The sequence below is a fragment of the Rothia sp. HMSC067H10 genome (genome assembly GCF_001810635.1).
In the GTDB taxonomy this organism is placed as follows: Bacteria; Actinomycetota; Actinomycetes; order Actinomycetales; family Micrococcaceae; genus Rothia; species Rothia dentocariosa.
On sequence record NZ_KV802317.1, the window covers coordinates 347,754 to 463,096 of the forward strand.

Genomic DNA, 115,343 nt, shown 5'->3' on the forward strand with positions numbered 1-115,343 from the left:
TAGATGTGTATATAGAGACGGTGGTGTACCTGTATTACTTATGGTAGGGGAGAACGCTCGGACAATACAGTGATATGGTGCTTACGTCCCTATCTCTAACTATGGCTGAAATAGAGTTTATGAAGCTAGGACTTTTGGGGAAACGGTAGGGTCTGTTTCCAAAGCTCCCTCTCCCGTAAATAATTCTCAAGCCATTGAACGTGCTCATGACAAGCCAACCAGACCTTGCGGCGCTCAGGAGTGTGAACCTTCGGGTTATTCCAGAGAATCTGGTACGTTGCCTCGTTGTGGCAGCCTTTACGTGAACAAATATCTAAACTAGGGGAGGAGCTCCCCGCTAAAGAGCCCAGAAGATCCATTGACACCTCCATCTTTTTACTACTATATTGCGCGTAACGGTATTTATGCCTGTTGAAACTATATTTCAGAAATATCTATGACATCGATTCGATTATAAGGCGACGAAGAATCCGCATCTTGTGCGTAGCAATGAGAGTTCTCAGAGGCGTCGGACTTATTATCTGCAGTAGATGCATTCGACGCTGCTCCTATTTCTAAAGCTCGCCGATGATGCTCAGGCAAATAGGCAGTAAATCCACTCGATTCCTGTTTTGACTCACCATTCGCAAGTACTACAGCCACCCAAGGCAACAGTACTGCACCTGCGACGCATATCCAGCGCAGGGCACCATCTGTAAATACAGCGCCTACAATACAAACTACACGAATCGCCATTTTGAGGATGTAGTCTCGAGCACGTTTATCTACACGCTCCGATAACGGAGCAGAAGCATTACTGATTTCGTATGTCACTAAAGAGTCTTCAAATCGTTCTACGACATCAACTGTAGATAAGTAGTAACCATGAGCCGCGAGGTCTTCGGCTGTCCAGTGCTTTTCAGCAGTCATTGACACACCTCCTCAGAATTACAGTAACGAACTCTCTATGATAGCGTTTTAGCTTCGATTCACATGGTGGTAATTACCTGTACTGATTAGTCTAAACCTTCTATTCCTTATGGTGTTAAGTGTTGCAAGAACAGATACTCACCACATCATATAGATAACGGGCTAGAATAGGTATGACCAGTAACCCCAAATTTATAGGGAAAATAATGAGTGATAACACCCCCAAGACCGTTCTTGTTACCGGTGGTAATCGTGGTATCGGCTACAAGATCGCGCAGGAGTTTAAAGCATCAGGGCACAATGTTTGTGTGACCTACCGTAGCGGGGAAGCGCCCACAGAGTTCTTTGCCGTTAAAGCTGACGTCCGAGACGCAGACAGCATTAATGAAGCTTTTAAAACTATTGAAGCGGAATACGGTCCTGTAGAAATCCTTGTGGCGAATGCAGGTATTACTCGTGACATGCTGCTTATGCGCATGAAGGAAACGGATTTCATGGATGTTATCGATACCAATCTCACTGGTTCTTTTCGTGTAGCACAGCGTGCGATCAAAGGTATGATCAAACTCAAACGAGGCCGTATTATCCTCGTCTCCTCTGTTGTAGGGCTATATGGTTCTCCAGGACAGGTTAACTACTCATCGTCTAAAGCGGCTCTTGTTGGTATGGCTCGTTCCATCACCCGTGAGCTCGGAGGTCGAAATATTACGGCAAATGTTGTAGCACCGGGATTTATTAACACCGATATGACCGATAGCCTGCCTGAGGAAACCAAAGAGAATTACCTGAAAACTATCCCGGCAGGACGTTTTGCCGACCCTGCTGAGGTAGCACGGGTTATTCGCTGGTTAGCTTCGCCAGAGGCAGATTACATCTCAGGCGCCGTTATCCCTGTAGACGGCGGTCTAGGTATGGGACACTAGGTTCTTCCTATCACATGCCATAAACGTCTTACTTTCAGAAAGCACAGAACCAACAAAGGAAAATGTATGTCACAGCTCGCCGGTAAAACCGTTATTATCACAGGGTCTTCACGAGGTGTAGGTGCAGATACTGCCCAAATCCTAGCGGCTCAAGGGGCAAACATCATAGTTAACTATCGCTCCAAAGCCCCTCGAGCCAATAAGGTCGTCAAAGCTATCGAAGAAGCTGGCGGACACGCGACCGCCGTACAAGCAGACGTAACTAAGTCTGAAGACCTCACAAACCTTGTGAATGTTGCTATCGAAACCTACGGCTCCTTGGACTATCTCATCTTGAACGCATCGGGCGGTATGGAAACTGGTATGGGTGAAGACTACGCAATGCGTCTCAACCGAGATGCACAGCTTAACCTTGCACGACTTGCAGCTGAAAAAATGCCCAACGGAGGACGCATCGTTTTTGTCACCAGTCACCAGGCACACTTTATCCGCGAAGTTGAAACCCTGGCAGAATACCAGTCGGTTGCAGAGTCCAAACGAGCAGGAGAAGATGCGCTCATCGCCGAAATACCTGCGCTCACTGAGAAAGGAATTTCACTTGTCGTCGTATCAGCTGACATGATTGAAGGAACTGTGACTGCAACTTTGCTTAACCGCCTGCATCCTGGGGCTCTTGAATATCGTCGAGAGACAGCAGGTAGGCTCTACACTGTCAACGAGTTTGCCCATGAGGTAGCAGCCATGGTTACCGCAGATGTTCAGACTGGACACGTTGAGCTGGTCGGTGGAGCTCGCGGGTTCATCGATTAGAAGTACGTATAGAGCGAAGAAGCAGGACCCCAAAGGGCTTGCTCCTTCCCACATAGGTAGAGATCATATCGTAGAAGAGAATAACCATGAGCACTGTACTTAATCTTCAAAACGTGAGCGTCATGCGCGGCGGTCGCAATATTCTCGATAACGTTTCCTGGATTGTCAATGAAGGCGAACGTTGGGTTGTCTTGGGTCCAAATGGTGCCGGAAAATCAACACTTTTATCGGTCGCAGCGGCGCGTTTGCACCCCACAGTCGGACAAGTAGAGATCTTAGACGAGACTCTCGGCTCCGTTGATGTCTTTGAGCTTCGCCCGCGCATCGGGCTGTCATCGGGAGCAACCGCCACACAGATCCCTGACCGAGAGAAAGTTTCTGATGCTGTCATGACGGCCGCGTATGCCGTTTCAGGACGTTGGAAAGAGGAATACGACGCCCTCGACGGCGATCGCGCCCAAGAACTTCTTCAAGACTGGGGCGTAGATGCTTTGGCAGAGCGTCAATTCGGTTCACTCTCCGATGGCGAGCGCAAACGTACTCTTATCGCACGCGCTCTCATGACCGACCCCGAACTCCTATTACTTGATGAACCTGGGGCCGGTATGGATATCGCTGGACGCGAAGATTTGGTAGAGAGGCTTACAACACTCGCCGTTGATCCTTACGCACCGGCTACTGTACTCATCACGCACCATCTTGAAGAAATTCCTGCAGGCTTCACACACGCTCTCATGCTCCGCGACGGTCGTGTGGTAGCATCTGGACCTATTGCTCAGATCATCACAGAAAATAATCTTGCATTAACATATGCGATGGATCTAGTTTTAACAGCCACTTCGACAGGGCGCTACAGTGCTTTTAAACGCTAAGCTTTATCTTGCTCCCACCATACATACGTACGTGGTGGGAGCAAGTTTATGATCCAGTAGTATCTTTATGAAGAAGAAACAATTATCACCCCAAGAACTGCAAGCACGGGCAGAACGAGTGTACGCAATATCGTCTGTGGTGCCATTAGCTCAAGCGTCTGAACAAACACTTCGTTATTATACCCACCTAACTGATGTGAGATTACGTTCTGCCCTCGAACCTGACTGGGGTATTTATATTGCGGAGTCATCAAAAGTGGTACGGCGTGCTTTACATGCAGGACACCGTCCCCTCTCATTCCTTATGAGCGAGAAATGGGCAGATGATCTTTCCGACATACTGACGAAGTATAATAATATTCCTGCCTTTGTAGGATCGGAAGAAGAACTTGAACGAATAACTGGCTTTCATCTACATCGCGGAGCTTTAGCGGCAATGGCGCGCCCTGCTCCTCAAACCGTAGAAGATATTATTTACGGGGCTCACCGCGTCGCAGTCTTAGAAGATATTGTTGACCACACGAATGTTGGGGCTATATTTCGTTCCGCAGCGGCGCTAGGCGTAGACGCAGTGCTAGTTACTCCACGATGCGCTGACCCGCTGTATAGGCGCTCTATCCGCGTTTCTATGGGAACTGTATTTCAAGTACCTTGGGCCAGAATTACCCTCTGGCCAAAAGACCTGGAAATTCTACACGAGCACGGATTTGAAAGTGCCGCACTTGCACTAGATGAGGACTCTCTTACCTTGGGGCAACTTTCAGCACGTCAGGATAAGAAGTTAGCTTTAATCCTAGGAACAGAAGGACACGGACTCTCACCGCATACATTGGCGCAGACAAAACACACGGTTATGATTCCTATGACCCACGGCGTCGATTCTTTGAACGTGGCAGCTGCGTCAGCTGTTGCGTTTTGGGAAACGAGGCTGCGTTCGTAACAACAAGCCCTCTAAGAACATAGCGTTACCTCTTTAAAGGTGGTATCCTTGATAGCTGGCTGTGCATTTTAAGCCGGTCTATGGTGCGCTCTGCGTGCATCGTAAAACCTACTCCATCTATTTAGGGTTACTGGCAAAATCCAGTGACAGAAGAAGGTAATTAAGCATGAAGGCAGATATCCACCCGGAGTACCGTCCGGTACTATTCCGTGACCTTGCATCCGGTAAAGTTTTCTTGACTCGTTCCACGATGACTTCGGATAAAACCGAGAAGTGGGAAGACGGTAACGAATACCCCATCGTTGAGGTCGAGATCTCCTCTGAGTCGCATCCGTTCTACACCGGTAAGCAGCGTATCATGGATTCCGCAGGTCGCGTCGAACGCTTCAACGCACGTTTTGCAAACTTTGGTAAGAAAGCGTAAAACGTAGAATGCAATAAAGAACACACCCCGTAATATAGATTAAAAATCTGATACGGGGTGTGTTCTTATTTTCTACCGTTACAATGTGAAGGTAACTCACTTTGTAACGGTATTCTTATGCGGGTTATGCCGTTATCACATCACTCGAAGGAAACAAACCCATGAGCGAAGCGCTCGCTGAAAAACCCCGTCGAAAGACTCTTAAACGGGTACTAATTATTCTTGCTATCCTTATTCTTACTCTTATCATCGGAGTGGGGGTTTACCTGTGGAGCATTGGGCATACCTGGGACTCCAAGACTCAAAAATTTGATTCCATTACGAATTCACAAGGAGATTTAGACTCTTTAAGAAAAAACCTGGGAGACCCGAATAATGATCCAAATATTGTGGGTCCCGATGGTAAAACGGCAGATTCTCTTGCTAATGACCTTGACAAGAATGGGAACGGAATTCTTGACTCCTTAGAGGGTGGTAAGACGCGTCAGGTCGTAAAAGGCGAAGGAACTAATATTCTTCTTCTTGGTAGCGATCAACGTTCAGGGCAAGAAGCTGCAACAGTTAGTGGGGCTCGGGCAGATACTATTATGCTGATGCACATTCCTAAAAACGGGGAAGGCGTTTATTTCGTTTCTATCATGCGTGATTCGTGGGTAAGTATCCCCGGGTATGGAAACGCGAAGGTGAATGCAGCTCTCAACTATGGAGGCATTAGCTTACAAATTGAGACCATTGAACAACTAATTGGTGTCAAGATTGACCATGTAGCAGAAATAGATTTTGATGGGTTTAAAGGGCTTACTAACGCTCTAGGTGGCGTTGATGTTCAAGTTCCTTTTGCTTTCCAAACAGGCGTTTGGAACTTTACACCGGGTACCATGCATATGGATGGCAGCACTGCTTTAGCGTTTGTGCGTGAGCGGTATTCTTTTGCATCGGGTGATTATCAGCGTGTACGTAATCAACGTGCATATTTACGTGGACTCTATACGACCATCCAAAAACAGGGGTTTTTGGGTAACATCACTAATTTTAAGAATATGGTGGATGCCTTTAGCGGCTACGTCAAGGTTGATAGCGGTTTAGGTTCTGGTGAGATTCTTCGAATTGCGGCACCTGTCATTAATGGTGGTTCGGCTGCTTTACATATGACGACGCTTCCTAACGCAGGCCCTGGCTGGTCTTATGATGGTCAGTCAATCATTATTATTAATCAGCCTGCTGTTGATTCGTTGACGGAGGCTTTGAAAGCTGATCGTATGCAGGATTTTATGAATACTTATGGGTCTGACTAGGTATGTCTATATACGGGTCTATAGATCCTGCAGATAAAATTTGGGGTAGTCAGCACAGTATCTGACGTGCTGACTACCCCAAATTTTATCTTAATGTTGCACGTGTGTTCTAGCTGGTATAGGAGTTACGGTAACAGTCTGGGATGCATGTTCTTCAGCAGCCAGTCTGAGTAACCGACGACCAAAATACAGAGCGATTGAGTAGAGAGCTCCGCCCATAATTGCTATGAGGACTCCAAGAAGAACACGCCAAATTGCAATTGCTAAGCCAACTATAAGAAGGGTTATACCTATAATTTTGACGAGGGTAAGCAGGCGCGTGTGTTCTTCAGGAAGATCATCGAAAGATACGGGTTTAGCTGCTTTCTCCGGGATAACTTCGTGTGCCGTGATCGCCTCGCTGACTCCGTTTTTTCCTGCAACAGAGGTGATAAATCCGCGAATCTTCTGAGGAAGAATATGCTTCCCTTGAGTGTTTTCCGCTTCAGCTGGGACAAAAGCATCGGGAACCTCATACTTCTTGGCCTCAGGTAGGAGCTCAGGTACATCGTTGGGTAAATCTTTGTACCACTGTTCTGGGATATTCTCTGACCGCACCGCCTGAATAGTTAATGAAAGCTCGAGCCTGTTACCGCGTATCGTGCCCCAGACATTGGTGAGTTTGTCATGTTTCGCAGCATGTTCAATGACAGGAATAAACTGTTCTGATATTTGGGAGCTTAAACGCCCTACATGAGTATCCTCATGGAAAACTTCTACCGAACTGACCATGTGCCCATCTGGGTTTTTAACCTGTTGTACTTCAAGTCTTAAAATTACCCGTCCTTCACCTGTTGGCGGCAAAATACTGTGAAGATATTCAGCGTGTCCATTCTCGTCAAGCACTTTGATTGAAGGACCTTGAGGAAGAATAGCTGCTCGCGCTGAGGCATGGTTGAGAGGAAACAGCAAGGTTGGTGACGACAGAAAGAGTTTTCCTACACTTTTAATGTGCGGTCCGCTATCAGCTCGTAGAGCAATAGCATTGAGTTGCAGCTGTGCTGTAGGAGAGAAACCGGAAGCAACAACGCGGGTAATCGCGTTCCAATAGTTTGCAGAATCGTCACGACTTAAACGTCCCACTTTATGATCCCCAACGTATACAGCAATGCTGTTTGCCTCGTAGGGGTTATCAGGTTCTGGAACAAGGCGAGCTTTGCCTTGCCAGGACTGTTCACGGTTGACATGGAGCTCTTGAAAGACTTGTAGAGTCTCAGCCTCATAGTAGTTGTCGGTGACAATTGTGAGGGTTCCACGGTCGCCGAGAGCATAATCGACCAAAGCAAACTCCTTAGGTGGTGATGAATATGTTCTAATTCTCTCACGTTTTTGGGAATAACTAGTACCCTACACGTAAAGTAACTTTTGGGTGACGTTTAAGGAATTGATGAATGTGGTCAAAATCTTGCTTCACGTTAATGAAACCTATAGATAGGCTACAGCCCAGTACAGCGGCGTGAAGAAGAGATACTGTACCAGGCTGTAATGCCTAGAAAGTGCTAGTCGGATAAAGAACTATTGAATTGCTGACCGATCATATTCCGATGCGCATTATCTTGTGCCTCCAAAATGAGCCGACGTAGTGCGGAGGGGGCTGATGGATTCTTGTGTAACCATTCTTGGGCTAGAGCAACTGAAGGATTATCGCTAACCCCGGTTCCTTCAGCGGATCCGTAATTGTAGAGCGAACGGGGGTATAAACCGCGAACTATACGAGTGGCCATACCAATGGAACGGGTGTCCCACATTGATAGGAGCGAATCGAAGAAAGGCTTATAGTAAGGAGTCCGCAGCTCAACATCCCCTCGCAAGAAACCATTTGCTGTTGAGGTCAAGGCGTCGTTGGATAATGAAGAGTCTTCCATGATGCGTTTATAAGCGGCTGCTTTGTGGTCGGCATCAGGAATAGCCGCGATCGCAAATGCGTAGCCATTCTTTGAGATTGATGACGGATTGTACTGTGCAGCTCGGTCTAAATCAGCAACAGTAACAAGGTTACGCCCCGTCAGGGTACCCAAAGCACTCCATCCAAGATTCTGATCGTAGGGGATACCAGTCGCATCGGCAATATCTCCCACAGTATCTTCAAAAGCCCCTCGGGCGATATCGCGGCAGAGATCTTCACCTTGAGTTGAGTAGGAAGAAATAGAGATAAGTCCTCGAAGCAATATGAGCTGCGTATCGGAGCCAGGTTTGGCGGCAGCGAGCGCTTTCGAGAAAGACTCATAGAGAGCATCATACAAAGGCTGTCGAGACTTGGGGGCACCAAAATTAGTAATAGCGTTTTGGCTGTTCGACACCATACTTCCCAAAAGGGATGCACTGCTCTCACAGGATACGTTCCGTACTGCTGCGTCTACGAAAGTGGCAACGGGAAGTCGGGCATCGCGCACGCTTTCCCAGAGAGATCCCCAGATAAGACCGCGAGAAAGAGATGATTCAAGAGTGGATACTCCTGCAATTGCCGCTTGAAGACCATCCTCATCGGTGAGCATGATCTTTGCGTAGGTGTGGTCTTCTGCATTGAGCATAAGTAAGTCAGCTTCACCTACAGTCTTCTTGTGCTCTTGGGGCAAAGAGACACGATACTCCGCGATAGGATCGGCAGGGTATTCAAGGGAGAGAGTGCCTGTTGAGACAAGTTTTTCTTCTTGAAGGATAAAAGTTTCAAGCTTTACCACATGCGGGCGACCTATACCGGCTGGCTGAGTGTCGGGTAGCTGCTGAGTGAGGTACAAATCCTGGAGCTTACCATCTTCGCGGTAAACGCGTCGAGTACCGAGGGTAGATAGACCAGAAGTCTGTAACCACGCTTGAGACCAGGTCTGCATATCGCGACCTGAGACCTCATTAAGTACATCAAGAAAGTCTTGAAGCGAGGTGTTCCCCCAAGCAAAACGTTTGAAATAGACGCGTGCCGCTTCGATAAAGGTATCAAAGCCTACATAGGAAACAAGCTGCTTCAAGGTGGAGGCACCCTTGGCGTAAGTTATGCCATCGAAATTTTGGGCTGCAGCTTCCAAATGAGGTATATCCGCGACAATGGGATGCGTCGTAGGAAGCTGATCTTGCAGATATGCCCAAGATTTACGGTGATTCGCGAATGTTACCCAAGCATCGTTAAAACCATTAGCTTCAATAGCACCTAGAGCACCCATGAAATCAGCAAATGACTCTTTAAGCCAGAGATCATCCCACCATTTCATAGTGACAAGATCTCCAAACCACATATGTGCCATCTCATGGCAGATAGTGTTTGCGCGACCTTCAAGATCATCTTCGGTAGCACCAGAGACAAAAATGAAATCCTCAGTGAATGTTACGAGACCGGGGTTCTCCATCGCGCCGATGTTATATTCGGGGACGAACGCCTGTTCGTACTTCGGGTAAGGGTAGGGATAGTCAAAGAGATCCTGGAAGAAATCTAAGCCGTTCTTAGTGACTCGGAAGATATTATCGTAGTCAAAATGGGGCTTTAGAGAATGGCGGCAGTACGCCACTAAAGGAATATCGCCGCTGTTAGTAATACTCTGGGGTTTATAGGTATCGGTGACTGTGAAGTATTCACCTGCTAACACTGCGGTAATGTAGGTAGAAATTCGCTCGGTAGGAGCAAAAACGCGCTTAACGATATTTGAGTCAGTCGGGTCGGACACCTCAGATTCTAGAACCCCGTTCGAGCTGACAACCCAATCTCGTGGGGCTGTGATTCGGAAATTAAAAACAGCCTTCAGATCGGGTTGCTCAAAGTTGGGGAATACACGACGGCAATCGGCGGGCTCATATTGGGTGTAAAGATATACACGCCCATCCGAAGGATCAATATAGCGGTGCAGACCTTCTCCCGACCGTGAATAGTATGAACGCCCGTGAACAGTAAGTTCGTTTTCCTCGGCAAGCTCGGGCAGCATGATGCGTGAGCCATCAACAACCTTGTTGAGGTCAAGCTGCGCGCCATTAAGCCTAACAGAATCGATAGAGTGGCGAATATAATCAATGAAAGTCTGGGCACCAGGCTTACGGGATTTAAACTTAACGGTTGTAACTGTAGGGTATGTCTCGAAATTTTCATCCTTGGCATGGGTCAAATCAAGGTGAACATGATATGAGTCTACGATAATGAGCGCTGACCGTTCTGCAGCTTCTTCGCGTGAGAGGTTCTCGTTATTCATAGTTTCTATTCTAAACTCTCACATGCAGTACTTCATGGACGTGACCCGAACACTGTACTGTATGTTACTAGAAAGGAACATGGGGAGTACTAAATGTTTAAAAGTGACGGATAACACGTTATATAGATTTGCCTGCTTGTACTTGCCAACCGTATAGTATTACTTGTTGCTTTGAGCAGGCAAAGCCCTCTCAAAGGTAACCTGCGCGGGTGGCGGAATAGGCAGACGCGCTAGCTTGAGGTGCTAGTCCTCGTATTAGAGGGTGGGGGTTCAAGTCCCCCCTCGCGCACATTATAAAGGGTCTCTGATAAACATCAGAGGCCCTTTTCTATTTCACTTTTCCACAATAATAATTAGAGCGCCCTATACTCTGACAGACAGAATATAAGGCGCTCGCGACTTGCCTGTAAGGCTACAAGAAAGTTACCTAGGGCAAAAGCTGCGGATCGGTAGTGACGAGGATCTTTACGGCAGTCTCGTTGTGGTTAATCAACGTGTCAAATCCCTTGTCAATGAGATCTTCAAGAGGAATCCTGCCAGTAATGAACGGCTTGAGGTTAATCTTGCCTGACTCTACAAGTTTGATAGTTTCCGGGTGGCTGTTCACGTATGCAATGGTTCCTCGAATATCGAGCTCCTTAAGCACGACCTTCTGAACATCCAACGATGCTGGTTTACCCCAAATGGATACGATCACGGCTTTACCGGTAGGCTTGAGTGCATCCAGAATGAGGTCTAGTGCAGGCTGTACAGAGGTGCATTCAAAGGCTACGTCTACACCCTTATCATTGGTCAGCTTATGAATTTCTGCTAGGACATCAACCTCAGCAGGGGAGAAGGCATAGTCTGCAACTCCAGAATCCAATGCTTTCTGACGGCGTAGCGAGGACAGCTCAGAGATAATGACCTTCGCCCCCTTAGCTTTAAGCACGGCGGAGGTAAGCAGGCCAATGGGGCCAGCACCAGTAACTAGCGCAAAGTCACCGTCTTTGATTTCTCCGGCGCGCTCAACTGCATGATAACCGACACTCAAAGGCTCAATCAGTGCAGCTTCATCTAACGGAAGGTCTTTAGAGATCTTGTGAACCCAACGGCGTTTTACAGATACCTTCTCTGATAGTCCGCCTCCACGGCCAGCAAGACCAATAAAGTTCATGTTCTTAGAAAGATGATAGGTCTTCGAATCTGGGCCGACATCTACAGAGTCTGCAATAATGTATGGCTCAACCACAACATGATCTCCGACTTCAAGATCGGAAATGCCTTCGCCTAAAGCTTCTACGATACCTGAGAATTCGTGACCAAGGGTTACAGGAGAATCTTCTCCTGAGATTGGATGCGGATGCCCATGTTTAGGGCAGAAAATAGGTCCATCAAGATACTCGTGCAAATCAGTGCCACAGATACCACACCATGCTACTTTGACCAACACTTCACCGGGTTGTACTTCGGGGGTGGGTATGTCCTCAATGCGAATGTCATTACGGTCGTAAAAACGAGCTGCCTTCATGGGATAGACTCCTTTACCTTTGAGGCTCTATATGATGCGCCTAATGCTGAATACTCTGTTGTTATCACGCAAACCGACTTGTTACAGCACTAGGTTAGTTAAGCGCAGGCTCAATAGCCTACATCTATAACGCTACTCTTCCATGCCAATGTTTACTAGGAAATATAGAAAAAATACTTTATATGACATAAACGTGTAGTTTCAGCCCAAATATCGTATAAACCCACCAAAATTACCAAACTTGTAGACCACTACCAGACAATGTACGAAAACTACTCTTCGCAATAGTATTCTAGCTGTGAGTTCCTCTAGATATGTTTGGGCTTGGGAGGTTCCCTGCCCCCAGAAATAAGGGTTAAATTATGTGATATTAATCAAAAAGTCATAAAGCCCTTATATGGCTTCTTGGGAGAAAAATATGGTCTTCTAGTAAAAACTCACATAAAAAATCGTGAAAAGAGCAACTAAACCAACATAAACCCCAAAGAACAAGGCATAATAGATAATGGGAACTTCAGAAGACACTCCGTGCTTCTGCCCACATATCAGACAAATCAACAACCCCAAGACAGGGCGGCGACCCAATGAACAACGTAAAATCTACCACTAAACTCGGCATCATCGGCGCAGGCGGTGTCGGATCTGCAACCGCATACGCAGCAACCCTACGTGGCTCTGCAAATGAAATCGTCCTTTACGACATTGACGGCAAACGAGCACACGCTGAAGCCCTCGATATCGCCCACGGTTCTATGTTCGCCCATGAAGCGCAGCTCACCGGCGGAGACGACCTCGAAATCCTGCGTGACTGCGACATGATCATCATTACCGCAGGTGCCCGCCAAGAGCCCGGGCAGCCCCGCCTCGAACTCGCAGGAGCAAACGTACGCATCCTCGAAAAATTACTGCCAAACCTTATGGAAATGTCACCCAACGCAATTTACATGCTGGTTACCAACCCCTGCGACGTACTCACTGTTGTCGCCCAGAAGATCACCGGGCTACCCTCACACCGAGTACTATCCTCCGGTACCGTACTCGATTCTTCTCGACTGCGCTGGCTCGTCGCCAGCAAAGCCGGAGTCTCCATCAAGAGCGTTCACGCAAATATCATTGGCGAACACGGGGACTCGGAGTTCCCTGTCTGGTCGGCAGCTAACATCGGCATGGTACCCCTCATTGACTGGGAATACAACGGCACCAAAGTATTTACTGAAGAAGTACGTGCAGAACTAGCGCACGAAGCGATGCGCGCAGCCTATAAAGTCATTGAAGGTAAAGGATCCACCAACTACGCCATCGGTGTTTCCGCGGCACGAATTGCAGAAGGCTTCCTCCGAGATCAGAACGCCGTACTGCCAATCTCCACCATTGCAGCAGGCGAACTCTACGGCTTCAAAGACGTAGCACTGTCCCTACCCTCCGTCGTAAACTACGAAGGCGTACAGCGAGTCCTCAGCGTTCCCATGAACGACGAAGAACACAATAAGCTACGCGCCTCCGCAGAAGCAATCCGCGCATCCCTGGAAATCCTAGGATTCTAAAGAACATTCCTAAAACACCCTTCTAAACGCGTGCCCAAACACACTGGGTACGCGTTTGTCATACCTTCACAATATGACACTCTCCAACCACAATAGCCATAAAAGATAGTAGACTAGACACATGAGCACTGACCCCCGCACCGAACTCACTCGTCTACTCGACGCCCTCGAAACACACCTTGACGCCGTCACCCACCGCACCCGCGAACACGACCCCGTAATCGACGAAGCCTATGTCGAAATTGCAAACGCTTTTGAAGCCTACGAAAATGCCCTCTTCGAAGTACATAACGAAGTAACACCTCTTAGCGTCTACGGAGATGACGACGAAAACTTCGACGAATTCCTCACCGACACCGACGACGAAGACGACGATATCGAATACGAAAAAAACTAACCACACAACCAAACCCTCAGGCCCCGCATCCTAGCCACCCGCCAGAATGCGGGGTTTCTCTTCACACACCACAAACATAAAACCATGAGCACCCCAAAACACCTCCGAGACCACGCCCTCATCCTCCGCACCCAAAACCTAGGCGAAGCAGACCGCATCATCATCATGCTCACCCAAAACAACGGAGTCATCCACGCCGTTGCCAAATCAATCCGCAAACCAAACTCAAAATTCGGTGCTCGGCTAGAGCCCTATATGCACACCGACATATCCCTCACCCGAGGCAAAACAAACCTCCACATCATATCCCAAACCGCAACCATACATGCCTATACAGCGACTCTCATGGGTAACTACAACGCCTACACCGCCGCAAACACCATCGCTGAAATCGCAGAGACACTCAACACCAACAGTACCCCCCACGACACCAACCCACACTACCACCTCACTCATGGAGCAATCGCCACGCTAGCCCACAACAAACACACACCACAGCGCATCCTCACAAGCTATATCTTACGTGCCATGAAATTCGCAGGCTGGCTCATCTTCACTGACACCTGCACATACTGCAATCAACCCATCACCACTGGGTACCACCCAGCAGGTACACATGGCATAACAGGAACCCTCTGCAAAACTTGCGCCCACCAAAATGACACCCCTACAACACCCATAACACCCACCGAATATAACTATATACAAGCCCTCTATAAAGGGAACTGGGACACCGTAGACAACGCCTCACCTCTCGCGGCACGCAAAATACTCAACCTCACCCTACACACCACCCAAAACTACCTCGAAACCCCCCTCAAGACCCTCACCTACCTCGAACTAGAAACCTAAAAACAACATCAAACACGGTAAAATACTGTAGTAACACACCATCAACCCGGAAAGAATCCCATGCCACAAAAACCACCGGCACACCCCTCCGGAACAACCCCACCCCCCATACCCAAAAAATTCATCCCTCAACACGTTGCCGTTGTCATGGATGGCAATGGACGCTGGGCCAACGAACGCGGACTCCCACGCAACGAAGGACATCGAGCAGGCGAAGCAGCCCTCCTCGACATCGTTGCAGGAGCCATAGAAATGGGCATACCCTATATCAGCGCCTATGCCTTCTCCACAGAAAACTGGAAACGCTCACCCAGCGAAGTATCCTTCATCATGCGTTTCTCCACCGAAGTCCTCAACCGGCAACTCGAAACCCTCAAATCCTGGGGAGTACGTATCCGCTGGGCAGGACGCCGCCCCAAACTCTGGAAAAACGTCATCTCACAACTCGAACAATGCGAACGCGAAACTATCAATAACACCACCTGCACCCTCACTATGTGCGTCAACTATGGAGGACGCGCAGAAATCGCAGACGCAGCCGCAACTATTGCACAAGACGTACAAGCAGGCATCCTTAAACCCTCCTCTATCACAGAAAAAACTTTCCAAAAATACCTCGACGAACCAGACCTACCAGACGTCGACCTCTTCCTCCGATCATCAGGCGAACAACGAATATCCAACTTCCTCCTCTGGCAAAGCGCCTACGCCGAATTCGTCTTCATGAACGTACTCTGGCCAGATGTAGACCGCCTAACCCTCTATAAAGCCGTCGAAGAATACGCCAGCCGCGACCGCCGCTACGGAGGCGCCACCGACAAAATCCCCAGCCCCAAAAACTAACACCACAAGGAGCAAACGATGCGACTATACCCAACCTTCTTCAAAATCTTCTTCGCAGGCATGGATCCCGAAAAAGCACACCACATCGGCTTCTGGGGAGTACAAACCCTTAAAAACCTAGGCATTACTCGCATCCTCAAAAGCTACCTTCAACCCAATCCCAGCCTCCGCACCACAGCCATGGGACTCACCTTCCCTTCACCCTTCGGACTAGCCGCAGGCTTCGACAAAGGCGGGAAAGGTATCGCAGCCCTTGCAGGACTAGGATTCGGACACATCGAAATCGGCACTATCACCGGACAAGCACAACCTGGTAACCCACAACCACGTTTATTCCGCCTCATCGAAGATAAAGCAGTCATTAATCGTATGGGATTCAACAACGACGGTGCCGCAGCTGCAGGACCCCGAGTCGCATCAGCACGTGCTGATCTAGAAACCGAATACCGTCCCGAGAAACGCCCCATTATCGGCGTCAACATCGGAAAAACAAAGATTGTAGAACTAGAAAACGCCATAGAAGACTACCTAATATCAACACGTACCCTAGCCCCACAAGCAGACTACCTCGTCGTCAACGTAAGCTCCCCCAACACCCCAGGACTACGTACACTGCAATCCATCGCAACACTCCGCCCACTCCTGCAAGCCGTACGAGAAGAAGCAAACCGAGTCTCACCCCACCGCCACGTGCCTCTCACCGTTAAAATCGCTCCAGACCTTGTAGACGAAGACATAACAGCTATCGCTCGCCTAGCCCAAGAACTAAAGCTTGACGGGATCATCGCAACCAACACTACAATCGCACGCGAAGGCTTAGGACTTCACACTACCAAAGAAAAAATTAACGCTATAGGCGCAGGAGGACTCTCAGGAGAACCACTTAAAACCCGATCACTCGAAGTCCTACACCTCCTCAAGAAAGAAATAGGCAACAAACTAGCCCTCATCTCCGTCGGAGGAGTAACCAACGCCCAGGACGTACAAGAACGACTAGACGCAGGCGCAGACCTCGTCCAAGGATATACCGCCTTCCTCTACGAAGGCCCCTTATGGGCCGCCCACATCAACCGAGGACTCTACAAAATCCGTCGCTCGCGCCAAAAATAAGCCTCACAAAAAGGGTGAGAAACCAAACACGGTTTCCCACCCCCAGAAATCATTAAAGACACAGTTATCTATTTTGGATACTCCCCATACTTAACAAGAGGATAAGGTCGCCGCATCCGGCGAATCATCATCACACGGTTGAACGCATACATACCACTACCACGCTGTACCTCGCCAAACTTAGCAATAACCATCTGTTTAAGCTTGCGCCACATCAACCAGTAATCAATAACCCACAACAGCATCAGAGCATACATGCCATACATAGTCCCGTAGTAGACAGGAGCGGCAGCTACGCCAAAACCGCTCACGACCCACGACGCAACAAGAAAAACAATGAGCAAAATAAGCATTATATCGCCCAAATTCCGACGAGCATCAATATAGTCGCGAATGTACCGCCGCTGAGGCCCCTTATCCACTATCGGCAGATACTTCTCATCCCCAGTACGCATAGCCTCCCGCTGCCGTGCCCTAAGCTCAGCAGCAGCCTCACGATCAGCAGTCTTCGCCGCGCCACGATCAGCACCGACTATAGGCCTCCTTCGCGCCGCAACCTGCTCTTTACGAGACGGTGTAGGACGCCCTTTCTTCGGCGTGAACTTAGAGTTCTCAGGAACCTCATGCTGTTTCTCTTCTTCAGGCTCGACAGCAGCCTCCTGCGGAGCCTTACCTTTTTTACGACCAAACACCCTACTAGAATAACCAAAAATAATTGCCTACGCCGAATACCAAGACCAAAAATAAAAAGTATGCGCCACCCCTGTATAAAGCGTATTGTTAGACGCATGGCCAATTTTCCTCATAAATTCCCAGAACATGATGCGCTCACAGAGGCGCTTGAAGCCCATTTTGATGAATATCTTACTGAGCTGAAGGAGCTAGTCTCTATCCCATCTATCGCGTGGGAAGCTTTTGATCTAGCTCAGGTCCAACGAAGCGCTGAAGCTGTGTACGAGCTTGCGAAACGGTCAGGCTTTCAAGAGGTAAAAATCCTTTCTGCGTCGTACCACGGTGAAACGGGGGAGACACATCAAGGTATGCCAGCGGTAGTTGCCACTAAACCAGCTGTTTCAGGGTATCCCACAATCCTGTTATACGCTCACCATGATGTACAGCCTCCTGGCGATAACACGCAGTGGGAAACTGACCCGTTTACCGCAGTTCAGAAAGGCGCTCGTCTCTATGGCCGCGGTGCTGCAGACGATAAAGCAGGGGTTATCACCCATATGGCGGCTTTCCGTTTAGCATCGGAAGTATTAGGCAATGATATCAACGTTGGCGTAAAGATCTTTATCGAAGGGGAAGAAGAAGCGGGGTCACCCTCTTTCCGCGAATTCCTAGCTGCCTACCAGAAGGACCTAGCCGCTGATTATATTGTGGTAGCAGATTCTGCCAACTGGCGAGCTGGAGTTCCGGCATTAACTACCTCATTACGTGGCGTAGCTAGCGGGGATATTGAAGTTCGAACTGGTAATCACGCAGTGCACTCTGGTATCTTTGGAGGCCCTTTTCTAGACGCACATACGGTATTAGCCCGTTTGCTGGGTACTCTTCATGATGACGAAGGTGCAGTTGTTGTAGAAGGTCTGTACCGTGGTGAAGACCCTAAAGTCGAATACCCTGAACATGAATTCCGCGCAGATTCTGGAATCTTAGACCAGATGTCTCTAGCAGGATATGGATCAATTACATCTCGGCTCTGGCAGCAACCTGCACTTTCCGTTATAGGTATGGATATTCCGTCAATTGCCCATTCTTCAAATACCCTTGCTGTTACTTCGCGGGCACGTATTAGTGTCCGTTTGGCTCCTGGTGATTCTCCCGAGAATGCGCACAAAGTTCTGGCAGACCATATAAAGAAGCATGCACCTTATAACGCGCAAGTTAGCTATACTCCTGTCGACTCAGGGTTACCCTTTGCCACAGATGTTGAGCAGGATGGAGCTCAAATCACCTTGTCAGCAATGGCTCAAGCTTGGGGTATATCTCCTGTGCAGACAGGCATGGGAGGCTCAATACCTTTTATAGCGGATTTGAAGGAGAACTTCCCCGACGCCCAGATTCTAGTAACTGGTGTTGAAGACCCAGACACCCGGGCACATAGCGCTAACGAATCGCTGTATGTACCTGATTTTAAACGAGGAATTTTAGCGGAGGCACTGATAATGAGTGCTCTCAGCAGGAGTAAGTAAATTAGGAAAGGAAAGCAACTCAAGGAATATACCTCACACACTAAGTACAGAATTCTACAAAATTGGTATTCTGGACGTAAGAGACCTTGATGCCCCTAGTGAACTTGTGAGTCCGCTGTTGTCGTGAAGAAGTAGGACAGCGTAATCTGACTTTACGAAGGGGAATATTGTCAGGAAAGGACAAACATGACTGAGACTGTAACTGAGCTACCAACACACGGGGTTAACCTTACTGAAGTTGCTCAGAATAAGGTACGTACTTTGCTCGAACAAGAAGGACGTACCGATTTGCGCCTCCGGATTGCTGTACAGCCCGGTGGCTGTTCCGGGCTAATCTATCAGCTCTACTTCGATGAGCGAGTACTTGATGGTGACGCAGTGCGTGATTATGACGGTGTGCAGGTTATCGTAGATAAAATGAGTGCCCCTTATCTAGATGGCTCAACGATTGATTTTGAAGACACGATTGAGAAACAAGGATTCTCAATTGATAATCCGAACGCGGCAGGATCATGTGCCTGTGGCGACTCCTTCCATTAGGAGCATGGATATAACAGAACCCCTAAAAAACCAACTTTAGGGGTTCTGTTACGTTAAAATTCAGTAATTTTCCAGGAAACTCACAATTTCAGTGACAGAGTGTCACCGTAAGAGCAGAATTCGCGGTAAGCTCTAAGGGATAAGTTTTTTATAATTGCCTCAGGTTTACCTGTAGACCTGAGCACTAGCACACACTGCAAGAACAGGAAGGGCCGTCTGTGAGTTCGCAATATCGAACCGGCAGTCGTCGTAAGCGTGCAAGTCTTGTTGGCCTCGGGACTACAGCGACGCTGCTGATGACTGGTTGTTCAATGGATAAGGCAGCTGTAGGCTGGTTACCTACAAAAGCTGGGCATCCGGCTACTGATAATGCCGAGAACCTCATGCATCTCTGGGTAGGTACTTGGAGTGCAGCTCTTGTTGTCGGTCTTATTACTTGGGGCTTGATGCTATGGTGCATCATTGCCTACCGTAGGCGTAAGAACGAAAGTGGCTATCCTCGTCAGCTCAGCTATCACCTGCCTCTGGAAATTTTTTATACTTTCGTTCCAGTCGTCTTGATCGTCAGTATGTTTACGTTTTCAGACCGAGTCGAGCGTCAAGTAACTGGTCCTAAAACTGGTGCCGATCGACAGGTCACTGTTGAAGTGTATGGCAAACAATGGGCCTGGGATTTCAACTACACAGATGAAAACGTGCATGTAACTGGTGTACAAGCTCACCTTGATGGTTCACCAGGTAAAGAAGCAGAACTTCCAACGCTTTATCTGCCCGTTAACTCAAATGTTGACGTAGTTCTCAAATCGCGTGATGTGATCCATTCGTTCTGGGTCCCGGCTTTCCTAGAGAAACGGGATACGATCCCTGGTATGACGAACCATATTCATATCACTACCAAAGAAATTGGTGATTATAAGGGTAAATGCGCTGAACTTTGCGGTGAGTACCACTCTGAGATGTTGTTTAATGTCAAGGTGGTCTCACAGGAAGACTACGACAACTACATCAATTCCCTTAAGCAAAATCCCGAGAATCAGGGTATCGCTGGGGACGAATACAACCGTAATCCCAACCAGAACGCGACTCCGCGTCCCGCTAATCAATAAAGGGGTGAAATAGACGTGACTACCCTCGAATATTCAACTGAGAGTGCAACGGCTGTTGCGCCGCGCGTGGTTCCTAAGTCCAAGGGACGCATCTTTGTCAATTGGATTACTTCCACGGACCACAAGACCATTGGGTACATGTACCTGATCTCTGCCTTCATCTTCTTCTGCATGGGCGGAACTATGGCTCTGCTGATGCGTATTGAGCTTTTTGAGCCCGGTATGCAGATCCTACAGACGAAGGAGCAATTTAACCAGCTCTTTACGATGCACGGTACCCTTATGCTTCTCATGTTCGGCACCCCTTTGTTCACCGGTTTGGCGAACGTGCTTATCCCGCTCCAAATTGGTGCTCCCGATGTGGCATTCCCGCGCTTAAACGCATTGGCTTTTTGGTTCTTCCTTTTTGGGTCGCTAGTAGCGATTGCAGGTTTTATTACCCCACAAGGTGCAGCCTCTTTCGGCTGGTTTGCATACGTCCCACTAAATAGCACTACTTACAGCCCGTCTGTCGGTGGTGATTTATGGGTCTTTGGTCTTGCGTTGCAGGGGTTCGGCACAATTATGGGTGCGGTTAACTTCATTACTACAATTGTGGCAATGCGCGCCCCTGGCATGACTATGTGGCGTATGTCTGTGTTTACGTGGGCAACTCTGATTACTTCAATCTTGATTATTATGATCTTCCCGCCTCTGGCATCCGCTTTGTTTGCTCTAGGTATGGATCGCCGATTCGGAGGACATATTTTTGATCCGGAAAATGGGGGAGCGGTGCTCTGGCAGCACTTGTTCTGGTTCTTCGGGCACCCTGAGGTGTATGTGCTTGCGCTACCTTTCTTTGGTGTGACTTCGGAGATTATCCCTGTATTCTCACGTAAACCCATTTTTGGTTACAAAGGTCTTGTTACAGCGACCATTGCTATTGCGGGCCTGTCTGTAACTGTGTGGGCGCACCATATGTACGTAACTGGAGCGATTATGCTTCCGTTCTTCTCGTTCATGACCATGATGATTGGTGTTCCAACCGGCGTGAAGTTTTTCAACTGGATTGGGACTATGTGGCAGGGGTCCATTACGTTTGAAACTCCATTATTGTGGATCTATGGATTCTTAGTAACCTTCCTCTTTGGAGGTCTGACGGGTATTATCCTGGCTACTCCGCCTCTAGACTTCCATATCTCGGATACTTACTTCGTGGTTGCACACTTCCACTACGTGATTTTTGGAACCATTGTTTTTGGTATGTTTGGTGCATTCTACTTCTGGTGGCCAAAATTCACTGGCAAGATGCTCAACGAACGGATCGGTAAGATTCACTTCTGGCTGGTATTCTTCGGGTTCCACGCGACCTTCTTGATTCAGCACTGGGTTGGCGTTGATGGTATGCCTCGTCGATACGCTGACTATCTGCCCGAAGACGGTTTCACCTGGATGAACCAGTTCTCAACTGTTGGATCCATGATTCTTGCCGTTTCAATGATTCCCTGGTTCTGGAATGTTTACATTACTGCTCGGTATGCTCCGAAAGTCGAGGTAGACGATCCCTGGGGATTCGGCGGATCTCTCGAATGGGCGACTTCTTGTCCTCCGCCCCGCCACAACTTTACTGCATTGCCTCGTATCCGTTCCGAACGCCCGGCTCTAGACCTACATCATCCCGAGCTTTCAACGAATCATGATGTTGCCGCTGCAGCTCTTGCAGCACAGAAGGGAGAGTAAACCGTGAAAGTTCTCGGGAAGGTCTTCCTGTACCTTGGTATCTTCTTTATTCCTGTTGGAATTATTTATGGGTTTATGACCAATTTTGATGAGTGGGCCGGGTTTCCCGCGCTTCTCGTGACGGCGCTCATGTGCTTCTTCTTGGCTTTCTTCCTCATGTTTACTGATAAGAAGCTAGGAAGCCAACCCATGGATAACTACACGGGTGAAATCGCTGAGAGTGCTGGTGAGTATGGGTTCTACTCACCATGGTCTTGGTGGCCGTTCATGATCGGTTTAACGTGCATGATTGTTGTTCTTGGGGCAGCAATTGCTTGGTGGGTACTAATTCTTGCTTTGCCTATCGTGGCAGTCGCCGTTATCGGGTGGGTATATGAATACAACCGCGGTGATCACGCACACTAATCATATACAGTAAAAGGTGGGGTTACATCATCTATACGGATGGTGTAACCCCACCTTTTCTATATTCCAGAGATTCTCGAATAAAGTTCTATCTGCCCCAGACATGTACTAAAAAGGGAGGTAAGAAAAAGCTAGTTGGATTAATTGTCTGTATTGGCAGTTTATCTGAGGATCATCGAAGCAGCGAGACGCACCAATACCGATCGGATGAATCTTGGGAGAGCAACCGCCCATATAATCGTGCCTATCGCACGATAATAGTTTTTACAGAGGCAGTTTCCGCTCGCTTATCAGTACGCTCGGCTCGAAAGAAAAGACGGCAATTATATGCTCGCAGAAGTGCTATCTCTGCAAGAATTCTAGAGTCTCAACCTCAAACCTAGGTTATTGCTACTTTTATCTGTTAATCCGCTAGGCTCCTTCCTGCCTCTAAGACCAGCGGCATGATAGTTTGTGTAAATTTCAGGGACGGGGTGTGCTTAGCACATATGAAGTTATTCCATTATGGCATCAGGTATATAGCGATCGCTGATAAGTAAGCAAAGATTCTTAGTTTCAGGAATAGGGCATGCTGCTTATGAGAATTTTTCATGAGAAAGTCTGGACTCCTGGCCTTAGAAGATGGATATGATATTGGGTCAACAGCAACATTGCTGGAAGAGATACATGCGGTACAAATGTTGAGGGTTGGTCCCACAGTTTTGTGGCACCAACCCTCAAGTAAACTTATGAAGTTGTAACTTTAGCCCTTAATCTCGGGGCTATCAAAGGAAGCGCCCTCAACCCTTTGAGCTTCATTATGTTCATGATGAGCTTCTTCTAGCTCAGTAGGAGTTACAGGAAGAACACGATCAGTAAAGAACAACTTCGATAAGGTGCCTCGTGCTTTCTCAAGCATTGTAACCTTCCCCTTAGCATTGGGGCGTGCAGGTATTACATCTGGTGAATCGAAACTAACTAGCTTGTACCGACGATACTCGTCAAGAGGCTTGTGCACCTCAATAAACTCACCATGGGGGAGTTGCACCACTTGACCAGTTTCGATGCCATGAAGCACTAGCTCACGATCTTTACGCTGCAAGGAGAGGCAAATCCTTCGGGTAATCTCGAAACCAAGGATGGGTCCAAGGAAGAAGAGCGCACGCAATACATAAGCTACATCATTTAGCGAGACGTGGAAATGTGTTGCGATCAAATCAGAAGATGCCGCGATCATCAAAACTGAGTAGTAGATGATACCGGCAACACCGGCGCCTGTACGGAATGGAGCGTTACGCGGGCGATCAAGAATATTATGAACCCGATTATCTTTGGTGACCCAACGTTCGATCCAAGGCCACGTGAATAAGAATCCCATCAAGACGCCTGCGAGTGCAAAAGGCAGTAGGACATTCAGAACCCATGTTCCACCGAATTGCCATTCCCATGACCATGGCCATACACCAGGCCATAGACGTAATGCACCGTCACCAAAGCCTACGTACCAGTCAGGCTGAGTACCTGCTTGAACTGGAGATGGATCGTAGGGGCCATAGTTCCATATTGCGTTAATAGTGAAGGTGGAAGCTAAGAAAGCGATGATACCGAAAACTATGAAGAAGAAACCGCCTGCTTTTGCAGCATAAACCGGGCCTACAGGAAAACCAACAACGTTATTGTTGGTACGACCTGGCCCTGGATATTGGGTGTGTTTATGCAGGACAACCATGAACATATGCAGTCCAACGCACAGCAACAGAACTGCCGGAATGATCATGATATGCAGGCTGTATAGGCGGCTAATAATGTGTTCACCTGGGAACTCGCCTCCGAAGAAGAAAAGCGAGAGGTATGTACCTACAAGCGGAATTGCGACCATAATGCCATCGACAATTCGCAAACCGTTACCAGAGAGCACATCATCGGGGAGGGAGTACCCAGTAAAGCCCGCCATAATGCCCGTGACAAAGAGGACGCAACCTACAACCCAGTTCAGCTCACGTGGACGGCGGAAAGCCCCTGTAAAGAAGACACGGAGCATGTGGATACAGATGGCCAACATAAACATGAGAGCCGCCCAGTGGTGAATCTGACGGATCAACAGGCCCCCGCGAATATCAAAAGAGATATCTAAAGTAGACGCAAACGCAACAGACATTTCTGTACCCTTCATGGGTACATATGAACCGTCATAGGTAACTGCAGCGGTTGATGGGTTAAACCAGAATGTTAAAAAAGTTCCTGAAATAAGGAGCACTACAAAGCTGTATAGAGCCACCTCACCGAACATAAAGGACCAATGATCTGGAAAGATTTTTCGGCCAAATTCTTTAACAACCCCAGACATGCCAACACGCGTATCAACAAAATTCGCGATACGCCCAGCGTTGCTTTTAGGTTTGTACTCGTAGCCAGTTGTTGTAGACATTACTTATTTCGCCTCCTTCTCACGCTCTGCACGCATTTCTTCGACGTGCTGACCGCGTTCCCAATACGCGGGACCAACTGGCTCATGGAAGTCACTCTGAGCCACAAGATAACCATTATCATCGACTGTAATCGGCAACTGTGGGAGTGCGTGACCTGCAGGACCGAATACAACCTTGCATTCATCTGCCGCATCAAAAGTAGACTGATGGCACGGGCACAGCAGATGGTGCGTTCGCTGCTCGTACAGCGCGATGGGACATCCAACGTGTGTACAGACCTTCGAATAAGCGACTATACCGTCAACGTGCCAGTTTTTGCGTTCTTCCGAAATCTTCATCTCATTGGGGTCAAGACGCATCAACAAGACAACTGCTTTAGCTTTTTCCTCTAGATAGCCATTTTCATGGCTGAGGGACGTGATGGTCTCCGGCAGAACGTGATAAGCGGATCCGATCGTAACGTCAGAAGCTTTAATCGGAGTCCCAGAAGGGTCGCGTACAAGACGGACACCCTGATCCCACATCGTGTGTTTAAGAACGGCAGGATCATTCGGCCCCAGATCGCGCAGGAACGTAATAAAAGTTAACGGAGCCAGAATAACTGAGCCAATGAGAGTATTGCGCAGGAGAGGACGGCGTTTAATACCTGACTCATCAATAATAGTTTCGATGATTTCTTCTGCCTCGGCGCGATCCTCTTCAGGACGCAAATCGTGCCGCTCCTCAACGAGTTCATGGTCAGGCATAAGCGTACGTGCCCAATGAACAACTCCAATACCAATGCCGAACATAGCGAATGCTATACCTAAACCAAGCAAGAGGTTCTGCAGCTGCAGTTTACTGGTAGGCTCCGTATTGTTTACATCAAAGAAGTTACCTTCAACTGATATACCGAAATACGCGACCCAGAATAACAAAGAGCCGAGCATTGATAGTACAAAGAGTAGAATAACTTGGCGCTCAGCACCTTTAGCACGCTTCGAATCCACATCTGTCAGACGTGGACGATGTGGGGGCAGCCCAGGATTCTGAAACTGCTCCTTTGAATCCTCTGAAGAGGTAACTACGGTAACGCTCTGAGCGTCTTGACCGTCACGATGGTTTCCCATGTGTTGCCTCAAATCTTTTCCGATACGAATAGTATGTGCGTATTTATGCTGAGCGAGAGGTCAGCCAAATAACAAAGATAAGCACGATCCCTAGACCGACGCTCCAAATCAACAGACCTTCAGCGACAGGACCTAGAGAGCCTAGCTTAAGACCACCAGGGGAAACATTTTTTTCCTGTGCTTTCAAATAGGTGATAACATCACGCTTCTCTTGCGGGGTAAGGTTTGCGTCGTTGAAAACAGGCATATTTTGAGGTCCAGTTTCCATGGCTTCATAGATATGTTGTTCGCTAACACCCATGAGAGAAGGAGCAAACTTCCCTCGGGTAAGAGCACCACCCGCACCAGCCGCGTTATGACACATTGCGCAGTTGGCTAGGAAGACACGGGCACCATTTGCGGCATCGCCTTTGGTGGTATCTAGATTCTCTGCTTCAGGTATTGCAGGACCGGCGCCCAACGAAGCAACATATGCAGAGAGCTGCTTCGTCTGTTCCTCGTTGAACTGACCAGGTTTGACTTGAGCCTGTGTACCTTGCATCTGCATAGGCATGCGGCCGGTACCAACCTGAAAATCAACTGCGGCTGCACCAACACCGATGAGCGAAGGACCATCAGCGGTGCCTTCAGCGTTCATTCCATGGCAGGTTGCACAGTTGGCTTGGAAGAGTTTTTGACCAGCGTTTACATCATCTTGAGTGTATGCATGGCTTGACTCGGCCTTGGCCTGATTGGTGGCAGTGGCAACTGTGTAGAGACCACCAGTAAGGATGAGAGCCAACGCAAGCAACACAATAGCTGCAAGCGGGTGACGCCGCTTCTGTGAAAGTGCCTTCACGTCTTTTGTTCCTTGTGTGTGCTAGTAAAAATGGATACGGACGGGGCGAGAGTGTTGGACTGTTATTTGACGAAGTACACTACGGCAAATAGAGCGAGCCACACGACATCTACAAAGTGCCAGTAGTACGAGACAACGATTGCACTAGTTGCTTCGTAATGACCAAATTGCTTAGCGACAAATGCGCGACCAATGATCAGGAGGAAAGCTACTAGACCAGCTGTCACGTGTAACGCATGGAACCCTGTTGTGATGTAGAAAGCGGATCCGTAAGCGCTAGATGCAATGGTTACGCCTTCTGAAACCAAGGTTGCGTACTCATAAGCCTGACCGCAGACGAAGATTGCGCCCATGATGAAAGTCAACACAAACCATTCAGCCATGCCCCATGCCTTAATATTCAGCAAAGAACCGGAGCGGCGTGGTTTGAGCTGTTCTGCGGCAAATACGCCCATCTGGCATGTCACAGAACTCAGCACAAGAACGATTGTGTTGATAAAAGCGAAGGGAACGTTAAGGATATGTACATTATCAGCCCAAATGTCAGGACGTGATGCCTTAAGGGTGAAGTACATAGCAAAAAGCCCGGCAAAGAACATCAGCTCTGATGCCAACCACACGACAGTACCAATGGCGACCGTGTTGGGTCGGTTAAGAGCCGGATGTGCCGGCCTGCTGGGGTTATTGGTTACAGTTGTCACATAGACATTATGTCGCTAAAACTTGCGAAGAGCGAATACATAACCTCTTAAATCTTGCGGTGTGTTGGGAAAATCCTTAGAGTTCCCTGTAAACTAGCGGTTTTCACGAGATTTGTGCGACACGCTCTATGTGTAATGTTTTGGTAAGTTCGTGGGGGAGAGAAGCCTCAAAGCTGTGGCACCCTATGCGCTGGCAGCAGATGAATCCTGCAGGAAGGTTAAAATCGGGAGTATGGATATAACTGCACATGAGTCATTAACCTGGAAATACATTTTGAATCAGCTCATCTCTGGGCAGGATCTCGGTTCTCGTCATGTGGACTGGGCTATGGATGAAATTATGACTGGTTCAACGCCTGAACCTATACTTGCTTCCTTCCTGACATCGCTCCACATGAAGGGGGAGACCTCTGAAGAGTTAGGTGCCCTTGCGCGAGGAATGCTTGCAAAAGCTGAAACTATTGATCTTGACGTACACGCGGTTGATATTGTAGGCACTGGCGGAGATCAGCAGAATACCGTCAATATATCCACCATGGCAGCCTTGGTTATTGCTGGTACAGGTGCGACAGTTGTTAAACATGGTAACCGGGCGTCAACCTCTAAATCAGGGTCGGCAGATGTCTTGGAGGCGCTAGGTATTCAGCTAGATATGCCGATTAAGTCTGTTGCCGCGTGCGCTCGGCAGGTAGGGATCACCTTTCTATTTGCAATGACTTTTCATCCCTCCATGCGGTTCGTAGGGCCGACTCGAAAAATGTTAGGTATACCAACGGCTTTTAACTACCTAGGACCCATGACAAACCCTGCGCGAGTGTCATCATCTGCAATTGGGGTAGCTAATCCGCAGATGGTAGAAAAGATGGCTTGGGTTTTCGCGAATCGAGGTGACCATGCCCTTATATTCCGGGGGGATGATGGGCTTGATGAATTGACAATTGCTACAACTTCCCAGATCTGGGAAGCAAGTGGGGGTATTCTTCAGAAATATGTCTTTAATCCCGAAGGCTATGGGATTGAGCGTTCTTCATTAGATAACCTGCGAGGAGGAGACGCTGAGTATAACGCCAGTGTGTTTCGCGCAGTATTAGCTGGGGAGGGCGAGTCGGCAAAAGACTCGTTGCATGCAATTCGCAATGCAGTTCTTATTAATGCGGCGGCCGGTCTGATAGCTTACCGAAAAAACGACGGCAGGAGTTTTGAGGAACGGTACACAGAAGCCTTGGCGGATGCACGCCAATCTATTGATACTGGGGCAGCAGCTCAAGTTTTGAACGCCTGGGTGGAGTTTAGCCACCTGGTGGTAGAAACGCCGAGTCCGTAAAGCGCCTATTCATGTAAATAGAAGAGTTTGGTGTATCTGTAGTTTTACTGGACATTGAGGAGAAAGAAGCTGCTGGGGTGAAACCGTCTTTACGAGGGCGCACTGGCAGCTAATCCGGTTCAATTACACGGAAGGTTGAGTGGCTGGGGTGTGGTTTTCTGACTCTACTTTACATAATGTATATTATCGGCCATTTGTGGTGTTGTGAGTTTGTGTGAGTAAACTCTTTGATTGGTGATGCACCTCATGGAATAATGTTTGTATGGCTTGGGCGCTCTATACGTTGGATCATTGTGCCTACGATGAGGAGGAAAATATGGATTGGCTCTTTGACAGCCCATGGACATTTTGGCTGATACTAGCTTTGCTCTTTGCGATAATTGAGATGCTGTCTCTAGATCTCTTTTTCTTGATGCTTTCCCTATCTGCCCTCATTACATCGGCTATTTCACCATTGATCGAACATTTTTTCGCTCGAGGAATAGTTTTCGCGGTTTTGTGTATCCTTTTTGTGCTTATTCTACGTCCGCCTCTTCTGAAACGCCTCAACCGCTCTGCCGGAAATACTGTTACAAATGCCAAAGCTCTTCGGGGTAAAACTGTTCTTGTGACAGAGGGTGTCACTGCTGAGTCTGGTTTAGTGCGTCTTGAAGGCGAAATTTGGACAGCACGCACTTCAGGAGCTCCTATCCCTTCCGGCTCCTACGCCCAGGTCGAAACTATTAACGGTGCTACAGCGTTTGTGTACCCGCATGTATCAACTTTGCCAGAAGGATCAGCTGTTACCCCTGAAGCTGAATAAAATGTTCCATCTACGCCCCTAAATTTTGTTATTAATCACCGAAAAGAAAGTAGGTAATGAAGATATGGTCCCAGTTATTCTTCTTGTGATTCTCTTCATTTTTGTTCTTATCTTGTTGGCTAAAACCATCCGGGTGATTCCTCAAGGTCGAGCAGGAATCGTTGAGCGTCTTGGTAAGTTCCGAACCGTGCTAGAACCCGGTTTGCATATGGTGGTACCGATTATTGACCGCGTGCTGCCTCTAATTGATGTCCGTGAGCAGGTTGTCTCGTTCCCTTCGCAGTCCGTGATTACCGAAGATAACCTTGTGGTTGGGATCGATACCGTTGTTTACTTTCAGGTAACAAGCCCCAAGGACGCAACCTATGAAATTACGAACTATATTCGTGCTGTTGACGAGCTCACCAGTGCGACCCTCCGTAACGTAGTCGGTGGTCTAAACCTTGAGCAGACCTTGACCTCTCGCGATCAAATCAACGCGGAATTGCGCGGAGTTCTTGATGCTACAACCGGCCGTTGGGGACTACGAGTATCTCGTGTCGATATTAAAGAAATTCAGCCTCCACACTCTATCCAGGACTCAATGGAGAAGCAGATGCGTGCAGAGCGTGATCGTCGTGCTGCCATTCTGACGGCCGAAGGTCAGAAGCAGTCAGATATTCTGACGGCTGAAGGTGAATCTAGGGCTGCTATCCTCCGCGCGGAAGCTGAAAAACAGGCTCAGATTCTTCGAGCTGAAGGTGACGCTCAATCTGCAATCCTTCGAGCTGACGGTGAAGCTGAAGCTGTTCATAAGGTATTCGAAGCCATCCATCAATCTAACCCGAGCCAACAGCTACTCACCTATCAGTATCTGCAAACCTTGCCCAAACTTGCTGACGGCCAAGCTAATAAACTCTGGTTTATCCCCACAGAACTTGGCGATGCTCTACGAGGTCTTGGTAACGCATTCGGCAATTTGCCGGTATCGGACATAAACGATGGATCGACAAAAGCAGCGTATACAAAGCCTGATACTTTTGAGAACCCATCTCAAGGATATGGCTTCAATAGTTAAGATAGTTTAGCTTGACTTCGCGAATAGCTGTCTCTAATAGTTGGGCGGCGGAGAATATTCTCGATATAATGGATGTTTTAGACGTTCGGGGGAATAGCTCTCCCCCGCCCAACGTTATGCAGCCGCTGAGTATCTGCGGAAACCCTTTCTGGAGTCTGGAGGAATTGTGAGCGATCGTAGCCTGCGTGGTATGCGTCTTGGAACTCAATCTATGGAAACCGAGTCCAATGTACAGCCTGCGCCCCGTCAACGTGTAGAGTACCGAACCACTGATGGTGACCGCGTATTTGTGACCTTTGCTGCTGAAGCTGAAATTCCACAGGTCTGGGTTGCTAAAACTGGCAAAGAAGCATATCTTGTCAACGGCGAGAGTGACGCCCAGAATGACGATGATAAGCCAGCTCGTACGCACTGGGACATGCTAATGGAACGACGTAGCGTTGAAGAGTTAGAGAAGACTCTAGAAGATCGGTTGAAATACTACCGTTCTCATTATGCACTGTAGGATACTTTCATAATGCATAAGGGAGAGGAACCCTTTTAGATGCTCCTCTCCCCTTCTTGTGCACATGAGAAATAACTAGTCAATCATATGCTCTACCTCCATCGGGACTTCGCCTTTGAAGAAGGCAGGACGGAGGTAACGTTGATACACCATAACGCAAATTCCTAAGAGAAGAATCGCGACACTTAAGCAGAAAACTAGCCCGACTCCCCCAATTTCAGACCCCGAGCCATGATGGGGATCCATGGAATCATAAGTCGTCTGAATGAAGAAAACAAGAAGCATAATGCCTCCCAAAAGGGGAAACAAAAACTTGTTCACAAATGATTTAAAGCCTGATGAGAAGGCCACCTTTCGAAAATACCATACACAGGCAAATGCCGTCACGCCGTAGTATAAACAGACCATCAAACTCAAAGCGGAGATAGTATCCCAAAGCACAGAGGTTGAAATAAAACGCATAAGAACGTAGAACAAGGTAGCAATCAGACAGGAAGCGATGGTCGCATAACTAGGTGATTGGTACTTTGGGCTAATACTCGCAAACTTAGGCCCGAGTGCCTTGTAATATCCCATGGCTAGCAATGTTCGAGCTGGTGAAACTGCCGTGGATTGTAAAGAGGCTAAGGCCGAAATAAGAACTGCGAAAGACATAATAATTCCGAGAGAACCTAGTACAGGTCCCGAAAGAACAGCAAAAATATTCTCCTGGTTATCAGAGTTTCCTAGACCTAGACCTTCTGAGGACGTACCCGCAAATGCCAAAGTGCCCACAGAGATTAACAGGTACAGTAGAACTACTGTGAGGATAGTGCCAACAGCTGCATGACCGCTAGTTGTATGCTCGCCTTCTGTTTCTTCATTCATGGTGAGGACAGCGTCCCAACCCCAATATATGAAGAAGACAAGAGATATGCCGGAAGAGAAAGCTGAGAATGACTCGATTCCGAAGGGGTTAAACCATTCAAGAGTCGGAGCAAGGTTAGCAAACCCAGTATTTGTGACCGCTTTATAGAGGGCGACACCCGCAAAAATAGCGAGTACGACAAGCTGGAAAATAATGAAAACAGTTTGGATTTTCTGAGTCGCATCCAGCCCGCGGTATGTAATGTAACACCCGAAACCCATCAAGGTTAAGAATGTGCCGATATTGATAAAGGTATTACTTGAAAGAGTCGCTAGATCCGGGTTAGAAAAAACCTGAGACAAAGCCAGGTAAAAGAAATCTACAGCTATACCTGCAAGGTTTGAGAGAACCAAGATGGTAGCTGCTAATAATGCCCAGCCTCCGAGCCAACCAACCCACGGACCAAATGCTTTGGTTGTCCAAGTGAATGTTGTTCCCGCATCCGGCATAGCAGCGTTAAGCTCTCGGTAGCCAATAGCTACCAATAGCATAGGGATAAACCCAACGAGAAAGATCGCGGGCATGTGCTCCCCTGCTACAGCTCCTACAGGACCCAGGGCTCCCGATAATGAGTATGCTGGTGCTACCACAGAGATACCAATAATAATGGAGCCAAAAAGAGATACAGATCCGGAAGATAATCCCTTTTTGTTAGCGGCGCTTGTATCAATAGCACCGTGGGGGTTATTTGATGCAGAATCTTTGGCTAGACTCTGACCTTTATGTAACTTGTGGGGTTGATTATTCTGAGACAAGGTGCTCTCCCTCTATCGGAGTGTCGTCGCCAGACGGTGTGTGCTTATAGCGACCTGCTCAATATGCGACTTAGTCTAATTGATCCAGAACAGTAGTAAAATCACCTGAATTTTTGTCTACAAGGTGTGCGCATAATAGCTATAGGTAAATAACTGGCGCATGTGTGGAATAGGATTAGCTGTGACAAGAGCCCCGATCGTTATATGAGGTATGACCGGGGCCCTGTAAGCCTCCAAAAAAATTATGAAACGCTTCGAATACCTTCGATAAGAATATTCATTGACTGTTTTAGGAGCTCGTCACTGATAGTAAGCGGAGGAAGCAGACGAATAATGTTGCCGTAAGTACCACAAGTAAGAATAAGTACTCCTCGTTGCTGACAGTAAGCAGCGATATCCTTGGCCGCCGTGGGATGCGGGGCTTTAGAGATAGAGTCTGCTACGAACTCCAGTGCGAGCATAGCACCGCGTCCGCGGAAATCTCCTACGATGTCTAGCTCATCAACAAGCGGGGCTAACGCTGCTGTCACCAGTTTCTCAATATGCAGGGCTCGTGCGTTCAAATCAAGATCCTGCATAGTTTCAATAGCCGCAAGAGCAGCCGCACAAGATACAGGATTACCACCGTATGTTCCGCCTAATCCTCCTGGTTGAACTTTATCAAAAAGCTCTGCCCGACCAGTGACGGCTGAAAGCGGCATACCACCAGCAATGCCCTTAGCAGTGGTGACCAAATCGGGTTCAATGCCCTCGTACTCACTCGCAAACCATTTGCCAGTGCGGCAGAAACCAGTTTGTACTTCATCAGCAATAAAGACGATACCTTTTTCGCGTGCCCATGCAATCAGCGTTGGTAAGAAACCATCGGCGGGAACAATGAACCCTCCTTCACCCTGGATAGGCTCGATGAGAATTGCGGCTACATATTCTGAACCAATTTGCTTCTCGATCATGTTGATGGTGCGTTGAGCTGCCTCTTTACCATCCATGCTCTGATCGTCCCGGTAAGGGTAGCTCATAGGAGCACGATAGATTTCAGGAGCAAAAGGACCGAAGCCTTTCTTATATGGTGCTACTTTTGCAGTCAACGCCATTGTTAAATTGGTTCGCCCATGGTAGGCATGATCAAAAACAACTACGGCATTGCGACCGGTAGCTGCACGAGCAATTTTTACAGCATTTTCAACTGCCTCCGCACCAGAGTTGAAAAGTACTGAGCGTTTCTCAAAGCGTCCGGGTATTAGCTCGTTTAGTTTTTCAGAAACTGCGATATACCCCTCATAAGGAGTAACCATAAAACAGGTGTGGGTGAAGTGTGTGACCGATTCTTGAACTGCTTGTACCACCTTGGGAGCTGATGCACCAACAGTTGTGACTGCGATACCCGCTCCCAAATCAGCCAACGAGTTACCATCAACATCAATAATGACGCCACCGTCTGCATCAGCCGCGTAAACTGGGAGCCCCGAAGCGACAGATGCAGGAACAGCTTGTGAGCGACGATGTGCAAGAGCACGTGATGAGGGGCCGGGAAACTCTCCAGTAAGTTTTATCTCTTGAGGAAGACGATACATCTCTACCATGAGACTACCTTTCAAAGGAAAACGTAGCATAAGCTACATGGATAATATGTGAATTGTGAAGAGACGGTACAGAACCTAGACAACAGAGCTGTACCGCTCCACAAGCTCTTCTCTAATGTGTGATGATGCAGGACTCTTTTTTGCCGAATTGCCGAATGAGCCTGGAGAAGCTGTTCTTTATGCGCTCAAATCACTCATGACGTGTTTAACACGTGTGTATTCTTCAACGGAATACAGGGAAAGATCCTTACCGTAACCCGAGTATTTGAATCCGCCATGAGGCATTTCAGCAGTCAGAAGTACGTGTGTATTAATCCAAACTGCTCCGAAATCAAGATCGCGAGAAACTCGCATAGCAGTACCATGATTTGACGTCCAAACTGATGACGCCAACGCATAATTTACATCGTTAGCAAGCTCAACTGCTTCCGCCTCTGTAGTAAATTTTTGGAGCGTAAGAACTGGTCCGAAGGTCTCTTCCTGGACAACGGCATCGTCTTGATTGACTCCGCTCAGCACCGTAGGTTCCACAAAAAAGCCACGGGTGCCGCACTGTTTGCCACCGGTTTCAACTGTGACATGTTCAGGGAGGCTGTTGAGCTTATTCATGACGGTCTTAAAGTGATTGATGTTGTTCAACGGACCGTAGAAGTTCTTTGAATCGTCTTCGTGCCCAGTAGCTGTATCTTTTGCGGCAGCTACCAGCAGATCTCGGAACTTGTCGTAAATGCTGTCTTGAACGAGTACGCGAGTGACTGCTGTACAGTCCTGGCCAGCATTGAAATAACCGAAGTCTGCGAGCATGCGCGCAGTACGAGGCAAATCCGCGTCTGCAAAAACAACTGCTGGCGCTTTACCGCCAAGCTCCAAATGAGAACGTTTCAGACCAGCTGCAGCGCCGGTAGCAACTGCCTGACCTGCGCGTACTGATCCGGTAATAGAAACCATGGCAGGGGCCGGGTGCCCTACCATAGCTTCACCAGTTTCACCGGTTCCCAGCACAACGTTGACAACACCTGCAGGGTATATTTCCCCTATAAGCCTTGCCAACTCGAGGGTGGATTCTGGTGTGGTGTCAGATGGCTTGAGAACTACAGTATTCCCGGCAGCGAGCGCGGGTCCCAGCTTCCATAATGCCATCATGAGGGGATAGTTCCAGGGGGTTACTTGGGCGACGACGCCGATGGGCTCGCGCCGTACGTATGAGGTATGTCCTTCCATGTATTCGGTTGCTGCTTTTCCTTCTAGGGTGCGTGCTGCCCCTGCGAAGAAGCGTAGCTGGTTGGCACCAACGAGGACTTCTTCGTCACGGATGAGTTCTCGGGGCTGACCGGTGTTGCGGTGTTGGGCTTCAACGAGTACGTCGACGTTTTCTTCGAGCGCGTCTGCGAGTTTGAGGAGAAGTAGCTGGCGATCTGAAGGGGTCGTATGCTTCCACGTTTTGAATGCGTCTTGAGCCGCATGCATGGCGGTGTTGACGTCGTCGTCAGTGGATATTGGTGCTTGTGCTATGACTTCGCCGGTTACGGGGTATACGATGTCGAGTACCTCATCAGAGGTGGAATCGACGAACTTGCCGTTGATGAAATTCTTCAAGCGCTTCATAACGTTCTCCTTTGGGGTTGGACTTACGTAGGTTTGTAAGTTTGTGTGTGCTCGTTTTTCCATGTGGGAAGGTAAAACGAACCCTTCGAGAAATTATTGTGTTGTGCGTATCTTGGATGGTTTTTGAGTGGTTTAGCTGGCGTATGGGTCTTTGATGCCGATGTATTGTGTGTAGGTGTATTCGGCGATGCCTTCGGCGGCTCCTTCCCGTCCTAGTCCGGAGTGTTTAACGCCTCCGAATGGGGCTGCAGCGTTTGACATGATGCCGATGTTGAGACCTGTCATGCCGACTTCTAGGCGGTCTAGTGTTCGCAGGGCGCGGGATGTATCTGTTGTGTAGACGTAGGATGCTAGCCCGTATTCTGTGTTGTTGGCAAGTTGGATTGCTTCTTCTTCGGTAGAAAAGGTGATGATGGGTGCTACAGGGCCAAAGATTTCTTCTTGGATGACGCGTGCATCGTGAGGAACGTTGATGAGGACTGTGGGTTGGTAGAAGTATCCGGGACCGTCTTGGGGATAACCGCCGACCAGAGCTTGGGCACCTCGGTCGAGAGCATCTTGTACAAGTTCGTGGATGGAATCTACTGCTTTTTGTTCTATGAGGGGGCCACAGGTGGTGTCTGGGTTTAGACCGTTGCCGGTTTTGAGATTTGCGATTTTTGTCGCTAATTTGGTGGAAAATTCTTCGGCACGAGATTCGTGGACTAGGAATCGGTTTGCGGCGGTGCAGGCTTCACCCATGTTGCGCATTTTTGCTCCCATGGCGCCTTCAATGGCTTCGTTAATATTTGCGTCTTCGAAGACGATGAAGGGGGCGTTTCCACCGAGCTCCATGGAGGTGCGTAGAACATTTTGCGCGGCTGATTTTAGAAGGGCTTTGCCAACGGGGGTGGAGCCGGTGAATGAGAGTTTGCGCAGGCGTGAGTCTGCAAGGAGAGGATCTGAGACGGCTGATGCAGTTGCTGATGCAACTACGTTGAGTACTCCTGCTGGTAGCCCCGCATCGAGCATGGTTTGTGCGAAGTATTGCGCGGTTAGGGGTGTGAGCCGTGCAGGTTTGAGGATCATTGTGCATCCTGCTGCTATTGCAGCTCCGGCTTTGCGTGTTGCCATAGCTAGTGGGAAGTTCCATGGGGTGATGAGTAGGCATGGTCCTACAGGCTTATGCTTTACCAGTATTTGGTTTTTACCTTCGGGCGTGGGCTGGTAGCGTCCGTAGTCGCGTACGGTTTCTTCGGAGAACCATCGTAAGAATTCGGCTCCGTAGACTACTTCTCCTCGTGATTCTGCGAGGGGTTTTCCCATTTCGAGGGTCATGAGGGTGGCGAATTCTTCGGAGCGATCGGTGATGAGGTCGTATGCCCGTCGTAGTATTTCTGCACGTTCACGCGGCGGCGTGTGTGCCCATTGGTCTTGAACATGGCATGCTGCGTCTAGGGCTGCTATTGCGTCTTCAGGTGTTGCTGATGCTAAGGTAGTGAGCTTTTCTTCGGTCGCTGGGTTGAGGACATCGAACGTCTCCCCTGCGGATCCTTCACGCCAAGTGTCGCCGATGAGTAGCCCAGTGGGTATTTTGTTAATGAGTTCTTGAAGGTGTTGTTCCATTGTTTTCCTTTCCTTGGGATGATAGTACGGCGGTGTATATCACGTGAGAAACCGGGCTATTGTTTGATGATAGGGATTGAGCCTGTCCACGGCTGCTGTTGGGAGCCCTTGCGTCCAGGGTGGTAGTCGCGTGGTACTACGACGAGGGGAATAGGAAGTTTGGTCATGATTTTTGCGGTTGTTGAGCTTAGGAAGAGTTCTCCGCGTTGGGCTAGCTTGGAGGATCCGGCCATTAGCACGGAGTCTTCGTTCCAGTGCACAGAATCGACCGCTTCTACGATGGTAGTTCCTGCGCCTACTGCGATGCTTAGCTGTTGTGGGTTTATTGGTTTGACTGCGGATTGGTCTACGAGGTCTTGGATGATGCTGCGATAGGTTGTATCGTCTAGGTCGTTTCCTTCTTCGTAGAGTGAGACTAGGCGTACTGGTATGCCTGTTCGGTTTTGGGTTGCTATGGCTTCTTCGACAAGGTTTATGGAGTCGATGTCTGGGGATACGGCGCAGTCGAACTGTTTGATCGTGTGTGAAGCGCTGTATTTACGTGGTGCTAGAGCGACGGGAATGCGTGAACGGTGTAGAAGAGCGTTCCCAACCGCGCCTAGTGAGTGCCAAAGCCAATTTCCGGTGTTACCGCCGCCCACTATAATGAGTCCGGCGTCTATAGCGTCGGCTAGTTCTAGTAGGCCGCTGACTGCGGAATTGGCGCGGCGTAGGTGGAAGCGGGCGACTACTTGAGCAGGCACGTAGTGCTGCGCCTCTTCGAGCCATTGAACGGCTTGCTTTTGGAGTAAGTCTTCGAAGTTGGATCGTGGCGCTGCAAGGCGAGGACTTTGCGGTTTAATGACGTACACTACGTCCAATTCTGCACCCAGGGAGCGAGCTAGTACGACTCCTAGTTGGAGAGCTGAACGGCCCCGTGCGTCAGGCGAATATCCTACGACGTATTTCATGTTTCCCATCCGTATTTGGGGAGCTTTACTGGGTATGTCATTCTTTAGCTCACCCAGTAAAGCTGCCCGTGTGTGCGTTACGATGCGAATGATCTTATTTGAGTTTTGCGGCTAGCAGTTTTGCTGTTTTTTCTCCCATGCGTATAGCACCATCGACATGCTGGTAGCCTTCGGCAGCAATGTCTGAGCATGACCAGTAGATTGGTCCTACTGGGGCTTCTTGGTCTGCGCCGTAGCGATGCAGTCCGCCAAGATCATAGCTGGCTGCGTATGCACCACGAGTCCACTCTTCGGCACCCCAATCTGATTCGTAGTACACCACGGGATTTTTTGTTTCTTCTCCGAGCATTTGCGCCATGGAGTCTAGGATGCGTTCTTTGCGTTCCTCGGCGCTGATGGTGAACATTTCATCCGCTGCTTCGTCGGAGACGAACCCTACTAGAGTGCCGCGAGCTTCTTCTTCTCCAGTTGCTGGGTCGTAGTTAGTGTTGTCGTAAATCTCTTGTACCAGGTTATTAGCGGCAAAACAGGTTCCTGAGAGACCTTTGTCCCGCCAGAACGGTGTGGGGTAAACAGCGTGCACCTTGATAACCAGACCAAGGGACTGGTGCTGATGCATTTGATGCTGTCGGCGATCTAGCGGCGGCACAAAATGGATACGTGAATATAGGTTCGGAGGAACCGCAACAACAGCGTACTTTGCTCGAACAATGATGTTTTTTTCAGGTGAGGTCTCTCCACCTTCGGAGAAGGCTTCAGCTTCAGCAAGTACGGGGTATTCTCCGTCTTCTTGCCAACGTAGAACGCGGACCGGGTGTTCAAGAATTATATTCTCTTGTCCTACTTTTTCTGCGAGGGCTAAGGAGACGGACTGCATGCCACCCAGAACACGTTTGTCGAGAATAAAATCTTCATCGACAAGGTTAGAGAACGACCCTGCAGATGCAGCCATAAGTACTGCCTGTAAAGCTGAGAATGCGTGAGCCGGTTTAGTGAGCATACCACCAGCAATGAAGAGCCCAATATTGTTACATGCTTCTTCATCATTGGATTGTTCGCGGAGCCAATGGTGAAAACTAATTGTATCGAGCTCGCGTGCCTTGGGGTGCGCCCAAGGTTTCTCGGCCCCGATCTCTGCTGCAAGCTCATCTAAAATTCCGATGAGTCGTTTCATTTCTTGCTGGGTGTGCTCGTTGGCAGGAAACATGTCTCCGTTGTACCGGTGCATGGTACCGTCAGGGTCGCGATAGAGATTCTCACCTTCGCGGTAACGAGAGAAGGTCTTAAGTCCGAGCTCTTCAACGAGCTCGGTGAGAACAGTCTGATCGGGGGAAATCCATTGTCCACCGATTTCAAGGAATGCGCCGTCAATATGGTTGTTCCATGTACGCCCACCTACACGTTCACGCGCTTCAAGGACTGCAACGGTATGTCCTGCTTGCTGCAGCCGGTATGCTGCAGTGAGTCCGGAAGGACCTGCGCCGATAATTACGACGTCTCGGGTCAGTTCATTCGTAGTTTCGTTCTTGGTCGTCATGGTTAAACCCTTTCGCTCAAAGAAGCACAAAACGAATTGTGTTCGTTTTAGTGTATCCCAGAACACAGAAATTACAAATCTAGGGGCACTTATGAAGCGTAAAATTTCTGATGGTATGTTTTATAACTGCTCACAGACGGGACGGCAGTACACGCCGAAAGCAAAGAAATAGTAAAGGATTTATCGTGATCTCTTCCCCCATGCGACGCGCTGGACGTCCCTCTTCGACAGTGTTAAGCGCATCCAAAATTGTGCGGTCAGCACGTAGACTTTTGGCCGATCAAGGAAATTTCACTATGAGCGCACTTGCTCAGAAGCTAGGCGTCGCCCCCTCTTCCTTATACAATCACTTTCAGTCTCGTGACGAAGTACTGGGAGCTATAAGCGATGCGGTCATCAATGACATTACGCTGGAGCCCCTGATACGAGCGACTAAAATTCTTAACGAGCAGCACCTATCCCCCACCGAAAAGCTAGAACTCTGGACTGAATCTTTGAGTCTGTGGGGGAAGTCTTATCGAGACGCGTTCAGTGAGAGCACTGATTTGGTAACAGCGCTCGCATTGACCCCGATCGATCGGGCCCCTCAAACGTTACATATGTATGACGTCCTCATTCAGACGTTAAGAGCTTTTGGGTGTCCAGAATATAAAACTTTAAATGTTATTGAATCTTTAGAGGCATTCCTGCTGGGATCTGCAGTAGACTCCCACGCTCCCGAATCTATCTTTAACCCTGCGGCTTCAGCAGATGAGTATCCGTATTTACAAGACGCATATACAGCGATGCAGCGTAGCTCGCAGACTCCAGCAGAGAACGCATTTAGCTTAGGACTCGAAGCGATTCTTCATGGTCTGGCGCGTACAGCTATACAGGAATACAACACGAATACAGAGTGACATTATACAAAAGTGCCCGAACTATCAAAGGGTAGTTCGGGCACTTATTCTTGTGAAGTTTAGTTATTTGCCTAGCTTCTGTTTGAGCTTATTGATGCGGTTGGAAATGCCCCAAGTCGTCACTTTACGCATAGAATCAAAAATTATATTTCCGGTCATCTTTGATGCTCCGACCTCACGCTCAACAAAGGTAATAGGAACCTCAACAATTTTGAGCCCTGCTTGCTCAGAACGCCAAGCGAGGTCTACCTGAAAGACATAGCCCTTAGACTCAATGCCTTCAAGATTCAAACGTTGTAGTGCTTCACGCCTATATGCGCGGAAACCTGCTGTGATGTCTTTGATCGCAGTCCCTAGAACAACCCGCGTATAAATATTTGCTCCACGAGAAAGAATTTGGCGTTGAACGGGCCAGTTTTCTGTTTTTCCGCCGGGTACATAACGGGAGCCAATAGCTAAATCTGCCCCAGCTTCAACAGCATGTACTAGCGATGGTAACTGCTCGGGCTGGTGAGAACAATCAGCGTCCATCTCGATAAGGACTTCATATCCCTCATTGAGACCCCAATCAAACCCCGCAAGATAAGCTCCACCAAGACCGTCTTTCACGGTACGGTGAAGAACGTGAATCTGTGAATCTTGCTCAGCCATAGCATCCGCGATCTGACCTGTACCGTCAGGGCTATTATCGTCAACTACTAGAATATCGACGTCGGGTGCTGCCTTACGAAGACGTTCAACAACAACGGGTAAGTTTTCCTTCTCGTTATACGTCGGAATAACGGTCAGTACACGCATAATAATTCCCTTGTTTTCCTTTGTTAGAGTGAAGGTAGGGTCTAGGTTTACTAGTATAACCGGCGAAATACGGCGTAAGGGCGTATTCTGCAGATGCACGGTATATTTTCAGGTAACTTTTACGAGCTAGGAAACGTACTATTCCCCTCCCCTAGTGTACATGCGATCTAATACGGGCAATGGCACATCTGAAGCAAGAACCGGTAAAAGTGGAATACGAGCACGGGGATCAGTACTCCACGAGGCTACGCGAGAATCCGGGGCTTGGACCATAAGCTCAGTGACGTTCCAGAGTGCTATATTCGCTGGTGTATCAGGGAGTATTTGGCCCGCAAAGGGGTTCTCGTCGTGGGCTAGCCGGTAGACTCCTCGCGTAAGTGCTGCGAAACCACTGCGTGCTGAAACACCATCTGCGGGTTTTATAAGGGCTGAGATGAGCTCCCATCCAAGAGGCACTTCAACAAGAGATGAGTCTGACCCTAGCGCGAACGCGGTACCAGCTGCATTCGCCCGGTGGGCTAACTTTGCAGTCTCAGTATCAAAGGTTGCTTGGATACCTAAGTTGATCCGTGCATCTGCGAGATCCTGAAGACGTTGATCATCAATGACTCCACGAACCTGATCAAGTCGGACATTAAGCCAAGGATGCTGTTCCCTAACGGCTAGCGCATAGCTAAAGGCATTAGTGAAACTATCTTGGGTGTTGATGGAGAGTACAAGACCATGTTCTGCTGCTTCGGAGGCCAGAGTAGGTAGGTGGTCTAGATTTGTGGCGTGAAATCCAGTGAGTGCTATAGATGATTTATTGAGCAGGTCTTGGGCTGTGGTGACGAGCTCAGCGTACGATGCGGAGGTCGCTTGTGGCTCTGGGATTATGAAGAATCGTACGTCTGGGGCTGTTGAGTGTGTTGTATAAAACGTGTCGAGTGATGCGCGTAGGGTCGGGATGTCTCGTATTGTTCCTGCGAGTGTGTGGGTATGGTATCCCTGGGTATGTGTTCTGAGGAAGTACTCGTAGAGTGTTTTTTCGCTGTGGTTGTTTATGGGTGCGAAGGCACGTGCGAAGGTGGGCGTGATGAGTTTGCCGTTTAGATCGATAGCTCGCATGCGTTCGTCCGTGATGGAGCGAGCTCCCGCATCTGAGCCTATCCAGGTTACGGTACCGTTTTCGGTGAGGAGCGCTGTGGCGTAGGGGTCGGCGGGGCTGTAGATGCTCCCGTTGGTATAGATATAGATGCTCATGTTCTTTCCAGCGGTTTTAGGAGTCTAGTGCGACGACTCCGCGGCGGATGAGGGCTATAGCTTTTTCGCAGCTTGCTCGTAGGTTTGGGCTTATGGTGGGGATATGGGCGATCTGGTCGAGGGCGTCGATAACTTGTTTTGCCCAGCGTACGAAGTCGCCGGCGGCGAGGTCGGTATCTTCGAGTGCTTTTGCGAGGTGCATACCGCGAGCCCAGCGGTAGATAGGGGTGACGAGGCCTAGATCGCAGGGTGGGGTTTGATCTAGTTTGTGACGTTCTTCGTGGGCGTTGAGCCGGGCTAGTTCACGGTTGATGGTCGCGATGGGTGCTTGTAACGAGGGATGTGGGTAGCGTGGGAGAATTTCGATGGTTTCCTTTTTGCCCTGGTATGTGAGCGCGGCTATGGTTGCTGCTATAGCCGCAGGATCCAGATCTGTGAGGAAGCCTTTTTCGAGACAAATAGAGGTGAGAAGGTCTTTTTCCCCGTAGAGTTTGCGCAGGGCTTCCCCCCTCGTCGTTAGCTTGAGCCCGTTATGGGAGTCAGCAGTAACGTAGCCGTATTCAGTGAGGAGCTTTGCGATGCGGTTGAAGACCTGGGCAATAGTGTTGGTGCGTCGGGTAATTTGGCGGCGTAGTCCTTCTGTTTCTGCGTTGAGTTTGCGCCATCGTTCTGCCCAGCGTGCATGGGTTTCCCGGTCAGAGCACCCGTGGCAGGGGTGGTTACGTAGTTGGGTGCGTAGTGTGTCGAGTTTTTCTTGGGCATCGTTATGACGTGTGGCGATGGGGGTATTTCCGAGTTTGCGGGGCGGTCGTTCATCGATGAGCGCTTGACGCATCCGTGAGACGGTGTCGCGGCGTTCTTTGGGTGTTTTAAGGGTTATTTTCTTGGGGATCTTGATATAGGAGACGGGTTCAATGAGCCCCGTGAAATCACGTGCGCTTGCGGTGCGCTGCTGATTGTCTTCGGTAAGAATACCAATGCGTGGGTCTGTGTTGGATTCGGCACGGGTGATGACGATAGCGTAGCCGCGGGAGCGCCCATGAGGTATGTGAATGATGTCTCCGGGCATAAGTTCTTGGATGCTTTGGTGGGTTTGGGCGCGTGCATGTTGTTGGTTGGCTTTGCGGGTTTTTTTCTCTAGATCTTTGATGTTTTGCCGCAGGCGCATGTATTCTGTGAAGTCTCCAAGGTGGCATTGCATGGAGTCTCGGTATCCTTCGAGCGCGTTTTCGTTTTTACGTACTCGTGCAGCTGTTCCTACAACTGATTTATCTGCTTGGAACTGGGCAAAGGATGATTCGAGGATTTTGCGGGTTCGTTCGGCACCATAGGCTGCGATGAGGTTCGCAGCCATGTTGTAGGTGGGGCGGAATGATGAGTTAAGGGGGTATGTGCGAGTGGATGCGAGGGTGGCAACCTGTTCTGGTACAAGACCTGGACGCCAGAGGACTACGGCGTGTCCTTCAAGATCGATTCCGCGGCGCCCTGCCCGCCCGGTAAGTTGGGTGTATTCTCCGGGGGTGATATCGACGTGGGTTTCACCGTTGAACTTGGTGAGTTTTTCGAGGATGACGGTGCGGGCTGGCATGTTGATGCCGAGTGCGAGGGTTTCGGTGGCAAAGACTAGTTTGATAAGACCCTGCGCAAAAAGTGTCTCAACAACTTCTTTGAAGAGCGGCAGCAGACCCGCATGGTGGGCTGCCACCCCGCGGATGAGTCCGTCTCGCCATTCGTAATATCCAAGGGCATGAAGGTCTCGGTTATCAAGGTGTGCAGTGGTTTCTGCAATATAGGCACGAATGGCTTGCTCCTGTTCCTCGGTGGTGAGGACGATATTCGCGTTGACGCATTGGGTAACGGCGTCATCACATGCTGCCCGTGAAAAGATGAAGCATATGGCAGGCAATAGCCCTTGCTTGTCTAGAATAAGGGCCATTTCAGGGCGAGATATGCGGTGCGGACGCAGAACGTCGGCATCTTGGGTGAAGGTTTTATGACGGGATCGTTCGAGTGCATGTGTGGGTTTGTCATGTTGGTTGCGGCCGCGTCGAAAGCGCTCGCGTTTGGGTGCATTGTGGCGGTGGGTATGGCGTCGAAAGCCTGGCCGCAGTTGTTTGAGGAGAGGGTTAATGCGTAGCCCCGAGGGAGCGTTTTGGGGTGAGTTTTTTGTGTGGTGTTTATGACGTTTGGCAGGTGAAGCTTCTTTCTGAGAAGTTTCATCGGGTACGAAGAGGTCGATGACGCGGTTTCCTACCATGAGGTGCTGCCAGAGCGGGACGGGGCGGTGTTCAGAGACGATGACATCGGTATCACCTCGTACGGTATCTAGCCATGCTCCGAATTCTTCGACGTTGGATACAGTTGCAGAGAGTGAGATGACGGTGACGTGTTCGGGAAGGTGAATAATAGCTTCTTCCCAAACTGCTCCACGGAACCGGTCGGCGAGATAGTGTACTTCGTCCATGATGACGTATCCCAGACCGATGAGGGTCGTAGATTCGGCGTAGAGCATGTTGCGAAGGACTTCGGTAGTCATGACGACGATGGGGGCTTCGGTATTGATGCTGGTGTCACCGGTGAGCAGACCCACGCTTTCTTCACCATATTCACGCACAAAGTCATGGTATTTCTGGTTGCTGAGTGCTTTGATAGGGGTTGTGTAGAACGCTTTTGTTCCAGTTTGGAGGGCAAGGTAGATGCCGAATTCTCCAACAACTGTTTTGCCAGCACCGGTGGGTGCAGCAACAAGGACTGCATGCCCGGCTTCGACGGATTGACATGCCTGACGTTGGAAGCTGTCAAGGGGGAACCCAAGAGTCTTTTCGAACTTCCCAAGCGCTGTTTTTGCGTGAGCGTTACGTTCTTGCGCTGCCTGATACTGCGCAGAGTAGCTCGGGCGGTCGTTCGAGCCGTGAGTGGTTTCTTGGGGATTTTCAGCCATAATTCTAGTGTACCTGCGCCTAAAAATCCTCCGTCTTGAGTAGACGGAGGATTCTGGAGTTTTACTTTTGGGAGGGTTCCTCTTCAAGCTGTCCTAGCTTTTCAAGGTCTTCAGCGCTGGTGGCCGTCTTGAGCTCGGTCTCTGTAAGACCCTTTGCTAGTTTAGCTTCGCGGCGGTCACGCCGTTTATCGTTGAGCAAGCATATTGCTATGGCGAGGAAGAAGAAAGTTAGGAGCGGAATCATCAGGTAGAACATCATCATGATATCCGTTCCGGGGGCCGTCATAGCTGCGATAAGCGCTACAAGAACCACGATCCAGCGCCAAGATTTGAGGATAGTTTTACCCCGGATAACCCCCAGCATGTTCAACCCCACGAGGATGACGGGGATAATAAATGCTAGCGAGAAGAAGAAAATAAACTTAACGATGAAGGAAATATAGGTTGGTGCATCAATGACGTTCGAGCCGCCGGGTGGGGTGAACATTGTGAGTGCACGAACAACGCCGGGTAGGCTATACCAAGAGATGAAGACACCGCAGGCAAAGGCAAAGATTGAGCCGCTGAGGAAACCATAGAGATATTTTTTCTCTTTGGTATGCAGCGCCGGAAGTAAGAAGCGCAGCCCTTGATAGAGCCAAACGGGTGCAGCGAGTCCAAGACCGATGTACGTACCCACACGAATGAGCTGGTCAAAGGGCGAAGAAATTGAGCCGTAGTTTAAGGTTGCAAAGCGGTTATCTGCTGCGTTGATTTGTTTGAGAGGCTCAGAGATTGCATCAATAAAGGGCTGGTACAAGAAAATAACGGAAAGTACGGCGGCGATAGCAGTTGCAATAGCCGCTTTAATGAAGCGGTCACGAAACTCACGCAGATGTTCCTTCAGCTCCATACGGGCTTCAGGATTTAGTTTGCGGTTGCGTACATCCTGATCCGGTTTTGCCATCGTTTTCCTCGTTTTATTCTAAGCTCCGCCTCATACCTGTTATTCAAAAATTATCGATATGGGTAGATAAACTACTGGACAACCCGTGCCACCAGAGAGGTGGTCGCACGGGTTGTGTTGTTGTACTGAAAATTAGTTTTCAGACTTTTCGGACTTAGCTTTGTTGTCAACAACCTCAGCGGTGACAACCTCGTCCTTATCGTCTTCCTTCTTACTATCGCTCTTCATACCCTCGACTTCGGACTTGAAGATACGCATCGACTGACCAAGACTACGTGCCATACCTGGGAGCTTGGGAGCACCAAAGAGCAGAACGATGAGGAGGATGACTACGATAATAGTTGCCGGGTGACTGAACAACTGACCCATAAGGTATGAACCTTTCTGTGCTTAGAGCAGGTCTCCGATATTTTGAGGTTGGCCGAGTCGATCTCGTCGGGAGACCCGTCGCTTGATTCGCTCAGACCTGCGTGTCTGTTTTCCATGTTCGTATTCATTGTACGCCGTGGTTACTGGGGTAAAAATCCCTAGGCTTTGCTCGGCAGGCAATTTTCGGCGGGTATTCGCTTGCGCTTCATCGAAACGAGTTTCGATGGATTCCATCCATGTTGCTACAAGATCGAGTAACATGAAGCCCCGTGTGAGTGCACGATATACGAACCACGCTAAAAACGTTAGAGAACCTATCGTTAAGGTGCCCCATAGTAATACCCAAAACCACCACGGCATAGGAATTATTATACAAGGTTGTTATTCTACTTATAGATGTCTGGGCGTGTCTTTCGTAGATATCTACGCTAGAAGCGACATCAGACGATCTTTAAGTAGAGACCGTACAGGTTCTGGCTCAAGAATCTCTAGAGCACCTCCATACGCTACAACGAAATGCAATATTTGCTCAAGGCCTGCCTCGCTTTCACCAGGATAGTAGTGCAGCTCATGGTAAATCAAGGGCGTTTCAGGTTTAGAAGGCTGGGATCGTGAAACGTGAGTACTCCGCCGTTTCAAAGTACGGATAGTACTCTCTCGCCGCTCTGTTCTGAGACTTTCAACGTGGATTTTGACTCGAACATAAGGGTGTTCTGTATTTGTCTGTTGCTGCCGAGACCAAAGATGCGGGGTGTTGGGAATCTTAGCGGCGACGGCCTGATGGCTTTTACCGCCAAGCCGCGCATTTCTAATACGATCAAGAGCAAAATTTCGCCAGGCATTAGAATCGGCAGCTTCACGCCACAGCCCATGCAGATAAAAACGATTATTTTCAAAGATCAGTGAGCAAGTATCAACGGTGCGCTGCACCCCTGCATACTCAAAAATAAGGGCTCGTTTCTGAGAGACTGCCCGATGTATTAAAGGAATAAGATGGTGTTCAGGAGTAAAAATTAGGCTTCCGCGCAAGCGTTCAGCGTCCTTTGGGTAGCTCACCAACAGCAGCTCACGAATTTTGGAAACGCGTGCATCGTCTGGGTAGAGAACCTCAGCAGCTGACATCGAAAAGAAGAGCATGGCACGCTCTAAAGCTGACAGAGGAACGCCCTGATAAATCAGATAGTCACATGAATAGGTTAGCTCGGCGTATAGTTCATGATCCTGACGGGGCGTGAAGACTATAGGGGTCGCAAGACCCAACTCTGCAGCTCCATAGTCCTCGCATACACCGGTAAAATCACTGACAAGGTTGCTTTTAGACTTGCCGTTATCCACTTGTAGAAGTGAAGTCGCTGGTTTAAAAGGAACGCCCCCTTCGAACCAAGCCGCATCGTCTTGGCTTAGACGATGTAGTACCAAGAGCATGTCAATAAAACGGTCTGTATCATCATCGCGTTCACGGCGAGAATTTTTACGCCATGCTTCGGGCAAAACAGCCTTGTGATGATGGGTAGAAAGCAAACGTTCCACCAGGTTGTGCTGAGCTCGATATGCATCTTGAGCCCGTTGAAGGTCTTTGCCCGAAAAATCTGCGGACGATTTTGGGACCAGTATTTTTAATCCGCGTGCGGTGGCTTTCACCGCAGTTTCTCGAACACCATATGAGTCAAGAAGCAGCTGCTCATTTGAATCTAAAGACAAGGCGGGCACGGTACGGGCATAGCCCTGAAGGTTTTCAGAAAGCATAGTTTGAAAATCAAACGTTTCACCAGGCCGAACAAAACTTTCTTGCTGCTGTTGACTACCGTTGATGCGCATACTCTGAATGCGCTCAAAACGGTGAATATACGCACGATTCGGTTCTTCCTCCGGAGCCTCAGAACCCTCGCGAGAGGGATAGTGCGCCGCAAAATACCAATTGCCGTAACGATACCCTATCCCCCACACGGACAGATTCTCGCTATGGCGAGTATTGAAGTCCCCATAGTCCATATCAATGGTTTTATGCTCGCTAAAGGCACTAAAAATCTCTTCTAGATGGGAATCATCACTTAGACGTATACGCTGGAGCGGTTCCTCTAGTTCCTCTAAACGTATAGAAGCTGAGAGCGTGGGAACGCTAAGAACGATCTTACGCATCATACGATGTGCAGAGCTCTCAAGCTCGGTACCTTCCCAGGCACGGCACAGGCTCATGAGAAATTGTGCGTCCTCTAACGTAAGTTCCCAATCAAGAAGCGGATTAGGGGCCGGAGTATACACATAGTAGCTTTTGCCGTCACGTTCAACATGCTTAAACGTGATACCAGCATCACGCAAACAGTCCTTTGCACGCTCAAACTTTTTAGCGATGGTCTCAGCTTTTCGTTTATTCCCCGAGCCAAAGATGGTGTATTCGTCTAAACCGTATACTTCTAAAAACTTTGCGCGAGAAATACCGCGCCGCGAGCTATTGCATAGCCGATGATAAATCCTAATCAACGATGAACTAGACGAAACATCTCGCGCTTTTGTTGCCATACATCCATCATACGGGGATATATAAAACCTTAAACAACTCAGGGGCTGCTGTATTCATACCCGTAAATTACGACAGCAGCCCCAAAGTTTAAGATTTTCTAGCTAACGTCTACCAAATCCACTACAAAGATCAGGGATTCACCAGGTTTAATGACCGATCCTGCGCCGCGGTCACCGTAGGCCATGCTTGCAGGAATTTCGAGGCGACGCCGACCGCCAACCTTCATGCCTAACAGTCCTTCATCCCAACCGCGGATAACCTGCCCCACGCCAACCTGGAACGGAAGCGGCTCGCCGCGGTTCCAGGAAGCATCGAATTCCTCACCAGTGGAAAAAGCAACACCTACATAGTGCGCCAAGACACGAGAACCGGGAACAACCTCAGCCCCCTTACCTTCGATAAGATCTTGTATAACAAGTTCGGTCGGGGCATCGCCCTCGGGAAAATCAATTTCCGGCTTTTCTCGATCAAGCTTACGCTGGCCAAAAGACATAATATGTTTCCTTTTCTCTCAAGTGCCCTACCGAAGACAGGTACAGCGCTTATCGGCAGAGCTCGAATAGAATTTACTGTTTGGTGGGATCAGCCGTAGGCGCCAAGCTAGACGGGATAGCTGTGGGGGAAGCTGAAGACACAGCTATGGTGCTTTGTGAAGAATTAGGTGTCAATGGCGAGGGAGACACAGTGGGAGCTGCTGCTAATATATCCACCACGAAAACTAGAGTTCCCTTCGGAGAACCGTTTTTACCTTCATCTCCGTATGCTAAGTTGGCAGGAATAACGAGTTCAACCCGAGAGCCGACTTTCTTACCTTTCAGTCCTTGAGTCCAACCTTTAATAACGCCGTTAAGTTTAAAGGGGGTTATTTGACTATTATAGTTTCCGTCAAAAACTGTGCCGTCAGACCATTGTGCACCGATGTAGCGTACAAAAACCATGTCAGTTTCCTGTAACTCAGGACCTGTGCCCGTAATGAGTTCCCGTGAGATAAGGTCCTTGGGGGCCTCCCCTCTATCTTCCGCAAAACTAAGCTCTGCTTCACCAGTTGCCTGATCCAAAGAAAAAGCTGGAAGCTCAGGGGCAGGTGACTGTTCGGTACCCTGGGCATACTTGGGTATATCTTGTTCTTTAGGCAACTTAGATGTAATGGTATAAACCTCCACATTAGTGGGAGTACCCGAAGATGCAGTGCTGGGGTTAGTCGATCCCGAAGATCGAGTCTGATTTGTACTGTATACAAAAGACCCGCCCACTTTGAGATTTTTAATAACCTCGTAAATTTCAGGAGATCCCTGTTTTAATTTACTCATCTGAATTGTCAGAGGATTTGTAGAATATGTACTCTCTTCAAGATTTCCATTTTCACCGTTAAAAATAGAAGCATTCAGAAGAATAGCGTCGTCATCTTGGATACTTTCACCATTTCCTTCGTCTATAACATGCGTTACGTCGTGATCCGTCGAGAATGGTTTGGAGAAAGAAACCGCAGGAGCCTCCTTACCGCCCTTAAGGTCAACGTGGACATCCTCAATCTTGGGGCTATTAGCGCCGCAAGCGCTTAGCAACATCGAAAGAGTGAGTACTGAAGCAGCCAAGGCTTTTTTCGACACGAAGGTTCCTTCCCTAGGTTTTTCTTTATTATGTGATGCTCTATAACTCAATATTAAACGGGCGAAAACCCGACAAATACAACGGTGTAGAGCAAATCAATAAGAACATAAAACATACGTAAAGTATCAAACCCTAGAATAAAAAGCTAGTTGTAGAACCATATTGTGGAACATTACACCAAAGGCGGAACGGACTGAGGAGGGTTCTTATGGCGAAGCATCTCAAGAACCTTTGTGAGTTCGGAGCTCTCCGTCTGAAAAGGATCTTTAAATACTAGGGTGTGCTGTGGGTATGCGTTGATTTTAAGGTGTACCCAATCTACGGTAGACTGCTCCCCCGCATCTTTAGCCGCCTCTACAAACTGTGAACGTAGTCGTGCGCGGGTTGCCGGGGGCTCCTGCATCGCACGCTGTGCGGCATCAGGCGGGAGGAGCGTTGTGATGGCTCCACGCCGGGCTAGAGCATGGTAAACCCCGCGGTGGGGGTCAATATCATGGTAAGCAAGATCGAGCTGTTGGATGCGAGCGCTCGCATAGTCTGTCGGAGTTCCAGACGCGTTGCTACGGGCGATGTATGCGTCTAGGAGTTTCTTTTTGATAGCCCAGTCGATTTCGGTGTCAATACTGCTGTAGTCACCGATTTCGATGGCGTCGAGGGTGCGCTGCCAGAGATCTAGCGCGTAATCGACACGATGGTGGTGGGTCCCGTATTGCGTGATGTATTGGCGGGCAGCGTCGAGGTAGTGCCTTTGAACGCTTAGAGCTGTGTAGCGTTGTCCGTCTGTGGTTTCAAAAGCTGCGGTTCCGGTGAGGTTGTGGCTGATGGTGCGTAGAGCTTGCGGGACCGATGCGAGTTCTAAGCTGGTGACAGGAAATCGGTCTTCGAGCATGCGTAGTACGAGGTCGGTGCTGACTATTTTGAGCAGTACCGTGGGTTCCGCCATATTGGAGTCGCCGTTAATGACATGCATACGGCGGTATCGTGAGGCATCGGCGTGGGGTTCGTCGCGGGTGTTAATGAGGGGTCGCGTGCGGGAGGTTGAGGTGCTTGCTGCTTCCCAGATATGGTCTGCTCGCTGTGAGAACGAGTACGAAGGTATACCTGTAGTGGCTTGTGGATCTGTTGAACCTGGTAAGGGTCCTCCGTTGGGGTGGGTTTTTCCTGCGCCTACAAGGATTTGGCGGGTGACGAGGAATGGTACGAGTTGTTTAACGAGGGTGGGGAATTCGAGTTTGCGGCTGATGAGGTAGTTTTCGTGGCTGCCGTATGAGTTTCCGGCGGAGTCTACATTGTTTTTGAAAAGGTAGATCGTGCCGTTGAGAGGGCGATCGTGGTGTGCGCGCAATTGCTCTTGGGCTTGTTGCGCTAGCTGAGCGAAGAGGAGCTCGCCCGCGCGTTCTTGGGCGAGGAGTTCGTCGATGGTGGCGCATTCGGCGCTGGCGTATTCGGGGTGTGAACCTACATCGAGGTAGAGCCGTCCACCGTTGGGCAGGAAAACGTTAGTAGAGCGCCATTCATCAAGGACGGGCTTGAAGAGCGCTGCAGCTGTTTCTTCGACGCTGAGCCGTCCTAGCCCCTGGGGTACGTAGCTAAGTCCGAATTCGCTTTCTATGCCAAATATGCGTTGTTCCATGGTGTGTTTCTAGTAAGGGGACGAAAGTGCTTTGAGCAAGTCTTTGAGTTACTGACCGCCCTTTTGGACGAATCCGGTGACGAATTCTTCGGCGTTTTCGGCGAGCAGCCCGTCGATTTCGTCGAGGATATCGTCGACTTCGCTTATGTCATGTACAACGGTCGTGTCTTGTTGGGTGAGGGATTCCTCCTGTTCAGTGAGTTCTTCGTGGTACTGGAGCTCTGAAGCGTGGATGCGTTCACGTGACATGTTTTCTCCTAAAGGTCTTTATGGGGTGTCGTGTTCTGTTGGAGGAGTTGAAGCAGTTCGTCGGAGTGGGTAACTCGTGGTAAGAGCGGGTCTACTTCAGATTGAGTGTAGCGTGTGGGCTCTGGCATGGCGAGTCGGGTAAGTTCGTGGGAGTAACGCCCCCGGCAAGATACGGTATCCCAGTTGATACCAATGATTTCATCGGGCCATCGGCTCATCAGGGTTCCTCGGAGATAAGCACGGGTGTCTGATGGTGGGGTGCGGGCGGCGTCTTCGATGTCTTGAGACGTGAAGAGGGTGCGCATCCGACCACGCGCAACGAGGCGGTGGTAAAGACCCCGTGTAGGATCTATATCTGCATAGTGTATGTCAAGGGCTTTGAGCTTTGCATCGGTATAGGGAACACCTTTAGCCACATAGCTGCTGACGAGCGCATATTTAGCGACCCAGTCGAGACGATCTGCAAGTGCGAGAGGATTTGTTTCTAGAGCATCGAGTGTTTCTTCCCAGAGGGCGAGTATTTGTTGGGTGTCGTTATCGACTCCGGTGGGGTTCTCTTGTTCGTGGCTTTTGCAGGCGTTGAGGTATGCGCGTTGAATTTCTAGAGCTGTGGCGAATTTGGTGGTGCTGTCAGAATTTTCTGTGAGCGGGAGCTGAGCACTGAGTAATAGGTCGTGGCTGGTGGTGTGTAACGCTGTTACTGGGTCGGCGATGTGTAGGTTTGGGGCGCGTCCGGATTCTATGAGGTTTAGTACTAGAGTGGCTGTGCCGAATTTAAGGAGGTTTGAATAGTGGGAAAGGTTGGCGTCTGCAGGGATGACGTGCAGGCGACGGTAGCGCTCGGAGTTGGCGTGGGGTTCATCGCGGGTGTTAACGATGGGCCGTCGAATAGTTGTTTCGAGCCCGACAGGGCGTTCAAAGAAGTCGGCCCGTGAGCTGATTTGGAATCCTGGAATTTCGCCGTTAACACCTATGCCTACGCGGCCTGCTCCGGTATAGATGATGCGTGTTGCAAAGAAGGTTAGGAGCGTGCTGGCAACGTCTTCGAAAGGGATATCGCGGCTGATGAGGTAGTTTTCGTGTGCACCGTAGGATTGTCCCTTGGAATCGGTGTTGTTTTTGTAGAGCTTGATGGCGGGTAGGTTGTCGTTGCTGTGCTGCGCTACTTCTGTGATGGAATCGTAGGCTATTTTGTCACCTGCAGCGTCGTAGAGCACTGCTTGGAGCGGGGTGAGCACTTCGGGAGATGAGTATTCGGGGTGGGCATGATCGACGTAGAGTCGGGCGCCGTTGGCGAGCATGGCGTTCATGGTGACTCGGTCCCAGTCGAGGCGTTCCGGATAGCCTCCTCGTCCGTGGATAAGTTCTTGGGAACCGTCAATTCCTGCTTCCCGTAGAGCTTCAAGCGCTATGTCTTCGCTTGTGAGTTCTCGACGGGTGTGTGTGAGTTGTGAGGCGTGTGCCTCTTGTTCTTTGACGGTGTGTCCGAAGGCATCAGTGAGCGGAGACTCAGATTCTGTAGACCAGCGCGTGCGCTGTGCTTCTTGCGCGTTATTCTCGATGGTCCGGCGTAGAGATTCTGTGCGCTTCGCTTCCAGTTTTTCGTACGTATTGACCACGATAGCGGAGAGTATCGTGGGGTTTGTGTCAGGGGCATCCGGGGATATGACACCGTATTCGGTTTCTGCTCCCATGATGCGGTGAATACCGTAGACGGGCTGGAACATGAGGTTACTTTCTTGGAACGATTAAGGTGTAGTGGCGGTATGTGGCGGCGTGATGGAAAGAATCCTGCCTCGTATTCCGCGTACGGTGAGTGCATCTTCAACATCAGGTAGGGGCGGCAGCTCAACTTGATCTTCAAATTCTGCGCGTACCGCTTCGAGAAGGTGTCGTGTGGTAATACCTTCTGGTCGGGGTTCATGGGCAATACCGGTGGGAGGTGAGCTTGTGTAGCTGAGGTGTTCCTTGATGGCGTACTTTTTAGCGCGATCCACAATGTTGCGGATAACGGCGCCAGAAACAAAGTCACCGCGATATAGGGTCTCTTCGTGCAGTCGGGAATTATCTGCCGTGTTAATACCCTGGTTCAAAGTTGCTGCTACATAGGCGTTAGCAGAAGTACGAGCGTAAAGCTGCGCGACGGCGGCAGAGATCATGGCTGCTAGCGTCGCCTCTGCCGAACCGTGCTTGGCGACTTCGTGGGGATCTAGAGGCAGATCGTCCGTGAGATATAGCCCGAAAATCTCGGTAGCTCCAGAGGCATCTGGACGGTTAATACGGATTTTCAGGTCAAGACGGCCTGGGCGCATAACTGCGGCGTCAATGAGATCTTCACGGTTTGTGGCACCGATAACGATAACATTCTGTAAGGATTCAACGCCATCGATTTCGGCAAGAAGCTGCGGAACGATGGTGGTTTCTATATCTGAAGAACGCCCCGTGCCGCGGGTACGGAATAGTGACTCCATTTCGTCGAAGAACACAACGACTGGGTGACCAGCTTGGGCTTTTTCCCGTGCTGCCACGAAAATATCACGGATCTGCCGTTCGGTCTCCCCCACAAATTTATCGAGCAGCTCGGGGCCTTTGATATTAAGGAAATAACCGCGAGTATTTGTACCTGGGTTTAACGCGGCAGCGCGCGCCGCTAGTGAGTTCGCCACAGCTTTGGCGATCATGGTCTTACCGTTTCCGGGTGGTCCGTAGAGCAATATACCTTTGGGCGGCGCCAAATGGTAACGCTCGAAAATTTCTGGGTGCAGGTAAGGCAGCTCAACGGCATCGCGGATCTGCTCAATTTGCGCTCCGAGGCCACCAATATCTTCGTAAGAAATATCCGGAATTTCTTCGAGGACGAGTTCTTGAGAGCGGCTTGCCGGAACTATCCCGGTAACCATCCGGATGCGGCTATCTAGGGTAACTGCATCACCTGTGCGCAGGGAATCGACATCAAGCTCCCCAGAGACACGGGCAACTTGCTGAGCACCAGACGCAGTATCGATGAGTACTTTCTGGGGACTCAGAACCTCACGAATCGTCACAACGTCCCCATAGGATTCATATCCAAGGGATAGAACAGCTTCAGACTGTTCATTGAGGAGCACCGTCATACCCGGTGCCAAGTTTTTACGGTCCAAAAGCGGGGAGAGCGGAATACGCATAAAACGTCCCCCGATTTGGACATCAAGGTAGTCCTCGGTTTCAGCGGGACTCTTATCGTCAGCAGCCTGCGCGTAGGTCATACGCTGTCCCGTACTGACTGCGAGAATAATTCCCGAGTTCAGCGGGGGCATGATCTCTTGTGCTAGTGAAGCCCGTAGCCGCTCAATCTCATATTTGAAGTGAGTAAGTGCCTCAACCAATTTACGATTTTTCTCAGAAGCGGCTCGTAACTGTCGGTTCATATTAGTGCGGGTAGACTCAGCGGCGCTTACACGCCTCAGTAAAGCCTCATACTCTTGGGGGCTTACCGCGCGCGAGGAAGATATTGGCACCTGACTCTGCGCTGCAGAATAATGCGGCGCGGGGCTTGGCTGACGAGCCGACGACTTGGGATCTGAAGACGATTCCCGAGACGGATTTATATGTTCAGGCGTCAAATCCTTTTCCTCTCATCAGCAAACTTGTCATGGACGGTGTTTTTGCCCACCGCTGCGGGCCAGGAATACTGGTCAAGCCTACTCGGGTTTATCTAAACCATTGGGCATAGAAGTTTTTTCCTGAGATTCAGCTACAGCCACCCGATGGGCATGCACTGCATGCTCCGCAAGATTTTTAGCGTCCCGTAGAGCACGGCGCACCTTCTTATCAGTAACCTCTCGCTCCCCCACATTCATCGGAATCCAGGCATTCATATCATCATCGGTGAAGTCGTTTTTAGAAGCCCGACGCTTCGGAGAAAGACGAACTGCACCATCTGCAAGGCGCCGGGCTACGATCAGAAAAGCTGTATGCGCAACCATCCGGTGATCTGGACGAACCGCTAACCCCTCAACATGCCAGCCGCGTACCATAGTTTCATCGCACTCAGGCTCTGTAAAACGACCACCCGCACGCAGCCCTTCCACCAGACGAGACATTTGGGTTACCGTTGCCACATAACAAATTAACACCCCGCCCGGTGCAAGAGCCTGCGCAACAGCATCCAAACATTCCCAAGGCGCAAGCATATCAAGTACCACACGATCGACACTGCCGGGCTGCTCAACTTCGGGAAGTCTCTCTTGGAGATCGCCAATGCTCAGCTTCCACGCTGGATGCGTTCCCCCGAACATAGTCTCAATATTTGCACGCGCGACCTCAGCGAATTCTTCGCGACGTTCAAAAGAATGCACACAGCCATCATCGCCTACAGCTCGCAACAAAGCGATAGAAAGAGCACCGGAACCAACACCGGCTTCGACAACACGAGCCCCCGGAAAAATATCGGCCTTCACGATAATCTGAGCGGCATCTTTGGGGTATACCACGGCAGCACCACGCGGCATAGACAACACAAAATCTTTGTACAAAGGGCGCAGCGCCTGATAAAGAAAACCGTGAGTGTTCTCAATAACAGTTCCTTCAGGCGCACCGATGAGTTCATCGTGTTTGAGGAACCCACGATGTGAATGGTACTCCCCACCTTGCTGCAGGGTGATGGTGGTGATGCGACCACGCTCGTCGGTTAGTTGCACGCGCTCGCCGGGGCGGAATGAACCACGGCGGTTAATGGCACCGGTGGGAGTGGTCATATGCTGTGTGTCTCCTTGTCACGTAGTTTATTTCTATTCTACCGGTTCTATGGATAAACAAAGGTTCCCATATCAAGACTCAAAGCTTAGTACGGGAACGTCGTTCATAGTAGAACCTGTTTTAGATCACAACTCCTAGGCGTGCTGAGAGCGTATCTCGAATAAGTTCTCCGCCGCCACAAGACTCAGCGTTACCATCGCGCACCTGCTCAAGAGCCGAAATAGCCCAAGCGTCAAGTACCATGAGCGCACCTGATGTTTTCAGATCATCCGCCAGATACTCCCGTACCTTCTCTAGCGCCTGTTCAGCCGCAGATGAATCAGTACCGTTAGCGCTTTCAACCGCCTGACGGTAAAGATCTAGGCGAGCCTGAGCCTTCTTAAGATCCTCATCAGTCCAGAACCAATCTTCACGGTAGTGGTGATCCATAATAGTGAGTCGGATCGTATTGGGGTCAACACCCGCTGCACGAAGTTTAGAAACCAGCACAAGGTTACCGCGGGATTTACTCATCTTATGACCATCAAGTCCCACCATCCCAGTGTGCGCATAGTGCAAAGCATGTGGGCGGTTCGAGACGGCCCATGAATGTCCGGCGCCCAAATCATGGTGCGGGAATTTTAGATCGGAACCACCTGCTTGAACCGTCAGCGGACCATCTATAAATTTACGAGCAATCATCGTGCATTCAATATGCCAGCCGGGACGTCCCTCCCCCAGAGAGCCTGCATCCCACGAAGGCTCACCTTCACGCTTAATACGCCACAAAAGCGGGTCTAACGGGTCACGCTTGCCCGAACGCTCAGGGTCTCCCCCACGTTCAGAGAAAATATCGAGCATCTCATCGCGGCTCATGTGGCTGACTTCGCCAGGAATCCAGGAATATCCGTCCTCATTCTGTGGAAGTGCCTGTACCGCCTTTAGATCAAGATAGATATCACCGTCGGGGTGCTGCACGCCCTTTTCATCGACATACCCCGCCACACGATACGCCAGGGAACGTTCAACAAGATCCTCAATCACCGGGAAAAGCCATTGAATGGATTCAACGACGCCCACATAATGCTCAGGCGGAAGCACATGAAGCGCCTCCATATCGGTCCTGAAAAGTTCAGTCTGCTCTTCGGCAAGTTCTTGCCAATCAACGCCAGTAGCAGTGGCACGCTCTAATAGTGGGTCGTCCACATCAGTCACATTTTGTACATAAGTGACATTTACCCCGGCATCACGCCAGGCACGATTGAGCACATCAAAAGCAACATAGGTTGAAGCATGGCCCATATGCGTTGCATCGTACGGGGTTATCCCGCAGACATATAACCCTGCGTGTTGGGGCTCTTGAAGCTGAACCACAGTGCCCGTCGAAGTATCAAAGATCTGCGGTAGTGGCGCCGACCCCGGCAGAGACGGAACTGTGGGCGTATCCCAAGCTCGCATAGGGCTTCCTTTCAACGACCAAAAATCTACCTACAAGCATACCCGCCCAGCTCAACCTAGCGGACGGGTATGACATGGTGAACGCTCAAAGCGTACTACGACGTAATAAAGCCTGTACCCAGGCCTACAAAAATTAGCGTGCCCAGAATAATGCGGTACCACACGAAAATACTGTATGACCGAGTCGATACATACTTGAGGAACCAACCGATGATCAAATAACCAACGACAAAAGCAATCACAGTTGCGATGAGCGTGGAGAGCAAACCGTAATACTCTAGGTGTTCTTGACCGATAACCACTTTACTGGCCTTATAAAGCCCAGACATATACACAGCAGGCATCGCCAGCAGGAATGAGTAGCGGGCTGCAGCCTCACGAGTGTATCCCATGAACAAGCCAGCCATAATGGTGCCGCCCGAGCGAGAAACACCTGGGATAAGAGCTAAGGATTGTGCCAAACCATAGACTAGACCATGATTCATATTGAGGTCTTTAAGCTCTCGTTGTTCCTTACCGAAACGATCGGCCACCGCAAGGAAGACAGCAAAAACGATCAGAAGCGCCCCAACAATCCACAAAGACCTGAACGAGGTGTCGATGTAGTCTTCCAAGAGGAAACCCAGAACACCAATGGGGATTGAACCAATAATAATGAGCCATCCCATACGTGCATCAGGGTCATCTCGCTTGACTTTACCGGTGAGCGAACCGAACCAGGCACGAATAATACGCACAATATCACGCCAGAAAAAGACTAGGACCGCCGTCTCAGTCCCCAACTGGGTAATAGCGGTAAAAGCGGCACCAGGATCAACATTTTCGGGCAACAGTTGACCGACAATGCGCAAATGGGCAGACGACGAGATCGGAAGGAACTCGGTAAGGCCCTGTACGAAACCTAGAATAATTGCTTGAATATACTCCACGATAATCAAGAATACCGTACCTGATAACGCATGTCTGGGTTTGTGAACCGTCGTCCTCACGCGTTCCCTAACAAACAGCAGGGTTCTAGCAGCACATGTACCACTAGAACCCCGTGTTTACAGGCAGGATTTACCTTTAGATGGATGATGAATGCGCTTCATCACGCAACGCACGGTTCACAGCTGAAACCATAGCCTTCAGCGCTGCACGAGTGGTCGAGTCATCCACCCCGATGCCCCAAAGCACACGCGCATCAATAGCAACCTCAATATAGCAGGCAGCGTTTGCGGTTGAACTGGAGGACATAGTGTGTTCAGAATAATCGAGCACACGCAGATCTACGCCTTCGTCACGAAGAATACTCTGAAGCGCATCCACGGGACCAGTTCCCGTACCGGTACGGGTAAAGAGATGACCATCAATATTCAGCCCTACGCGAAGGGATGTCGAGCCCGTGTCAGCAGACTCAATATTGATCGACTCAATACGATACTTACCCCAACGAGGCTGATCATCAGGAGCAGGCAAGTATTCATCCGTGAAAATATTCCACAGATTTTGCGAGGTCATCTCGCCGCCGTCGGCATCAGTACGAGCCTGCACAATCTGTGAAAACTCAACCTGGGCACGCTTGGGCAAATCCAGGCCATAATCCTTCTTCAGCAGATATGCAACACCGCCCTTACCAGACTGCGAATTCACGCGGATAATAGCTTCATAGGTGCGTCCCAAATCTCGTGGATCGATAGGAAGGTACGGAACTTCCCAGAAAACCTCGTCCACAGTCTTACCCTGCTCGGCCGCACTAGTTTCAAGAGCTTCAAAACCCTTCTTGATAGCGTCTTGATGCGAGCCAGAGAAAGCGGTAAACACCAGATCGCCGCCATAGGGGGAACGCTCATGAACCGGCATCTGGTTACAATATTCAACGGTTTTGCGGATTTCATCAATATTAGAGAAATCAATCTGAGGATCGATCCCCTGGGTATAGAGATTCAAGCCTAGAGTAACCAGATCGACATTACCGGTGCGCTCCCCATTGCCGAAAAGACACCCCTCAATGCGGTCAGCACCCGCCAAATATCCTAATTCGGCGGCGGCAACACCCGTACCACGGTCGTTATGGGGGTGTAGGGACAAAACGATGTGGTCACGGTGATTGAGATGACGGTTCATCCATTCCACAGAGTCTGCGTAAACATTAGGCGTTGCCATCTCAACGGTAGCAGGCAGGTTTACGATGAGCTCGCGACCATTGACGCCGACCTCAAGCTCATCTGCGACAGCATTGCATACGCGCGCCGCATACTCAAGCTCGGTCCCCGTAAAAGATTCCGGCGAGTACTCATACAGAACCCTGGTATCCGTAATCATTTGCTCTTCGTATTTCTTACACAGGCGTGCACCCTGCAGAGCAATATCCAAGATACCGTCTTCATCTTGACGGAATACTACGCGGCGCTGCAGCACAGAAGTTGAATTATAAAAATGAACAATGGCTTGAGGAGCGCCTTCGATGGCTTCAAAGGTACGAGCAATCAGATGCTCTCGTGCCTGTACCAAAGCCTGAATGGTGACATCTTCCGGAATATGTCCGTCTTCTACCAGAGTGCGCACAAAATCAAAATCAGTTTGTGAAGCTGAGGGAAAACCAACCTCAATTTCTTTGTACCCCATACGAACGAGTAAATCGAACATCGCCAGTTTGCGTTTTGTGTCCATGGGATCGACCAATGCTTGGTTGCCGTCACGCAAATCAACTGCACACCAACGTGGCGCTTGAGTAGCTACATGTGAAGGCCAAGTACGATCCGGCAGATCAACTTTAATCTGCTCGTGAAAAGGACGATACTTATGTACTGGCATGGACGAAGGCTGCTGGAAGTTTTGCATACTAAATTCCTTGAGAATCGTGCCTTGAAATTAGGCTCATAAACGGGTGTGATAAATCGCGAAAATGCGCCGCACAAAATACCCGGAACGGGTGCGGAAATAACTAAGCCCCGTTCCGGCGAATAAGGAGAAGCAGATGCGAAACTGCACAGTCGCCGAGAGTCTTCATACCTCAACGCTACCACGAGACAGAAGAGGAGCTATTTCCCAACACTCCTCTCGTCCATCATATGGAATAGAAATTTTCCAAGACGTACCTGCTGAAGCAGAAGCGGGAGGTGCAGCCTAAGGTTTAAAACCTTAGGCTGCACCTCCCGTAAGGTAGGCGTCAAAGCCTTACTACATTAGTAAGCAAATGCATGCTGGCAGGTGGCCTGATCAGCAGTCTGACCGGTAGCTCCACCCGCGATCTGCGAATCTTGTTTCTCCATCGCATCACCACTGGGGAAATCGGTGCCGATGGTAAGCGTTACGCCGGTAACCTGAGCGTTCGGCTCTACCCGCGTGATATTCATCTTTGCAGCAATTTCACGCGCCTCAGCTTCGTAACCCTCGCCATAAGAAATTGTGGTGGTAGAAACAGATTCGGCAGTACTTGCCGGGGTTACACTTGTGTATCCAAGATTACCGATGATACGAGCAAGGGCTGCAGCACGACCGTCAATGCCCGTAGCGTTATACACGGTGATAGGTATCGACTTATCAAGCTGTGCAGGTGCATTATCGCCTTGCTTAGCTTCTTCAACCTTCAACGACTTATCATCACGAAGGCGCTGGAACACCGACTGCGCCTCAGAGGTAAGCTGCAGGCGGTTGGGATCTTGGTTCCACGGCTCGGTTGGGATAGTTGCAAAAACCACCTCGGACAGGTCGATGCCGCCAATGGTCGCACCGATACCGGCAATCTCGTTGGGATTGCCCAGATCATCATCAACCGTGACGTTCTGGGTGATAGCCTCCGCAATATTCAAAAGTTTATTTGGATTATCGAGTGTTCCCTCTGCCTTGACCTTACGAAGCAGAGCTGACAAGAACCCCTGTTGAGCTTGAATACGACCAATATCAGAGCCATCACCAAAGCCGTGGCGTGAACGCAGGAACGCAAGCGCCTGTTCTCCCTCGACCTTCGAGTTGCCAGCGGGTAGATTCAATCCGCTGTACTCGTCGTTGACGGGGTTATCTACACAGACTTCGACGCCGCCTACTACGCGAGAGAGTTCTTTAACCGCATTGAAATCTACCAGCATGAAGTGGTCAATGTGTACGCCTGTGAGTTTGCTGATAGTAGCTGCCGTACATCCGGGACCGCCGCGTGCCAATGATTCGTTGATTTGTATATCGTCCTCAGCTTCATAGGCTTTATTGGTCTTAGGGTCGGTGCATTTTGGGATCGAAACCACCAAGTCACGAGGAAAGGACAGCACATTTACGTTCTTACGATCTGCGCTGATCTGCAGGAGCATCATCACATCGGAACGAGCTTCTGAGTTGCGGTCATCATCGTTCCCGTAGGCGCCATTATTACCTTTACGGGTATCCGATCCAATAATCAGAATGTCGAGTGCACCATTCTCAACCGCACCCGTAAAGTCACTAATATTCAGCGGCTCAGTATGCAAATTTGCGCGCAGACGCAGCAGAATAGCTCCGCCGAAGCCCATGAGGACGACCAACATGCAGACGCTCAAGAGCGCAATCCACTTGTTACGCGCCGACTTCATGATGCCGTGGCGCATATGGCGACCACTACTCTTCATAGAAGGTGCCTGAGGCATACCAACTCTCTTTCTATGTATCAGGACCGCTTAAAAACCTAGACGATTCAGCGCTCGGGGATCAGATTGCCACTCTTTAGCTACCTTGACATGAATATTGAGGTATACACGAGTGCCTAGCATAGCCTCAATCTGCTCACGCGCTTGTGTACCAATCTTCCGAAGATGAGAACCACCCTTGCCGATAATAATGTACTTTTGCGATTCGCGTTCCACAAACAGGTTAACATGTACATCCAGCAAGGGGTTATCTTTTGAACGGCCTTCTCGAAAGTTCATTTCCTCAACAGTGACGGCAATAGAATGAGGCAGCTCTTCACGTGCGCCTTCTAAGGCGGCCTCACGCACAAATTCTGCGATCATGGTAGCTTCAGGTTCGTCTGTAAGTTCACCCTCAGGATAGAGCGGAGGTGAAACCGGCATGTAACTTGCTAAAACGTCAGCAACGGCATCGACTTGAAAGTGCTGTACCGCTGAAACCGGGATAATATCAGCCCAACCACCCTGACCGTCATGGGCTGTTGGCTCATAATTTTTGCCAGTTCGTCGTTGAGCTGAGGGACCTGAACCTTTAGCAAAAGGTATATTTTTATTGTCTTTCTTGCTGCGCGATACACGATTCTCACGATGCTTAGCCCGGCGGGCTCGATCGGCGCGTTCTGCGCTCATTACCTCTTCGCCAAGAGACTGCACCGCTATAAGCTGTTCGGAAAGCTGATCGTTACCGACAGTATCAGATTTTGTGACTATTGCCACGACGGGTTTATTACTTGAAGCTACTAACTGAGAAGCAATATAACGGTCACCAGGACCAATTTTCTCGTTTGCCGGGATGCAAAAACCCAAGACATCCACCTGAGAAAGAGTACCCGCAACAAGATCATTAAGTCGCTCCCCCAAAAGGGTACGGGGGCGGTGAATACCTGGAGTATCAACAAGGATCAGCTGATAATCGTCTCGATGCACAATACCGCGAATCGTGTGGCGTGTTGTTTGGGGGCGACTTGATGTAATCGCTACCTTCTGCCCTACCAAAGCATTAGTGAGGGTCGATTTTCCAGCGTTGGGACGCCCCACTAAAGATACAAACCCTGCACGATAATGCTCAGGGAAAGCAGGCTGAGCAGAGTCGCCACGTTCGATATCCATGATTCCTCGTTTCTGATGAAATGCGAAGCGTATAAAAATTAGTTGAATGTTTGCTGAGAAGAAGATAAATCTAGCGGCGTATTGAAGCCTGTACCCTCCGGTGAGTTTGATTCTTCGCCTAAGTGAGGCTGCGATTCTTGACGGTACACTCGTAACATATCGACTTGATGGCGCCGCCCGCTGCTACCAATGGCACGAATGGTAATACCCTCAACCGTAACTTCAGATCCCACGATAGGTACTTTCCCTAGGTGCTTCGCTAACAAACCGCCTACGGTATCTACATCTTCATCGTCAAGGTCAATCCCAAAAATTTCTCCAAGATCTTCAACGCTTAGGCGCGCCGACACTTTAAAGCTTCCATCTTCCTGAAGGGAATACTCAGGTTTCTCGTTGTCATATTCGTCCGAAATATCGCCAACGAGCTCTTCGATAAGATCCTCAAGCGTGACCATACCGGCGGTACCTCCATACTCATCAACCACGACGGCAACGTGCGTTGATTCCCGTTGCATTTGTCGCAAAAGATCCATAACTTTCTTCGATTCAGGCTCAAAACGTGCCTCACGCATAAGAGAGATAATGCTAGGCTCTGGCGCATCACCGTGGCTATGGGCAAGATGAGCCTGCATGCAGTCCTTGAGATATAGGATGCCAAGCACATCGTCGTTTGATTCCCCAATCACCGGCATACGCGAATATCCCGAACGCAGAAAAAGGCTAAGCGCGTTCTCGATACTCTCATTAGCCTCAACAGTCAACATATCTGTGCGCGGCACCATAATAGAGCGGATGCGCGTATCATCAAGCTCGAAAACCGACTGAACAATCTGTGCCTCATCATCTTCAATAGTCTCAGCATCAGAGGCACGATCCAGGAACTCGCGAAGCTCATCTTCGGCAAAAACACCGGCGGGACCGTCTAAAACACGCTGTGGTGCTGCCTTATGTACAAGTGCATCAAGAGAAGACGATAACCACCCGAGAGTAATTGCAGTGAAATGCACAGGAGCAGCAAGACCTTTTAACATCACGACCGCGCGGTTACGACCTAAAGCCCGGGCCAACACCGTAAGCAGCGGATACCCCACTAACGCGACACATGCCAGAGTAATAAGCCCAGCCAGCCAGTGATGCTCAACTATGCCAAGGATCGCGACCATAAAGGCAAGAGTAGCCACCCCGGTCGTAAGAACCCGAGCCAGCCGCAAGGGATGCGTATACCGCTCGTCATTTCCGGTACTTGCTTCGGTCAAAACCCGCGCAAAAACACTATGTGGGTGTTCTTGTGCGACTTCCTCTGCCTCAGTGCGCGGTAAATAGATAAAAGCGGTTTCCGCAACAGTGATTGTAAACGCTAAAACCGTTGCGATAAGAGCGAGGATAAAGAGTAATAGCCCGACCATAAATACCCCTAATGTCGAGTCTCGACGGGGGCAGCACGTCCCAAGAAGCCTTCAAGCAAAGAGCGTTGAAGCCCAAACATTTCAGCTTCTTCCTGTGCAGTCCCATGATCATACCCCAAACAATGGAGAATCCCGTGTGTTGTCAGCAGACATAGCTCATCGAGCGTGGAATGCCCGGCGTCAGCACCCTGACGAGCCGCAACCGGCGGGCAGAGAACAATATCGCCCAGCATACCCTGGGCAAGTTCATCTTCAGTGCCGGGAACAAGCTCATCCATTGGAAAGCTCATGACATCGGTTGCCCCAGGTAAGTCCATCCATTCCAGATGAATCTTCTCCATCTGCTTCTCCCCGACAACGGCAATGGAGAGATAAGTATCTTTGCTTATTAAAAGCTTCGCGAAGATGTAATCCACCAGATTGCTGAGAACTTCGGTATCTACTGACGCAAAAGCATCATGAACAAGCTGAGTCGTGACGTTACCAGGCTTCTCATTAGGATCCTCAACATGAAAATCAAGTACAGCCACTAGCGTTGTCCGCCCTTCTGCTGTGATTGGTTCTCCCCAGACTCACCACCGTTAATTCCGGCTCGATCCAAAAGTTTCTCAGCCGCAGCTTCAATCGTGGCGCGCTTAACTTTACGATTACGTTTACGTTCCATAGCCTTTTGATCTTCGCCCCACTGATCGTACGCGGAGACAATGTTAGACACTAGACTATGGCGCACAACATCAGATGAATCCAGGGTGCTAAAAACAATGTCATCAACCCCGGTCAAAATATTACGCACCTGTTTAAGCCCCGAAGCTTGGCCACCCGGCAAATCAACCTGTGTAATATCGCCGGTGATTACCATCTTGGAGCCAAAACCTAAACGAGTCAGGAACATCTTCATCTGTTCAGCCGTCGTGTTCTGTGCTTCATCAAGGATGACGAAAGCGTCATTCAATGTACGCCCACGCATATATGCGAGGGGTGCAACCTCAATTGTTCCTGCCTCCATAAGCTTAGGGATAGCCTCCGGTTCAAGCATGTCGTGTAGAGCATCATAGAGAGGACGCAAATAAGGGTCAATCTTATCGTTGAGAGTTCCCGGTAAAAAGCCTAGACGCTCGCCTGCTTCTACTGCGGGGCGAGTTAAGACAATTCGGTTAACCTCGCGGCTTTGTAGGGCTTGCACTGCTTTTGCCATAGCCAAATATGTTTTACCGGTACCAGCGGGACCAATGCCGAAGACAACAGTATTTGCGTCAATAGCATCCACATATTTTTTCTGGTTTACCGTCTTCGGGCGAATCGTCGTACCGCGTGTTGAAAGAATACTCGCTGAGAGCGTATGCGCCGGATTTGAAAGTTCATCACCGAGCATACCCATCAGACGATGGATAACTTGTACTGTAATCTGTGTACCGTGACTAGCGAGTACACGAAGTTCGTTGAGAAGCTTCGCAACCGTGGTAACAGACACGGACGGACCGGAAATAAGAAGATCAAGGTCTTTGGGACGAATTGAAATATTGTCGAAATAGTCCTCAACAATAGTGAGATGCGCGTCTTGAGGGCCAAGAACCGCTATCATCTCTGCGGCGCTTTTGAAAGATACGGTACGTGCCGTTGAGAGGGGTCGTGAGGTAGTCGTCAAAAATAAGCTCCTTGGCTTGTTGGTTCTTAAATAAGTGTAACGTTATTTACCAGCGTCCCAACACTACGTTGATAGTGCACAGTGCTGCGGCACCAGCAGTGGAGGCTCGCAGAATTTCAGTTCCTAACAGTGCCTCGTGCGCACCCGCCCGCGTGAAAAGTTCAATTTCCCGCTCGGTGATGCCTCCTTCGGGTCCCACAAGAATATAAATTCTGGTGGGACTATCAGGGCTGTACCCAATCTTTCGCAGATATTCACTTAAGGGTTCGGTGGCCTGTTCATGCAGAATATAGACATACGCTCCTTGAGTCGTGAGCTCGCGTATGTGTTCTGCGAGTTCCTGCGAAGAATGCAGCTTTTCTACGGTAGGAATGAGCGCTCGACGCGATTGCTTAGCTGCGGCAGAGACAGTATTTTGCCACTTTTGATGAGCTTTAGCAGCACGTTCCCCTTTCCACCGCACGATAGAGCGGTCGGCGCTCCACGGGATAACGCTGCGAATCCCAAGTTCGGTGCCGGTCTCAATTGCCAATATGTCTCGGTTATCTTTGGCGAGTGCCTGCACAAGGGAAACTGAGAGGCTGTTATCATCCTGATCTAGGTTTTGGACTGTAACTTCAAATCCTTTAGAAGAAATCGCTGAAACAACACCGTGCACACGACACCCTTGGCCGTCTGCAAGGTCAAGGCTCTCCCCTATAGCTAAGCGTTTCACCTTGGCGTGATGCGCTTCCGGGCCAGTTAGAGTAAATGTACTCCCTGCCGTGCAGCTGGCTAGCTCTTTGGCGGTAATGTAGAAAATGGGGGCGCTCATAAGATCCTTGATAAAGCTGTATCCGAAGTGTTTCATCTTACCGTACTAGGATTTTCAGAACACTTCGGATACAAAGAGTGTTTGTCTATTTAAATTGGTCTTTGAGTCGCGAGAAAAGACCATGTTTTTGCTTGACATGGGTGCCTTCGTGCAGGTCTTCTCCACGAAGTTCAGCGAATTTTTGGAGTAACTCACGTTGTTCGGAGTTTACATTGGTCGGTGTTGTGACCTGAATACGGACCTGTAGGTCTCCGCGTTTATCGGAGTGAAGGCGGGTAACACCTAAGCCGTTCAAAGTTACGATGTCGCCGCTTTGTGCGCCTTCGGGGATGGTAATCTCTTGAACCCCATCGAAGGTTTCTAAGGGTACGGTGGTTCCTAAAACAGCTGCGACCATAGGAATATTCACCGTTGTGGTGAGGTTATCACCATCGCGAACAAAGTATTTATCGCGCTTAACGTTGAGGTCAATGTAAAGATCGCCATTGGGACCACCATTGAGTCCAGCTTCGCCTTTACCTCGCAGACGGATGCGGGCTCCGTCATTAACACCGGCGGGAACTGTGAAGGTCAACGGGAGTTTTTCGCCCACACGGCCCTGTCCGTGGCATTCTGGACAGCGGTGTTTGATGACGGTGCCGTATCCCTGACAGCTAGGACACTCTACCTGCTGCATGACGGTTCCTAGGATGGATTGAACACGGCGCTGCATGAATCCCTGTCCATGACAGGTCTCACAGGTTTCGGGGTGGGTTCCGGGAGCGGTTCCTTCACCCTCACAGGATTTACAAGTGACGGCCGTGTTAAGCTCTACAGTCTTTTCGACGCCAAAAACTGCGTCTTTGAGGGATATTGAGACGTTGATAAGTGCGTCTTGTCCCTGGCGTACGCGGGATGCGGGACCGCTTTGTCCACCGCCTCCGGTAAACATATCGAAAAGATCTTGGAACCCGAAACTTCCTGAGCCGAAGCCTCCGAACCCTCCTGCGCCTCCAGGGAATCCTGCACGACCCTGTTCATCGCCGGTAGCGTCGTAATTACGGCGTTTCTCGTTATCTGAGAGTACTTCATAGGCGAGGGTTACACGTTTGAACTCCTCGGCTGCCTCTTCGGATGGGTTAACATCGGGGTGCAGTTGACGCGCCTTTTTACGGTACGCTTTTTTAATCTCTTCGGGGCTTGCGTCCTTTGAGACTCCAAGAGTTGAGTAGTGATCGCTCACGTGTTTCTTCTATCCTTTTCGTACCGGAGTGCTCCGGGTATGGTGTCAATATAAAATCTGTAAGTTTGTGGGGCTCTGAGGAGTTACCCGCTTGATGTCATGATGCTCGTGTGCCTAAGACATGACCTAGATAGCGAGCTACCGCGTTCACCGCCGCAATGTTACCACGGTAATCCATGCGGACTGGACCCACCACGCCAAGTTTTGCCGTATGCTTCCCCAAGGCGCCTTCATTGTCTGGTAAATGTTGTTTGCCGTATGAAACTACAACGGGTGAATCGTATTCACCAGTGACAATAGAAGCTCCTTGAAGCGCTTGCTCCGTATTCTCGTGACCGATCCTTACACTGTACCCGGCTTCTTGAACCGATGCGTGAGACAGCACGCGCAGCAGCGTAACTTGTTCTTCGAGCGCATCCAAAATGGGAGCTATGCTCGCCGAGAAGTCATCGTGACTTCGTGCTAGGTTTGAGGTGCCAGAGATCGCGAAGCGAATATCTCGTTCAAAATAAGGCTGTGCTCGCAGATGATCCACGATAGCTTCGGTGAGTTCCGGAGAACGGCCTCGCAACGCTGGATGATGCGCTTCTGGCAGCAATGCACTTATGTTTTCGAAAGGTAAACCCTGAAGCATTTTAAGCAAGTTTTCTTTAATCGCTGCAAGAGCTGATACAGTTTCATCATGCGCTAAGGCTGTAGTCTCTGGCAGTATCACAGTGACCCGGTGAATTGTGCCAAGATCACTGATAAGCAATGCTAAGAGCGTGCGTGAATCTAGGGGTACGAACTCAAGATGCAAGAGAGTTCCAGCGTTACGTGTTGGGTACTGGATAAGCGCCACCTGATGCGTGAGATGCGCAAGTGTTCGGGTGGCGGCTTCAATCATATCTTCTACGCTGTGTGCGCTTTCAAGAATTTGCCGTAACGCCGACACTTGGGTTGCAGAGAGAGCACGCGGCGCGGCTAGAGCGTCGACGAAGAACCTGTATCCCTGTTCTGTAGGAATACGCCCAGCGCTGGCGTGCGGTGCGCTCAAAAGTCCCTGTTCTTCTAAAGCTGCCATATCATTGCGTATCGTGGCACTGGATACTTGAAGATGGTGGCGCTGTGCCAGCGTCTTTGAACCTATGGGTTCGCCTGTGCGCACGTAGTCTTCAACGATTGCCTGCAATATGCGCATGCGGCGTTCGTGTGACATGGTACTCCTTGCGACCCTATCGGTGGTTAATAATCTGGCACTCTTGTTGAGAGAGTGCTAAAAACTACTTTTATCATAGCCGGGTAGCCCCTAGCGGTACTAGTCTTTCGCCAGAAGCGAGTTATCAATACTTTAGAATTGGATGGGTTCTGCCAAAAGCTAACCTGCGGAAACCAGGCAATATCCGTGGTGCCGTTGTACGAAGGATGCAAGATATGAGTGAACGATACGCTTGGGGTGCACAAGATCTATCACGTGCCTCAATAAATAACAGGCCTGCTCCTCCTCGTCGGGTCGAGCTAAAACGCGGGATGGTCCTTGAGGATCTTAACGGGTGGGTTGGCGAAGTAGTGCGTGCCGAACGTATCGGCGGAGAAATATTTTTCGGGCTTGAAGACGCTCACGGACGGGTCAAAAATTTTCCTTTAGGAATCGGGTACTTTCTTGAGGGCGAACCGGTTGAGATTGTTGCCCCAACACCACGAAAGACCTCAGGGCGCAAAATTTCTCGTTCTGGTTCGGTAGCAGTTGAAAACGCTCCAGCACGGGTGGCGCGCGCATCCAGAATCTGGGTTGAGGGGCTTCATGATGCGGAACTCGTCGAGAAAGTGTGGGGCCATGATCTGCGGGTTGAAGGTATTGTGGTCGAGCCCCTTCATGGTGTTGATGATTTAGCAACTGCCGTTAAAGAGTTCTCCCCCGGCCCAGAGCGACGACTTGGAATTCTTGTGGATCATCTTCTGAAAGGCACCAAGGAAGAACGTGTTGTGACGGAGGCTTTAGCTGTTCCCGGCGCTGCTGGAAATATTAAGATTGTGGGGCACCCTTTCATTGATATTTGGCAGGCTGTCAAGCCGCAGGTTCTCGGAATTCCGGCATGGCCGCAGGCGCCTCGAGGTGAGGACTGGAAGAAAGGAATTCTAAGTCGGTTGGGACAGCCGCATCAAAGCCAGGAAGACGTGGCAAACGCCTGGAAACGTATTCTTTCCCGAGTTGACTCTTATTCCGATCTTGATCCTACGCTGCTAGGACCTGTTGAGTCGCTCATTGATTTTCTGACTGAATAAGGTAATGTGAGTAGCTCAGGTTGTCTATGCCGCACCTCTGGCGAGGCGTTCGGTAAAACACGTTACAATAAATAAGGATTTTAGGTTGTACAGGTGCACCAATTGAGGCATGTGTACGGCAGAGCAAAATAGACGAGTAACAATCAGGATTTCTGTGGTTCAAGATACTCGCCCGGAGGGGCATAAACGAAACATTACACCTTTGCCTGTGTCGCAGGACCGGAGCATGGCGACTTTTGCTCACTTTAGCGGCATCATCGGGTTTTTGCCTGCTGCTGCTATCTACTATTTGTATCGTGACCGCGCCCCCTTCACTGAGCAAGAGTCACGTGAAGCCATGAACTTTACGCTTCTGCCTTCAATCATGATTCTTGTTCTTCTCATTTTGAGCTTCGTACCCGGCATGGCAAGCCTCATGATGTTCTTTACTGCTATTCTGTGGCTTTATATGGCGATCAGTTCCGTAATTGCGGGCATCTACGCCGCCCAAGGAGAACCTCATAGGTACAAGCTCAACCTGCGTATCCTTGACCTTTTCCTCAAGCCTGCTGAAGACTTCAAAGAAAAGAAGAAGCAGCACCGAGAAGAAATGGAAGGGCAACAGCAACAACAGGCAGCCGAGCGCCGCGTATAAACAGACTTATACATCGTATAAGGCACCCCGGGTCACTATTTCGATATGGAATATGTGGCCCTTTATTTTTATACGCATATTACATACCATATAAAACACCTGTTAACGATTGAAGGCCCCTGATACACAAGGGACCTTCAACCGTATTCACTCAACTTCAGCAAAGACGACAACACGCTGTAACATATACCGTCCTGCCAATATAAACTCTACCTTAGTTTCAACCTAATGTCTAGTAATTCAATTATTTTATCCTGAAAGTTAAGGCAATTATATTTTTGGGGTAAGTATTCTCGCATATTTTACGAGACATTTATTTTATATCTGGAAGTAATTCTCGAGTAACAGCATCACCTAAAAGTCGGCCCTGCAACGTAAGTTTTACTGAAGCATCAGGGTTGGGCGCACCAGTATTTGTAAAAATGTCGGGTTCAATAAGTCCTTGCGCGAGCAACCATTGTAAAGAATCCCCCAAGTCAGCGGCAGGATGCACGGCCAGAAGCTCGCTCATAGGCAAACCTTCATGTACTCGAATCAGCAGCATAATTGCCTCAAAAGAACGAGTTCCTGAGCCTAAAACTTCTCGCGCTGCGGCCGGCGATTCCCCAGCCCGAACACGATGTGCATAGGGAATGGGATGTTTAATATTCCACCACCGGGTACCGTTTATATGTGAATGTGCTCCCGGTCCTATTCCCCACCAGTCTTGATTACGCCAATACGCCATATTATGGTCACTTCGAGTATGCTCAGAGCGAGAATAATTCGAGACCTCATACCACCGATATCCGGCTTGCATGAGAAGATCTTCTGCACGCAAATACATATCTGCCATGAGGTCATCATCAGGCATTGTATATTCACCGCGCCGAATTTGTGCGGCAAGTTTAGTACCGTCTTCAACAATCAAAGAATATGTAGAAATGTGGTCTGGCTTATAAGAAATCGCCGCTTGCACACTTTGCTCCCACTGCTCCAGCGTTTCTGACGGAGAGCCATAAATTAAATCTATCGATACTTGAAGACCAATATCTCGCGCCCACGCCACAACTTTAGGAACATTTTCGGGTGTATGGGTACGGTCAAGAACTTTCAAAACCTCGGGCACAACAGATTGCATACCAAAAGAAACACGCGTAAATCCGCCGTCTTTTAACGTCTGCAGATCCTCATAGGTGACAGAGTCAGGATTAGCCTCGGTGGTGACCTCAGCACCATCTTCGATACCGAAAATATCAATTGCAGTTTTCAGGATGCGCACCAAATCATACGCAGGGAGTTTCGTGGGCGTACCCCCGCCGAAGAATACCGTATGCAACGGCCGCTTTACCACCCCGGATGCTTCAAGAGTGCGAGCGGCAAAGAAAATCTCAGCTGTAGCATCGTCTGCATACGTACCCAGCCCTATCCCGTCACCAAAATCTTCGGTGGCATAAGTGTTGAAATCACAATACCCACATCGCACCGAGCAGAACGGAATATGTACGTAGAGGCTAAAATCACGGTTTTGGCACCCGTGCGCACACGAGGCTGGGATGCGTCCGTCACGCGGCGCGGGCGCGCCAACCGGTTGCGCGGGTGCCATACAATGCCTCCTTCATGAGAATCTAGCCAAGTGCGTGTGCGCAAAAATGATGGGTAGAGACGCTCTTTTCTTGGAGTCAGGTCTCTACCCGCAAGAAAGACGGTAAAGATTTACTTCTTTTTGTCTTTCTTCTCTTTCTCTTCGCCCGAAGATAGGGCGGCGATGAATGCCTCTTGCGGTACCTCGACGCGGCCGACCATCTTCATGCGCTTCTTGCCTTCCTTCTGCTTTTCCAGCAGCTTGCGCTTACGCGAAATATCGCCACCATAGCATTTTGACAGCACGTCCTTGCGCATAGCGCGGATATTCTCGCGGGCAATGATGCGAGAACCAATAGCAGCCTGAATAGGAACCTCAAATTGCTGACGAGGTATTAGCTCACGAAGCTTACTCGTCATCATCAAACCGTACGAATAGGCCTTGTCGCGATGGGTAATAGCCGAGAAAGCATCCACTTTCTCACCCTGAAGCAGGATATCGACCTTCACCAGGTCAGCCTCTTCCTCACCATCGAACTTCCAGTCCAAGGATGCATATCCGCGAGTACGGGACTTGAGCTGATCGAAGAAATCAAAGACAATCTCGGCCAGCGGCAGGCGGTACCGCATCTCAACGCGATCCTCAGATAGGTAGTCCATGCCGCCCATTTGCCCGCGGCGCGACTGGCACAACTCCATGATCGCCCCAATATAGTCGCTGGGAGCAATAATCGTACATGCCACCATCGGTTCACGAATGGTTGCGACTTTACCCTCGGGGAACTCGCTTGGGTTAGTCACACGCTTTGCATTACCCGATTCGTCCACAACATCATAAATAACGTTGGGGGCGGTCGAAATAAGGTCGAGATTGAACTCGCGTTCCAAGCGTTCGCGCACGATTTCAAGGTGCAGCAGGCCTAAGAAGCCACACCGGAAACCAAACCCGAGTGCTGCAGAAGTTTCGGGTTCGTAGACAAGCGCAGCATCGTTGAGCTTGAGTTTGTCTAGGGCATCTCGCAACGCCGGATAATCTGAACCATCAATAGGAAATAGCCCAGAGAACACCATAGGTTTCGGGTCTTCATAGCCGCCTAGGGATTCTGCGGCAGGCTTGACGGCAGAGGTTACGGTATCGCCCACGCGGGACTGCCGAACGTCCTTAACGCCAGTGATCAAATAGCCCACTTCACCTACGCTCAGCCCTTTGGAGGGAATGGGGTCGGGTGAAATTACCCCAATCTCAAGCAGATCGTGTTCTGCGCCGGTAGACATCATCTTGATTTTTTGGCGCGGTTCAAGTTTTCCGTCTACGACGCGCACATAGGTGACCACTCCGCGGTAGGAATCGTACACTGAGTCAAAAATCATGGCGCGGGCAGGCGCATTCGCTTGGCCAACGGGCGCGGGTATACCTTCGACAATACGGTCCAGTAGAGCTTCTACACCCTCACCGGTTTTACCCGAAACCCGCAGAACCTCCTCAGGTTCGCAGCCAATAAGGTTTGCCAGCTCCTCAGCATATTTATCGGGCATAGCGGCGGGCAGGTCGATCTTATTCAGGACGGGAATAATCGTAAGATCGTTCTCCATCGCTAAGTAGAGGTTGGCGAGAGTTTGGGCTTCAATCCCCTGTGCCGCATCAACAAGAAGCAGAGCGCCTTCGCATGCGGCAAGTGAGCGAGAGACTTCATAGGTGAAGTCAACGTGTCCCGGAGTGTCGATCATGTTGAGCGCATAGGAAGTACCGTCGATCTCCCATGGCATACGTACTGCCTGGGACTTAATGGTGATGCCTCGTTCACGCTCAATATCCATGCGGTCAAGGTATTGTGCCTTCATATCGCGCGGCGCGACAACGCCAGTTGCCTGAAGCATACGGTCAGCGAGCGTGGATTTTCCATGATCAATATGTGCAATAATGCAGAAGTTGCGAATAATCGCGGGGTCGGTAGCCGCCGGTATTGGCGGATTTTTCGACAGAGGAGTCACTCGCATATTCCTTTCATGGAGGTTCATCAGGCAGCTGGCACAACTATCTTTTATTTTCCCATAATGCACACTGGAAGCGCGAACCGGCACGGTCGGCGGACACAAAGAATTCCCCGCCGGGAGAGAACCGACGGGGAACCCCTATCACTTCGCAATGCGCCTCATACAGAGGCTGACATTAGGAAAGTTTGTTAACCAGATGCGCTAGACCGGACTTCTTGTTAGCAGCGTTCTTCTTGTGCAGAACGCCTTTAGAAACAGCCTTATCCAGCTTGCGGCTCACAAAACGCAGTGCCTCTTCGGCAGCTTCCCTGTTCTGTGCCTCAACAGCTTCTTTAACCCGACGGGTTGCGGTCTTCAGCTCAGATTTAATAGCGTTGTTACGCAGACGAGCCTTCTCGTTGGTGAGGATGCGCTTTTTCTGGGACTTGATATTAGCCACGATTAAACTTTCTGTTTGTCTTATTGGTCGGTGAGGGCTATGCTGACCGATCATCGACTGAGCGGCGTGGGGATGCCTATGGCAACCAGTCAGCAGTGCCTGATGACCACCAGACACTCAACCATAAATCATAGCAGATAAATGCTTGTAAGAATACCTGTTATTTCAAGGATGATGTATGATTTTTGCGCTTTTGAGATAGGTACAACCGCAGATTAACGGCGGTTGTAGGCTTGTTCGATAAGGCGGAAAGTCTCGTGAGGCATAATTGCCCCTTCACGGCGCATGTTCTCAGGACGCACCCGTAAGACGCGATTGAGTTTGACCTCGGAGGCCCGACCCTGGGAATCCCAAGAGCCTGAACCAATATCTAGATAATTAGAATCTGCATGATCGCGGTTGTTGTGGTCTTTGCTGGTCATCATGAAGGCGAGCAGGTATTCCCCGTCACGCCCTACAAGTATGACCGGGCGGTCTTTCCCCTGAGTATGGTCTTCTTCGTAAGGAACCCAAGTCCACACGATCTCACCAGGATCTGGATCGCCGTCCAATGAGGGAGAATACTCAAAGTCAATAGACCCGCGATAGTCTCCTGGATAGTCTAAGCCCTGTCCCTGCGAACTCTGCTGTTGAGAGGGCGCAGACTTAGAAGCACCGGGGCCTGGTTTCGGCGCATTTGATGTCTGAGGTTGTTCAGAATCGTGGTTGGTCTGTGCTTGCGACTGTTGTGCATTATCGCGCAGAGCATCTTCTGCTGCTTTCCGAAGCGAAGGCAAAACGGCGAAGAATGCTTTTTTCAGTGTTTGTAGCATGGAGTCCATTATGCCTTATGACGCAAATCTTTCCCTAGCTCATATATGAGCAAAATAAAAATGCATTTATGAGCGGTTATGAGGCAACGCAATGGCAAGTACCGCGCGTTCAACCGCATATACCGGGTCTAGGCCCTCCCCCTTGAGCTGTGCGTCGGCATCAGCAAGTAGCTGCACGATACGGGCGATCTGTTCCCCGGTGAAACGCCTTCCGTCGCGTTGCGCCTGTTCAACCTGCCACGGAGCCATACCTACCTCACGGGCAAGTTCCTGGGCACTGGCACGCACATGATGCACGCGGGCAATATTGCGAATACGCATGGCAAGTGCCCCCAACAGAGGGATAGGTTCTGTTCCAGTTGCTAAAGCATGTCGCAAAAGCCTAAGTGCTTCTGCTGCGTTTCCCGTAACGGCGGCGTCTACTACCCGAAAAGCAGTAACTTCGGTTCGCCCGCCATAGTAACGGTTCACGATCTCTTCGGTAATATTTCCCGCAATATCTGCTTGAAGCTGAGCACAGGCAGAGGCAAGTTCGGCGGTGTCGTTGGTAGCGGCTACGAGTAGGCGTAGGGCGCCGGGATCGATAGTGCGTTTAGCCTCTCGGAATTCACTGGTGACAAATTCCGTTTTTTCGCGCTCGGCTTTGAGCGGTTTACAGGGAATAAGAACGTGGTTTTTACGTATGGCATCAATGAGTTTTTTGCCGCGGTTGCCGCCGGAATGCTGCATGATGAGCATAATGTCGGATTCTGGGGCAGCAATGTAGCTGAGAACATCGTTAAGGAAGTCTTCACTCATGGTGGCGACGTTGTCAGCATCTATTATTTTGGCAGTCCCGAAGAGCGACGGGCTCGCGAGGAGAGTGAGTTCCCCCGCAGTGTAGGTGGAAGCGTTGATGGTGACTAGGTCTGCATTTGGATAGGTACTATAAAAAGCGGTGCGCAGACGTTCACGTGCTCGTGAGGCGAAATACTCTTCGGAACCGTGGAGCATGATGACCGGTGCGGGATTTACGGTGCGCCATGCGTTATCAAGCGCTTTATTAGCGCGTTGGCCGCGGTAGTTGCCGCGTGATGAGCTTCCCCTGGGAGTCACGGTACCTCATTGCTTGTTCGGTGTGTTGCTGTTTCTATCATACCGAAGTGTCTTTGACCGATTTGGTGCGTTAGTTATTGACGGTGCGTACTAGTTACATGTCGAGTACCGGGTATACGTACATAATCGAGGTGAAGCTCGCGCTTGTAAATACGGTAATCCCAGAGCCATATCAGCAGGCTACCCGCAAAGACAGTAACTCCAGCAAAAGCTACAGATGCCAGAGTAACATCTACATTGAGTGGATTTGCGGGTGCGTGTGCAAAATATTTCGCTATGTATTCGATGCCCTGTGCCGGTATTCTACCGAGAATAAGAGCAATATCCGTGATGGCCGTGAAGTTGATGCTGTAGCTCAGGAACGCGGCAAGACCAGCAAACATGGTGATCGCGGTTAGTGGAGCGGCAAGCATATTTGCGGGAATGGTATAGAGCGGTATTTTGCCGCTGATACCTAAAATCACAGGGGTACACCAGAGCGAGGCGCTGGCGGAAGCTGCTATAAGTTCGGCGAGGGTGTGCGGTAGGACGCGCATCAAGAGACGCGTGAGTGAGGGTCCGAGCGCTATCAGCGATGCCGTAGCCACGGTGGAGAGCACAAAGCCGAGATCACCAGCGAGTTTCGGCGCAGCGATGAGGCAGCACACGATAGTGGTGGCGAGTGCGCTAAGAGTATTTCTCCCGGTGCCGCGGAGCATCGCCAAAGCCCCTAGTGACCCCATGAGAATAGAGCGGATTACGGATCCCTCAAAGGTGAGAATCGTGGAGTAGAGAACGACGGCGGTAATACCCATTCCGATCATAAGGCGGCGTGGAACACGCACGAGAATTCCAAAACGGTAGCCAGCCATGAAAATGATGGCAATATTTGCTCCAGAGACTGCGGTAAGGTGACTGAGCCCGCTAAGCTTATAGTTTTCCTTACTGGTGTTGGGCATCGCGGAGTCATCGCCATAGGCGGTACCTAGAAGTAACGCCGTGGTTTCGGCATCGAGGTGTCGGCGGGCGTAATCGCGCATCCTAGTGTTTAGGGCGTGTGTGTGCTCAAGATTTTGGTTCGGTTGAGGGAATATGCTTGCACCTTTGAGGAATGCGGTGGTGCCTTTATTTTCAAGGGTTCCGAGCGCGTTAACCCGGGTTCCGGGGGTAAGCTGCTGTTTTTGCGTGTTGTTGTAAATACGAATATCTTCATGAATTGGTGCTCGAAGATTACGGTACTGAGCTGTGTCGGTGCTGAGAATGATCATATTCGTATGCGAGTCAAGAGGGCGTATTTCCCTGATGACTCCGGTTATACGTAACGAGGCTCCTTCGGCATCTCTTAGGGTCGTGCGGCTGGAATCCGTTCCGGTCAGCATGAGCAGGACAGCTTGCAGAGTCACCAAGAGCATAATGAACATGAACTGCCCGAGGATAGGACAAAGAATATGGGCGATTTTGCGTCCATAGAAGGTATTGAGCGTTATGGTGATTATTCCGAGCAGGCTAATAGCCACTAAAACGTAGTATTTATAGGGCTGAAAAGTACCGTGATACATGGCAGCCAGCGTGAAAATCCAGAGTACGACCGCCGAGACTATAAGCCGTATATCAAGGTGAATAATGGCACTGACAGCGCGAAACCATTCGCGGTTATGGTCGCGGCGATAGCGCATCCACTCGGTACGGGCGAAATTTCGGGTGAGATATGGTTTGAGCTTAGGCGGAATGTGCAGAAAACTCATGATGCGGCTCATTACCTATAATGTTTGACGCTAACGGATTTACACTGTGACGAGCGGGCGTAGCGAACTCATGAGAGAGGGACCGATGCCGGGTACCGCATCCAGTTCATCAACACTTTTGAAGCCTCCGTGAGCATCACGCCAAGAAATAATGCGGGCGGCCAGAGAAGGACCAATGCGCGGCAAAGTCTGCAGCTGCTCAGCAGTCGCAGTATTCAGGTTGATAGGAGAACCCGGTGCGCCCTGCTGCCCAGCGCCCGCAGAAGATTTCGGTGCCGCAGGATTTTGCGCGGCTCCCGGAGAACCGCTGGGTGAAGCACTGTTTCCCCCGGCTGGTGCGGCAAGTACCGGTGCAGCGGTCTCCCCTGTCTTGGGGATGTAAAGCTGTGTGCCGTCGCTAAGGCTGCCCGCGAGGTTCACCCGGTTGAGGTCGGCATCCGGGGTGGCGCCTCCTGCGGATTCAAGGGCATCAATGGCGCGGGCATCAGCAGGGAGCGTTTGCACGCCAGGAGTTTTGACTGCTCCAGCTATATGCACTCGAATAGTGCCGTTCTTATTCGGAACCTTATTCTGCGCAGATGAATCCGAAGGGATGGCACTCGGAATTACGGATGAGCTAGTCCCTGGCGCCGCCACCTGGGCGCTACTGGTAGACTCTTCGTTTGCTTGCAGAGTGGGTGTAAATCCTAGCAACCCCCAGAGAATAATCCCTAGAACGCCCAAGGCTAAAACGAAGACGGCATAGGGCGGAATCTTCCACCGGAAAGCACGGGTTTTCGCTGGTGTTTCCCATTCGTCCCATTCATCCTGAATGAGCTCTTCGGGCATATTCTCACGCTGTGCAATAACGTGAGTAGTGTGCTCGCCGCGCTGTTCATTGGCAGGGTTGTGCGCAGGTTTTACCGCGGAGATCTGCTGCTGTGTGCCCTCGTAGTAGCTTTCCGTCAAATCGTCTGGTTCGGTGCTATGAGTGGCGCGTTGTCTAGCTCGTCTTAAGAGCTGTTCAGATGCCGACTCATGCTGCTCATACATGGTTTGTTCGTAAGAATCTGAGTAGAGTCTTCGTAAGCTCTTCCCCACCGAGGCAGAAGAAGCAGACCCTTCCACAAAGTCATCATGCGGCATAAGACGTTCTGTGGGCTCGTCATCCCAGATCCCATAGGGGCTTTGCTTCTCTGCCTGAGCTTCCTGTGCTGGTACCGACGTCTCAGCTCTTTCGGGTAGCGTCTGCATAGAAGAGCTTAGTGGGTGAAATGCTTGGTGGGCGTTATCGCGGGTCATAGTGCAAGCCTAGCCGCGTGCTTATGCCCCCCGCCGGGCGGTTCCTATATTCTGTGGATAACTATCCGAGCGGGACACAAAAACCGGCTATCCACAGGGATTGCGCCAATTTTTGCGGGTGAATCGGGTAATTTTAGCGGCTACACAAAGAAATATGACATTCTCACATCGTATGGCTAATAGATGACAGCGGCAAGTGCTCCCAGTCCGGAATGTGCCGCTAATACGGGCGGGAGAGAGCTGAGAACCGCGTCCGAAGCGAAGGCGCCCAACGAATCTTGCAAGGCTTTAGCCTCCGCAAGGTTACCCATATGGTGAAGCGCTACTACGTGACCGGTTGGTCGTACGTCGTGCTGCGCAGCCGCAGCTGCAGGATGCTTTTTTACCGATTGGTGCTTGGTACAAACGTCACGAATAATCTGCGTGAGGCGTTCTTTCGCGCGCGTTGCTGTACGGGGGCGCTCAACATAGGTCAGTTTTCCATCCGCGACCGTGCCGATAGGCTTGATCTGGAACATCTGCCCGACCATTGCCAACGCGGGCGAGACACGACCCCCGCGGCGAAGCGCATCGAGAGTAGGAATGTAGAAATAAATATCGGTTTCGGCGCATATACCGGTAACTACTTTGGCAAGTTCCTCAGGACTATCGCAAATATCGGCTATATCATGGGCGTGCAATGCCGCATGCCCATAGGCTCCGGCGACGGTACGGGAATCAAGTACGGTCACTCGCGCTTTAGAAAGCTGTGCACCCACTCGCGCTGATTCAACGGTTCCAGAGAGCTCTCCCGAGAGGTGTATCGACAGAATATGCTCGTACCCTTCATCAACAAGGGTATCGTAGGTATCGGCAAAGACACCGGGGGCAGGACCGGAGGTATGGACCGTATTTCCGAGGACATGCGCCATTAAAATGGCTTCGTCAATTTCCTCGAGGCTAAGACCGGTTAAATCGCGGGTATTTGTCTCGGTTCGTGTGCCCCTGATGCCTGCACGTGCGGGTGTCTCTTGAACGGATACCGGCATGGGTACCACGGCAAAGCCACCGCGTTCTTGCCGTTCCTTAAGAATTTCAGGGGTAATGGCAGCGGCTGAGTCTGTCACGACAGCGATGCGTCCCATAAGGTACCTCCTGAATCTTAAAAATACGGCAATTTGCAATAACCGACTTTCTCATCATAGCTAAAAAGAATGGTGCCGCCGGAAGAAAAACCCGAAAAGTTTTCTTCCGGCGGCACCGCATCAACGTTCTGAAAACTCTAGATGACGATATTCACCAGTTTGGGGGCTCGCACAATTACCTTACGGATTTCGGAGCCTTCCACCAGCTTCGCGATAGTCTCGTCCTCCAGGGCTTGTTTTTCAAGCTCAGCTTCAGAAATATCTTTTGATACCTCAAGGCGCGCCTTAACTTTGCCCTTGATCTGTACGATTGCGGTGACGGTATCATCCACGAGTAGGGATTCATCTACCTGCGGGAAACCTGCGGTCAGCACCGGGTTATCGTATCCCAGCGCGTGCCACATGTCCTCGGCGGTGTACGGCGCGTAGAGTGACAATAAGATCGCAATAGTTTCGGCGGCTTCGCGCACCGCGGGGTCTGCTCCCCCAGGGCCCGAATCGATAGTTTTACGGGTAGCATTCACCAGCTCCATAGTCTTGGCGACCACCACGTTGAACTTACCAGTGTCAAGAAGCTGTTTCACATCGTGTACGGTACGCGCCACCAGCTTGTGCAGGCTCGCATCGCCGGATGCCGCATCCACGCCAGGTTCGGAGGTAACGTCCTGAGCAACCCGCCATGCGCGCGCCAAGAACTTCTGCGAACCGGCGGGCGAAACATCCGCCCAGTCCACATCATCTTCGGGCGGAGAAGCGAAGATCATGGTGGTGCGCACTGCATCCACGCCGAACTTATCAAGCTGCTCACCCAGGTTTACGCCGTTGCCGAGTGACTTCGACATAGCCTTACCGCCGTTGAGGACTTGCCCCTGATTCATGAGAGCCTTGAATGGTTCACTATGTTCAATCAGCCCCAGATCACGAATAACCTTCGTGAAGAAACGCGCATACAACAGATGCAGAATCGCATGTTCCACACCGCCCACGTACATATCGACCGCGCCCCATTCCCTGATCGCCTGCGGGTCGAAAGGGCCTTCGGCGTAACGGGGTGAAACATAGCGCAGGAAGTACCAGGAAGAATCCACGAAGGTATCCATCGTGTCGGAATCGCGGCGGGCGCTCTTACCGCACTGCGGGCAGGGAACTATGGCCCAGTCATCGGCGGCAGCAAGGGGCGACTGTCCTTTGGGGGCTAACTGTTCACCGCGCAGATTATCTGGGAGCAGAACCGGCAGCTGTTCTTCAGGAACCAGTACCTCGCCGCAGTCTTCACAGTGAATCACGGGAATAGGCGTGCCCCAGAAACGCTGGCGCGAGAGCAACCAGTCGCGCAGGCGGTAAATAACCTTACCTTCGCCGGTGCCGGCAGCCTCAACCAGCTCGGTAGCCTTCGCAATAGCCTCTGCCTTAGGAAGTCCGGTTAGCTCACCGGAGTTAATGAGCACCCCATCGCCCGCAGTGGCGATACCCGACTTGGCAGGGTCTTCCTCGCCCTCAACCTCGAGCACCGTCACGATCGGCAGGTCGAATTTCTTGGCGAAGTCAAGGTCACGCTGATCGTGCGCGGGCACCGCCATAATAGCGCCGGTACCATAATCGGCAAGCACATAATCTGAAGCCCACACCGGCAACTTTGCGCCGTTCAGCGGGTTGATTGCGTAACGCCCAGTAAACATACCGGTCTTTTCACGCTCGGAAGACTGGCGGTCAATATCGCTGAGCGCCTTAATCTGCTCGCGGTAGTCCTCTAGCGCCTGTGCCTGTTCGGGTGCCACAATCTGCTCAGCAAAGGTCGAGTCAGCGGCAACAACAATAAAGGTTGAACCGTAGAGGGTATCTGGGCGGGTGGTGAAGACCGTGAAGGATTCGGCAGGCTGCGCCTCAGTAGCCTCAATCTCGAAGCGAACCTCAGCACCTTCGGAACGTCCAATCCAGTTCCGCTGCATCAGCAGAACACGTTCGGGCCATTTGCCCTCAAGCTGCTCCATATCGTCAAGAAGCTGCTGGGCGTAGTCAGTAATCTTGAAGTACCACTGATTTAGCGACTTCTTAGTAACCGTGGTGCCGCATCGTTCACAGGCACCGTTAACCACCTGCTCGTTCGCGAGCACGGTCTGATCTTTGGGGCACCAGTTCACCATCGAGTCTTTGCGGTAGGCCAAGCCCTTCTTATAGAACTGCTCGAAAAGCCACTGGGTCCACTTATAGTATTCGGGGTCTGAGGTGTGCAGGCGTCGATCCCAGTCCACTGCGATAGCGTAGCGTTTGAAAGATTCTGCCTGCGTGTCAATATTCTTGTAGGTCCACTCTTTTGGGTGGGTACCGTTCTTGATAGCAGCGTTTTCTGCGGGCAAACCGAAGGAATCCCAGCCGATGGGGTGCAGAACATCGTAGCCGCACTGCTTGTAGTAGCGGGTATTCATGTCTCCAATAGCAAACGCTTCTGCGTGGCCCATATGCAGGTCGCCTGAGGGGTACGGAAACATGTCTAGCACATAGCGGCGACCTTTCGCGGCGTTGCCGGTTGGTTTGAAGACACCCGTTTCTTCCCAGTAGGGGCGCCATTTCGCTTCCTGTGCATGGAAGTCATACGCATTCTCGGTGCGTTCGGTCTCTACCTCAGCAGACACTACGATTCCTTTGACGTTTGATTTTCGCTAACCAACCTATTCTAGCGTGTACCCACAAAGGTTTCTTGATGTATTCATAAACTCACGAGTTCCCGTTTCATATCGTGGATGCACCTCACCGCCCCGCCAGTTTCGCCTTTGTTGCCGCCAGAGTAACCCCGCGCGTGTAAACCGTTTTCAACCGTATACGACGAAAAACTCTGAATATTGTTTGACTTTTCCTTTGAATCTCCAGCACCTACACAGAAATTCCACGTACACTGAGAGAACTCATTGTGTGCGTAAGCCGGTTTACGCACACCCTCCGTGAATCTCCCGCAGGGATTTACAGTGACCGAGCCCGCAACATACGAAAGGCACCCGCCGTGACATCACCCAGTACCGTTCTTGAAGGTGTGCCGGGGGCACTCATCCCGGGCACCAGATTTGAAGTAGAGCTGCTTGGGGCAACTACACGGTATTGGCAGTACGGTGCGGGCATGGGCACCGGCGTTTTTCCCTCCGAAAGCTCTCCAAAGATCCTGCTGATTCACGGGTTCCGCGGCGATCATCACGGGCTTGAGATTATTGCGAACAGGCTTCTGAAGCTTTTACCCGAAGCTAGTATTATCAGCCCTGACTTACCGGGTTTCGGGCGTTCAGAAGACCTGCCCATGACTGTTTCTTTACAGGGCTATACCGCATGGCTGCACGCGCTTATTGGGCAGATAAACCCTGCACGCCCCGATGGCTCTGATATTCACGTGGTAGGGCACTCGTTCGGGTCTATCGTGACCGCCGCTTATGCCGCCGAATATCCGCACGGGCTTGACCGCCTAACGCTCATTAACCCCATTAGCGAGCCCGCACTCGAAGGGTCACAGAAGATTGCCTCGCAAGCGGCATCGTTTTACTATCGCGTGGGCGCGGCACTTCCCGAGAAGATTGGTTATCCATTGCTGCGTTCACAGCTGATTACCCGCGTGACGAGCGAGCTGATGATGCGCACCCGCGAACCCGCCATGCGCCGCTTTATCAATAACCAGCACGCCGCATATTTTGGGTCTTTCGGCTCGCGTAAGGGTGCTTTGCAGGCGTATGAGGTTTCGATTTCGGCAACCGCCGCCGAATTTGCACCGCAGATTCGGGTTCCCGTACAAATGCTTGTTGCCGAAGACGATGATTTGGGTACTCCGCAGACGGCGCGCGCCATGTTTGCCGCGCTTGAGGGGCGCCCGCACTCCCCCGGTGAACGTTTTGAGATGATTCCTGAGGTTGGGCATTTGATTCATTATGAGACGCCTACAGTGGCGGCACGTTTGATTGCAGAATTTACGCACGAAGATTTTACGGTGTAAACCCGAGGAGAATCCTATGAAACTTATGGTTGACGCCCGTTATACACGCATTGGCTTTCACGACGGCATTAGCCGGTATACCGCTTCGCTCCTGGGTGCGTTGAAGGATTTGATGGATTCCGGTGCTCCCGAGGTTGCCGATCTGCAGTTGGTGATGGTGATTAGTGATGAACGCCAGCTGCAGATGCTCCCGGATTTGCCGCATGTGAAGATTTGTTCGCCGACCGGTCCCTTAGAACCGGCTGCGGCTCTTCAGCTGAATAAGTATAAGCCGGATGTGGTGTTTTCGCCCATGCAGACGATCGGTTCGGTGGGGCGTAAGTTCAAGCTGGTGCTGACCCTGCATGACCTGATTTATTATGCACACCCAACCCCTCCGGGGTTTTTGCCTGCGCCGGTGCGGGCGGGGTGGCAGCTGTTCCATAAGAGCTATACACCGCAGCGTATGCTGCTGAATCGGGCGGATGCCGTGGTAACGGTTTCGGAGTCTACGGCGCGGCTGATTCGTGAGCACCGTTTGACGGAGAAGCCGTTGCATGTGGTGCCGAACGCCCCACAGCCGGGGTCTGTGGTGAGCGAGGATGAGGCCCTGCGCCGTGCGAAGTCACGGGCTGAGGGCGCGAGCAGGCACCTGGTGTATATGGGTTCGTTCATGCCGTATAAGAATGTTGAGACTCTGCTGTACGCCATGCGTGAGCTGCCGGGGTACACGCTGCATCTGCTGTCGAAGATGCCGGATGCGCGCCGCGCCGAGCTCGAAGAACAGGGGCTGCTCTCTCCCCTGGCGGCGGGCTCGAATGTGGTTGTGCATAACGGGGTTTCTGATGAGGAGTATGCGGAACTGCTGGAGTCTGCGCACGCGCTAGTGACAGCTTCACGAGCCGAGGGGTACGGGCTGCCCGTGGTAGAGGCGCAGGCTGCAGGCTGTCCCGCCGTGATTAGCGATATCGATATTTTCCGCGAAATTGCCCCGCACGCTGTCTTCGCTCCTGTAACCGAAGACCCGCAAGCAGATGCACCCGCCTGGGTTGAAGCAATCCGCTCCCTCGAAGACGACGCAGTACGTGACCGCGTGATCCTCAAAGGCTTACAGGATGCCTCACACTATTCCTGGCGCGACTCGGCGTTGAAGCTGGTGAGGATTGTGAAAGGTATGTGAACAACTAACCGTATTAAAAATTTAAAATATGCTTAAGGATATCATCTATACACGTCCCTTTATCAGGACCTTCCCCTGCGTTACAGTTATTATAGACACTCTCATAATATTCAACTGAGTTTTTCGTTATATTATTATTTTTACGGGGTAGTGAATCGTATAGCTTTGGCCAATATTTTTTAATAGTTTCTTCCAAATTATCATCAAGAATGGCAAAGTTATGATTATAATAAAGTCCACTGTTAGGATAGTCAACAATATTTCCGTACCCAAAATAATTTAACAATTTTTTATTATTATTTGCTGTATTAATATAATTATCTATATCTTTCTTTATGCGCTCTTTCTGCTTATCTGAGAGAGAACCATTCTCTTGCATCTTATCCTTAATATCATCAAGTGAAGTACCATCTAGTTTTAAACCTAAATTTAATTTATCGATAGAATTTTCGAGGTTATATTTCCTTTTAATGTCATTATCAAATATAGTAAATACTTTAATTCCCAGACTAGTTAATATTGCGTGGCGAATAGGGATCTGTGTTTTCCCATGAGATTCAACAACTTGAACACCTTTATACTCGGGAGAATTGCATGTTCCATTTGCAGAAAAATAACCACTAATTAATGCAACTTCTGTGCTGCCTTCAACAATAATAACTCGATCGGCGAAAAAAGCTTTTGCTAACCCTTTTTCTATAGCAGGAATAATTGTATTATAAGCATCATTATTTATTTCAGACTTTTGATACTTTTCCACATTAGCATCAAATTGTTTTGATACTAATGATATAATATTATCCTTTGTGGAGGAAATTATAATGGATGCATTTTCTTCGGGACATCTTATAACTCGCCTAATATCCTCAAACTTTCTTGGATTTACAAAAGTAGGGCTGTGTGTAACATATGCAACTTGCATGTCTGGTTTTTCAGATAAATTGCGTAATACATGTTCAAAAACCAGCTCTTGTTGCGGATGCTGATAAAGCTCAGGTTCTTCGACAGCAATAAAAATTGTTCTTTCCTGATTTGAGTTAGAAGACTCTGCCAGGTACCGAAGCAAAGCCAATAATAAGGAACGCTGTACCCCATGTCCTTGACGATCAACATTAGTAAGAAGCGATTCCGACTCCGCGATAAAAACTTCAAAAGGAGTCTTAGGCTTTCTAAATTCAATTTCCGCTACTTGGAGTTTAACAGATTTCTCTCCACAGAATTCTTGAAGGATTTTACTTATTCCGCTAGAAACTTCAATGAACTCTTCCTCACCAATAGATTTTTTTATTTTTTCCTGCGCTTCACTAATAATATCATCTACTTTTTCTGATAATTCTTTCCTTTTCTTATATTCAATTATTTTGTCTATAATTCTTCCTAGAACCGTTTTTTGAGATGATTCAAGCGACTCTTCCGATGCTCGCATATCAGCGCTAATAAAAACATAGTCAAAGATCTTTGAGAGAACTTTTTCTTTACGATATCCAAAGAAGCTAGTTGCCTCTGGTGACAGTATCTCCTCAATATCTAAACCACTTATATCATAATTCTTAATATTTTCTTCTGCCTTACTGCCAGATGTAACCTTTGAAAGGTTGTACCTCGGATTTTCATCCACAAATCTGTTATAGCTATCCTTTATCTCAGACTTACTTTTTAAATCTCCGTCTTCATCATAAAGAATTTCGTAGAAAGGTTTATGTACGTATAGGTTAGCAGAGAATTTTTCTGGATTATTATTATCTAAAGGGTTGAAAATTTTCCATACAGATAATTCATCTGATGCGGGTTTTGCATATCCCTCTAATACATCTCTATCGTACTCTGTAATATTATTAAACGTTACTTTAATTTTTATTTCTTTATCTGGTTCATTGCAATCTTCGATAGATAGGTTGCTAGGATTTGCATTAAAAAACCAATCCAAAGCATACAGTATAGAAGATTTTCCTGAACCATTTGGTCCTATAAAGCTGGTTAAATTATTAAAGTCTATAGATACATCTTTGAGAAGTCGAAAATTTTTAATTTCAACGGTTTTAATCCGCATATTTTCCTCCATTAGGATTGATTGTGAGTTCCTCTATCTATACTCTCCAACACCGTAGTCAGAGAATAAATTACAATTACATAGGTAGACTATCGAAATTTCATTTAGAAATCAAGAAAACACTCATATGTACATGAAATATTTCTATAACTTTTAGAGTAAAGTTAATGTCAGTTTGCATAAAGCTTAGTGATTAGACGACATCCAACCCGTCGCATCGAACCTGCACCGCTCCGACACGCTTAAGCGCTGATAGTGCCGCACGCACGGAACGCAGCTCGTGGGTGACCTGCGGTGCCTGGGCGTAAGAGAAGAAGAGAATAGCGCGCCAGTCCCCGGGCACCGCATCCTCGGTACCTGACGGTGAAGGTTCGGTAATCTCGCTCTCTCCCCCGCTCTCGATACCGGCATGCACAGACTGATGCGCAAAGAAATCTTCGTCCAACGGCACAGGCCCGGTCACCCGAACACCTTCTGGCAGGTTCAGCTCTTCCAGGAAGGCCTGGACATCATCCTCGCTACCCGTAATAGCCGCTGTGCGTACCGCCGGGGGCAAACCGATCTGCGATCGCTCATCCAGCTCATACAAGGCAAACCATGTGGGATCCCACCGGACGAGCGCCTGCTCCACCGGGGATGGAGATGCGGTCGTCACCACAACCCCACCCTGAGCAGCAGAACGCACCAGCGCCGCAGCGTTGAACCAGCGCCTCAACGCGGCCTCCGGGGCACGCAAAGAATCAAAACGCAACATAGAATCGGCGTCCAGAAGCAATGCCGCCGCATAACCGCCGAACGCTACGGGTTCAGCCCCGGGGGTGGCAACCACCAGCGCAGGTTCGGCCCCCACCGAAGCACGCACATGGTCCCCCGCCGAAGAAATTACCGGGACACCCCGGAAGGCACGCCCCAGCTCCTCTGCGGTGCGCAAAGCCCCCACGGTACCCGAACGCCACTGATCGTACCCGCACTCTGCGCACCGCCACTGCTGTGCCAGACGCCCACACCACGAGCAACTCGGCACCGAAGCACCCGCCGCCAACGAGAGTGGCCCCCGGCATGTATTACAGCGCGCGGGCATGCGGCACCGCTGGCACGAAAACGACGGGACATAGCCGCTGCGCGCAACCTGCACCAACACCGGGCCATGCTGCAGAGCCACACGCGCACGCTCAAACGCTAACCGAGGAATACGTGCCACAGCCGCCAACGGGTCACGCGCCAACTGGTAGTCATTACCCGTCGAAAAAATGCGCGGCGAAAACTCGTGCACCGTCGCCCGAGGTGCCCGCACATGCGAAGCCCACCGGGTGCGTACCAATCGTGCCGATTCGCTGCTCATCGCGTACCCAGCGAACAGCACTGCCGCATCTGTTGCTTGGGCACGCAATAACAGCACATCGCGCGCATGGCAATAGGGCGCACGACGCTCCACAAGCGAGGAATCGCCGTCATCCCAGCACACCACCAATCCCAAATTGGCAACCGGAGCGTAAGCCGCCGCACGAGTACCGATCACAATGGGCACCAGCCCTAGGCGTGCCTTCAGATAGGCGTGATACCGGCTATGCGGTTTATCACTCGAACTCAACCGAACATAAGCACCCGCCGGCACCCGACGTTTCAGCGCGGACTCTAGCCTGTCGAGAGTCTTCTGATCGGGAGCCATCGCCAAGGCACCGCGGCCATTCGCAGCCGCCGTCACCACGGCAATAGCCAGCAGCTCAGCCCAATCGAACTCAGGATGCGCGGGCAGCACATTCATGACCGCACGCGCCGGGGACCCAGCCGCCAAGTCCTCTAAAAATTCGGCACCATTCTCATAATCGCTAAAGGCACGGGAGTCTTCTGCCGAAACCTGGGCGGCAGGCGGGTGAAGCTGGTAGGGAGCGAAACCGCCCAAGAGGAAACCACGAATATCATCGGTCAAAGAGGGCGAACCGTTATCCGGCGATTCTTTAGGAGATTCTTCTTGAGGCTCACGGTCAGCATCTAAGTCATCTTCGGCGGCCGATTCAGAAGTGCTGTCTTCCGCTGTATTGGCCGTTTCGTCGGCTTCTTGTGGCAAACCCATGAGCTCGGAAAACGTAGGCAAAAACTGGGCATACTGTTTATCAAGAGATGCCACGCGCGGCGTCACCGCAAGCCGCAAAACATTCGCCACCGTTGAGGCGTACCGGTCTGCAAGCGCCTCTGCAAGGTCAAAAATCTCGGCAGAAACCGCAGGAATCCGCGACAAAACCGATAAAAGCGGCTGCAGGCCCTTAGCAACATCGGTTGTTTCGGCGCGCTCCGCGATAAAACCTGTGACCCGCTGCGATCCGAACCGCACACGCACACGGGCGCCGGGAACCGCGTCTTCGCTCAGCTCAGCAGGAACCTGGTAGTCAAAGGTACGGTCAAGATGCGGCAGGGTGTTATCTAACCGAACCCGCGCCACCGGGTAGGGAACCCCGCTCTGGGCAAGCCGCTGGTGTACATCAACCGGCTCAGGCTCGGGAGGAATCAGGGCATCGCGGAGAGCAGGAAATCCCTGCAACAGATCAGGCTGTTGCAGGGATTCCTGCTGAGCGGGCTCAGAAGTCGAAACGTTCATCGACGAAGTATCGGTAGGGTTCTGAGCATCCGCGTCATTGGGCTGCATACTCGCAGGTTCACGCATTAGGATGCTGAAACCGCCGAACGCAGAGCCTCAACACGGTCCAAACGCTCCCACGTGAACTCGGGTTCATTGCGTCCGAAGTGACCGTGAGCCGCGGTCTTTTTATAGACGGGTCGGCGCAAATCAAGGTCATTGATAATCGCTAACGGGCGCAGGTCAAAGACCTCACGCACAGCCTTTTCAATCTTGAGAGGATCAACCTTTTCGGTTCCGAAAGTCTCGACGTACAGGCCCACAGGTGCCGCCTGCCCAATAGCGTAAGCGACCTGAACCTCGGCACGGTCAGCAAGACCAGCGCCCACAATATTCTTGGCGACCCAACGCATGGCGTATGCCGCAGAACGATCAACCTTCGAGGGATCTTTGCCCGAGAACGCGCCGCCGCCGTGACGAGCCGAACCGCCATAGGTATCAACAATAATCTTGCGCCCGGTCAAACCGGCATCGCCCACGGGGCCGCCCTGCACAAAACGACCGGCAGGGTTCACAATAAACTTCGTGTTCGAGCTATCAAAATCGGCAGCATCCAGCACCGGAGTAATCACGTGTTTGATAATATCCGCACGCAAATCCGCTAAATCGTAATCGGCAGTGTGCTGGCTGGAAACCACCACGGTATCAACCGAAACAGGCTTATTATCGGCGTCATACCCCAAAGTGACCTGAGTTTTGCCGTCCGGGCGCAGGTTCACCAGCGTACCGTTTTTACGAACATTCGTCAGACGCTCTGAGAGACGATGCGCCAGCCAAATCGGTGCGGGCATCAATACGTTCGTCTCGTTCGAAGCGTACCCGAACATAATGCCCTGGTCGCCCGCACCCTGGCGGTCATAATCATCAACCGCGATACCGCTGCGAGCCTCTAAAGACTCATACACGCCAGCATTAATATCGGGTGACTGCTCGCCAATTGATACCGATACGCCGCAGAATTCACCATCGAAACCGCGGGTCGATGAATCGTAGCCAATACCTAGAATAGTTTCACGAACGATCGATGGAATCTCAACATAGCTTGAGGTTGTCACCTCACCAGCAACATGAACCTGTCCGGTTGTTACCATTGTTTCGACAGCAACGTTCGCGGTGGAATCCTGCGCGATAATGCCGTCAAGAATCGCATCAGAAATCTGGTCACAAATTTTATCGGGATGCCCTTCAGTCACCGACTCGCTGGTGAAAAGGCGTAGATGGTTATTACTCACGGTTTCTACTCTACTAGGTTTGGGGCACGCGGGATACAGTACCCAAGGATGTGAACTCGTGTATCAATTATGACAGAACGTTACACGGGTCCGGAGGGAGGGAGTCACAAACTTAATCGGCTCGTATTTCTGCATTTCTCAGGGCTTTACATACTGTGCAAGAGTGCGCAATATCTGATCGGAAACGACCTGTTTAGAGCCTGAAAAAACGGGTTCCCGATCTGTGAACGAAGAGAGCAACGTAATCGTATTCTCATCGGTTCCGAAACCCTGGTTTACGCCCACCGTGTTGAGAGCCAGAAAATCACATCCCTTACGTACCAACTTCTCGCGCCCAAGCTCAAGCGGGGTTCGCTCAGCTGACCCTGTCTCTGCGGCAAAACCCACAATCAAGCGTGCACCGGTACCTGTCTTCTGTCGACGCTCCACGACTTCACGCAGAATATCAGGGTTGCGTACCAGTTGAATCGCGGGAGCGTCCGAAGAATCTGCGAGCTTCTTAATCTTGTACTCGGCGTATTCGGCAGGCCGAAAATCTGCGACCGCTGCAGACATAATAAGCATATCGGCGTTGTTCTGAGCTTCCAGCACGGCATCGCGTAGTTCACGGGCGCTCACTACTCGGGTTACCTGTACTCCCTCAGGCGCGGGGACTTCAAGGTTAGCGCCGATTAGATGTACCGAAGCCCCTAGATCACGCGCAGCCTGCGCCAAGGCCACACCCTGTTTACCTGTTGAGCGGTTACCCAAAAAACGCACCGGATCCAAGGCCTCACGGGTGCCTCCCGCCGTAATCACGATGCGTTTCCCTACCAGAACTCCGGGCTCGGGCTCAAGACCTGGCGCAAACGAGCTGCCAGACTCTTCCGCCGGGCCAGTGTGAACCGGACGTGTGGGCGTATATCCCGGAATCTGCGAAGGATGCTGCTCCCCCTTCGGGAACTCGGCAATTACGCGCTGCGCCGCCTCAAAAATATCTTCCGGTTCCGGCATGCGGCCCACACCCGAATCGGGACCCGTTAGACGCCCAACCGCCGGTTCAATCACGTGATACCCAAGTTCGCGTAAAGTCTGCACATTCGTTTGCGTTGCTGGATGCTCCCACATCTGAGTGTGCATAGCGGGAGCCATAATCACCGGCGCGTGAGTAGTCAGTACCGTAGCAGAGAGCAAATCATCGCAGCGCCCCACCGCCAACCGAGACATCAAATCGGCGGTCGCCGGTGCTATAACAATCGCATCCGCAAGCTCGGCCTGGCGAACATGGTTAACCTCAGGAACACGCTCAAAAACGCTCGTGGAAACCGGGTTGCCACTCAGGGCCTCGAAGGTAGCTTTACCCACAAACTCCAAGGCAGCTTCGGTGGGCATGGCAATAACCTCATGCCCATCTTTTGCGAAAAGACGAAGGAGCATTACCGCTTTATACGCGGCAATGCCCCCTCCAATACCAACGATAATGCGCATGGTATTTACAAACGTTCCTTACTCAGCGGAGTCGTCAATAACAACCTCTTCAAGAGCAATAACCTCTTCGGTACCGGCAGGAATGTACTCCTCCTCAATAGCGCCGAAATCGGCGTCGCCCAGACCCAAGGATGCGAATTCCTCAGGAACCAGGTAACCATCTTCGTTGAAGTGCCCATCCGGCACGTGATCGGCAACAATCTGATCTGCCATAATTTCACGCATTGCAACCGAAAGAGCCTTGTCATTAGCCTCAGACTCAACCAGAGGACCAACGTGGTCGCCCGCGCTCTCCTGCAGATTCGCGTAATAAGCGTTAATCTGGCGAGCACGACGAGCACCGAAAATCACCAGCCCGTACTTAGACTCAGCCTTCTGAATCAGCGCATCCGCGCTGGGGTTCACAATCCCCTCGGGCGCTACGCCATCAACGAAGTTGTAGTCTTCGTGCTCTTTGATTTCGTTTACCACAGAAACTCCAATATGTTGTCTTTGTACACTGCTGACATTCATGTATACGAACTCAGCCAAAACTAAAGCAATATTTTACCGCTAAAATCGGTAAAAATCACGTACCATAACGAGAAAGCACAGTAATACCCGGCACGTCGCCAAAATACATACCCTATGCTTTAGCAGATTCGGCACCCACAATGTGCGCAATTTCCTGTGCCGCGCGCTCTACCGAATCATTGACCACGGTTACGTCGAACTCACTCTCAGCCTCAAGCTCGATTTTGGCGGTCTCAAGGCGCCGCTGCTGTTCCTGCTTTGATTCAGTACCGCGCCCCACCAGTCGAGACACGAGCTCATCCCAGCTGGGCGGTGCCAAGAAAATCAGCTGTGCCTCCGGCATAGACTCCCGAATCTGCCGAGCCCCCTGAAGATCAATCTCAAGGATTACTGGGCGACCAGCATCTAGAGCTTCCTGAACCTTAGCACGCGGAGTACCGTATTTATTCTTACCGTGCACCACCGCATACTCAAGCATCTGCCCGTCAGCAATCATCTGATCAAATTCCTCGTGCGAGACAAAATAGTAGTGCACGCCCTCTTCTTCACCAGGGCGAGGGTCACGAGTAGTTGCCGAAACGGAAAACCAGACGTTCGGATAGTGCTCACGAATATACTGGCAGACGGTTCCCTTACCCACGGCGGTGGGACCAGCCAGAACGGTAAGTCTAGGTTGAGCGGTCATCGGGTTCTCCCTGCGGTGTGATGTAATAATGCGTATTTTATTCGGCGGCGAGAACTATCGACCGCTGCGGCGGCGTGTATGCCGAACATTGCGGTTAAAATACTCCACCATTTTACGGCGTTGATGCACGCCAAGACCGCCCAAACGACGGGTCGGCGCGATCTGCAGCTCTTCCATAATTTTCTCGGCACGCACAGCACCAATTCCCGGGAGGGCACGGAGCATTTGATCGACAGGCATCTTTGCAAGAGCTTGGTCGTCATCGACCAGATCGAGTACCTGACGTACCGACAGCTCACGGGTAGAAAGTGCCTGCTTAACTTCCTGGCGGCGAGTACGGGCAAGCAACGCCTTTTCACGTGCTGATGCACGCACCTCATCGGTTAGCGGCGTAATCGGCATGGGGTCTCCCATCAAGCGATATATGTATATAAATCAGCGTTCTTACGTTTTCTAACTTAGCATGTTGCACTGTAAAACGATGAACTGAGGTTCGTAACGTAAAGCCTTTCAAGCTCAACACAGCACAATGGCGCACAGAGCAGATCAACTCTGTACGCCACCACGCGATCACAACGATTTACACTGCGCCACGCACACGCACCAAATCGTCACGTGCACTCTGTGCCGCCCGCGTCAGGTCAGTCGGCTGCGGACCTGCTGAGAGCACGCCACGGCTGGAATTCACCAAAACCTGAGATTCAGCACCTGCAAAAATCCGGTATAGGTTCTCAGCACTAGCCCCCTGGGCACCATATCCCGGTGAAAGAATGGGACCGTTGAAAGTGCTCAGGTCTATCGCCAATTCCTTGAGGGCCTCCCCCACGGTGGCACCCACAACTAGACCGCATGAACCCATATGTTCCCAAGTTTGCGCAGTGTTCTCTACAGTGGCTGCGGCGATAATTTGCTTCGCTACCGCCCCGGTATCTTCTGCTTTGCCCACATGCTGCACACTCTTACCCTCAGGGTTTGAGGTCAGCGCCAGCACGAAAGTTCCACGCTGGTTCGCAGTTGCCGCATCCAGCGCTGGGCGAAGCGACTCGAACCCCAAGTACGGGCTTAACGTGACCGAATCCGTGCCGAGTGGTGAAGAGGTACCGAGCCAAGCATCCGCATAGGCTTTCATAGTCGAGCCAATATCACCGCGTTTTGCATCCGCCACGATCAAAACCCGGTCTTCAGCGGCGCGAGCAAAGAGCTCTTCCAACACAGCAAGACCTGCGGAACCGTGGCGCTCAAACAGGGCAACCTGGGGTTTGAGCGCTGCGGCGTAGGGGGCGCATCCTTCGTAGACATTCATAGCGAAAGTACGCAGAGATTCGGCAGAATCTTCCAAACCCCAGACCTGCAGCAGGTTCGGATGCGGATCAATACCCACACACAACGGACCGTATTCGTCCATCGCAGCCGCAAGACGATCGCCGAAGGGGATCACGAAAGTTCCCCCTCACGCACCTGTTCGCCCTTGTCCTGCCCCTGCTCGCCGGTGCTGGCGGTCCGCAAGAACTCACCATGTTCTTGCAGATTTATAATCTCCCAGCTACGCTCGCGCAGCGCGGTAATAGCTTGAACAGCAGCCGCGAACTCCGAAATCGTGGTCATCACAGGGCAACCAACACTGACCGCGGCCGCACGGATTTCGTAGCCATCACTACGAGCAGCACCACCGGCAGGCGTATTCAAAATCAGATCAATTTCGCCATTGCGCACCATATCAACGATCGAATGCTGACCGTTTGCTTCCGCAAACTTGGAGGCAACCGTTGAGTTCACGCCATTGCGACGAAGCACATCTGCAGTGCCGCCGGTAGAGACAATCTCGAAGCCCAGCTGTTCAAGCATCTTGGCATAGATAATCACATTGCGCTTATCATGGTTAGCCACCGAAACGAAGACCTTGCCCTCGGTCGGTAGCGGTGACCCCGCACCTGCCTGGGCTTTCGCAAAGGCAGTGTCGTAGAGGGTATCAAGACCCATGACTTCGCCGGTCGAGCGCATTTCGGGACTAAGTAGGGAATCAACCACCACACCCTCAGGAGTGCGGAAGCGGCTAAACGGGAGAACCGCTGCCTTAACTGCAATTGCAGTATTCTGCGGCAGGGATGCACCATCCATGTTCTTAGGCAAGTATCCCTCTGCCTTCAGCTCAGCAATGCTCTTCCCCAAACCGATCATCACGGCCGCCTTAGCCAGCTGCACTCCGGTTGCCTTCGAGACAAACGGAACGGTGCGAGACGCGCGTGGGTTCGCTTCAATCACGAACAGATTCTCGGAGACGTAAGCAAACTGAATATTAATCAGGCCCCGCACTCCGGTACCACGCGCAATAGCCTCGGTTGCTTCTTTAACCTTGGCGATCACATCGGGACCCAAGGTAATTGGCGGCAAGGTGCAGGAGGAATCGCCTGAGTGAATGCCGGCTTCCTCGATATGTTCCATGACGCCGCCCAGGTAGAGCTCGGTGCCGTCAAAGAGCGCATCCACATCAATCTCAATAGCGTCTTCCAGGAACTTATCGATGAGCGCTGGCTGAGAGGGAGAAACCTCGGTCGCATTTTCAAGGTAGCGTGCGAGATTTGCCTCGTCATAGACGATCTCCATACCGCGCCCGCCCAGCACATAGGAGGGACGAACCAACACCGGGTACCCAATCTCATCGGCAACGCGTTTGGCCCCCTCGAAGGTGTATGCGGTACCATTCTTCGGCGAAATCAAACCACCTTCCTCCAGCACGCGCGCAAACTCGCCGCGATCCTCGGCAAGGTCAATAGCTTCGGGAGTAGTGCCCAAAATCGGCACACCAGCATCTTTGAGGGCTTTCGCAAGCTTTAGCGGAGTCTGTCCGCCCAACTGCACGAAAACGCCCAACAAACCGCCCGTGCGGCGCTCTGATTCAACAACTTCGAGCACATCTTCCAACGTCAGCGGCTCAAAATACAGACGAGTCGAAATATCGTAATCGGTCGACACAGTCTCCGGGTTACAGTTCACCATAACCGTCTCGTACCCCAGCGAACGCAGCACCAGCGAAGCGTGCACGCAAGAATAATCGAACTCGATACCCTGCCCGATGCGGTTCGGCCCCGACCCCAAAATCATGATCGAGGGAGTCTCATGGTGAGCGACCTCATCCTCAGAATCATAACTAGAGTAGTGATAGGGGGTAAACGCCTCGAACTCAGCAGCACAAGTATCAACAGTCTTGAATACGGGGCGAATACCTAGGGCATGGCGCACACCGCGCACAACGTCCTCAGAAGAACCGATAATCTCTGCGATTTGCGGGTCGGAAAAGCCGTGGCGTTTTGCCAGCTGCAGGATTTCAGGGGTCAAGTTATCGCGATTTTCCCGCACAATCCCGGCGACTTCATTCAGCAGCACCAGCTGATCTAAGAACCATGGATCAATCTTGGTGGCTTCAAAAACCTGCGCGATAGATGCGCCCGCCAAAAGTGCCTGCTGTACCTGGTAGATACGCTGCGTGGTGGGTATCCTGGTCTTCTCGATAAGCGCGTCAAGTTCTTCGGCATTCAGTTGCTGCTTCGTGAACGAGAAAGAAGCACCTTTCTGCTCTAGAGAGCGCATAGCCTTCTGGAGTGCTTCGGTGAAGTTACGGCCCAGTGCCATTGCTTCGCCCACCGATTTCATGGTGGTTGTGAGAGTCGGATCAGCGGCCGGGAACTTCTCAAAGGCGAAACGCGGCACCTTGACGACCACATAGTCGAGGGTCGGTTCAAAGGATGCGGGCGTTTTCTGGGTAATATCGTTCGGAATCTCATCCAGGGTGTACCCCAGCGAAAGTTTAGTCGCAATTTTAGCGATCGGGAACCCGGTAGCTTTAGACGCAAGCGCAGAAGAGCGTGAAACGCGTGGGTTCATTTCGATAACGATGATGCGCCCGCTCTTGGGGTCTACGGCAAACTGAATATTGCATCCGCCGGTATCAACCCCAACTTCGCGGATCACGTTGATAGCGATATCGCGAAGTTTTTGGTACTCACGGTCGGTGAGGGTGAGGGCAGGCGCCACCGTGATGGAGTCGCCGGTGTGCACGCCGACCGGGTCGAAGTTTTCAATCGAGCAGACGACCACGACGTTGTCATTTTTGTCGCGCATCATTTCGAGTTCGTATTCTTTCCAACCAAGAATAGATTCTTCGAGCAGAACCTCGGAGGTAGGCGAATACTGGATACCTGCGCCGGCAATGCGGTAAAGGTCTTCTTCGTTGTAGGCCATGCCGGAACCAAGTCCGCCCATGGTGAAGGAAGGACGCACGACCATGGGATAACCGAGCTCTTTAGCCGCTTCAAGGGCTTCCGGCATAGAGTGCACAATGATCGAACGTGCCGATTCGCCGCCCGCGCGCTCTACCACACCTTTGAACGCTTCACGATCTTCGCCTAGGTTTATGGCTTCGATATTTGCGCCAATGAGTTCAACATCGTATTCGCGCAGAGTTCCCTGCTTATCGAGAGCGATAGCAGCGTTGAGTGCAGTCTGCCCGCCCAAGGTAGGAAGAATGGCGTCTGGGCGTTCTTTTTCGATAATCTTAGCGATGACTTCGGGGGTAATCGGTTCAATATAGGTGGCATCTGCAAACTCCGGGTCGGTCATAATGGTCGCCGGATTGGAGTTTACGAGGACAACGCGCACGCCTTCTTCTTTGAGCACGCGTAGAGCCTGAGTGCCGGAGTAATCGAATTCGGCTGCCTGACCGATGACGATCGGACCTGAGCCGATGACAAGGACACTGTTAAGGTCGGTACGACGTGGCATTTAGGCTTCCTTTGCAGTCTTCTTGGTGGAGGTCATGAGGTCGATAAAACGGTCGAAAAGGTATGCGGAGTCGTGCGGACCTGCGGCTGCCTCCGGGTGGTATTGAACCGAGAACGCGGGAATATCTTTGCAGGTTAGCCCCTCGACCACGTTATCATTCAGCCCGACATGGGAAACCATAACCTCGCCGAATTCGAAGTTGGGGGCAGTTACGTATTCACCGATAGGCGCATCGACGGCGAACCCGTGGTTTTGGGCGGTTATTTCAACTTTGCCGGTGGTTTTATCCATGACGGGCTGGTTAATACCACGGTGGCCGAAGGGCAGCTTGTAGGTCCCGAACCCGAGCGCACGACCGAGAAGCTGATTGCCAAAGCAGATACCGAAGAACGGGGTGCCCTGGCGCAATACACCCTGCAGAAGTTTAACCTGTTCGTCTGCGGTTGCAGGGTCGCCGGGACCATTGGAGAAAAATACGCCGTCTGGGCGAAGCGCATTTACGGTCTCAAGGGTTGTGTTTGCGGGCAGTACATGTACACGCACGCCGCGTTCCGCAAAACGCTGCGGGGTCATAGATTTGATGCCAAGATCGAGTGCGGCAATGGTGGCAACCGGCGGAGCGAACCAGCCGTATTGGTGAGGTTCAACTGTGTAGGCTTCCGTCACGGAAACGGTATCGGCAAGTTTACGGCCCGCCATCGGCTCGGAGGCGCGCACCGCTTCCAAAAGTTCGGCTTCGGGACGATTGGCGTGGCGTCCCGAAAAAATACCTGCACGCATTGAACCGCTAGAGCGTAGGCGGCGAGTCAGCGCACGAGTATCAATGCCTTGAATGCCCACGATACTTTGGGTCCTGAGTTCGTCATCCAAGGTACGTTCTGCACGCCAGTTGGAAGCAACACGTGCGGCATCTCGTACCACGTACCCGGCAACCCAAATTTTGCGGGATTCTGCATCTACCTTGTTCACACCGGTGTTACCGATATGAGGCGCGGTCTGCACCACGATTTGCCCTGCGTAGGAGGGGTCGGTCAGCGTTTCTTGGTAGCCGGTCATGCCGGTGGAAAACACTGCTTCGCCTAAGGATGCGCCAATTGCACCGTACCCGTAGCCTCGGTAGATGGTGCCGTCCTCAAGAACGAGTAACGCGCGGTCCGTGCCCAAAGCACCGGAACGTGTCATCTCAGTCATGCTCTTACTTTCCTTTTCTCGGTGGTCTGTTCCCCTGCTTGTGCCCGTTATAAGTGGAACACTGTGTGCAGGAAATTCTTGGTATGCCGTTCGCAATTAGCGGGCATTTTGTGGGTGAGTTGTCTGTGTATTAGTGATGTGCTGTCTCTTCCAGTACCCATTTTTCGGGGCTATCGACCGCATCCGGCGAGATCTCGCGAAGCTTCTCAAGTGCGATTTTTTTCTGATCGGCATAGCGAGTGCGAAATCCGGTCTGCACGCGATGGCCGTCAAGAGTCCAACCGATCACGATAAGTCCGTCACGTTCTACAACCTTGCCGATCATTCCCCGCCCGGTGGTAATGACCGCAAGTTTCTTCGCAGGAATCCACAGGTCTTTAGCCCCGTTGCGGGTGAAGATAATGCCGTCCGAGTAGATCAGGAGCGTGGATTTTGTTTTGAACCCTAGCTGGTCGAACCCCACACGGTTCAGTTCATCACCGAACATCGTAGTGCTCACATACTCCCCCTCAAACGCCGCCTCGGCTTCAAGCCCGTCGTAGCGTTCGGGGACGTCTTTGAGTGAACCGAACATTGTGGACTGCCGCTTGAGACGGGATTTCCAGCCGCACCAAATACCGAAGAAGCACAGCGCCACCACGGCAACGCAGATAAGGGTGGGAATCAGTTTTTCCACGGTTCTTCTTTCTCCTCGGTTTATTGCAGCGGTTTTACCCCTGTATTAGGAACGATCAAGCCTGCCGGTGAGGGCTCGCGAGCTCGCCATTCAAAACGGTCGGATGTCCCGCGTAAAAAGTTGCGCGCACAGCACCGGGAACCTCCATCCCACAATACGGGTTGTTCTTGCCCTTTGTGGCCTGCTCCTCAGGCTTAATCACACGGGTAGCCTTCGGATCAACCAACACGATATTTGCTGCTTCACCTTCGGCAAGCGGACGGCCCTGCTCAGCATCCAGGCTGCCAATTTTCGCCGGAGTTTCGCTCATAATCCGTGCGACATCAGCCCAGGTAATATGCCCTGGCTCCACAAGGGTCATCTGAATAATCGAGAGTGCCTGCTCAAGACCGGTCATGCCGTTTGCAGCACACGCCCATTCACATTCTTTGCTTTCTGCCGGATGCGGTGCATGGTCGGTACCAATAACGTCAATAATGCCGTCGGCCACAGCTTGGCGCAGAGCAAGCACATCCTCTTCGGTGCGTAAAGGCGGGTTCACCTTAAAAATCGGGTCGTAGGTGCGCGCCTTTTCGTCGGTCAGAATCAGGTGATGCGGGGTGGCTTCGGCGGTTACCTGCACGCCGCGAGACTTAGCCCAGCGCACAACCTCTACCGAGCCTTTAGTCGAGAGGTGGCAAATATGCAGACGCGAATTCAAATGCTCAGCCAGTAGAACATCGCGGGCGATAATAGCTTCTTCCGCGACAGCGGGCCAGCCGGTAAGCCCCAGGTCGGCTGAAACCTTGCCTTCGTTCATCTGAGCGCCCTCAGTGAGGCGGGGCTCCTGCGCATGCTGGGCGATCACGCCGTCAAAAGTTTTCACGTATTCGAGGGCACGGCGCATAATTGCCGGATCGTAGACACACATGCCGTCGTCCGAGAACACTCGAACCTTCGCCTCAGAGGTCGCCATAGAACCAATATCTGAGAGGAATTCGCCTTTTAGCCCAACGGTCACCGACCCGATAGGCTGCACACGGCACCAGCCGGATTCCTTACCCAGACGATCAACCTGCTCAACCACGGCTGCGGTATCGGCGACAGGAAGCGAGTTCGCCATCGCAAAAACAGCCGTGTAGCCGCCCAAAGCCGCCGCGCGGGTACCGGTCTCAACGGTTTCAGAAGCTTCATATCCGGGCTGGCGCAGGTGAGTATGAATATCGACCAGCCCTGGAAGAGCAATCTGACCGGAAGCATCAACGACCTGAGCGTCCTCAGCTTCTAAATCCTGGCCAATACGCGCAATTTTGCCATCCTCAATCAGGATATCGGCAACGCGCTCACCCAGCAGGGAGGCGCCTTTAATAAGGTACGTGCTCATGTATATTCCTTCTTTCGGATAGCATTAGGATTCGTCGCCGGAGTATAGTTTCTCGCTTGACCCGTCAGTCAAGAGCAGGTACAGCACCGCCATGCGGGCCGCCACGCCGTTACTGACTTGGCGTAGCACCCAGGCGTTCTGAGAATCGGCGGCTTCGGTGCACAGCTCCAGCCCTCGGTTCATAGGACCGGGGTGCAGAATTGCGATTTCTTGAGGCTGCGCCAGCAGATTCTCAAAACGTTCTTTGGTGAGTCCCCACAGGGCGGTATATTCCTCTGCTGAGGGAAAGTAAGCGGCGTTCATACGCTCTTTTTGGATGCGCAGCATCATCACCGCGTCAGGTTTTGTAGCGATTGCGTCATCGAAATCGTGGAAAACCTCAAGTCCCCAATCCTGCTTCCAACGCTCAGTATGCACAGGCAAAAGCGTAGGCGGAGCCACAAAAGCGACATCGGCCCCCAGATTTTTTAGCAACCACAGATTCGACCGCGCCACGCGAGAGTGCAGAATATCCCCCACGATCAGCACACGCATACCGTTTAAATCGGTTCCTCGCGGTGATTCCAGACCATCACGCTGAGCCTTAAACTGGCGCAGCGAAACCGCATCTAAAAGAGCCTGCGTTGGATGCGCATGCGTGCCGTCCCCCGCATTTAGCACAGGAATATCGGTCCACCCGGCCTCGGCAAGACGCTGCGGAGCACCCGAAGCCGAATGACGAATCACGAAGGCATCCGCACTAATCGCTTTGAGAGTCTGAGCAGTGTCTTTGAGGGATTCTCCCTTAGAAACCGATGAACCACGCGCAGCAAAATTAGTAATATCGGCGCCCAGACGTTTCTCTGCGGATTCGAAGGACAGTCTGGTACGCGTTGAGTCTTCAAAGAAAAGGTTGACTACAGTCTTGCCGGCAAGCACATTGAGCTTCCGGTTTTCTGCCTTAACCTGTGCCATATAGTCTGCAACGTCGAGTATTTCAATGGCCTGAGTTCGTGTGAGATCGCGAGTGTCAAGCAGATGTTTCATGAAAGCTGTCCTTCCAGCTGAATGATATCAACGCGGTCTGTAGCGTTATCCGTTTCTTCGAGTACCACACGAACCTTCTCTAAGGCACTGGTCGGAAGGTTTTTCCCCACGTGGTCGGCGCGAATTGGGAGTTGCCGGTGCCCGCGATCAACTAACACGGCAAGACGCACCAGAGCCGGACGTCCGTATTCGTTAAGGGCGTCCAAGGCGGCCCGAACAGTGCGGCCGGAGTACAGAACATCATCGACGAGAACCACATTTTTGCCATCAAGACCCCCCATCGGGATCAAGGACTCCCCCGCGCTGCGGTTTTCATATTCCTCATCGGTGAGGTCATCGCGATACGAGGTAATATCGAGAGCGCCCAGGCCATTTTTGAGATCAAAATTTGAGTCATTCGTCTGGATGCGCTGTGCCAGACGCTGTGCCAACGGGTATCCACGAGACCGAATACCTAAAAGCACTAGGTTATCAGTTCCCTTATTAGACTCGAGAATTTCAAAAGCAATACGTGTAAGAGCGCGACGGATCTCATCGTCGCTAAGGATAGTGTGCCCTTCATTGGGCGTTTTTATTGGCGCACCTATGGGATGCGCACCAGGCTCATAGGGTACAGATGTCCCCGACACAGCCGACTCCTTCCCCGCCTCACGGGACGGATTTAAAGGTCTCTTGCTTTTACCAAGACTACCATACGTACCACGCAGTTCAGGGGTATGTGTTTCTGAAGTTTTAATTTTTTTGGAGTCAAAAATCCTCTATATATCATGCAATAAACGCTCATGTTCCCTGAACAAAGACTCATAAAACGTCGAGAGTCCATTATGCTAGTAAAAGCATCACCGATAGTACAACCACACCGAGGACTGCATCATGGAAGATCTCTTTGAGGGCCTGGTAAGAATTATCTTTGGGATTCTTGCAGCCCCTATCGTTTTCGTGGCGCACCGCTACTTTAAGCGCCGCAACCGAATGCGCACCCGGCAGCTTACGGAGCTTGGCTTTGCTTCTTCCACTCAGGTGATTCGGCATACTCTTGGAGAGACTCAACGCAACTCATACTTCTCGGTTATCGGTGCAGTCCTCTTCGGACTATGTACTCTCATCATGGCATGGATTTGGGTATCTTCCTCTTTTGACACTATCGCTACTGTCCTACTGAGCGTCGTTGCTCTATGCACTCTTATCTTCATCTGGTACTACCGCCGATCCTACGTTGAGTTCAGGCTATACGAGTTTATGAGATCCCGACTTGGCGAGGGCGTTATCACTCTTGACTATGCTGATATTGATGCCTATACATTTACCTACAATAAGTTTGAAACCGCTCTTAAAATCACCACGGTATCCGGCATATCATTTGAGCTCGATCCCGCTATTCAAGACTGCCGTTACCTCTGTGCCATGATCGCTATGCGTATGCGTTCTAATCGCTGGCCCGATCCGTCCTCAGACCGTGATATGAGCGTTGTGCTTCATATGATGCGTACACAACACTGGCTCAAGTTCCTACTGCACGTACGTGAAGGGTCTAACCTTGCTGCTAATAATCTCGCTTCTACGCAGCATCGCAATACTCGGTACACCCATGAGGGCAGCGAACTTTTTGAAGAGGCTAAACGTCAGCTCGGGTTCTATGCATAACCTTGTTTGAGCCGCGAAAAGGTACAATATAAAGCCGCCTCAAACCCCTAAAAAGCAGGGGTTTGAGGCGGCTTTATAGCTGAGCCGTTTAAGCAAGCAGAGTCGGTTTTACCTGGCGCAGCTTATCCAAAAGACCGTTAACAAATTTCGGTGAATCGTTCGTAGAGAGCACACGCGCCAAACCGGTTGCCTCCGAGATAGCAACCGCATCTGGAACATCATCATTATAGAGAAGTTCCCACGCGCCGATCCGCAAAATTACGCGGTCGACAGCTGGCATACGCTCAAACGACCAGTCACGCGCATAGGTCTCAAGGTATTCTCGAATCTCGTCATCATGATCACGTACGCCGCGCACGATCTCTTCGGCATAGGCCGAGATCTGAGCGGCAGTATGCAGACGGCGTCGCTTCAGCACATCAATAATGTCTTCTTGACGCTGATCGGCTTCAAAAAGTACCTCGACGGCACGTAAGCGGGCTTTGGTACGAGAGTTCATTAGTCGTTAACACGGCCCAGGTAATCGCCGGTACGGGTATCAACCTTCACCTTGGTGCCTGTCTCCAGGAACAGTGGAACCTGAATTTCATAGCCAGTCTCAAGAGTTGCAGGCTTATTGCCACCAGTGGAACGGTCACCCTGCAGGCCAGGCTCGGTGTAGGTAATTTCAAGAACAACAGAGGCAGGAAGCTCAACATATAGCGGAGTACCCTCATAGAGGGCTACAGTCGCGGTCTGCGACTCCAGCATGTAGTTAGCAGCATCGCCCACCACAGCTGCAGGAACATTAATCTGATCATAGGTCTTCAGATCCATGAAGACGTAGTCTTCGCCGTCCTGGTAGAGATACTGATAGTCGGAACGATCAACAGTAGCAGTCTCAATCTTAGCGCCAGCATTGAAAGTGCGGTCGACAACCTTACCGGAGGTTACGTTACGCAACTTGGTACGCACAAACGCACCACCCTTACCGGGCTTTACATGCTGGAACTCAACAACGGACCACAGACCGCCATCAATCTTGAGGATTGCACCGTTTTTAATATCAGTGGTAGATGCCATGCGGCTCTCCTTCGTATTGTCGACGCTTACACACAACACGATGCGTGTTGCCGCAGGCGCTAAGTTATCAATGAGCAAATAATGTCGCCCTTTAGTTTACACTATGGCACCGCTACTATGACATATCTAAGTAAAATTCCCATCACGTTCTGCATGTTTGACTGCCTAGACATGGGTACCCCCTGTAAAAGCACCTAAATTGCAGTTAGTTATTCGGCGATTTCTTGGTATGTCATATACAGGATGGAGTCATCGGGAACCTCATAAACACGCGGTTTACCCAGTTCTTCCAAAACGATAAAACGCAAAAGTGAGCCGCGCGCTTTTTTATCCCGGCGCATAGTTTCGAGAAGCTCTTTCCAGCGATCCCCCCGGTATCCCACTGGAAGATTCAAAGATTTGAGAATGGCACGGGTGCGATCAACAATTGTTTCATTAAGATACCCAGCGGCAAGCGCGAGCTCGGCCGCATACACCATCCCCACCGCAACGGCTGCGCCGTGGCGCCACTGGTATCGCTCGGCACGTTCAATAGCGTGCCCTAAGGTATGCCCGTAATTGAGAATTTCGCGGCGACCGGATTCGCGCAGGTCTTCAGAAACAACCTCCGCTTTCACCCGAACGGCACGCTCAATCAGGTCACGCACTATTGACGACTGAGAATCCCGAATCTTTTCTGGGTTAGCCTCAATACTGTCAAGAATCTGTGGGTCAGCAATGAACCCACACTTTACGACCTCCGCCATACCTGTTAAAAGCTCATGCTCCGGCAAGGTACGCAGCGTACCAATCTCGCAGAGCACTGCAGAAGGTGGCCAAAATGCCCCCACAAGATTCTTTCCCTCGGCGGTGTTAATACCTGTTTTTCCTCCCACAGCGGCATCGACCATGCCAAGAAGAGTGGTCGGAATGTGAATCACACGTACCCCGCGCAGCCAGGTTGCCGCCACAAAACCGGCAACATCAGTAATGGCTCCGCCGCCCACTGAAATAATTGCATCCGTGCGTGTAAAGTCGTTCTGACCTAAAACCTGCCAGCAAAATGCGGCCACTTGATGGTGCTTAGCTTCTTCAGCATCAGGAATTTCAGCGCTAAAAGACTCGTAGCCAACTTTACGCAGATCTTCCATAACAAGCTCGCCGGTAGCCCGTAGGGCGCGCGGGTGGATCACCAAGATTTTATGCGCTGTGTTACCTAGAATATCGGGGATTTTCTTAAGCAAATTATGCCCCACCAGAACATCGTAGTTCTCACGTGGTGAGCTGCCTGTGACGGGTATATAGGTAATGTCTTCCTCACCGGAAGCTCCGAAAGTTGGAGCTACAGAGGTTTCGGACTCAGCGGCGTGATGTGACTGTTCAATCATGAGAGTGTTCCTTTCGGAAGGCAAGAACAAAGTTCTGAATTTCGGCGGTCATAACGCTAATATTTTTTTCTCCACGCGCATCCAAAGTATGCTGTGCAAGTTCCTCATACCGATGCTGCCTATGCTCAAAAATCTCAGACCAGCGCTCTACCGGGTTAGGCTCTAGAAGCGGGCGGGTTTTATTGCCTGTAATGCGCGGCTCAACCGTATCCACATCGACCAGAATGTAAACCACGCATTCGTCACGCAAAAGGTCAGCAACCGCATCAGTCATAGGGGCACCGCCACCCAGCGAAAAAACTGTGTTGCGATAGGTTGGCGAGGTCAGCACATCTTCAATAGTCTTGCGTTCAAGTTCCCGAAAATAGGCTTCACCAAAGATTTCAAAAATCTCGGATACCTCACCATAACGTTCCACAATCAGCTGGTCGGCATCAAGAAACTCATAGCCGTAAAACCGTGCAAAATGGGTGCCAATATAGGTTTTTCCCGCCGCCATAGGACCGATGAGAACTACCGGACGGGCACGTTCGGCAAATTCTTCCTGAAGCTCACGTACCTGCTGCGGATGTATGCGAAGGGTATTTTCCTCGCTTTTCTCCTTAGAGATGCTTTCGCGCTTTGATTCTAAACTAGCAGTGCTATGCCTCAAATGTGCAGCCTGTGCCATACGCGCTGTAATCGCGGCAAAACTTGCGGATTCATGTGGCTGTTCAGACACAGGTGCCCGTTCCAAGTCATCATTTTTACGTGAAGCCTGTTCCGCAACGATGCGCGGGCGTGCGAAGATTGCGGGCGTCGGTATAGTGTCTGATTGCTGACCGCGTGCTGCCTTGTTCGTCTCCAATACTTCAGACTCTTCAGGAACTTGAGGACTCCCCTGTCCGTCCTGCGGTTTATGAGATTCTACAGTAAAGCCCGCCAATTTTTCACGAAAAACGCTTGAAGCGAGAGGAGCGGGTGTATCCGAATCAGATGAAGCATACACCCGTACCTTCGACGTAGCGCGAGGGGCAGCTTTCCCAAATTTCCCAAAAACCGTGAGTGGGCTGGGAACAGCCGCTTTGCGAGCAGAATGAAGTTCTTGAGTGTGTGAGCCTACCTCATGCTGTTCAGCCGTATTCTCCTCAGGTTCCGAAAGCTTTGACTGCGGGCGCGTTGCATTCCCCTCTCGGGCACGGCGCGCTGCTTCCGCTATGCGAGAGAAAGGGTTCGTCTCCGACGATGCGCGCCCGGAAGGCACTGGATCCTCAGCAGCCACAGTCTAGGAATCCCATCCCGCAACATTAGATGCCCAAGCCAGAGATTCGGGAATCTCTGCCAGATAAGAGTCCATATTTCGACGTGTCTCGCCGATGGAATCGCCACCAAATTTCTCCAGTGCTGCCTGTGCGAGTACAAGGGCGACCATAGCCTCCGCCACCACACCGGCGGCTGGTACAGCACACACATCAGATCGCTGATGATGCGCCTTCGCGGGTTCCCCGGTTGAAGTATCAATAGTTTTGAGTGCCTTGGGAACGGTAGCGATAGGCTTCATAGCGGCACGAACACGCACAAGATCGCCTATACTCATACCGCCTTCAATGCCGCCGGCTCGGTTCGTATCACGAGTCACGCCATGTTCACCGACCGAAATCTCATCGTGTGCGACGGTACCAGGGCGGTCGGCGGTCGCAAAGCCATCACCAACTTCGACACCCTTAATAGCTTGAATCCCCATCAGCGCTGCGGCAAGGCGAGCATCCAGACGACGATCCCAATGCACATATGAACCGAGTCCTGGGGGCATACCATAAGCCAAAACCTCGACGATACCGCCGAGTGTTTCTCCATCTTTGTGCGCCTCATCAACCCGGGCGACCATAGCATCTGAAGTAGCTTTATCGAAGCACCGAAGAGGATCAGCGTCAAGAGCAGCAACATCACGGGGAACAGGCACCGATGCTCCATTGGGCGCGTGTACGCCGCCCACTGCAACAGTATGCGATACAAGCTCAACACCGAGTGCTTTTAAAACCTGAGCGGCGACCACGCCTAGAGCTACCCGAGTCGCAGTTTCACGTGCCGATGCGCGCTCAAGAACAGGACGAGCCTCCGCAAAGTTGTATTTCTGCATACCCGTAAAATCCGCGTGACCGGGGCGCGGGCGTGTCAGGGCAGCATTGCGGGCACGCCCTTCAATAAGTGCGGGATCTACCGGATCTGAGCTCATGACATCAACCCATTTAGGCCATTCAGTATTCGCGATTTCAAGTGCTACGGGGCCACCCTGCGTCAGGCCGTGCCGCACCCCGCCCAGAATACGCACTTTATCTTCTTCAAACTTCATACGAGCGCCGCGACCGTACCCTAGACGGCGGCGAGCCAGCGCATCACGCACCATCTCGCTGGTAAGCTTCACGCCGGCGGGGACTCCTTCGATAATACCGACCAGCGCTTCACCGTGAGACTCCCCCGCGGTCAGCCAACGTAGCTCCATATATTTCCTCATCTCCGTTTTGCCGTCTTGAGAGTTCCGGCACCGTCAAAGTTTGAATCTGTATATAAATTCTAACGTCTCTTTTAACACACAATGTCAGGAAGCTGTTCACGCGGAGCAAGATTTACAGCGGCACACATCGCATTGAGCACATCAAGCTCGTGCGGGAGATGCTGATCTATAGCATGCCCTGTAAAAACGCGTACCTGGTCGAGAGCCTGATAGAGAAGCATTTCAAGGCCCGATACGACGCGCCCGCCGCGCCGCTCCCAAATCTGCGCTAGCTGAGACGGCCACGGATCATAAGCTACATCCAGTAGAACAGCGTGCGGGTAGACCTTGTTTATGTTTTTAGCAAAATTATCTGCAGCATGAGCGGGGAGAGTCGAGATCACCGAGTAATACGCGGCGCTGCCTTCCGCAAACCGGGCAAGAGGCTCTGCCTGGACCTCAAGACTTAGACGTTTTGCTGCGTCATATATGGCAGAGAGCTTATGCAGTGAGCGCGCATACACCGTCACACGAGTGTACCCCAAACGGTGTAAGGCGGCTAGAGCAGAAATAGCGGTTGCGCCGCCGCCCAGGATAGCCGGTTGTGTCGTTGCTTGGTGAGTTTCAAGCCCAGCATGTAGAAGTGCATTGACGATGCCGCCGACATCTGTGTTATGACCATGCGGCAACGGTACTTCGGTATCTTCCGTCTTTCTCCAGAAAACGGTGTTAACCGCCCCAGTCACCTGGGCCAAAGCGGTTGTTGAGTGAAGATACCGAATAATATCGGTCTTGAGCGGCATTGTGACCGAAAACCCGCAGATTGCTTCTCCGGCCTCTGCCTCATCCATGAGAGCCGGAAGATCCGCGGAGAGTGTGTCACGACGGGCATACGCAATGTTCTCTTTGAGTACCTGGTACGCAGCGGTATGTAAAACTGGCGAGAGCGAATGCGCTATAGGATGCCCCAGCACATAGGCTCGTCGTGCTGCCGCTGCCTTAGTCATGGTATTCCCTTCCCACGAGATGCCGTCTAGATTGTCCGTCACTTTACGCACATAAACGGAACGGATGCTCCTTCCAGTTTAGTGGAAGGAGCATCCGTTCCGTCTTACGAAGAACCGTACAGAACCTACAAATACGGTGCCTCAGTACTGACCATGCAGTATCTTATTTACAGCGACCTGAGTGTTCCTCACACCACTGGTTGTACTCGTCAACGTACTTCTGGTGTTCCTTATAGGTGCGGGAGTACTTCGTCTCACCCGTGTCAAGGTCAACCGTTACCCAGTAGTAGTACGGGTTGTTCTCGGGATTTGCTACCGCTTTGATTGAGGATAACCCTGGCGATGCAATCGGGCCTGCAGGCAACCCTGTATTTGCATAGGTGTTGTACTTATTATTCTTATCTGCCTTTTGCTCTTCCGTGAGGTGATATGAACGTACACCCAAGCCATAGGTCACGGTAGCATCGGACTGAATCAAGCCGTTAGTCTCACCCTTGGGGTTATTGAGGCGGTTATTGATAATGCCCGCAACGGCCACATAGTCCTTAGGCTGTGCTTCAAGCTCCACGATAGAAGCCTTAGTCAGGACCTCAAAGGTTCGTTGGTCTCCGCTAACTCCTGCTTCCTGCAAATCAGCCTTTGTTCGCGAAACCATAGCCTCAATAATTTTCTTGGCGTCGGTCCCTTCCTTCGGAATTCGGTATTCGCCCGGGTGCAGCCAGCCTTCCATAGAGGGGAAGTTCTTCGGGATACCGTATTCTTCGGGGTGAGACATAGCGGCTTCAATATCGCGACGACTTATCTTGCCTTCGGTAGCTTTAGCGATAATATCGACCGTCTCGTTCATACGCTTACCCTGCTGAACCGCGATATAAAAAATATTATTATCGCTATCTACCAGGTTCTTCACGACCGAAGAGCTGCTCATTTGCTTCTGCAACTCATAGGTACCAGCCTTAAGAGTTTTACCGTTAGCCTCTTTCTGGTACACGTCAATAAACTTGCCGGGATCGGCAATAATGTCTTTTTCTTTGAGCGCCTGCGCAATCTGCGCGGTACTCTCACCCTGCTCAATCGTGAAGCTTACCGGTTCGCCATTTCCCGATCCCGAGTAATCACGATTTTTGAAGGGGTTAATGTCGTAACGCTGCACGAAGACCACCCCAAGCACAATAAGTACCACGGCAAAGACGCTTAAAGCTGTTGCCATGATGGTGTGGCGGCGACGCTTACGTGCGCGTAGCTCCCTAGCGGTTACCACCTCATCCTCAAGGGTGATACCGCGAATGCCAGCCTGGCTTTCGGCGAGTGTCGGACTGAGAAGCTCGCTTAAGCTACTCTCTCGCGTCCGCTGTTTTGTAGGTTCTTCGGTCACTGAAGGTTCTCCGTTTCGTTGACGGGGCCGTCTATAGTCTCTTGCAGATGGGAATCTTCGCGGGGTGATTCATACACCAGATATCCAGCGACAGCTTGCCCAGCTTTAAGAGCATCCAGACTGTACTGCAATATGTTAACAGCAGCAACCTGGTCAACCATAGTCTTGAAATTTCGGCTGGATACACCAGCCTCGTGGAGGGAACGATGCGCACTCACCGTGGTGAGAC

97 protein-coding genes and 1 tRNA gene (1 of these 98 only partly in view) are annotated in these 115,343 nt (G+C 50.8%); 27 read left to right on the forward strand and 71 right to left on the reverse strand.

From position 1 onward, the window contains the following. Positions 1-125 precede the first annotated feature (125 nt). Together HMPREF2756_RS11555 and HMPREF2756_RS08545 are read right to left on the reverse strand one after the other, a co-directional pair. Positions 126-359, reverse strand: coding sequence for an acetone carboxylase (locus HMPREF2756_RS11555; RefSeq protein ID WP_080976601.1), 234 nt, complete (start codon positions 357-359; stop codon positions 126-128). Between the two features lie 58 nt (positions 360-417). Continuing rightward, positions 418-909 (reverse strand): DUF3099 domain-containing protein, encoded by a 492-nt coding sequence (locus HMPREF2756_RS08545; protein WP_070620315.1) that lies wholly within the window; start codon positions 907-909, stop codon positions 418-420. Positions 910-1,115: 206 nt separating this feature from the next. On the opposite strand from HMPREF2756_RS08545, the gene HMPREF2756_RS08550 reads away from it, so the two are divergent. The 6 genes from HMPREF2756_RS08550 (at position 1,116) to HMPREF2756_RS08575 (ending at position 6,173) form a co-directional block, all read left to right on the forward strand. Next, positions 1,116-1,832 (forward strand): beta-ketoacyl-ACP reductase, encoded by a 717-nt coding sequence (locus HMPREF2756_RS08550; protein WP_048779705.1) that lies wholly within the window; start codon positions 1,116-1,118, stop codon positions 1,830-1,832. A gap of 66 nt (positions 1,833-1,898) precedes the next feature. Beyond that, positions 1,899-2,642, forward strand: a complete 744-nt coding sequence (locus HMPREF2756_RS08555) for an SDR family oxidoreductase (protein ID WP_048779703.1) — start codon at positions 1,899-1,901, stop codon at positions 2,640-2,642. Positions 2,643-2,728: 86 nt separating this feature from the next. Further along, positions 2,729-3,514: an ABC transporter ATP-binding protein gene (locus HMPREF2756_RS08560; RefSeq protein ID WP_070620318.1), complete on the forward strand. Its 786-nt coding sequence runs from the start codon at positions 2,729-2,731 to the stop codon at positions 3,512-3,514. Between the two features lie 67 nt (positions 3,515-3,581). Further along, on the forward strand, positions 3,582-4,454 hold the full coding sequence (locus tag HMPREF2756_RS08565) for a TrmH family RNA methyltransferase (protein ID WP_083301710.1): 873 nt from the start codon (positions 3,582-3,584) through the stop codon (positions 4,452-4,454). A 166-nt stretch (positions 4,455-4,620) separates the two neighbouring features. Further along, positions 4,621-4,878: a type B 50S ribosomal protein L31 gene (locus HMPREF2756_RS08570; protein WP_004004643.1), complete on the forward strand. Its 258-nt coding sequence runs from the start codon at positions 4,621-4,623 to the stop codon at positions 4,876-4,878. A 161-nt stretch (positions 4,879-5,039) separates the two neighbouring features. Next, complete coding sequence (locus HMPREF2756_RS08575) at positions 5,040-6,173, forward strand: LCP family protein (protein WP_070620322.1); 1,134 nt, start codon at positions 5,040-5,042, stop codon at positions 6,171-6,173. A 90-nt stretch (positions 6,174-6,263) separates the two neighbouring features. Here the strand turns inward: HMPREF2756_RS08575 and HMPREF2756_RS08580 are convergent, their stop codons facing one another. Together HMPREF2756_RS08580 and pepN are read right to left on the reverse strand one after the other, a co-directional pair. Continuing rightward, positions 6,264-7,493 carry an HIRAN domain-containing protein gene (locus HMPREF2756_RS08580; RefSeq protein WP_070620325.1) on the reverse strand — a complete coding sequence of 410 codons (1,230 nt, stop codon included), beginning with the start codon at positions 7,491-7,493 and terminating at the stop codon, positions 6,264-6,266. A 218-nt stretch (positions 7,494-7,711) separates the two neighbouring features. Continuing rightward, positions 7,712-10,384: an aminopeptidase N gene (pepN, locus tag HMPREF2756_RS08585; RefSeq protein WP_070620328.1), complete on the reverse strand. Its 2,673-nt coding sequence runs from the start codon at positions 10,382-10,384 to the stop codon at positions 7,712-7,714. A 203-nt stretch (positions 10,385-10,587) separates the two neighbouring features. Here pepN and HMPREF2756_RS08590 point away from each other — a divergent pair. Then, positions 10,588-10,673, forward strand: a tRNA-Leu gene (locus tag HMPREF2756_RS08590). A 138-nt stretch (positions 10,674-10,811) separates the two neighbouring features. On the opposite strand, the gene HMPREF2756_RS08595 is transcribed toward HMPREF2756_RS08590, so the two are convergent. Further along, positions 10,812-11,894 carry a 2,3-butanediol dehydrogenase gene (locus HMPREF2756_RS08595; RefSeq protein ID WP_004004647.1) on the reverse strand — a complete coding sequence of 361 codons (1,083 nt, stop codon included), beginning with the start codon at positions 11,892-11,894 and terminating at the stop codon, positions 10,812-10,814. Positions 11,895-12,478: 584 nt separating this feature from the next. Here HMPREF2756_RS08595 and HMPREF2756_RS08600 point away from each other — a divergent pair. The 5 genes from HMPREF2756_RS08600 to HMPREF2756_RS08620 all read left to right on the forward strand — a co-directional run bounded on the left by HMPREF2756_RS08600 (position 12,479) and on the right by HMPREF2756_RS08620 (position 16,640). Continuing rightward, positions 12,479-13,438, forward strand: a complete 960-nt coding sequence (locus HMPREF2756_RS08600) for an L-lactate dehydrogenase (RefSeq protein ID WP_070620331.1) — start codon at positions 12,479-12,481, stop codon at positions 13,436-13,438. A gap of 121 nt (positions 13,439-13,559) precedes the next feature. Further along, a complete protein-coding gene (locus HMPREF2756_RS08605) occupies positions 13,560-13,835 on the forward strand; it encodes a hypothetical protein (RefSeq protein WP_070450216.1) in 276 nt (91 codons plus the stop codon). A gap of 84 nt (positions 13,836-13,919) precedes the next feature. Then, on the forward strand, positions 13,920-14,687 hold the full coding sequence (gene recO, locus HMPREF2756_RS08610; protein ID WP_070620334.1) for a DNA repair protein RecO: 768 nt from the start codon (positions 13,920-13,922) through the stop codon (positions 14,685-14,687). 60 nt (positions 14,688-14,747) lie between these two features. Then, positions 14,748-15,530 (forward strand): isoprenyl transferase, encoded by a 783-nt coding sequence (locus tag HMPREF2756_RS08615; RefSeq protein WP_048778224.1) that lies wholly within the window; start codon positions 14,748-14,750, stop codon positions 15,528-15,530. An 18-nt stretch (positions 15,531-15,548) separates the two neighbouring features. Continuing rightward, positions 15,549-16,640 (forward strand): quinone-dependent dihydroorotate dehydrogenase, encoded by a 1,092-nt coding sequence (locus HMPREF2756_RS08620; RefSeq protein ID WP_070620336.1) that lies wholly within the window; start codon positions 15,549-15,551, stop codon positions 16,638-16,640. A gap of 68 nt (positions 16,641-16,708) precedes the next feature. On the opposite strand, the gene HMPREF2756_RS08625 is transcribed toward HMPREF2756_RS08620, so the two are convergent. Then, the gene (locus HMPREF2756_RS08625; RefSeq protein ID WP_004004653.1) at positions 16,709-17,332 is read right to left on the reverse strand and encodes a DUF3043 domain-containing protein; all 624 of its coding nucleotides are present in this window, start codon (positions 17,330-17,332) and stop codon (positions 16,709-16,711) included. A gap of 96 nt (positions 17,333-17,428) precedes the next feature. Between HMPREF2756_RS08625 and HMPREF2756_RS08630 the strand changes: the two genes are divergently transcribed. The 5 genes from HMPREF2756_RS08630 to HMPREF2756_RS08650 all read left to right on the forward strand — a co-directional run bounded on the left by HMPREF2756_RS08630 (position 17,429) and on the right by HMPREF2756_RS08650 (position 22,605). Beyond that, positions 17,429-18,835, forward strand: a complete 1,407-nt coding sequence (locus tag HMPREF2756_RS08630) for a dipeptidase (protein WP_070620339.1) — start codon at positions 17,429-17,431, stop codon at positions 18,833-18,835. A 186-nt stretch (positions 18,836-19,021) separates the two neighbouring features. Next, the gene (locus HMPREF2756_RS08635) at positions 19,022-19,375 is read left to right on the forward strand and encodes a HesB/IscA family protein (protein ID WP_004004655.1); all 354 of its coding nucleotides are present in this window, start codon (positions 19,022-19,024) and stop codon (positions 19,373-19,375) included. A 218-nt stretch (positions 19,376-19,593) separates the two neighbouring features. Continuing rightward, entirely contained in the window at positions 19,594-20,481 is an 888-nt protein-coding gene (coxB, locus tag HMPREF2756_RS08640; protein ID WP_004004656.1) for an aa3-type cytochrome oxidase subunit II, read from the forward strand. 15 nt (positions 20,482-20,496) lie between these two features. After that, positions 20,497-22,200: an aa3-type cytochrome oxidase subunit I gene (gene ctaD / locus HMPREF2756_RS08645; protein ID WP_004004657.1), complete on the forward strand. Its 1,704-nt coding sequence runs from the start codon at positions 20,497-20,499 to the stop codon at positions 22,198-22,200. Between the two features lie 3 nt (positions 22,201-22,203). Further along, on the forward strand, positions 22,204-22,605 hold the full coding sequence (locus HMPREF2756_RS08650) for a cytochrome c oxidase subunit 4 (protein WP_004004658.1): 402 nt from the start codon (positions 22,204-22,206) through the stop codon (positions 22,603-22,605). 742 nt (positions 22,606-23,347) lie between these two features. On the opposite strand, the gene HMPREF2756_RS08655 is transcribed toward HMPREF2756_RS08650, so the two are convergent. The 4 genes from HMPREF2756_RS08655 to HMPREF2756_RS08670 form a co-directional block, all read right to left on the reverse strand. Continuing rightward, positions 23,348-25,012, reverse strand: coding sequence for a cytochrome bc1 complex cytochrome b subunit (locus HMPREF2756_RS08655; RefSeq protein ID WP_070620342.1), 1,665 nt, complete (start codon positions 25,010-25,012; stop codon positions 23,348-23,350). A gap of 3 nt (positions 25,013-25,015) precedes the next feature. Further along, entirely contained in the window at positions 25,016-26,122 is a 1,107-nt protein-coding gene (locus HMPREF2756_RS08660) for a cytochrome bc1 complex Rieske iron-sulfur subunit (protein WP_004004660.1), read from the reverse strand. Positions 26,123-26,165: 43 nt separating this feature from the next. Beyond that, entirely contained in the window at positions 26,166-26,960 is a 795-nt protein-coding gene (locus HMPREF2756_RS08665; protein ID WP_070450227.1) for a cytochrome bc1 complex diheme cytochrome c subunit, read from the reverse strand. A gap of 62 nt (positions 26,961-27,022) precedes the next feature. Continuing rightward, a complete protein-coding gene (locus HMPREF2756_RS08670) occupies positions 27,023-27,661 on the reverse strand; it encodes an aa3-type cytochrome oxidase subunit III (protein ID WP_070620345.1) in 639 nt (212 codons plus the stop codon). 232 nt (positions 27,662-27,893) lie between these two features. Between HMPREF2756_RS08670 and trpD the strand changes: the two genes are divergently transcribed. The 4 genes from trpD (at position 27,894) to HMPREF2756_RS08690 (ending at position 31,349) form a co-directional block, all read left to right on the forward strand. Then, positions 27,894-28,985 carry an anthranilate phosphoribosyltransferase gene (gene trpD, locus HMPREF2756_RS08675; protein WP_172461379.1) on the forward strand — a complete coding sequence of 364 codons (1,092 nt, stop codon included), beginning with the start codon at positions 27,894-27,896 and terminating at the stop codon, positions 28,983-28,985. 262 nt (positions 28,986-29,247) lie between these two features. After that, positions 29,248-29,787, forward strand: a complete 540-nt coding sequence (locus HMPREF2756_RS08680) for an NfeD family protein (RefSeq protein ID WP_246825904.1) — start codon at positions 29,248-29,250, stop codon at positions 29,785-29,787. Positions 29,788-29,851: 64 nt separating this feature from the next. Continuing rightward, complete coding sequence (locus tag HMPREF2756_RS08685; RefSeq protein WP_013399065.1) at positions 29,852-30,844, forward strand: SPFH domain-containing protein; 993 nt, start codon at positions 29,852-29,854, stop codon at positions 30,842-30,844. A 166-nt stretch (positions 30,845-31,010) separates the two neighbouring features. Further along, complete coding sequence (locus HMPREF2756_RS08690) at positions 31,011-31,349, forward strand: RNA polymerase-binding protein RbpA (RefSeq protein ID WP_070523914.1); 339 nt, start codon at positions 31,011-31,013, stop codon at positions 31,347-31,349. 75 nt (positions 31,350-31,424) lie between these two features. On the opposite strand, the gene HMPREF2756_RS08695 is transcribed toward HMPREF2756_RS08690, so the two are convergent. From HMPREF2756_RS08695 to HMPREF2756_RS08720, 6 genes are all read right to left on the reverse strand, one after another. After that, complete coding sequence (locus tag HMPREF2756_RS08695; RefSeq protein ID WP_070620352.1) at positions 31,425-33,011, reverse strand: APC family permease; 1,587 nt, start codon at positions 33,009-33,011, stop codon at positions 31,425-31,427. A 242-nt stretch (positions 33,012-33,253) separates the two neighbouring features. Continuing rightward, the gene (gabT, locus tag HMPREF2756_RS08700; protein ID WP_070620355.1) at positions 33,254-34,624 is read right to left on the reverse strand and encodes a 4-aminobutyrate--2-oxoglutarate transaminase; all 1,371 of its coding nucleotides are present in this window, start codon (positions 34,622-34,624) and stop codon (positions 33,254-33,256) included. Between the two features lie 147 nt (positions 34,625-34,771). Then, on the reverse strand, positions 34,772-36,199 hold the full coding sequence (locus HMPREF2756_RS08705) for a gamma-aminobutyraldehyde dehydrogenase (protein WP_013399069.1): 1,428 nt from the start codon (positions 36,197-36,199) through the stop codon (positions 34,772-34,774). Between the two features lie 132 nt (positions 36,200-36,331). Continuing rightward, the gene (locus HMPREF2756_RS08710; protein ID WP_070620358.1) at positions 36,332-37,804 is read right to left on the reverse strand and encodes an NAD-dependent succinate-semialdehyde dehydrogenase; all 1,473 of its coding nucleotides are present in this window, start codon (positions 37,802-37,804) and stop codon (positions 36,332-36,334) included. A 56-nt stretch (positions 37,805-37,860) separates the two neighbouring features. Continuing rightward, entirely contained in the window at positions 37,861-38,754 is an 894-nt protein-coding gene (locus HMPREF2756_RS08715; RefSeq protein ID WP_210393546.1) for a universal stress protein, read from the reverse strand. Positions 38,755-38,848: 94 nt separating this feature from the next. Continuing rightward, complete coding sequence (locus HMPREF2756_RS08720; protein ID WP_070620370.1) at positions 38,849-40,291, reverse strand: flavin monoamine oxidase family protein; 1,443 nt, start codon at positions 40,289-40,291, stop codon at positions 38,849-38,851. Positions 40,292-40,491: 200 nt separating this feature from the next. On the opposite strand from HMPREF2756_RS08720, the gene HMPREF2756_RS08725 reads away from it, so the two are divergent. Next, positions 40,492-41,190: a TetR/AcrR family transcriptional regulator gene (locus HMPREF2756_RS08725; protein WP_256370524.1), complete on the forward strand. Its 699-nt coding sequence runs from the start codon at positions 40,492-40,494 to the stop codon at positions 41,188-41,190. A gap of 63 nt (positions 41,191-41,253) precedes the next feature. Here the strand turns inward: HMPREF2756_RS08725 and HMPREF2756_RS08730 are convergent, their stop codons facing one another. The 24 genes from HMPREF2756_RS08730 to hrcA all read right to left on the reverse strand — a co-directional run bounded on the left by HMPREF2756_RS08730 (position 41,254) and on the right by hrcA (position 71,706). Continuing rightward, entirely contained in the window at positions 41,254-41,988 is a 735-nt protein-coding gene (locus HMPREF2756_RS08730; RefSeq protein ID WP_070620375.1) for a polyprenol monophosphomannose synthase, read from the reverse strand. Positions 41,989-42,126: 138 nt separating this feature from the next. Beyond that, positions 42,127-43,230 carry an amidohydrolase gene (locus HMPREF2756_RS08735; RefSeq protein ID WP_070620378.1) on the reverse strand — a complete coding sequence of 368 codons (1,104 nt, stop codon included), beginning with the start codon at positions 43,228-43,230 and terminating at the stop codon, positions 42,127-42,129. 16 nt (positions 43,231-43,246) lie between these two features. Further along, complete coding sequence (locus HMPREF2756_RS08740; protein ID WP_070620380.1) at positions 43,247-46,171, reverse strand: DEAD/DEAH box helicase; 2,925 nt, start codon at positions 46,169-46,171, stop codon at positions 43,247-43,249. A 61-nt stretch (positions 46,172-46,232) separates the two neighbouring features. Continuing rightward, positions 46,233-47,117 (reverse strand): twin-arginine translocase subunit TatC, encoded by an 885-nt coding sequence (locus tag HMPREF2756_RS08745; RefSeq protein ID WP_070620384.1) that lies wholly within the window; start codon positions 47,115-47,117, stop codon positions 46,233-46,235. A gap of 132 nt (positions 47,118-47,249) precedes the next feature. Next, the gene (gene tatA / locus HMPREF2756_RS08750; protein WP_070620386.1) at positions 47,250-47,486 is read right to left on the reverse strand and encodes a Sec-independent protein translocase subunit TatA; all 237 of its coding nucleotides are present in this window, start codon (positions 47,484-47,486) and stop codon (positions 47,250-47,252) included. A gap of 423 nt (positions 47,487-47,909) precedes the next feature. After that, the gene (locus HMPREF2756_RS08755; protein WP_070620389.1) at positions 47,910-50,006 is read right to left on the reverse strand and encodes a helix-turn-helix transcriptional regulator; all 2,097 of its coding nucleotides are present in this window, start codon (positions 50,004-50,006) and stop codon (positions 47,910-47,912) included. A 98-nt stretch (positions 50,007-50,104) separates the two neighbouring features. Next, a complete protein-coding gene (locus tag HMPREF2756_RS08760) occupies positions 50,105-50,500 on the reverse strand; it encodes an FKBP-type peptidyl-prolyl cis-trans isomerase (RefSeq protein ID WP_013399079.1) in 396 nt (131 codons plus the stop codon). A 73-nt stretch (positions 50,501-50,573) separates the two neighbouring features. Beyond that, the gene (locus HMPREF2756_RS08765) at positions 50,574-51,617 is read right to left on the reverse strand and encodes an FKBP-type peptidyl-prolyl cis-trans isomerase (RefSeq protein WP_070620392.1); all 1,044 of its coding nucleotides are present in this window, start codon (positions 51,615-51,617) and stop codon (positions 50,574-50,576) included. 173 nt (positions 51,618-51,790) lie between these two features. Further along, on the reverse strand, positions 51,791-53,251 hold the full coding sequence (gene pafA, locus HMPREF2756_RS08770; RefSeq protein ID WP_070620396.1) for a Pup--protein ligase: 1,461 nt from the start codon (positions 53,249-53,251) through the stop codon (positions 51,791-51,793). Positions 53,252-53,299: 48 nt separating this feature from the next. Then, a complete protein-coding gene (locus HMPREF2756_RS08775) occupies positions 53,300-53,500 on the reverse strand; it encodes a ubiquitin-like protein Pup (RefSeq protein WP_004004684.1) in 201 nt (66 codons plus the stop codon). Between the two features lie 8 nt (positions 53,501-53,508). Further along, positions 53,509-55,227 carry a depupylase/deamidase Dop gene (dop, locus tag HMPREF2756_RS08780; protein WP_048778186.1) on the reverse strand — a complete coding sequence of 573 codons (1,719 nt, stop codon included), beginning with the start codon at positions 55,225-55,227 and terminating at the stop codon, positions 53,509-53,511. A gap of 21 nt (positions 55,228-55,248) precedes the next feature. After that, positions 55,249-56,907: a proteasome ATPase gene (gene arc / locus HMPREF2756_RS08785; protein WP_239668103.1), complete on the reverse strand. Its 1,659-nt coding sequence runs from the start codon at positions 56,905-56,907 to the stop codon at positions 55,249-55,251. 273 nt (positions 56,908-57,180) lie between these two features. Continuing rightward, a complete protein-coding gene (locus tag HMPREF2756_RS08790) occupies positions 57,181-58,236 on the reverse strand; it encodes a tRNA (adenine-N1)-methyltransferase (protein WP_048778183.1) in 1,056 nt (351 codons plus the stop codon). 121 nt (positions 58,237-58,357) lie between these two features. After that, positions 58,358-59,674 carry a cysteine--1-D-myo-inosityl 2-amino-2-deoxy-alpha-D-glucopyranoside ligase gene (gene mshC / locus HMPREF2756_RS08795; RefSeq protein WP_048778181.1) on the reverse strand — a complete coding sequence of 439 codons (1,317 nt, stop codon included), beginning with the start codon at positions 59,672-59,674 and terminating at the stop codon, positions 58,358-58,360. A 95-nt stretch (positions 59,675-59,769) separates the two neighbouring features. Continuing rightward, positions 59,770-60,603, reverse strand: a complete 834-nt coding sequence (locus tag HMPREF2756_RS08800; RefSeq protein WP_172884759.1) for an undecaprenyl-diphosphate phosphatase — start codon at positions 60,601-60,603, stop codon at positions 59,770-59,772. 136 nt (positions 60,604-60,739) lie between these two features. After that, the gene (gene leuA / locus HMPREF2756_RS08805; RefSeq protein ID WP_048778179.1) at positions 60,740-62,497 is read right to left on the reverse strand and encodes a 2-isopropylmalate synthase; all 1,758 of its coding nucleotides are present in this window, start codon (positions 62,495-62,497) and stop codon (positions 60,740-60,742) included. 344 nt (positions 62,498-62,841) lie between these two features. Further along, the gene (locus tag HMPREF2756_RS08810) at positions 62,842-64,272 is read right to left on the reverse strand and encodes an LCP family protein (protein WP_048778177.1); all 1,431 of its coding nucleotides are present in this window, start codon (positions 64,270-64,272) and stop codon (positions 62,842-62,844) included. A 30-nt stretch (positions 64,273-64,302) separates the two neighbouring features. Next, a complete protein-coding gene (locus HMPREF2756_RS08815) occupies positions 64,303-65,421 on the reverse strand; it encodes a GTPase Era (protein ID WP_048778176.1) in 1,119 nt (372 codons plus the stop codon). 38 nt (positions 65,422-65,459) lie between these two features. Continuing rightward, positions 65,460-66,827, reverse strand: coding sequence for a hemolysin family protein (locus HMPREF2756_RS08820; protein ID WP_048778174.1), 1,368 nt, complete (start codon positions 66,825-66,827; stop codon positions 65,460-65,462). A gap of 8 nt (positions 66,828-66,835) precedes the next feature. Then, positions 66,836-67,357 (reverse strand): rRNA maturation RNase YbeY, encoded by a 522-nt coding sequence (gene ybeY, locus HMPREF2756_RS08825; protein WP_048778172.1) that lies wholly within the window; start codon positions 67,355-67,357, stop codon positions 66,836-66,838. Further along, positions 67,357-68,472 (reverse strand): PhoH family protein, encoded by a 1,116-nt coding sequence (locus HMPREF2756_RS08830; protein ID WP_004004695.1) that lies wholly within the window; start codon positions 68,470-68,472, stop codon positions 67,357-67,359. The genes ybeY and HMPREF2756_RS08830 overlap by 1 nt, the downstream gene beginning before the upstream one ends. A gap of 46 nt (positions 68,473-68,518) precedes the next feature. Then, entirely contained in the window at positions 68,519-69,286 is a 768-nt protein-coding gene (locus tag HMPREF2756_RS08835) for a 16S rRNA (uracil(1498)-N(3))-methyltransferase (RefSeq protein ID WP_048778171.1), read from the reverse strand. Positions 69,287-69,371: 85 nt separating this feature from the next. Then, positions 69,372-70,508, reverse strand: coding sequence for a molecular chaperone DnaJ (gene dnaJ, locus HMPREF2756_RS08840; RefSeq protein ID WP_004004697.1), 1,137 nt, complete (start codon positions 70,506-70,508; stop codon positions 69,372-69,374). Positions 70,509-70,605: 97 nt separating this feature from the next. Then, positions 70,606-71,706 carry a heat-inducible transcriptional repressor HrcA gene (gene hrcA, locus HMPREF2756_RS08845; protein ID WP_048778169.1) on the reverse strand — a complete coding sequence of 367 codons (1,101 nt, stop codon included), beginning with the start codon at positions 71,704-71,706 and terminating at the stop codon, positions 70,606-70,608. A gap of 215 nt (positions 71,707-71,921) precedes the next feature. On the opposite strand from hrcA, the gene HMPREF2756_RS08850 reads away from it, so the two are divergent. Then, positions 71,922-72,773, forward strand: coding sequence for a DUF3097 family protein (locus HMPREF2756_RS08850; RefSeq protein ID WP_246825905.1), 852 nt, complete (start codon positions 71,922-71,924; stop codon positions 72,771-72,773). 226 nt (positions 72,774-72,999) lie between these two features. Then, the gene (locus HMPREF2756_RS08855) at positions 73,000-73,407 is read left to right on the forward strand and encodes a DUF4870 domain-containing protein (protein WP_004004700.1); all 408 of its coding nucleotides are present in this window, start codon (positions 73,000-73,002) and stop codon (positions 73,405-73,407) included. 313 nt (positions 73,408-73,720) lie between these two features. Here HMPREF2756_RS08855 and hemW read toward each other — a convergent pair whose 3' ends face one another. The 9 genes from hemW to leuS all read right to left on the reverse strand — a co-directional run bounded on the left by hemW (position 73,721) and on the right by leuS (position 86,073). Further along, positions 73,721-74,992 carry a radical SAM family heme chaperone HemW gene (gene hemW / locus HMPREF2756_RS08860; RefSeq protein ID WP_070620401.1) on the reverse strand — a complete coding sequence of 424 codons (1,272 nt, stop codon included), beginning with the start codon at positions 74,990-74,992 and terminating at the stop codon, positions 73,721-73,723. Between the two features lie 110 nt (positions 74,993-75,102). Beyond that, positions 75,103-76,962, reverse strand: coding sequence for a translation elongation factor 4 (lepA, locus tag HMPREF2756_RS08865; protein ID WP_048778163.1), 1,860 nt, complete (start codon positions 76,960-76,962; stop codon positions 75,103-75,105). A gap of 178 nt (positions 76,963-77,140) precedes the next feature. Next, positions 77,141-77,404 (reverse strand): 30S ribosomal protein S20, encoded by a 264-nt coding sequence (gene rpsT / locus HMPREF2756_RS08870; RefSeq protein WP_048778162.1) that lies wholly within the window; start codon positions 77,402-77,404, stop codon positions 77,141-77,143. A gap of 215 nt (positions 77,405-77,619) precedes the next feature. Continuing rightward, entirely contained in the window at positions 77,620-78,216 is a 597-nt protein-coding gene (locus HMPREF2756_RS08875; RefSeq protein WP_048778234.1) for a type II toxin-antitoxin system PemK/MazF family toxin, read from the reverse strand. Positions 78,217-78,282: 66 nt separating this feature from the next. Then, positions 78,283-79,311: a DNA polymerase III subunit delta gene (gene holA / locus HMPREF2756_RS08880; protein WP_070620404.1), complete on the reverse strand. Its 1,029-nt coding sequence runs from the start codon at positions 79,309-79,311 to the stop codon at positions 78,283-78,285. Between the two features lie 74 nt (positions 79,312-79,385). Next, the gene (locus tag HMPREF2756_RS08885) at positions 79,386-81,035 is read right to left on the reverse strand and encodes a ComEC/Rec2 family competence protein (protein ID WP_246825906.1); all 1,650 of its coding nucleotides are present in this window, start codon (positions 81,033-81,035) and stop codon (positions 79,386-79,388) included. Between the two features lie 39 nt (positions 81,036-81,074). Continuing rightward, the gene (locus HMPREF2756_RS08890; protein ID WP_070620410.1) at positions 81,075-82,316 is read right to left on the reverse strand and encodes a ComEA family DNA-binding protein; all 1,242 of its coding nucleotides are present in this window, start codon (positions 82,314-82,316) and stop codon (positions 81,075-81,077) included. Positions 82,317-82,492: 176 nt separating this feature from the next. Beyond that, positions 82,493-83,440, reverse strand: coding sequence for a DegV family protein (locus HMPREF2756_RS08895; protein ID WP_070620413.1), 948 nt, complete (start codon positions 83,438-83,440; stop codon positions 82,493-82,495). 137 nt (positions 83,441-83,577) lie between these two features. Further along, the gene (gene leuS / locus HMPREF2756_RS08900; protein ID WP_070620416.1) at positions 83,578-86,073 is read right to left on the reverse strand and encodes a leucine--tRNA ligase; all 2,496 of its coding nucleotides are present in this window, start codon (positions 86,071-86,073) and stop codon (positions 83,578-83,580) included. 365 nt (positions 86,074-86,438) lie between these two features. Here leuS and HMPREF2756_RS08905 point away from each other — a divergent pair, with 365 nt between their 5' ends. After that, a complete protein-coding gene (locus HMPREF2756_RS08905) occupies positions 86,439-87,410 on the forward strand; it encodes an alpha/beta fold hydrolase (RefSeq protein WP_070620419.1) in 972 nt (323 codons plus the stop codon). Positions 87,411-87,426: 16 nt separating this feature from the next. Further along, complete coding sequence (locus HMPREF2756_RS08910; RefSeq protein ID WP_070620422.1) at positions 87,427-88,569, forward strand: glycosyltransferase family 4 protein; 1,143 nt, start codon at positions 87,427-87,429, stop codon at positions 88,567-88,569. A gap of 13 nt (positions 88,570-88,582) precedes the next feature. Here the strand turns inward: HMPREF2756_RS08910 and HMPREF2756_RS08915 are convergent, their stop codons facing one another. From HMPREF2756_RS08915 to pyrR, 14 genes are all read right to left on the reverse strand, one after another. Beyond that, positions 88,583-90,619, reverse strand: coding sequence for an AAA family ATPase (locus HMPREF2756_RS08915; protein WP_168163753.1), 2,037 nt, complete (start codon positions 90,617-90,619; stop codon positions 88,583-88,585). 193 nt (positions 90,620-90,812) lie between these two features. Then, entirely contained in the window at positions 90,813-93,263 is a 2,451-nt protein-coding gene (locus HMPREF2756_RS08920) for a primosomal protein N' (protein ID WP_083301727.1), read from the reverse strand. A gap of 17 nt (positions 93,264-93,280) precedes the next feature. Next, complete coding sequence (gene metK / locus HMPREF2756_RS08925) at positions 93,281-94,486, reverse strand: methionine adenosyltransferase (protein ID WP_070620428.1); 1,206 nt, start codon at positions 94,484-94,486, stop codon at positions 93,281-93,283. A 138-nt stretch (positions 94,487-94,624) separates the two neighbouring features. After that, the gene (locus HMPREF2756_RS08930) at positions 94,625-95,953 is read right to left on the reverse strand and encodes a bifunctional phosphopantothenoylcysteine decarboxylase/phosphopantothenate synthase (protein WP_070620431.1); all 1,329 of its coding nucleotides are present in this window, start codon (positions 95,951-95,953) and stop codon (positions 94,625-94,627) included. A gap of 18 nt (positions 95,954-95,971) precedes the next feature. Further along, complete coding sequence (gene rpoZ, locus HMPREF2756_RS08935) at positions 95,972-96,424, reverse strand: DNA-directed RNA polymerase subunit omega (protein ID WP_004004717.1); 453 nt, start codon at positions 96,422-96,424, stop codon at positions 95,972-95,974. A 154-nt stretch (positions 96,425-96,578) separates the two neighbouring features. Continuing rightward, the gene (gene gmk / locus HMPREF2756_RS08940; RefSeq protein ID WP_048778143.1) at positions 96,579-97,151 is read right to left on the reverse strand and encodes a guanylate kinase; all 573 of its coding nucleotides are present in this window, start codon (positions 97,149-97,151) and stop codon (positions 96,579-96,581) included. A 54-nt stretch (positions 97,152-97,205) separates the two neighbouring features. Continuing rightward, a complete protein-coding gene (gene mihF / locus HMPREF2756_RS08945) occupies positions 97,206-97,553 on the reverse strand; it encodes an integration host factor, actinobacterial type (RefSeq protein WP_037230933.1) in 348 nt (115 codons plus the stop codon). A 178-nt stretch (positions 97,554-97,731) separates the two neighbouring features. Continuing rightward, on the reverse strand, positions 97,732-98,589 hold the full coding sequence (gene pyrF / locus HMPREF2756_RS08950) for an orotidine-5'-phosphate decarboxylase (RefSeq protein ID WP_070620433.1): 858 nt from the start codon (positions 98,587-98,589) through the stop codon (positions 97,732-97,734). Then, a complete protein-coding gene (carB, locus tag HMPREF2756_RS08955; RefSeq protein WP_070620435.1) occupies positions 98,586-101,930 on the reverse strand; it encodes a carbamoyl-phosphate synthase large subunit in 3,345 nt (1,114 codons plus the stop codon). The genes pyrF and carB overlap by 4 nt, the downstream gene beginning before the upstream one ends. Beyond that, positions 101,931-103,121 carry a glutamine-hydrolyzing carbamoyl-phosphate synthase small subunit gene (gene carA, locus HMPREF2756_RS08960; protein ID WP_048778138.1) on the reverse strand — a complete coding sequence of 397 codons (1,191 nt, stop codon included), beginning with the start codon at positions 103,119-103,121 and terminating at the stop codon, positions 101,931-101,933. Between the two features lie 130 nt (positions 103,122-103,251). Further along, on the reverse strand, positions 103,252-103,797 hold the full coding sequence (locus HMPREF2756_RS08965) for a PH-like domain-containing protein (protein ID WP_048778136.1): 546 nt from the start codon (positions 103,795-103,797) through the stop codon (positions 103,252-103,254). A gap of 55 nt (positions 103,798-103,852) precedes the next feature. Continuing rightward, the gene (locus HMPREF2756_RS08970) at positions 103,853-105,160 is read right to left on the reverse strand and encodes a dihydroorotase (RefSeq protein WP_070620437.1); all 1,308 of its coding nucleotides are present in this window, start codon (positions 105,158-105,160) and stop codon (positions 103,853-103,855) included. Positions 105,161-105,184: 24 nt separating this feature from the next. Then, entirely contained in the window at positions 105,185-106,186 is a 1,002-nt protein-coding gene (locus HMPREF2756_RS08975) for an aspartate carbamoyltransferase catalytic subunit (RefSeq protein ID WP_070620439.1), read from the reverse strand. Beyond that, a complete protein-coding gene (gene pyrR, locus HMPREF2756_RS08980; RefSeq protein ID WP_070620442.1) occupies positions 106,183-106,815 on the reverse strand; it encodes a bifunctional pyr operon transcriptional regulator/uracil phosphoribosyltransferase PyrR in 633 nt (210 codons plus the stop codon). The genes HMPREF2756_RS08975 and pyrR overlap by 4 nt, the downstream gene beginning before the upstream one ends. Before the next feature lie 244 nt (positions 106,816-107,059). Here pyrR and HMPREF2756_RS08985 point away from each other — a divergent pair, with 244 nt between their 5' ends. After that, positions 107,060-107,830, forward strand: a complete 771-nt coding sequence (locus HMPREF2756_RS08985) for a hypothetical protein (RefSeq protein ID WP_004004727.1) — start codon at positions 107,060-107,062, stop codon at positions 107,828-107,830. Positions 107,831-107,918: 88 nt separating this feature from the next. Here HMPREF2756_RS08985 and nusB read toward each other — a convergent pair whose 3' ends face one another. From nusB to ruvX, 8 genes are all read right to left on the reverse strand, one after another. After that, on the reverse strand, positions 107,919-108,329 hold the full coding sequence (gene nusB, locus HMPREF2756_RS08990; RefSeq protein ID WP_070620445.1) for a transcription antitermination factor NusB: 411 nt from the start codon (positions 108,327-108,329) through the stop codon (positions 107,919-107,921). Then, positions 108,329-108,892, reverse strand: coding sequence for an elongation factor P (gene efp / locus HMPREF2756_RS08995; RefSeq protein ID WP_004004729.1), 564 nt, complete (start codon positions 108,890-108,892; stop codon positions 108,329-108,331). The genes nusB and efp overlap by 1 nt, the downstream gene beginning before the upstream one ends. A 209-nt stretch (positions 108,893-109,101) precedes the next feature. After that, a complete protein-coding gene (gene aroB, locus HMPREF2756_RS09000; protein ID WP_048778131.1) occupies positions 109,102-110,259 on the reverse strand; it encodes a 3-dehydroquinate synthase in 1,158 nt (385 codons plus the stop codon). After that, positions 110,252-111,520 carry a shikimate kinase gene (locus HMPREF2756_RS09005; protein ID WP_246825907.1) on the reverse strand — a complete coding sequence of 423 codons (1,269 nt, stop codon included), beginning with the start codon at positions 111,518-111,520 and terminating at the stop codon, positions 110,252-110,254. The genes aroB and HMPREF2756_RS09005 overlap by 8 nt, the downstream gene beginning before the upstream one ends. Before the next feature lie 3 nt (positions 111,521-111,523). Continuing rightward, positions 111,524-112,741 carry a chorismate synthase gene (aroC, locus tag HMPREF2756_RS09010; protein ID WP_070620447.1) on the reverse strand — a complete coding sequence of 406 codons (1,218 nt, stop codon included), beginning with the start codon at positions 112,739-112,741 and terminating at the stop codon, positions 111,524-111,526. An 83-nt stretch (positions 112,742-112,824) separates the two neighbouring features. Continuing rightward, positions 112,825-113,739: a shikimate dehydrogenase family protein gene (locus HMPREF2756_RS09015; RefSeq protein WP_070620450.1), complete on the reverse strand. Its 915-nt coding sequence runs from the start codon at positions 113,737-113,739 to the stop codon at positions 112,825-112,827. Positions 113,740-113,902: 163 nt separating this feature from the next. Next, entirely contained in the window at positions 113,903-115,114 is a 1,212-nt protein-coding gene (gene mltG / locus HMPREF2756_RS09020; RefSeq protein WP_004004734.1) for an endolytic transglycosylase MltG, read from the reverse strand. Next, on the reverse strand, positions 115,111-115,343 hold the 3' end of the coding sequence (gene ruvX, locus HMPREF2756_RS09025; protein WP_219619744.1) for a Holliday junction resolvase RuvX. It continues 295 nt past the right edge of the window; 233 of the gene's 528 nt are visible here — the last part of the coding sequence; its start codon lies off the right edge, out of view; its stop codon occupies positions 115,111-115,113. The genes mltG and ruvX overlap by 4 nt, the downstream gene beginning before the upstream one ends.

Excerpts from the sequence above, each read along its gene's own strand:
- HMPREF2756_RS08705 (WP_013399069.1), bottom strand. The coding sequence starts at position 36,199 with ATGAAGCGCTTGAAGAATTTCATCAACGGCAAGTTCGTCGATTCCACC.
- HMPREF2756_RS08715 (WP_210393546.1), bottom strand. The coding sequence starts at position 38,754 with ATGAAATACGTCGTAGGATATTCGCCTGACGCACGGGGCCGTTCAGCT.
- HMPREF2756_RS08720 (WP_070620370.1), bottom strand. The coding sequence starts at position 40,291 with ATGACGACCAAGAACGAAACTACGAATGAACTGACCCGAGACGTCGTA.
- HMPREF2756_RS08545 (WP_070620315.1), bottom strand. The coding sequence starts at position 909 with ATGACTGCTGAAAAGCACTGGACAGCCGAAGACCTCGCGGCTCATGGT.
- carB (WP_070620435.1), bottom strand. The coding sequence starts at position 101,930 with ATGCCACGTCGTACCGACCTTAACAGTGTCCTTGTCATCGGCTCAGGT.
- HMPREF2756_RS08820 (WP_048778174.1), bottom strand. The coding sequence starts at position 66,827 with ATGGTCGGGCTATTACTCTTTATCCTCGCTCTTATCGCAACGGTTTTA.
- HMPREF2756_RS08655 (WP_070620342.1), bottom strand. The coding sequence starts at position 25,012 with ATGTCTACAACAACTGGCTACGAGTACAAACCTAAAAGCAACGCTGGG.
- hrcA (WP_048778169.1), bottom strand. The coding sequence starts at position 71,706 with ATGTCACACGAACGCCGCATGCGCATATTGCAGGCAATCGTTGAAGAC.
- HMPREF2756_RS08620 (WP_070620336.1), top strand. The coding sequence starts at position 15,549 with ATGCGACTATACCCAACCTTCTTCAAAATCTTCTTCGCAGGCATGGAT.
- HMPREF2756_RS08680 (WP_246825904.1), top strand. The coding sequence starts at position 29,248 with ATGGCTTGGGCGCTCTATACGTTGGATCATTGTGCCTACGATGAGGAG.
- gmk (WP_048778143.1), bottom strand. The coding sequence starts at position 97,151 with ATGACCGCTCAACCTAGACTTACCGTTCTGGCTGGTCCCACCGCCGTG.
- HMPREF2756_RS08890 (WP_070620410.1), bottom strand. The coding sequence starts at position 82,316 with ATGACCCGCGATAACGCCCACCAAGCATTTCACCCACTAAGCTCTTCT.
- HMPREF2756_RS08555 (WP_048779703.1), top strand. The coding sequence starts at position 1,899 with ATGTCACAGCTCGCCGGTAAAACCGTTATTATCACAGGGTCTTCACGA.
- HMPREF2756_RS08985 (WP_004004727.1), top strand. The coding sequence starts at position 107,060 with ATGGAAGATCTCTTTGAGGGCCTGGTAAGAATTATCTTTGGGATTCTT.
- HMPREF2756_RS08885 (WP_246825906.1), bottom strand. The coding sequence starts at position 81,035 with ATGAGTTTTCTGCACATTCCGCCTAAGCTCAAACCATATCTCACCCGA.
- HMPREF2756_RS08975 (WP_070620439.1), bottom strand. The coding sequence starts at position 106,186 with ATGAAACATCTGCTTGACACTCGCGATCTCACACGAACTCAGGCCATT.
- HMPREF2756_RS08970 (WP_070620437.1), bottom strand. The coding sequence starts at position 105,160 with ATGAGCACGTACCTTATTAAAGGCGCCTCCCTGCTGGGTGAGCGCGTT.
- HMPREF2756_RS09015 (WP_070620450.1), bottom strand. The coding sequence starts at position 113,739 with ATGACTAAGGCAGCGGCAGCACGACGAGCCTATGTGCTGGGGCATCCT.
- tatA (WP_070620386.1), bottom strand. The coding sequence starts at position 47,486 with ATGGGTCAGTTGTTCAGTCACCCGGCAACTATTATCGTAGTCATCCTC.
- nusB (WP_070620445.1), bottom strand. The coding sequence starts at position 108,329 with ATGAACTCTCGTACCAAAGCCCGCTTACGTGCCGTCGAGGTACTTTTT.
- HMPREF2756_RS08635 (WP_004004655.1), top strand. The coding sequence starts at position 19,022 with ATGACTGAGACTGTAACTGAGCTACCAACACACGGGGTTAACCTTACT.
- HMPREF2756_RS08920 (WP_083301727.1), bottom strand. The coding sequence starts at position 93,263 with ATGCAGCCCAATGACGCGGATGCTCAGAACCCTACCGATACTTCGTCG.
- HMPREF2756_RS08605 (WP_070450216.1), top strand. The coding sequence starts at position 13,560 with ATGAGCACTGACCCCCGCACCGAACTCACTCGTCTACTCGACGCCCTC.
- dop (WP_048778186.1), bottom strand. The coding sequence starts at position 55,227 with ATGTTCCAGCCCGTCTACGGTATTCACCGCATCATGGGAGCAGAAACC.
- mihF (WP_037230933.1), bottom strand. The coding sequence starts at position 97,553 with ATGCCGATTACGCCGCTAACCGATGAGGTGCGTGCATCAGCACGTGAA.
- HMPREF2756_RS08875 (WP_048778234.1), bottom strand. The coding sequence starts at position 78,216 with ATGCTACAAACACTGAAAAAAGCATTCTTCGCCGTTTTGCCTTCGCTT.
- HMPREF2756_RS08815 (WP_048778176.1), bottom strand. The coding sequence starts at position 65,421 with ATGGATATCGAACGTGGCGACTCTGCTCAGCCTGCTTTCCCTGAGCAT.
- HMPREF2756_RS08910 (WP_070620422.1), top strand. The coding sequence starts at position 87,427 with ATGAAACTTATGGTTGACGCCCGTTATACACGCATTGGCTTTCACGAC.
- HMPREF2756_RS08615 (WP_048778224.1), top strand. The coding sequence starts at position 14,748 with ATGCCACAAAAACCACCGGCACACCCCTCCGGAACAACCCCACCCCCC.
- trpD (WP_172461379.1), top strand. The coding sequence starts at position 27,894 with ATGGATATAACTGCACATGAGTCATTAACCTGGAAATACATTTTGAAT.
- HMPREF2756_RS08565 (WP_083301710.1), top strand. The coding sequence starts at position 3,582 with ATGAAGAAGAAACAATTATCACCCCAAGAACTGCAAGCACGGGCAGAA.
- leuA (WP_048778179.1), bottom strand. The coding sequence starts at position 62,497 with ATGCAAAACTTCCAGCAGCCTTCGTCCATGCCAGTACATAAGTATCGT.
- HMPREF2756_RS08755 (WP_070620389.1), bottom strand. The coding sequence starts at position 50,006 with ATGGCAACAAAAGCGCGAGATGTTTCGTCTAGTTCATCGTTGATTAGG.
- HMPREF2756_RS08550 (WP_048779705.1), top strand. The coding sequence starts at position 1,116 with ATGAGTGATAACACCCCCAAGACCGTTCTTGTTACCGGTGGTAATCGT.
- HMPREF2756_RS08600 (WP_070620331.1), top strand. The coding sequence starts at position 12,479 with ATGAACAACGTAAAATCTACCACTAAACTCGGCATCATCGGCGCAGGC.
- hemW (WP_070620401.1), bottom strand. The coding sequence starts at position 74,992 with ATGGCACCCGCGCAACCGGTTGGCGCGCCCGCGCCGCGTGACGGACGC.
- gabT (WP_070620355.1), bottom strand. The coding sequence starts at position 34,624 with ATGCTACGTTTTCCTTTGAAAGGTAGTCTCATGGTAGAGATGTATCGT.
- aroC (WP_070620447.1), bottom strand. The coding sequence starts at position 112,741 with ATGGAGCTACGTTGGCTGACCGCGGGGGAGTCTCACGGTGAAGCGCTG.
- HMPREF2756_RS08595 (WP_004004647.1), bottom strand. The coding sequence starts at position 11,894 with ATGAAGGCAGCTCGTTTTTACGACCGTAATGACATTCGCATTGAGGAC.
- HMPREF2756_RS08895 (WP_070620413.1), bottom strand. The coding sequence starts at position 83,440 with ATGGGACGCATCGCTGTCGTGACAGACTCAGCCGCTGCCATTACCCCT.
- HMPREF2756_RS08835 (WP_048778171.1), bottom strand. The coding sequence starts at position 69,286 with ATGAGCGCCCCCATTTTCTACATTACCGCCAAAGAGCTAGCCAGCTGC.
- HMPREF2756_RS08735 (WP_070620378.1), bottom strand. The coding sequence starts at position 43,230 with ATGAGCATCTATATCTATACCAACGGGAGCATCTACAGCCCCGCCGAC.
- HMPREF2756_RS08855 (WP_004004700.1), top strand. The coding sequence starts at position 73,000 with ATGGCGACTTTTGCTCACTTTAGCGGCATCATCGGGTTTTTGCCTGCT.
- HMPREF2756_RS08745 (WP_070620384.1), bottom strand. The coding sequence starts at position 47,117 with ATGGCAAAACCGGATCAGGATGTACGCAACCGCAAACTAAATCCTGAA.
- aroB (WP_048778131.1), bottom strand. The coding sequence starts at position 110,259 with ATGATTGAACAGTCACATCACGCCGCTGAGTCCGAAACCTCTGTAGCT.
- HMPREF2756_RS08660 (WP_004004660.1), bottom strand. The coding sequence starts at position 26,122 with ATGGGAAACCATCGTGACGGTCAAGACGCTCAGAGCGTTACCGTAGTT.
- HMPREF2756_RS08740 (WP_070620380.1), bottom strand. The coding sequence starts at position 46,171 with ATGGCTGAAAATCCCCAAGAAACCACTCACGGCTCGAACGACCGCCCG.
- HMPREF2756_RS08790 (WP_048778183.1), bottom strand. The coding sequence starts at position 58,236 with ATGACCACTCCCACCGGTGCCATTAACCGCCGTGGTTCATTCCGCCCC.
- recO (WP_070620334.1), top strand. The coding sequence starts at position 13,920 with ATGAGCACCCCAAAACACCTCCGAGACCACGCCCTCATCCTCCGCACC.
- HMPREF2756_RS11555 (WP_080976601.1), bottom strand. The coding sequence starts at position 359 with ATGGATCTTCTGGGCTCTTTAGCGGGGAGCTCCTCCCCTAGTTTAGAT.
- HMPREF2756_RS08760 (WP_013399079.1), bottom strand. The coding sequence starts at position 50,500 with ATGTCTTTTGGCCAGCGTAAGCTTGATCGAGAAAAGCCGGAAATTGAT.
- HMPREF2756_RS08915 (WP_168163753.1), bottom strand. The coding sequence starts at position 90,619 with ATGCGGATTAAAACCGTTGAAATTAAAAATTTTCGACTTCTCAAAGAT.
- HMPREF2756_RS08560 (WP_070620318.1), top strand. The coding sequence starts at position 2,729 with ATGAGCACTGTACTTAATCTTCAAAACGTGAGCGTCATGCGCGGCGGT.
- mshC (WP_048778181.1), bottom strand. The coding sequence starts at position 59,674 with ATGCGAGCTTGGGATACGCCCACAGTTCCGTCTCTGCCGGGGTCGGCG.
- HMPREF2756_RS08575 (WP_070620322.1), top strand. The coding sequence starts at position 5,040 with ATGAGCGAAGCGCTCGCTGAAAAACCCCGTCGAAAGACTCTTAAACGG.
- HMPREF2756_RS08725 (WP_256370524.1), top strand. The coding sequence starts at position 40,492 with ATGCGACGCGCTGGACGTCCCTCTTCGACAGTGTTAAGCGCATCCAAA.
- pepN (WP_070620328.1), bottom strand. The coding sequence starts at position 10,384 with ATGAATAACGAGAACCTCTCACGCGAAGAAGCTGCAGAACGGTCAGCG.
- HMPREF2756_RS08730 (WP_070620375.1), bottom strand. The coding sequence starts at position 41,988 with ATGCGTGTACTGACCGTTATTCCGACGTATAACGAGAAGGAAAACTTA.
- HMPREF2756_RS08930 (WP_070620431.1), bottom strand. The coding sequence starts at position 95,953 with ATGCGCATTATCGTTGGTATTGGAGGGGGCATTGCCGCGTATAAAGCG.
- HMPREF2756_RS08850 (WP_246825905.1), top strand. The coding sequence starts at position 71,922 with ATGAGTGAACGATACGCTTGGGGTGCACAAGATCTATCACGTGCCTCA.
- carA (WP_048778138.1), bottom strand. The coding sequence starts at position 103,121 with ATGACTGAGATGACACGTTCCGGTGCTTTGGGCACGGACCGCGCGTTA.
- arc (WP_239668103.1), bottom strand. The coding sequence starts at position 56,907 with ATGAACCGACAGTTACGAGCCGCTTCTGAGAAAAATCGTAAATTGGTT.
- HMPREF2756_RS08685 (WP_013399065.1), top strand. The coding sequence starts at position 29,852 with ATGGTCCCAGTTATTCTTCTTGTGATTCTCTTCATTTTTGTTCTTATC.
- HMPREF2756_RS08775 (WP_004004684.1), bottom strand. The coding sequence starts at position 53,500 with ATGTCACGTGAACGCATCCACGCTTCAGAGCTCCAGTACCACGAAGAA.
- HMPREF2756_RS08810 (WP_048778177.1), bottom strand. The coding sequence starts at position 64,272 with ATGCCTCAGGCACCTTCTATGAAGAGTAGTGGTCGCCATATGCGCCAC.
- HMPREF2756_RS08710 (WP_070620358.1), bottom strand. The coding sequence starts at position 37,804 with ATGGAACAACACCTTCAAGAACTCATTAACAAAATACCCACTGGGCTA.
- efp (WP_004004729.1), bottom strand. The coding sequence starts at position 108,892 with ATGGCATCTACCACTGATATTAAAAACGGTGCAATCCTCAAGATTGAT.
- pafA (WP_070620396.1), bottom strand. The coding sequence starts at position 53,251 with ATGGAACAACGCATATTTGGCATAGAAAGCGAATTCGGACTTAGCTAC.
- HMPREF2756_RS08630 (WP_070620339.1), top strand. The coding sequence starts at position 17,429 with ATGGCCAATTTTCCTCATAAATTCCCAGAACATGATGCGCTCACAGAG.
- HMPREF2756_RS08570 (WP_004004643.1), top strand. The coding sequence starts at position 4,621 with ATGAAGGCAGATATCCACCCGGAGTACCGTCCGGTACTATTCCGTGAC.